This is a genomic window from Mycobacterium ahvazicum, from assembly GCF_900176255.2.
In the GTDB taxonomy this organism is placed as follows: Bacteria; Actinomycetota; Actinomycetes; order Mycobacteriales; family Mycobacteriaceae; genus Mycobacterium; species Mycobacterium ahvazicum.
Map to the genome: position 1 here is coordinate 226,359 of NZ_FXEG02000001.1, position 111,340 is coordinate 337,698.

The 111,340-nt window shown below is 66.5% G+C and carries 115 protein-coding genes and 1 pseudogene (2 of these 116 only partly in view); 74 read left to right on the forward strand and 42 right to left on the reverse strand.

What is annotated here, in order from left to right; translation table 11 throughout:
- Positions 1-489: the 3' portion of a LysR family transcriptional regulator gene (locus MAAFP003_RS01005; RefSeq protein WP_096283655.1), read on the forward strand. Its footprint begins 444 nt before the window's first position; only the last 489 of its 933 coding nucleotides appear in the window; its start codon lies off the left edge, out of view; it ends in the stop codon at positions 487-489.
- On the opposite strand, the gene oxc is transcribed toward MAAFP003_RS01005, so the two are convergent.
- Positions 473-2,221 (reverse strand): oxalyl-CoA decarboxylase, encoded by a 1,749-nt coding sequence (gene oxc, locus MAAFP003_RS01010; RefSeq protein WP_096283657.1) that lies wholly within the window; start codon positions 2,219-2,221, stop codon positions 473-475. The genes MAAFP003_RS01005 and oxc overlap by 17 nt on opposite strands.
- Before the next feature lie 230 nt (positions 2,222-2,451).
- Between oxc and MAAFP003_RS01015 the strand changes: the two genes are divergently transcribed.
- Positions 2,452-4,038: a FadD7 family fatty acid--CoA ligase gene (locus tag MAAFP003_RS01015; RefSeq protein ID WP_096283659.1), complete on the forward strand. Its 1,587-nt coding sequence runs from the start codon at positions 2,452-2,454 to the stop codon at positions 4,036-4,038.
- Between the two features lie 19 nt (positions 4,039-4,057).
- On the opposite strand, the gene MAAFP003_RS01020 is transcribed toward MAAFP003_RS01015, so the two are convergent.
- From MAAFP003_RS01020 to MAAFP003_RS01030, 3 genes are all read right to left on the reverse strand, one after another.
- The gene (locus MAAFP003_RS01020) at positions 4,058-4,528 is read right to left on the reverse strand and encodes a DUF2231 domain-containing protein (protein ID WP_096283661.1); all 471 of its coding nucleotides are present in this window, start codon (positions 4,526-4,528) and stop codon (positions 4,058-4,060) included.
- Between the two features lie 43 nt (positions 4,529-4,571).
- Entirely contained in the window at positions 4,572-6,749 is a 2,178-nt protein-coding gene (locus tag MAAFP003_RS01025; RefSeq protein WP_096283663.1) for an elongation factor G-like protein EF-G2, read from the reverse strand.
- A gap of 133 nt (positions 6,750-6,882) precedes the next feature.
- Positions 6,883-7,299, reverse strand: a complete 417-nt coding sequence (locus MAAFP003_RS01030; protein ID WP_096283665.1) for a TIGR03668 family PPOX class F420-dependent oxidoreductase — start codon at positions 7,297-7,299, stop codon at positions 6,883-6,885.
- Between the two features lie 157 nt (positions 7,300-7,456).
- On the opposite strand from MAAFP003_RS01030, the gene MAAFP003_RS01035 reads away from it, so the two are divergent.
- From MAAFP003_RS01035 to MAAFP003_RS01050, 4 genes are all read left to right on the forward strand, one after another.
- Positions 7,457-8,515 carry a S1C family serine protease gene (locus MAAFP003_RS01035; RefSeq protein WP_096283667.1) on the forward strand — a complete coding sequence of 353 codons (1,059 nt, stop codon included), beginning with the start codon at positions 7,457-7,459 and terminating at the stop codon, positions 8,513-8,515.
- A 110-nt stretch (positions 8,516-8,625) separates the two neighbouring features.
- Positions 8,626-10,410, forward strand: coding sequence for a maltose alpha-D-glucosyltransferase (treS, locus tag MAAFP003_RS01040; RefSeq protein WP_096290791.1), 1,785 nt, complete (start codon positions 8,626-8,628; stop codon positions 10,408-10,410).
- Entirely contained in the window at positions 10,407-11,759 is a 1,353-nt protein-coding gene (locus tag MAAFP003_RS01045) for a maltokinase N-terminal cap-like domain-containing protein (RefSeq protein WP_096283669.1), read from the forward strand. The genes treS and MAAFP003_RS01045 overlap by 4 nt, the downstream gene beginning before the upstream one ends.
- A 102-nt stretch (positions 11,760-11,861) precedes the next feature.
- On the forward strand, positions 11,862-12,560 hold the full coding sequence (locus MAAFP003_RS01050; protein WP_096290792.1) for a YoaK family protein: 699 nt from the start codon (positions 11,862-11,864) through the stop codon (positions 12,558-12,560).
- A 58-nt stretch (positions 12,561-12,618) separates the two neighbouring features.
- Here MAAFP003_RS01050 and ag85C read toward each other — a convergent pair whose 3' ends face one another.
- The 5 genes from ag85C to MAAFP003_RS01075 all read right to left on the reverse strand — a co-directional run bounded on the left by ag85C (position 12,619) and on the right by MAAFP003_RS01075 (position 16,517).
- On the reverse strand, positions 12,619-13,638 hold the full coding sequence (gene ag85C, locus MAAFP003_RS01055; RefSeq protein WP_096283671.1) for a diacylglycerol acyltransferase/mycolyltransferase Ag85C: 1,020 nt from the start codon (positions 13,636-13,638) through the stop codon (positions 12,619-12,621).
- 220 nt (positions 13,639-13,858) lie between these two features.
- Positions 13,859-14,686, reverse strand: coding sequence for an ABC transporter permease (locus MAAFP003_RS01060; protein WP_165796270.1), 828 nt, complete (start codon positions 14,684-14,686; stop codon positions 13,859-13,861).
- Complete coding sequence (locus tag MAAFP003_RS01065) at positions 14,676-15,509, reverse strand: ATP-binding cassette domain-containing protein (RefSeq protein WP_096283673.1); 834 nt, start codon at positions 15,507-15,509, stop codon at positions 14,676-14,678. The genes MAAFP003_RS01060 and MAAFP003_RS01065 overlap by 11 nt, the downstream gene beginning before the upstream one ends.
- A complete protein-coding gene (locus MAAFP003_RS01070) occupies positions 15,506-15,961 on the reverse strand; it encodes a MarR family winged helix-turn-helix transcriptional regulator (RefSeq protein WP_096283675.1) in 456 nt (151 codons plus the stop codon). Before MAAFP003_RS01070 ends, MAAFP003_RS01065 begins: the two co-directional genes overlap by 4 nt.
- A 58-nt stretch (positions 15,962-16,019) precedes the next feature.
- Entirely contained in the window at positions 16,020-16,517 is a 498-nt protein-coding gene (locus MAAFP003_RS01075; protein WP_096283677.1) for a metallophosphoesterase family protein, read from the reverse strand.
- 35 nt (positions 16,518-16,552) lie between these two features.
- Here MAAFP003_RS01075 and MAAFP003_RS01080 point away from each other — a divergent pair, with 35 nt between their 5' ends.
- A complete protein-coding gene (locus MAAFP003_RS01080) occupies positions 16,553-17,008 on the forward strand; it encodes a MaoC family dehydratase (protein ID WP_096283679.1) in 456 nt (151 codons plus the stop codon).
- Between the two features lie 25 nt (positions 17,009-17,033).
- Here MAAFP003_RS01080 and MAAFP003_RS01085 read toward each other — a convergent pair whose 3' ends face one another.
- The 3 genes from MAAFP003_RS01085 to MAAFP003_RS01095 all read right to left on the reverse strand — a co-directional run bounded on the left by MAAFP003_RS01085 (position 17,034) and on the right by MAAFP003_RS01095 (position 20,360).
- Positions 17,034-18,326, reverse strand: coding sequence for an acyl-CoA dehydrogenase family protein (locus MAAFP003_RS01085; RefSeq protein ID WP_207768438.1), 1,293 nt, complete (start codon positions 18,324-18,326; stop codon positions 17,034-17,036).
- A gap of 128 nt (positions 18,327-18,454) precedes the next feature.
- Complete coding sequence (locus tag MAAFP003_RS01090) at positions 18,455-19,156, reverse strand: GAF and ANTAR domain-containing protein (RefSeq protein ID WP_096283682.1); 702 nt, start codon at positions 19,154-19,156, stop codon at positions 18,455-18,457.
- Between the two features lie 115 nt (positions 19,157-19,271).
- Positions 19,272-20,360: a F420-dependent hydroxymycolic acid dehydrogenase gene (locus MAAFP003_RS01095; RefSeq protein ID WP_096283684.1), complete on the reverse strand. Its 1,089-nt coding sequence runs from the start codon at positions 20,358-20,360 to the stop codon at positions 19,272-19,274.
- Positions 20,361-20,549: 189 nt separating this feature from the next.
- On the opposite strand from MAAFP003_RS01095, the gene MAAFP003_RS01100 reads away from it, so the two are divergent.
- Positions 20,550-21,155, forward strand: a complete 606-nt coding sequence (locus MAAFP003_RS01100; RefSeq protein ID WP_096283686.1) for a GNAT family N-acetyltransferase — start codon at positions 20,550-20,552, stop codon at positions 21,153-21,155.
- A gap of 3 nt (positions 21,156-21,158) precedes the next feature.
- Here the strand turns inward: MAAFP003_RS01100 and MAAFP003_RS01105 are convergent, their stop codons facing one another.
- Positions 21,159-21,833, reverse strand: a complete 675-nt coding sequence (locus MAAFP003_RS01105; RefSeq protein WP_096283688.1) for a TetR family transcriptional regulator — start codon at positions 21,831-21,833, stop codon at positions 21,159-21,161.
- 69 nt (positions 21,834-21,902) lie between these two features.
- Between MAAFP003_RS01105 and MAAFP003_RS01110 the strand changes: the two genes are divergently transcribed.
- From MAAFP003_RS01110 to MAAFP003_RS01125, 4 genes are all read left to right on the forward strand, one after another.
- Complete coding sequence (locus MAAFP003_RS01110) at positions 21,903-23,021, forward strand: ferredoxin reductase (protein ID WP_096283690.1); 1,119 nt, start codon at positions 21,903-21,905, stop codon at positions 23,019-23,021.
- A gap of 81 nt (positions 23,022-23,102) precedes the next feature.
- Complete coding sequence (locus tag MAAFP003_RS01115) at positions 23,103-24,224, forward strand: fatty acid desaturase family protein (RefSeq protein ID WP_096283692.1); 1,122 nt, start codon at positions 23,103-23,105, stop codon at positions 24,222-24,224.
- A 22-nt stretch (positions 24,225-24,246) separates the two neighbouring features.
- Positions 24,247-24,771, forward strand: coding sequence for an SRPBCC family protein (locus MAAFP003_RS01120; protein WP_207768432.1), 525 nt, complete (start codon positions 24,247-24,249; stop codon positions 24,769-24,771).
- The gene (locus MAAFP003_RS01125) at positions 24,771-25,820 is read left to right on the forward strand and encodes an LLM class flavin-dependent oxidoreductase (RefSeq protein ID WP_096283693.1); all 1,050 of its coding nucleotides are present in this window, start codon (positions 24,771-24,773) and stop codon (positions 25,818-25,820) included. The genes MAAFP003_RS01120 and MAAFP003_RS01125 overlap by 1 nt, the downstream gene beginning before the upstream one ends.
- 71 nt (positions 25,821-25,891) lie before the next feature.
- Here the strand turns inward: MAAFP003_RS01125 and MAAFP003_RS01130 are convergent, their stop codons facing one another.
- Positions 25,892-26,995 (reverse strand): DUF1214 domain-containing protein, encoded by a 1,104-nt coding sequence (locus MAAFP003_RS01130; protein ID WP_096283695.1) that lies wholly within the window; start codon positions 26,993-26,995, stop codon positions 25,892-25,894.
- Entirely contained in the window at positions 26,992-27,591 is a 600-nt protein-coding gene (locus MAAFP003_RS01135) for a TetR/AcrR family transcriptional regulator (protein WP_096283697.1), read from the reverse strand. The genes MAAFP003_RS01130 and MAAFP003_RS01135 overlap by 4 nt, the downstream gene beginning before the upstream one ends.
- Before the next feature lie 28 nt (positions 27,592-27,619).
- On the opposite strand from MAAFP003_RS01135, the gene MAAFP003_RS01140 reads away from it, so the two are divergent.
- Both MAAFP003_RS01140 and MAAFP003_RS01145 read left to right on the forward strand, forming a co-directional pair.
- On the forward strand, positions 27,620-28,855 hold the full coding sequence (locus MAAFP003_RS01140) for a sulfotransferase family protein (RefSeq protein ID WP_096283699.1): 1,236 nt from the start codon (positions 27,620-27,622) through the stop codon (positions 28,853-28,855).
- Between the two features lie 24 nt (positions 28,856-28,879).
- Positions 28,880-29,764: an alpha/beta fold hydrolase gene (locus MAAFP003_RS01145; protein WP_096283701.1), complete on the forward strand. Its 885-nt coding sequence runs from the start codon at positions 28,880-28,882 to the stop codon at positions 29,762-29,764.
- Between the two features lies 1 nt (position 29,765).
- Here the strand turns inward: MAAFP003_RS01145 and MAAFP003_RS01150 are convergent, their stop codons facing one another.
- Complete coding sequence (locus MAAFP003_RS01150) at positions 29,766-29,978, reverse strand: TOBE domain-containing protein (RefSeq protein WP_096283703.1); 213 nt, start codon at positions 29,976-29,978, stop codon at positions 29,766-29,768.
- A 16-nt stretch (positions 29,979-29,994) separates the two neighbouring features.
- On the reverse strand, positions 29,995-30,612 hold the full coding sequence (locus MAAFP003_RS01155) for a TetR/AcrR family transcriptional regulator (RefSeq protein ID WP_096283705.1): 618 nt from the start codon (positions 30,610-30,612) through the stop codon (positions 29,995-29,997).
- Positions 30,613-30,741: 129 nt separating this feature from the next.
- Here MAAFP003_RS01155 and MAAFP003_RS01160 point away from each other — a divergent pair, with 129 nt between their 5' ends.
- Complete coding sequence (locus MAAFP003_RS01160) at positions 30,742-32,067, forward strand: cytochrome P450 (RefSeq protein WP_096283707.1); 1,326 nt, start codon at positions 30,742-30,744, stop codon at positions 32,065-32,067.
- Here MAAFP003_RS01160 and msrA read toward each other — a convergent pair.
- A complete protein-coding gene (gene msrA, locus MAAFP003_RS01165) occupies positions 32,064-32,576 on the reverse strand; it encodes a peptide-methionine (S)-S-oxide reductase MsrA (protein ID WP_096283709.1) in 513 nt (170 codons plus the stop codon). The two genes, MAAFP003_RS01160 and msrA, sit on opposite strands and share 4 nt — an antisense overlap.
- A 128-nt stretch (positions 32,577-32,704) precedes the next feature.
- On the opposite strand from msrA, the gene MAAFP003_RS01170 reads away from it, so the two are divergent.
- Genes MAAFP003_RS01170 through MAAFP003_RS01185 form a run of 4 tightly spaced genes read left to right on the forward strand, consistent with a single transcriptional unit; the run spans position 32,705 to position 35,506 of the window.
- A complete protein-coding gene (locus tag MAAFP003_RS01170) occupies positions 32,705-33,211 on the forward strand; it encodes a nuclear transport factor 2 family protein (protein ID WP_096283711.1) in 507 nt (168 codons plus the stop codon).
- A complete protein-coding gene (locus tag MAAFP003_RS01175) occupies positions 33,208-34,233 on the forward strand; it encodes an NAD-dependent epimerase/dehydratase family protein (RefSeq protein ID WP_096283713.1) in 1,026 nt (341 codons plus the stop codon). The genes MAAFP003_RS01170 and MAAFP003_RS01175 overlap by 4 nt, the downstream gene beginning before the upstream one ends.
- 10 nt (positions 34,234-34,243) lie before the next feature.
- The gene (locus MAAFP003_RS01180) at positions 34,244-35,083 is read left to right on the forward strand and encodes a class I SAM-dependent methyltransferase (protein WP_096283715.1); all 840 of its coding nucleotides are present in this window, start codon (positions 34,244-34,246) and stop codon (positions 35,081-35,083) included.
- 42 nt (positions 35,084-35,125) lie between these two features.
- Positions 35,126-35,506 (forward strand): DUF427 domain-containing protein, encoded by a 381-nt coding sequence (locus MAAFP003_RS01185; protein ID WP_096283717.1) that lies wholly within the window; start codon positions 35,126-35,128, stop codon positions 35,504-35,506.
- A gap of 1 nt (position 35,507) precedes the next feature.
- On the opposite strand, the gene MAAFP003_RS01190 is transcribed toward MAAFP003_RS01185, so the two are convergent.
- Complete coding sequence (locus tag MAAFP003_RS01190) at positions 35,508-35,897, reverse strand: nuclear transport factor 2 family protein (RefSeq protein ID WP_096283719.1); 390 nt, start codon at positions 35,895-35,897, stop codon at positions 35,508-35,510.
- 61 nt (positions 35,898-35,958) lie between these two features.
- On the opposite strand from MAAFP003_RS01190, the gene MAAFP003_RS01195 reads away from it, so the two are divergent.
- Both MAAFP003_RS01195 and MAAFP003_RS01200 read left to right on the forward strand, forming a co-directional pair.
- Complete coding sequence (locus MAAFP003_RS01195) at positions 35,959-36,870, forward strand: DNA-3-methyladenine glycosylase family protein (RefSeq protein WP_096283721.1); 912 nt, start codon at positions 35,959-35,961, stop codon at positions 36,868-36,870.
- Between the two features lie 74 nt (positions 36,871-36,944).
- On the forward strand, positions 36,945-37,496 hold the full coding sequence (locus MAAFP003_RS01200; protein ID WP_096283723.1) for a Dps family protein: 552 nt from the start codon (positions 36,945-36,947) through the stop codon (positions 37,494-37,496).
- Positions 37,497-37,498: 2 nt separating this feature from the next.
- On the opposite strand, the gene MAAFP003_RS01205 is transcribed toward MAAFP003_RS01200, so the two are convergent.
- A complete protein-coding gene (locus MAAFP003_RS01205; RefSeq protein ID WP_096283725.1) occupies positions 37,499-38,935 on the reverse strand; it encodes a chloride channel protein in 1,437 nt (478 codons plus the stop codon).
- 78 nt (positions 38,936-39,013) lie between these two features.
- Between MAAFP003_RS01205 and MAAFP003_RS01210 the strand changes: the two genes are divergently transcribed.
- The 9 genes from MAAFP003_RS01210 (at position 39,014) to MAAFP003_RS01250 (ending at position 48,074) form a co-directional block, all read left to right on the forward strand.
- Positions 39,014-39,997 carry a pirin family protein gene (locus MAAFP003_RS01210; protein ID WP_096283727.1) on the forward strand — a complete coding sequence of 328 codons (984 nt, stop codon included), beginning with the start codon at positions 39,014-39,016 and terminating at the stop codon, positions 39,995-39,997.
- A 2-nt stretch (positions 39,998-39,999) separates the two neighbouring features.
- Positions 40,000-40,635, forward strand: coding sequence for a TetR/AcrR family transcriptional regulator (locus tag MAAFP003_RS01215; RefSeq protein ID WP_096283729.1), 636 nt, complete (start codon positions 40,000-40,002; stop codon positions 40,633-40,635).
- A gap of 76 nt (positions 40,636-40,711) precedes the next feature.
- Complete coding sequence (locus tag MAAFP003_RS01220; RefSeq protein ID WP_096283731.1) at positions 40,712-41,665, forward strand: class I SAM-dependent methyltransferase; 954 nt, start codon at positions 40,712-40,714, stop codon at positions 41,663-41,665.
- Between the two features lie 30 nt (positions 41,666-41,695).
- Positions 41,696-42,637, forward strand: coding sequence for a class I SAM-dependent methyltransferase (locus tag MAAFP003_RS01225; RefSeq protein WP_096283733.1), 942 nt, complete (start codon positions 41,696-41,698; stop codon positions 42,635-42,637).
- A gap of 24 nt (positions 42,638-42,661) precedes the next feature.
- Complete coding sequence (locus tag MAAFP003_RS01230; protein ID WP_096283735.1) at positions 42,662-43,597, forward strand: class I SAM-dependent methyltransferase; 936 nt, start codon at positions 42,662-42,664, stop codon at positions 43,595-43,597.
- Positions 43,597-44,514 carry an SAM-dependent methyltransferase gene (locus MAAFP003_RS01235; RefSeq protein WP_096283737.1) on the forward strand — a complete coding sequence of 306 codons (918 nt, stop codon included), beginning with the start codon at positions 43,597-43,599 and terminating at the stop codon, positions 44,512-44,514. Before MAAFP003_RS01230 ends, MAAFP003_RS01235 begins: the two co-directional genes overlap by 1 nt.
- 183 nt (positions 44,515-44,697) lie before the next feature.
- Positions 44,698-46,137: an aldehyde dehydrogenase family protein gene (locus tag MAAFP003_RS01240; protein WP_096290795.1), complete on the forward strand. Its 1,440-nt coding sequence runs from the start codon at positions 44,698-44,700 to the stop codon at positions 46,135-46,137.
- Positions 46,138-46,191: 54 nt separating this feature from the next.
- Entirely contained in the window at positions 46,192-47,055 is an 864-nt protein-coding gene (locus MAAFP003_RS01245) for an SDR family oxidoreductase (protein ID WP_096283738.1), read from the forward strand.
- Between the two features lie 152 nt (positions 47,056-47,207).
- The gene (locus MAAFP003_RS01250; protein WP_096283740.1) at positions 47,208-48,074 is read left to right on the forward strand and encodes a cyclopropane mycolic acid synthase family methyltransferase; all 867 of its coding nucleotides are present in this window, start codon (positions 47,208-47,210) and stop codon (positions 48,072-48,074) included.
- On the opposite strand, the gene MAAFP003_RS01255 is transcribed toward MAAFP003_RS01250, so the two are convergent.
- Positions 48,075-48,908, reverse strand: a complete 834-nt coding sequence (locus tag MAAFP003_RS01255) for a tyrosine-protein phosphatase (protein WP_096283742.1) — start codon at positions 48,906-48,908, stop codon at positions 48,075-48,077.
- Positions 48,901-50,121, reverse strand: coding sequence for an acyl-CoA dehydrogenase family protein (locus tag MAAFP003_RS01260; RefSeq protein ID WP_096290796.1), 1,221 nt, complete (start codon positions 50,119-50,121; stop codon positions 48,901-48,903). Before MAAFP003_RS01260 ends, MAAFP003_RS01255 begins: the two co-directional genes overlap by 8 nt.
- Before the next feature lie 193 nt (positions 50,122-50,314).
- Here MAAFP003_RS01260 and MAAFP003_RS01265 point away from each other — a divergent pair, with 193 nt between their 5' ends.
- The 4 genes from MAAFP003_RS01265 to MAAFP003_RS01280 all read left to right on the forward strand — a co-directional run bounded on the left by MAAFP003_RS01265 (position 50,315) and on the right by MAAFP003_RS01280 (position 53,725).
- Positions 50,315-50,785: a nuclear transport factor 2 family protein gene (locus MAAFP003_RS01265; RefSeq protein WP_096283744.1), complete on the forward strand. Its 471-nt coding sequence runs from the start codon at positions 50,315-50,317 to the stop codon at positions 50,783-50,785.
- A 73-nt stretch (positions 50,786-50,858) separates the two neighbouring features.
- Entirely contained in the window at positions 50,859-51,968 is a 1,110-nt protein-coding gene (locus MAAFP003_RS01270) for a Re/Si-specific NAD(P)(+) transhydrogenase subunit alpha (protein WP_096283746.1), read from the forward strand.
- Positions 51,969-52,304, forward strand: coding sequence for an NAD(P) transhydrogenase subunit alpha part 2 (locus tag MAAFP003_RS01275; RefSeq protein WP_096283748.1), 336 nt, complete (start codon positions 51,969-51,971; stop codon positions 52,302-52,304). It abuts the gene before it with no gap.
- Complete coding sequence (locus tag MAAFP003_RS01280; RefSeq protein WP_096283749.1) at positions 52,301-53,725, forward strand: NAD(P)(+) transhydrogenase (Re/Si-specific) subunit beta; 1,425 nt, start codon at positions 52,301-52,303, stop codon at positions 53,723-53,725. The genes MAAFP003_RS01275 and MAAFP003_RS01280 overlap by 4 nt, the downstream gene beginning before the upstream one ends.
- Here MAAFP003_RS01280 and MAAFP003_RS01285 read toward each other — a convergent pair.
- On the reverse strand, positions 53,712-54,332 hold the full coding sequence (locus tag MAAFP003_RS01285) for a TetR/AcrR family transcriptional regulator (RefSeq protein WP_096290797.1): 621 nt from the start codon (positions 54,330-54,332) through the stop codon (positions 53,712-53,714). The two genes, MAAFP003_RS01280 and MAAFP003_RS01285, sit on opposite strands and share 14 nt — an antisense overlap.
- A 70-nt stretch (positions 54,333-54,402) precedes the next feature.
- On the opposite strand from MAAFP003_RS01285, the gene MAAFP003_RS01290 reads away from it, so the two are divergent.
- The gene (locus MAAFP003_RS01290) at positions 54,403-55,632 is read left to right on the forward strand and encodes a cytochrome P450 (RefSeq protein ID WP_096290798.1); all 1,230 of its coding nucleotides are present in this window, start codon (positions 54,403-54,405) and stop codon (positions 55,630-55,632) included.
- A gap of 291 nt (positions 55,633-55,923) precedes the next feature.
- Here MAAFP003_RS01290 and MAAFP003_RS01300 read toward each other — a convergent pair whose 3' ends face one another.
- Positions 55,924-56,049, reverse strand: a complete 126-nt coding sequence (locus MAAFP003_RS01300; protein WP_090598460.1) for a hypothetical protein — start codon at positions 56,047-56,049, stop codon at positions 55,924-55,926.
- A gap of 172 nt (positions 56,050-56,221) precedes the next feature.
- Between MAAFP003_RS01300 and MAAFP003_RS01305 the strand changes: the two genes are divergently transcribed.
- From MAAFP003_RS01305 to MAAFP003_RS01315, 3 genes are all read left to right on the forward strand, one after another.
- Positions 56,222-56,857, forward strand: a complete 636-nt coding sequence (locus tag MAAFP003_RS01305) for a TetR/AcrR family transcriptional regulator (protein WP_096283751.1) — start codon at positions 56,222-56,224, stop codon at positions 56,855-56,857.
- 89 nt (positions 56,858-56,946) lie between these two features.
- Positions 56,947-58,239 (forward strand): acyltransferase family protein, encoded by a 1,293-nt coding sequence (locus tag MAAFP003_RS01310; RefSeq protein ID WP_096283753.1) that lies wholly within the window; start codon positions 56,947-56,949, stop codon positions 58,237-58,239.
- Entirely contained in the window at positions 58,236-58,709 is a 474-nt protein-coding gene (locus MAAFP003_RS01315) for a hypothetical protein (RefSeq protein ID WP_096283755.1), read from the forward strand. Before MAAFP003_RS01310 ends, MAAFP003_RS01315 begins: the two co-directional genes overlap by 4 nt.
- Here MAAFP003_RS01315 and MAAFP003_RS01320 read toward each other — a convergent pair.
- From MAAFP003_RS01320 to MAAFP003_RS01335, 4 genes are read right to left on the reverse strand one after another with little or no spacing between them, the layout of a single operon-like run.
- Positions 58,706-59,368: a response regulator gene (locus MAAFP003_RS01320; RefSeq protein ID WP_096283757.1), complete on the reverse strand. Its 663-nt coding sequence runs from the start codon at positions 59,366-59,368 to the stop codon at positions 58,706-58,708. The two genes, MAAFP003_RS01315 and MAAFP003_RS01320, sit on opposite strands and share 4 nt — an antisense overlap.
- Positions 59,365-60,507 carry a MacS family sensor histidine kinase gene (gene macS, locus MAAFP003_RS01325; RefSeq protein WP_165796271.1) on the reverse strand — a complete coding sequence of 381 codons (1,143 nt, stop codon included), beginning with the start codon at positions 60,505-60,507 and terminating at the stop codon, positions 59,365-59,367. Before macS ends, MAAFP003_RS01320 begins: the two co-directional genes overlap by 4 nt.
- A 48-nt stretch (positions 60,508-60,555) precedes the next feature.
- On the reverse strand, positions 60,556-60,846 hold the full coding sequence (locus MAAFP003_RS01330; protein ID WP_096283761.1) for a YiaA/YiaB family inner membrane protein: 291 nt from the start codon (positions 60,844-60,846) through the stop codon (positions 60,556-60,558).
- A gap of 48 nt (positions 60,847-60,894) precedes the next feature.
- Positions 60,895-61,797, reverse strand: a complete 903-nt coding sequence (locus MAAFP003_RS01335) for an alpha/beta hydrolase (RefSeq protein ID WP_096290799.1) — start codon at positions 61,795-61,797, stop codon at positions 60,895-60,897.
- Between the two features lie 183 nt (positions 61,798-61,980).
- On the opposite strand from MAAFP003_RS01335, the gene MAAFP003_RS01340 reads away from it, so the two are divergent.
- The 3 genes from MAAFP003_RS01340 to MAAFP003_RS01350 are packed head-to-tail and all read left to right on the forward strand — an operon-like array spanning position 61,981 to position 65,216.
- Complete coding sequence (locus tag MAAFP003_RS01340) at positions 61,981-63,081, forward strand: NAD(P)H-dependent amine dehydrogenase family protein (protein WP_096283763.1); 1,101 nt, start codon at positions 61,981-61,983, stop codon at positions 63,079-63,081.
- Positions 63,082-63,097: 16 nt separating this feature from the next.
- Positions 63,098-63,841, forward strand: coding sequence for a glucose 1-dehydrogenase (locus MAAFP003_RS01345; RefSeq protein ID WP_096283765.1), 744 nt, complete (start codon positions 63,098-63,100; stop codon positions 63,839-63,841).
- 25 nt (positions 63,842-63,866) lie between these two features.
- Positions 63,867-65,216: an FAD-binding oxidoreductase gene (locus MAAFP003_RS01350; protein WP_096283767.1), complete on the forward strand. Its 1,350-nt coding sequence runs from the start codon at positions 63,867-63,869 to the stop codon at positions 65,214-65,216.
- Positions 65,217-65,222: 6 nt separating this feature from the next.
- Here the strand turns inward: MAAFP003_RS01350 and MAAFP003_RS01355 are convergent, their stop codons facing one another.
- Genes MAAFP003_RS01355 through MAAFP003_RS01370 form a run of 4 tightly spaced genes read right to left on the reverse strand, consistent with a single transcriptional unit; the run spans position 65,223 to position 68,014 of the window.
- The gene (locus tag MAAFP003_RS01355; protein WP_096283769.1) at positions 65,223-65,774 is read right to left on the reverse strand and encodes a TetR/AcrR family transcriptional regulator; all 552 of its coding nucleotides are present in this window, start codon (positions 65,772-65,774) and stop codon (positions 65,223-65,225) included.
- A gap of 47 nt (positions 65,775-65,821) precedes the next feature.
- Entirely contained in the window at positions 65,822-66,643 is an 822-nt protein-coding gene (locus tag MAAFP003_RS01360; RefSeq protein ID WP_096283771.1) for a thioesterase family protein, read from the reverse strand.
- Positions 66,644-66,663: 20 nt separating this feature from the next.
- On the reverse strand, positions 66,664-67,482 hold the full coding sequence (locus MAAFP003_RS01365) for an SMP-30/gluconolactonase/LRE family protein (RefSeq protein WP_096283773.1): 819 nt from the start codon (positions 67,480-67,482) through the stop codon (positions 66,664-66,666).
- 55 nt (positions 67,483-67,537) lie between these two features.
- Positions 67,538-68,014 carry an SRPBCC family protein gene (locus tag MAAFP003_RS01370; protein WP_096283775.1) on the reverse strand — a complete coding sequence of 159 codons (477 nt, stop codon included), beginning with the start codon at positions 68,012-68,014 and terminating at the stop codon, positions 67,538-67,540.
- Between the two features lie 143 nt (positions 68,015-68,157).
- Here MAAFP003_RS01370 and MAAFP003_RS01375 point away from each other — a divergent pair, with 143 nt between their 5' ends.
- From MAAFP003_RS01375 to MAAFP003_RS01390, 4 genes are all read left to right on the forward strand, one after another.
- A complete protein-coding gene (locus tag MAAFP003_RS01375; protein ID WP_096283777.1) occupies positions 68,158-69,042 on the forward strand; it encodes an acyl-CoA thioesterase in 885 nt (294 codons plus the stop codon).
- 15 nt (positions 69,043-69,057) lie between these two features.
- Positions 69,058-69,972, forward strand: coding sequence for an LLM class F420-dependent oxidoreductase (locus MAAFP003_RS01380; RefSeq protein ID WP_096283779.1), 915 nt, complete (start codon positions 69,058-69,060; stop codon positions 69,970-69,972).
- Positions 69,972-71,153: an acyl-CoA dehydrogenase family protein gene (locus tag MAAFP003_RS01385; RefSeq protein WP_096283781.1), complete on the forward strand. Its 1,182-nt coding sequence runs from the start codon at positions 69,972-69,974 to the stop codon at positions 71,151-71,153. Before MAAFP003_RS01380 ends, MAAFP003_RS01385 begins: the two co-directional genes overlap by 1 nt.
- Positions 71,154-71,236: 83 nt before the next feature.
- Positions 71,237-71,968, forward strand: coding sequence for a ZIP family metal transporter (locus MAAFP003_RS01390; RefSeq protein WP_096290800.1), 732 nt, complete (start codon positions 71,237-71,239; stop codon positions 71,966-71,968).
- On the opposite strand, the gene MAAFP003_RS01395 is transcribed toward MAAFP003_RS01390, so the two are convergent.
- Entirely contained in the window at positions 71,937-72,626 is a 690-nt protein-coding gene (locus MAAFP003_RS01395) for a DUF427 domain-containing protein (RefSeq protein WP_096283783.1), read from the reverse strand. The genes MAAFP003_RS01390 and MAAFP003_RS01395 overlap by 32 nt on opposite strands.
- 113 nt (positions 72,627-72,739) lie before the next feature.
- Here MAAFP003_RS01395 and MAAFP003_RS01400 point away from each other — a divergent pair, with 113 nt between their 5' ends.
- The 13 genes from MAAFP003_RS01400 (at position 72,740) to MAAFP003_RS01460 (ending at position 84,148) form a co-directional block, all read left to right on the forward strand.
- On the forward strand, positions 72,740-73,909 hold the full coding sequence (locus MAAFP003_RS01400; protein ID WP_096283785.1) for a CaiB/BaiF CoA transferase family protein: 1,170 nt from the start codon (positions 72,740-72,742) through the stop codon (positions 73,907-73,909).
- A 164-nt stretch (positions 73,910-74,073) separates the two neighbouring features.
- The gene (locus tag MAAFP003_RS01405; RefSeq protein ID WP_096283787.1) at positions 74,074-74,649 is read left to right on the forward strand and encodes a hypothetical protein; all 576 of its coding nucleotides are present in this window, start codon (positions 74,074-74,076) and stop codon (positions 74,647-74,649) included.
- Positions 74,649-75,353, forward strand: coding sequence for an NIPSNAP family protein (locus MAAFP003_RS01410; RefSeq protein ID WP_096283789.1), 705 nt, complete (start codon positions 74,649-74,651; stop codon positions 75,351-75,353). The genes MAAFP003_RS01405 and MAAFP003_RS01410 overlap by 1 nt, the downstream gene beginning before the upstream one ends.
- Before the next feature lie 47 nt (positions 75,354-75,400).
- A complete protein-coding gene (locus tag MAAFP003_RS01415) occupies positions 75,401-76,576 on the forward strand; it encodes a cytochrome P450 (RefSeq protein WP_096290801.1) in 1,176 nt (391 codons plus the stop codon).
- A gap of 1 nt (position 76,577) precedes the next feature.
- The gene (locus tag MAAFP003_RS01420) at positions 76,578-77,546 is read left to right on the forward strand and encodes a zinc-binding dehydrogenase (RefSeq protein ID WP_096283791.1); all 969 of its coding nucleotides are present in this window, start codon (positions 76,578-76,580) and stop codon (positions 77,544-77,546) included.
- A complete protein-coding gene (locus MAAFP003_RS01425) occupies positions 77,543-78,289 on the forward strand; it encodes an HpcH/HpaI aldolase family protein (protein ID WP_096283792.1) in 747 nt (248 codons plus the stop codon). The genes MAAFP003_RS01420 and MAAFP003_RS01425 overlap by 4 nt, the downstream gene beginning before the upstream one ends.
- The gene (locus MAAFP003_RS01430) at positions 78,286-78,690 is read left to right on the forward strand and encodes a nuclear transport factor 2 family protein (RefSeq protein WP_096283793.1); all 405 of its coding nucleotides are present in this window, start codon (positions 78,286-78,288) and stop codon (positions 78,688-78,690) included. Before MAAFP003_RS01425 ends, MAAFP003_RS01430 begins: the two co-directional genes overlap by 4 nt.
- A complete protein-coding gene (locus MAAFP003_RS01435) occupies positions 78,687-79,409 on the forward strand; it encodes an SDR family NAD(P)-dependent oxidoreductase (protein ID WP_096283795.1) in 723 nt (240 codons plus the stop codon). The genes MAAFP003_RS01430 and MAAFP003_RS01435 overlap by 4 nt, the downstream gene beginning before the upstream one ends.
- Positions 79,391-80,920, forward strand: coding sequence for a flavin-containing monooxygenase (locus tag MAAFP003_RS01440; RefSeq protein ID WP_096283797.1), 1,530 nt, complete (start codon positions 79,391-79,393; stop codon positions 80,918-80,920). The genes MAAFP003_RS01435 and MAAFP003_RS01440 overlap by 19 nt, the downstream gene beginning before the upstream one ends.
- Positions 80,917-81,840, forward strand: coding sequence for an alpha/beta hydrolase (locus MAAFP003_RS01445; RefSeq protein WP_096283799.1), 924 nt, complete (start codon positions 80,917-80,919; stop codon positions 81,838-81,840). The genes MAAFP003_RS01440 and MAAFP003_RS01445 overlap by 4 nt, the downstream gene beginning before the upstream one ends.
- Positions 81,841-81,918: 78 nt before the next feature.
- A complete protein-coding gene (locus MAAFP003_RS01450) occupies positions 81,919-83,112 on the forward strand; it encodes an enolase C-terminal domain-like protein (RefSeq protein WP_096283801.1) in 1,194 nt (397 codons plus the stop codon).
- A gap of 78 nt (positions 83,113-83,190) precedes the next feature.
- Entirely contained in the window at positions 83,191-83,655 is a 465-nt protein-coding gene (locus MAAFP003_RS01455) for an acyl-CoA thioesterase (protein ID WP_096283803.1), read from the forward strand.
- Positions 83,656-83,707: 52 nt separating this feature from the next.
- Positions 83,708-84,148 carry an SRPBCC family protein gene (locus MAAFP003_RS01460; RefSeq protein WP_096283805.1) on the forward strand — a complete coding sequence of 147 codons (441 nt, stop codon included), beginning with the start codon at positions 83,708-83,710 and terminating at the stop codon, positions 84,146-84,148.
- Positions 84,149-84,232: 84 nt separating this feature from the next.
- Here MAAFP003_RS01460 and MAAFP003_RS01465 read toward each other — a convergent pair whose 3' ends face one another.
- A complete protein-coding gene (locus tag MAAFP003_RS01465) occupies positions 84,233-84,928 on the reverse strand; it encodes a GntR family transcriptional regulator (protein ID WP_207768433.1) in 696 nt (231 codons plus the stop codon).
- Positions 84,929-85,087: 159 nt separating this feature from the next.
- Between MAAFP003_RS01465 and fadD5 the strand changes: the two genes are divergently transcribed.
- The 14 genes from fadD5 (at position 85,088) to MAAFP003_RS01535 (ending at position 100,702) form a co-directional block, all read left to right on the forward strand.
- Entirely contained in the window at positions 85,088-86,734 is a 1,647-nt protein-coding gene (fadD5, locus tag MAAFP003_RS01470) for a fatty-acid--CoA ligase FadD5 (protein ID WP_096283807.1), read from the forward strand.
- A gap of 257 nt (positions 86,735-86,991) precedes the next feature.
- Entirely contained in the window at positions 86,992-87,708 is a 717-nt protein-coding gene (locus MAAFP003_RS01475) for an MlaE family ABC transporter permease (protein ID WP_423790841.1), read from the forward strand.
- Between the two features lie 13 nt (positions 87,709-87,721).
- A complete protein-coding gene (locus MAAFP003_RS01480) occupies positions 87,722-88,591 on the forward strand; it encodes an MlaE family ABC transporter permease (RefSeq protein WP_096283811.1) in 870 nt (289 codons plus the stop codon).
- A 5-nt stretch (positions 88,592-88,596) separates the two neighbouring features.
- Entirely contained in the window at positions 88,597-89,898 is a 1,302-nt protein-coding gene (locus tag MAAFP003_RS01485) for an MCE family protein (RefSeq protein ID WP_096283813.1), read from the forward strand.
- On the forward strand, positions 89,895-90,935 hold the full coding sequence (locus MAAFP003_RS01490) for a virulence factor Mce family protein (RefSeq protein WP_096283815.1): 1,041 nt from the start codon (positions 89,895-89,897) through the stop codon (positions 90,933-90,935). The genes MAAFP003_RS01485 and MAAFP003_RS01490 overlap by 4 nt, the downstream gene beginning before the upstream one ends.
- Complete coding sequence (locus tag MAAFP003_RS01495; RefSeq protein ID WP_096283817.1) at positions 90,932-92,521, forward strand: virulence factor Mce family protein; 1,590 nt, start codon at positions 90,932-90,934, stop codon at positions 92,519-92,521. The genes MAAFP003_RS01490 and MAAFP003_RS01495 overlap by 4 nt, the downstream gene beginning before the upstream one ends.
- Positions 92,518-94,131 carry a virulence factor Mce family protein gene (locus MAAFP003_RS01500; protein WP_096283819.1) on the forward strand — a complete coding sequence of 538 codons (1,614 nt, stop codon included), beginning with the start codon at positions 92,518-92,520 and terminating at the stop codon, positions 94,129-94,131. The genes MAAFP003_RS01495 and MAAFP003_RS01500 overlap by 4 nt, the downstream gene beginning before the upstream one ends.
- Positions 94,132-94,172: 41 nt before the next feature.
- A complete protein-coding gene (locus MAAFP003_RS01505) occupies positions 94,173-95,291 on the forward strand; it encodes a virulence factor Mce family protein (protein ID WP_096283821.1) in 1,119 nt (372 codons plus the stop codon).
- Positions 95,285-96,835: a virulence factor Mce family protein gene (locus tag MAAFP003_RS01510; RefSeq protein ID WP_096283823.1), complete on the forward strand. Its 1,551-nt coding sequence runs from the start codon at positions 95,285-95,287 to the stop codon at positions 96,833-96,835. Before MAAFP003_RS01505 ends, MAAFP003_RS01510 begins: the two co-directional genes overlap by 7 nt.
- A gap of 251 nt (positions 96,836-97,086) precedes the next feature.
- Positions 97,087-97,752: an Mce protein gene (locus MAAFP003_RS01515; RefSeq protein ID WP_243393736.1), complete on the forward strand. Its 666-nt coding sequence runs from the start codon at positions 97,087-97,089 to the stop codon at positions 97,750-97,752.
- Positions 97,749-98,717: an RDD family protein gene (locus MAAFP003_RS01520; protein WP_096283827.1), complete on the forward strand. Its 969-nt coding sequence runs from the start codon at positions 97,749-97,751 to the stop codon at positions 98,715-98,717. The genes MAAFP003_RS01515 and MAAFP003_RS01520 overlap by 4 nt, the downstream gene beginning before the upstream one ends.
- Entirely contained in the window at positions 98,714-99,271 is a 558-nt protein-coding gene (locus MAAFP003_RS01525; protein ID WP_165796274.1) for a mammalian cell entry protein, read from the forward strand. The genes MAAFP003_RS01520 and MAAFP003_RS01525 overlap by 4 nt, the downstream gene beginning before the upstream one ends.
- Positions 99,238-99,963: a mammalian cell entry protein gene (locus tag MAAFP003_RS01530; RefSeq protein ID WP_096283829.1), complete on the forward strand. Its 726-nt coding sequence runs from the start codon at positions 99,238-99,240 to the stop codon at positions 99,961-99,963. Before MAAFP003_RS01525 ends, MAAFP003_RS01530 begins: the two co-directional genes overlap by 34 nt.
- Before the next feature lie 37 nt (positions 99,964-100,000).
- A complete protein-coding gene (locus MAAFP003_RS01535) occupies positions 100,001-100,702 on the forward strand; it encodes a YoaK family protein (protein ID WP_096283831.1) in 702 nt (233 codons plus the stop codon).
- Here the strand turns inward: MAAFP003_RS01535 and MAAFP003_RS01540 are convergent.
- The 4 genes from MAAFP003_RS01540 to MAAFP003_RS01555 form a co-directional block, all read right to left on the reverse strand.
- Positions 100,699-101,805: a phosphodiester glycosidase family protein gene (locus MAAFP003_RS01540; RefSeq protein ID WP_096283833.1), complete on the reverse strand. Its 1,107-nt coding sequence runs from the start codon at positions 101,803-101,805 to the stop codon at positions 100,699-100,701. The genes MAAFP003_RS01535 and MAAFP003_RS01540 overlap by 4 nt on opposite strands.
- Positions 101,806-101,884: 79 nt before the next feature.
- On the reverse strand, positions 101,885-103,309 hold the full coding sequence (locus MAAFP003_RS01545; protein WP_096283835.1) for a YhgE/Pip domain-containing protein: 1,425 nt from the start codon (positions 103,307-103,309) through the stop codon (positions 101,885-101,887).
- Between the two features lie 34 nt (positions 103,310-103,343).
- Entirely contained in the window at positions 103,344-104,063 is a 720-nt protein-coding gene (locus tag MAAFP003_RS01550) for a pirin family protein (RefSeq protein ID WP_096283837.1), read from the reverse strand.
- Between the two features lie 13 nt (positions 104,064-104,076).
- A complete protein-coding gene (locus tag MAAFP003_RS01555; RefSeq protein ID WP_096283839.1) occupies positions 104,077-104,940 on the reverse strand; it encodes a MarR family transcriptional regulator in 864 nt (287 codons plus the stop codon).
- A gap of 63 nt (positions 104,941-105,003) precedes the next feature.
- Here MAAFP003_RS01555 and MAAFP003_RS01560 point away from each other — a divergent pair, with 63 nt between their 5' ends.
- Positions 105,004-106,143: an NAD(P)H-dependent amine dehydrogenase family protein gene (locus MAAFP003_RS01560; RefSeq protein WP_112741646.1), complete on the forward strand. Its 1,140-nt coding sequence runs from the start codon at positions 105,004-105,006 to the stop codon at positions 106,141-106,143.
- Positions 106,144-106,228: 85 nt separating this feature from the next.
- On the opposite strand, the gene MAAFP003_RS01565 is transcribed toward MAAFP003_RS01560, so the two are convergent.
- Positions 106,229-107,437, reverse strand: a complete 1,209-nt coding sequence (locus MAAFP003_RS01565; protein ID WP_096283843.1) for an HNH endonuclease signature motif containing protein — start codon at positions 107,435-107,437, stop codon at positions 106,229-106,231.
- A 116-nt stretch (positions 107,438-107,553) separates the two neighbouring features.
- Entirely contained in the window at positions 107,554-108,486 is a 933-nt protein-coding gene (locus tag MAAFP003_RS01570) for a DMT family transporter (RefSeq protein WP_096290803.1), read from the reverse strand.
- A 171-nt stretch (positions 108,487-108,657) separates the two neighbouring features.
- Here MAAFP003_RS01570 and MAAFP003_RS01575 point away from each other — a divergent pair, with 171 nt between their 5' ends.
- Positions 108,658-109,509, forward strand: coding sequence for a LysR family transcriptional regulator (locus MAAFP003_RS01575; protein ID WP_096283845.1), 852 nt, complete (start codon positions 108,658-108,660; stop codon positions 109,507-109,509).
- 9 nt (positions 109,510-109,518) lie between these two features.
- Here the strand turns inward: MAAFP003_RS01575 and MAAFP003_RS01580 are convergent, their stop codons facing one another.
- A complete protein-coding gene (locus MAAFP003_RS01580) occupies positions 109,519-110,937 on the reverse strand; it encodes an alpha/beta hydrolase domain-containing protein (RefSeq protein ID WP_096283847.1) in 1,419 nt (472 codons plus the stop codon).
- Positions 110,938-110,970: 33 nt separating this feature from the next.
- Positions 110,971-111,340: pseudogene (locus MAAFP003_RS01585) on the reverse strand (sigma-70 family RNA polymerase sigma factor) (it continues 762 nt past the right edge of the window).

Here is a 111,340-nt window from a genome sequence, read left to right on the forward strand (position 1 = left end):
TCACACGATGATGCCCACGAGGTGGACCTGGTGCCGCTATATACCGAGCGCTACGTGCTGCTGTCGCCGGCGGATATGTTGCCGTCCGGCGCATCGACGTTGCGGTGGCCGGATGCCGCGCAGTTGCCGCTGGCCTTGCTCACCGCGGACATGCGGGACCGGCAAATCATCGACGAGGCGTTCGCCGGGCACGGCATCACCGTCACTCCGCAAGTCGAAACCGACTCGGTGGCTTCGCTACTCGCACAGGTCGCCTCCGGCAACTGGGCATGCATCGTTCCGCACACCTGGCTGTGGACATCGCCGCTGGGCGGCGAGATTCGTGCGGTCGAAATGGTCGATCCGGCAGTCAAGGCCGAGATCACGTTGGCCACCAATGCCTCCGGGCCCGGGTCGCCGGTCGCCAGGGCGCTCGTCGCCTGCGCGCATGAGCTTTCGCTGGACGAGTTCTTCAACGCCCAACTGATCGGGGTCACCCGTCGGCGCTGACCTTCCGGTTGGCCGCGCTGGTCGGGTTGAGACTTGCCAGGTGTCCGCTCTCCACCCCGGCCGCCGGGTCGAGTTCGCAGTCGATCAGCGACGGCCCGTTCGACGCGAGCGCCTCCGTGAGCGCCGACTGCAGCTCGGCCGGAGTTGTGACGTGATATCCCTTGCCGCCGAAAGCTTCTGCCAGTAGCTCATGACGTGCACCGGCGTTGAGCACAGTGGGGGCGGGGCTGTCGCCGGTAGGCTCTTCATCGCCGCGGTACACGCCGCCGTTGTTGAGGATGACGACTGTTACCGGCAGCCGGTAGCGGCAGATCGTCTCGATCTCCATGCCGCTGAACCCGAATGCGCTGTCGCCCTCGATCGCGACAACGGGCCGGCCCGTCTCGACGGCGGCGGCGATCGCGTAGCCCATGCCGATGCCCATCACACCCCAGGTCCCGGTGTCCAGGCGGTGCCGCGGCAGCTCCATCTCGATCACGTTGCGGGCCAGGTCCAGCGCATTGGCCCCCTCATTGACCACATAGACGTCCGGATTCGCTTGCAGCACTGAACGAATCGCACCGAGTGCGTTGTAAAACCGCATCGGGTGCGGATTCTCGGCGAGCCGCTCGCTCATCTTGGCATCGTTACGGGCTCGGCGATCGGCCAGCTCGTCGGTCCATTCCGTCGGCACCGTGATGGGCCGGGTGGCCAGACCGTCACGCAATGCAAACATCACCGAACCGATGTCGCCGGCCAGCGGTGCCACGATCGGCTGGTTGCTGTCGAACTCCGACGCCGCGATGTCGATCTGCACGAACTTGGCGTCGGCGGCCCACTGTGGCGATTCGCCATGGCCGAGCAGCCAATTCAGCCGCGCGCCGACCAGCAACACCGCGTCGGCGCGGGCGATGGCCAGCGAGCGTGCGGCCGCCGCGGACTGGCGATGCGAATCCGGCAATAGGCCCTTGGCCATCGACATGGGCAGGAACGGAATTCCGGTGGATTCGACGAAGTCCCGGATCACGGCGTCGGCCTGCGCGTACGCGGCGCCCTTACCGAGCACTATCAGCGGCCGGCGCGCCCGCGCCAGCACGTCCAGCGCACGATCGACCGCCTCCGGGGCGGGCAGCTGGCGCGGCGCGGGATCAATGACCCGCCAGACGCTTTCGGCCCCCTCGGCGGCGTCCATGGCCTGCCCCAGCACCGCGCCCGGGATGTCGAGATAGACACCGCCCGGCCGGCCCGAGACCGCGGTGCGGATCGCGCGTGCGATCGCGAGCCCGATGTCCGCGACCCGCTCGACGCGGTAGGCCGCCTTCACGAAAGGCCGCGCGGCGTTGAGCTGATCCAGGTCCTGATAGTCGCCGCGCTGCAAGTCGACCAGCGCTCGATTGCTCGAACCCGAGATCTGGATCATCGGGAAGCAGTTCGTGGTCGCGTTGGCCAAAGCGGGCAGACCGTTGAGAAACCCGGGCCCGGAGGTCGTCAGGCACACGCCCGGGCGGCCGGTGAGAAACCCGGCGGCGGCGGCGGCGTTGCCGGCGGAAGTCTCCTGCCGGAAACCGATGTACCGCATGCCACAGGCCTGCGCGACCCGGGCAAGGTCGGTGATCGGGATGCCGACGATTCCATAGATCGTGTTGATGTCATTGGCCTTAAGGGCATCGACGACGAGGTGGAAGCCGTCGGTCAGGGCGGCGTCCGCCGCCTCGTCCGGCGCAGCGGCCGATGATGCCGAAAGTGTGGTCATTGCCCGACTCCTCGCGTGTCCATGCCTGTCATCCATCACTGTGGTCCGGGTCCCCGCCGCTGTCCAAGACCAAGCCGCTATGCAGCGATTCACGGTGATTATCGACCGCTGCTCAGCCAATCGATAGCCGCGGATTATCGATCGTGAGCTGAACAGTATTGGACGAACAGGGAGGTTTCTCTGCATCGTGCAATCAGGTGCTGATACACATGCGAGAAAGCGGAAGGACTATGGCGATGTCTGACTTGATCACCCCGGCGGCGGGGTTGACCGACGAATCCCCGAGCATCGCCGATCTGGTGGCGGCGGCCGCAATCCGGGAGCCGGAGGCGACGGCGCTCGTCGTCACTCCCGATCGCAGGCCGGTCAGCTACGGCGAGCTGGTGCGACTGGTCGACGACTTGGCCGGACAGCTCAAGGACGGCGGCCTGCGGCCGGGGGACCGGATCGCGCTGCGCTCAGGCAGCAACGCCGAATTCGTCGTGGGTTTGTTGGCGGCGTCCCGCGCTGGGCTGATCGCGGTGCCGCTGGACCCGGCGTTGCCCGTCGGTGACCAGCGTGCCCGCAGTGAGGTCGCCGGCGCGGGTGTGGTGCTTGTCGACGGCGAGGGTCCCGGTGACAAGGAGGAGCCGGGATTGGTGTGGTGGACGTTCGCGGTGACCGTCGGCGCTGACGGCGCCGCGTCGTCGGTCGACCTGGACGCGCCCGCGGCACCGAACCCGGACGCGGCGGTGCCCGAGGGCCTCCGCGACGACGACGCGATGATCATGTTCACCGGCGGCACCACCGGGATGCCGAAGATGGTCCCGTGGACACACACGAACATCGCCAGCTCGGTGCGGGCCATCATCGCCGCCTATCAGCTGGGCCCGGCGGATGCGACGGTCGCGGTGATGCCGCTCTACCACGGCCACGGTCTGATCGCCGCGCTGCTGTCGACGCTGGCATCCGGTGGGACCGTGCTGTTGCCCGCGCGAGGGAAGTTCTCGGCGCACACCTTCTGGGACGACATCAACGCCGTCGGGGCCACCTGGTACACCGCGGTTCCGACCATTCACCAGATCCTGTTGGAGCGCGCCAAGACGCAGCGACCGGAACGCGGAGGGGTCGCGCTGCACTTCATCCGCAGCTGCAGCGCTCCGCTCACCACGGAAACGGCTCAGGCCCTGCAAGACACCTTCGGCGCCAGCGTGGTATGCGCGTTCGGGATGACCGAAGGCACCCATCAGGTCGCCACCACTGACATCGAGCAAGACCAAAACCCCGCCGAGACAACAGGTCTCGTCGGAAAGTCAACCAGCCCGGAGATCCGGATCGCCGGGCCCGGCGGTGAATCGCTGCCGCCCGAGGCCGTCGGCGAGGTCTGGCTTCGTGGCCCGACCGTGGTGCGCGGCTACCTCGGCGACCCGGCGATCACCGCCGCCAACTTCACCGACGGCTGGCTGCGCACCGGCGACCTCGGGTCGCTGTCCCCCGCGGGTGACCTGAGCATTCGCGGGCGGATCAAGGAACTGATCAACCGGGGCGGCGAGAAGATTTCGCCGGAACGCGTCGAGGGCGTGCTGGCCAGCCACCCCGGCATCCTGGAGGTGGCCGTGCTCGGGCTGCCGGACACGATGTACGGCGAGACGGTGGCCGCGGTGATCGTCGCGCGGGGCACGACTGCGCCCAGCCCCGAGGAGCTGACGGAATTCTGCCGTGACCGGCTGGCGCCCTACGAGGTGCCGGCCACCTTCCTGCACACCGGCGAACTGCCGCATACCGCCAAGGGTTCGCTGGATCGGCGGGCCGTGGCCCGGCAGTTTGGCGGAGTCTGAGAAAGGCTGTGCGCCAACCTCACTGGCCCGACGTCACGTTCCCCCACGCGGCGCGCGCACCCGAATCACCGACCCGGTAGGTCTGCACCAGGGTGGCCACCGCCGCGATGACCACCAGCGCCCCGACCGCGGCGTGCAGGGTGAGTTTCATGTCCACACCGTGCGCCTCACGCACGTGCAGCACGGCCAGCGCCGTGACCGTCGCCGCCAGTGCCGCGACGATGTAGATCAGGGTGGAGCCGAGTTGCTCGTGGTTGGTGAGCACCGGCGTCTGAGCACCGACGCGAGCCGACAGCCAGACGCCCGCGGTGGTCGTCAACGGGGTCAGGACGAGCGTGCCCACCGCCAGCAACAGAACCAGCCAGATCAGCCGGCGCCGCGCGGCGGGCCACACCACGCACAGGATCGCCAGAACCGCCGCCAGCGGAGCCAGGACAACGACGAAATGATTGAGCAGGATATGGGCAGGAAGCCCATTGAACGTTGACATACGCGAATCCGGGGCTCCCAATCTGGCTGTTTATCAAGTGCTTTCAAACAGTAGCCTTCGCTCGGGTCGCAGCGGACTCCGGCATCGGTTCGTAGCGGGCAAACGTGCGGGTGAACGACGCTGCGCCGTGCGCCAGCGAACGCAGATCGATCGCGTATCGGGTCAGTTCGACCGCGGGGACCTCGGCGCGCACCAGCGTGCGGTCCTGGCCCGCGGTGTCGGTTCCCAGCACGCGACCGCGCCGGCCGGACAAGTCTCCCATCACCGCGCCGACGAAATCGTCGGGCACCAGCACCGCGATCTCGTCGATCGGCTCGAGCAGTGCGATTTTCGTCGCGGCGGCGGCCTCCCGCAGCGCCAGGGAACCCGCCATCTGGAACGCGAAGTCCGACGAGTCCACGCTGTGGGCCTTGCCGTCGAGCAGGGTGACTCGGATGTCGACCACCGGATATCCCGCGTGCACGCCCTTTTCCATCTGCGCGCGGACTCCCTTCTCCACGCTCGGGATGAATTGTCGCGGGACCGCCCCGCCGACCACCTTGTCGACGAACTCGAATCCGGAGCCTTCCGGCAGCGGCTCCACCTCGATGTCACACACCGCGTATTGGCCGTGACCGCCGGACTGCTTGACGTGGCGACCGTGGCCTTTTGCCTTGCCGCCGAACGTCTCCCGCAGCGGGACGCGCAGTTCCACCGCGTCCACGGTGACGCCGTAGCGGCTGGCCAGTGCCTCGAGCACGACGCCGGCGTGGGCCTCACCCATGCACCACAGCACGATCTGGTGTGTTTCCTGATTCTGCTCGATCCGCAGGGTCGGGTCCTCGGCGGCCAACCGGCCCAGCCCGACCGACAGCTTGTCCTCGTCGGTCTTGGCATGGGCCGCAATGGCGATCGGCAGCAGCGGTTCGGGCATCGCCCACGGTTTGAGCACCAGGGGCGCGGCCTTGTCGGACAGGGTGTCGCCGGTCTCGGCACGGCTGAGCTTGCCGATCGCGCAGATGTCGCCGGCCACCACCTCGGGTGCGGGTCGCTGCTGCTTGCCCAGCGGGAAGGACAGCACCCCGATGCGTTCGTCTTCGTCGTGGTCGGGGTGGGTGCGGCCGCGGGAGCCGTTGCCGTTGGTCTGCCCGAAGAAGGCCGAAAAATGGCCCGACACATGCACCGTCGTGTCGGGCCGGATGGTCCCGGAAAACACCCGGACCAGACTCACCCTGCCGACGTAGGGGTCAGACGTCGTCTTCACCACCTCTGCCAACAACGGCGCTGCCGCGTCGCACGCCAGCTCGGCGTGCGGAGCGCCATGCGGCGTAAACACCTCCGGCATCCGATGTTCCATCGGGGACGGGAACCCACGGGTAGCGACCTCGAGCAGTTCCAGGGTGCCGACGCCGGTGCCGCTGCAGACCGGGATCACCGGGAAGAACGACCCGCGGGCGACCGCGCGCTCCAGGTCGTCGATCAGCACGGCCTCGTCGATCGCCGCACCGCCGAGGTAGCGCTCCATCAGGGACTCGTCCTCGGATTCCTCGATGATGCCCTCGATCAGCGTGCCGCGCGCGTCCTCGATCCGGTCGGCGTCGCCGGGATCGGGCGCCTCGATGGTCCGGGTGCGACCGGAGTATCGGTAGCGCTGCTGCGACAGCAGGCCGATCAAGCCTTCGCAGGCCGGCGAGCCGATCGGCAGGTAGAGCGGTAAAACCTTGTCGCCGAACGCGTTTTGGGCGGCCTGCAGCGCTTCCAGGTAGTTGGCGCGGGCATGGTCGAGCTTGGTGATCACCACGGCGCGGGGCATGCCGACCTGGCTGCACTCCTGCCACAGCGACTTGGTCGGTTCGTCAATGCCGTCGCAGCCCTCGTTGGCCGCGATCACGAACAATGCGCAATCCGCGGCACGCAATCCGGCGCGCAGCTCGCCGACGAAGTCGGCGTAGCCGGGCGTGTCGACCAGGTTGATCTTGATGCCGCCGTGCGCCAGCGAGGCCACCGCGACGCCCACCGACCGCTGTTGGCGGATCTCGGCGTCGTCGTAGTCGCAGACGGTGCTGCCGTCGGTCACCGATCCCGCCCTGGTCAGCACGCCGCCCGCGACGAGCAGGGCCTCGACCAGCGTCGTCTTGCCGCCGCCCGAGGGGCCCACCAGAACGACGTTGCGGACATCGCCGGGACAGTTGGCGGTGGGAGCTGCTCCCGTGCCCACCGAAGCGTTCGCCTTGTCCGCCATGACCTTCCTCCAGTCCGCTCGGTCCGGCACGGTGTGTCCTAGCTCACACAACGTATTCAGGCAACCTTTCTCCCAACTGCCGCCCAATACAAGGCCACGGGCCGGCCACAATTGCCCGCTGCGACGCGCTGGGTCAGGCGTGCCAGCTCGACCAGCGGTGCACCGTGATCTCGATGACCGGGCCGTTGAGCGAAACCGATTGGTACTGAGGGTATTTGGCGCGCAACAGCCGGTAGCCGGTGTGCAGTGCCGCGCCGTCGGTATGGATGCGAGCCTCGCCGTCGGCCCGGACCCACCACAACTGCGTCCACTCGTCGGCGTAATGGTCAACGAGCAGGCTGACCTGCGCGTTGCTCGCGATGTTGGCCAGCCGGCGCAGCCGCTGCGTGCTCTTGGGTTTCGCGTCGATCGCGGTGTAGACCATGTCGCTGACGCCTTCATGGACCGCGAAGACAACCGGCACCAGGTGCGGTTTTCCGTCGGCCGAACTGGTCGCCAGCCGCGCCACCGGGGACCGCGTGAACCGAGCTTTGGGGTCGGATTCGCCCACTGAACCAGCTTAGAGCCAGCTAACGGGCGTAAAAGCCGATCAGCGTTCCGTGCGCCCTGAACTAGCTACCTGCATTACGGTGAGGTACACAAAATGTGCGGTCCAGACGTGGAGGCTGGGCCGCTTCTGGTTCGCACCCCAATCAGGGAGGTACGGGATGAGCAAAGGGCACCCCCGCTCGGTCTGGTGGTCATGGCTGGTCAGTGTGCTGGCTGTGGTGGGACTGGGTCTGGGCCTGAACACGGTGCCGGCAGCTGCATCGCCGTCAACCCTGGCGTCCGACCGCGTCCCCGACGCACCGATGTTCCCGCTGGACATCGCCGGCCAGGTCGGACCCGCGGTCGTCAACATCAGCACCCGGTTCGGCTACAACAACGCGATCGGGGCCGGAACCGGAATCGTCATCGATCCCGGTGGTGTAGTGCTCACCAACAACCACGTGATCTCGGCTGCCACTGACATCTCCGCGTTCGATGTCGGCAATGGCCAGACCTACGGTGTCGACGTGATCGGCTACTCCCGCACCGCCGATATCGCGGTGCTGCAGCTGCGGGGGGCCGGCGGCCTGCCTGCCGCCGCAATCGGTGGCGGCGTCGGGGTCGGCGAGCCGGTGACGGCGCTCGGCAACACCCACGGACAGGGCGGAGCGCCGAGCGTGGTGCCCGGACGCGTCGTCGCGCTCAACCAGACCGTCTCGGCCACCGACACCCTGACCGGCGCCGACGAGACGCTGGGTGGACTGATCCAGGCCGACACCGCGATCAAGCCCGGCGACTCGGGTGGGCCGCTGGTCAACAACGCCGGGCAGGTGGTCGGCGTGGACACCGCCGCCACCGACAGCTACAAGATGTCCGGCGGACAAGGCTTCGCGATCCCGATCGGTCACGCGATGGGCGTCGCCAACCAGATCCGCTCCGGCGCCGGGTCCAACACCGTGCACATCGGGCCCACGGCCTTCATCGGCATGGGCGTTGCGGAAAACGGCGGCAACGGTGCCCGGGTCCAACGCCTGGTCGACGGCGGTCCCGCCGCGGGGAGTGGCATTGCGCCCGGTGACATCATCACCGCGGTGGACAATGTGCCGATCAACGGTCCCACCGCGATGACCGACGTCCTGGTCCCGCATCACCCCGGGGACGTGATCACGCTGCACTGGAACTCCGGCGGCGCTCCCCGCAGCGGGCCTGTGACGCTGGGCGACGGGCCTCCGGCCTGATCGGGAAGCGTCCAAATGCCTGACCGGAGGCCAATTCGGTTGCTGGGACGGCAGATTAGCGAGGTGGTTCCGATCTGCTCGCCTCGGGTACACGTGGCATCGTGGAATTGATGAACGACGCAAACGACGCCTCGAAGAAGGATTCGGAGCACGATCCCGCGGGAGGCAGCCACGTCGAGGGGGGTGTCGTCGAACACCCCAACGCGGAGGACTTCGAGATCGCGGCCTCGCTGCCAGCCGATCCGACCTGGTTCAAGCACGCGGTCTTCTACGAGGTGCTGGTTCGGGCGTTCCTGGACGGCAACGCCGACGGGTCCGGCGATCTGCGCGGGCTGCTGCAGCGCCTGGACTATTTGCAGTGGCTGGGGATCGACTGCATCTGGCTGCCGCCGTTCTACGACTCGCCGCTGCGCGACGGTGGTTATGACATTCGTGACTTCTACAAGGTGCTGCCCGAGTTCGGCGACGTCGATGACTTCGTGGCGTTGCTCAACGCGGCGCACGAGCGGGGGATCCGGGTCATCACCGATTTGGTGATGAACCACACTTCGGATTCGCACCCGTGGTTTCAGGAGTCCCGCCACGACCCGGACGGCCCGTATGGCGACTTCTACGTGTGGAGCGATACCAGCGAGAAATACACCGACGCGCGCATCATCTTCATCGATACCGAGGAGTCGAACTGGACGTTCGACCCGGTCCGCAAGCAGTTCTACTGGCACCGGTTCTTCTCGCATCAGCCGGACCTGAACTACGACAACCCGGCCGTGCAAGAGGCGATGATCGACGTGCTGCGGTTCTGGCTGGATCTGGGTATCGACGGGTTCCGGCTGGATGCGGTGCCGTACCTCTTCGAGCGTGAGGGCACCAACTGCGAGAATCTGCCGGAGACCCACGCCTTCCTGCGGCGAGTCCGCAAGGTCATCGACGACGAGTTCCCGGGCCGGGTGTTGCTGGCCGAGGCCAATCAGTGGCCCGCCGACGTCGTGGAGTACTTCGGTGACCCCAGCACCGGGGGCGACGAATGCCACATGGCGTTCCACTTCCCGCTGATGCCGCGCATCTTCATGGCGGTGCGGCGCGAGTCGCGGTTCCCGATCTCGGAGATCCTGGCCCAGACGCCCGAGATCCCGGACATGGCGCAGTGGGGGATCTTCCTGCGTAACCACGACGAGCTGACGCTGGAGATGGTCAGCGACGAAGAGCGCGACTACATGTACTCCGAGTACGCCAAGGACCCGCGGATGAAGGCCAACGTGGGAATCCGCCGCCGGCTGGCGCCGCTGCTGGACAACGACCGCAACCAGATCGAGCTGTTCACCGGGCTGCTGCTGTCGCTGCCCGGCTCACCGGTGCTGTACTACGGCGACGAGATCGGCATGGGCGACGTCATCTGGCTCGGTGACCGCGACGGCGTGCGCACCCCGATGCAGTGGACCCCGGACCGCAACGCCGGCTTCTCCAAGGCCAATCCCGGCCGGCTTTATTTGCCGCCGAGTCAGGACTCGGTCTACGGCTATCAGGCCGTCAACGTCGAGGCGCAGCGCGACACCTCGACGTCACTGCTCAACTTCACCCGCATGATGCTGTCGGTGCGGCGCCGCCACGACGCGTTCGCGATCGGATCGTTCGAGGAACTCGGCGGCTCAAATCCGTCGGTGCTGGCGTTTCTGCGTCAAGCACCCGACGACGGAGACATCGTGCTATGCGTCAACAACCTCTCGCGGTTTCCGCAGCCGATCGAGTTGAACCTGCAACATTGGAGCGGCCACACGCCGATCGAACTCACCGGCCAAGTGGAGTTTCCGCGGATCGGACATCTGCCCTATTTGCTGACACTGCCGGGACATGGGTTCTACTGGTTCCAGCTGTGCGCATCGGAGGAGAACTCATGAGTCAGTCAGCCAAGCTGCCCTGGACCGAATGGCTGCCGCAGCAACGTTGGTACGCCGGGCGCAATCGTCAGCTGATCCGCGCCGAGGCCGGGCTGGTCGTTGCGTTGCGCGACAATCTCGAGCTGGTGCTGGTCGACGCCACCTACGCCAGCGGCCCCGCGGAGCGCTATCAGGTGCTGGTCGGGTGGGACGCCGAGCCGGTCACCGAGTACAACACGGTGGCCACCATCGGCTCGGCCGGCGACCGGACCGGTTACGACGCGCTGTATGGAACCGACGGTCCGCGGTTCCTGCTGTCGCTGATCGACCAGTCCGCGGCGCGCGATGCGGATGGCACCGAAGTGGTGTTTCGCAAAGAGCCCGATGCCACGCTTCCGCTGGAGGCGTGGCCGCGGGTCGCCGACGCCGAGCAGTCGAACACCAGCGTGATCTTCGATCGGGACGCGATCTTCAAGGTCTTTCGTCGGGTCAGCAGCGGCATCAACCCCGACATCGAGCTGAACCGGGTGCTGGGCCGCGCCGGCAACCCGAACGTGGCCCGGCTGTTAGGCACCTACGAGATTGCCGGGGACGACGGCGCCGAGGACACGGCATGGCCGCTGGGCATGGTCACCGAGTTCGAGGCCAACGCCGCCGAGGGCTGGGCCATGGCCACGGCCAGCGTCCGCGACCTGTTCGCCGAGGGTGACCTGTATGCCCACGAGGTCGGCGGCGACTTCGCCGGTGAGTCCTACCGGCTCGGGGAGGCCGTCGCGTCCGTGCACGCCACCCTCGCCGAAACCCTGGGCACCGCGCAGACCACCTTCCCGGTGGACAACGTGCTGGCCCGGTTGGCGTCGACGGCGGCGCTGGTGCCCGAGCTGGAAGAGTACGCGGCGACGGTCGAGGAGCGCTTCGGCAAGCTGGCCGGCGAGACGATCACCGTCCAGCGCGTGCACGGTGACCTGCACCTGGGGCAGGTGCTGCGCACCCCGGAGAGCTGGGTGCTGATCGACTTCGAGGGTGAGCCCGGCCAGCCACTGGACGAGCGACGGGCCCCGGATTCGCCGCTGCGCGACGTGGCCGGTGTACTGCGGTCGTACGAGTACGCCGCCTACGGGCCGCTGGTGGACCACGAGGGCGACAAGCAGCTGGCGGCGCGCGCCCGCGAATGGGTCGAGCGCAACCGCGCCGCCTTCTGCGACGGCTATGCGGCCGCGTCGGGAACCGACCCGCGTGATTCGGCGCGGCTGCTGGCCGCATATGAACTCGACAAGGCCGTGTACGAGGCCGGCTATGAGGCGCGGCACCGGCCGGGATGGCTGCCCATCCCGCTGCGGTCCATCGCCCGGCTGACAGCGGCCGATTGATTTTCGGCGTCGCATGTGTCGGGCAGGCCCGATACATGCGTTTCCTATGCGTTTCCAATGCGATCCGTGCGCGCGTCGACGAGCTCTGCTTGCATGGTTTCCGTGGCGAATGAAATCTTCAACAGCGAGACACGGCTGTCCTGGGTCTTAGGGGCGCTGGCGGGTGTGCTGGGTGCGACCTCCTTTCTTCATTCCGCCGGATACTTGGTGACCTTCATGACGGGCAACGCCCAACGTGCTCCGCTCGGGTTCTTCCGCGGCGAGGTGTGGCCTTCGGTGGCCGCGATGCTGCTGATCCTGTGCTTCGTTGCCGGGGTGGTGATCGCATCGGCCTGCCGCCGGCATTTCTGGGTGGCGCACCCACACGGACCGACCGTGCTGACCACCTTCAGTCTGATCGCCGCCACCTTGGTCGACGTAATCGATGAGGGCTGGAGTGAAAGCGATGTGGACTTCCCGCCAATCGCGCTGATGGCGTTCGGCATCGGCGCTTTGAACACTTCTTTTGTCAAGAACGGCGAGGTGTCGGTGCCCTTGAGCTACGTGACCGGCACGCTGGTCAAGATGGGCCAGGGCATCGAGCGACACATCGCCGGTGGTCGGGCTGCCGACTGGCTGGGTTACTTTCTGCTGTTCGCCAGCATCGTCCTAGGCGCCACGCTGGGCGGCTTCATCGGTTCGGTCGTCAACGGCACCGCGATGCTGGTGGCCGCCACCGCCGTGTGCGCTTTGACCACCGTCTACACCTATTTCCATCAGGACCGCCAGGAAGAGCTGAGAAAAAAGGACGCCAAGGAATAAGTGGCCTCGGCAGCAGCACTGATTGGTGCGGCTGCTGCCGAGGCCGACTTTGCCATGCTCAGCCGGCGGGAGCGGCGGCCGGGGCAGGTGGTGCAGCAGCGGGCGAGTTGAGCACCTGCAGCATGTCGGGCTTCATCGCCATCAGCTGCTGGTTCCAGTAGGGCCACGAGTGAGTTCCGTTGGCAGGGAAGTTGAACACACCGTTGCGTCCACCCGCTGCCACGTAGTTGTTCTGGAACTGCTCGTTGGTGCGCAGCGTCAGGCCCTCGAGGAACTTCGCCGGCATGTTGTCGCCGCCGAGGTCGCTCGGTGTGCCGTTACCGCAGTACACCCAGACCCGGGTGTTGTTGGCGACCAGCCGCGGGATCTGCAGCATCGGGTCGTTGCGCTTCCACGCCGGGTCGGTCGACGGACCCCACATGCTGTTGGCGCTGTAGCCGCCCGAGTCGCTCATCGCCAAGCCGATCAGCGTCGGCCACCAGCCGTCGGAGGGGTTGAGGAAGCCGGAAAGCGAAGCGGCGTAGGGGAACTGCTGCGGGTAGTAGGCGGCCAGGATCATCGCGGAGCCACCCGACATCGACAATCCCACCGCGGCGTTGCCGAACGGCGACACCTGCTTGTTGGCCTGCAACCACAGCGGCATCTCCTGGGTCAGGAAGGTCTCCCACTTGTAGGTGTAGTTCTGGCCGTTGCTTGCCGACGGCTGGTACCAGTTGCTGTAGAAGCTGGACTGGCCGCCGACAGGCATGATCACCGAAATGCCGGACTGGTAGAACTCCTCGAACGCCGGGGTGTTGATGTCCCAGCCGTTGAAGTCATCCTGCGCCCGCAGCCCGTCGAGCAGGTAGACCGCGTGCGGTCCGCCGCCCTGGAACTGGACCTTGATGTTGCGCCCCATCGACGGTGATGGAATCTGCAGGGTCTCCACTGGAAGACCCGGCTTCGAGAACGCCCCCGCAGTCGCCGAGCCGCCGACCACAGCGACCAGACCGGACAACAGGGCAGCGCTTACAACCGCGATCGCCAGTCGGCGCGGCAGAAATGTCGCAGCGCCACGCAACTTCCCAACGAATGTCATAGCGATAACCCATCCCAACTCTCATCTGCCGCGTCGCGCGGTGGAATCTGTTCTCGGGGAGTGAAACACAGACGTGGGATTCGAATCGCCTGTCACGGCCGGGCCCGCAGATCGCGGTTGGCTAACGATTCAGAGTCGCCGAGTTATCATCTCGTTAGGGTCACGATCGATCCTCGAACCGTGCCACCCTCTTGCGACGCGACCGCGTATGCGCTACCGCCTAGGCGACCAAGCGGCGCAAAAGTGTTGAGGCCGTGGCAATTCCAAGCAGCGCCGCCACGACCAGCACGACGAAGTCCAACAAGTTCAGCGGGGTGCCGATCAACAGCCCGCGCAACGCGTCGACCTCGTAACTCAGCGGGTTGACGGTGCTCAGCACACGCAGCCACGACGGCATCACATCGACCGGGTACAGCGCGTTGGACGCGAAGAACAACGGCATCGTGATGGCCTGTCCGATACCCATCAGGCGATCGCGATTGCGGACCAGTCCGGCCAGCGTCATCGACAGGCAGGCGAAGAACGCCGCGCCGAGCATCACGGTGACCATGGCCGCCAGGATGCGCAGCGGGTTGACGGTCAGACCGACGCGCATCAGGTAAGCCAACGCCAGCACCCCGACGACTTGGGCGACCGAGCGCACACCGGCCGCGAACGCTTTGCCGGTGATCAACGACGCCGCCGGCGCCGGCGTCACCATCAGTTTGGACAGCACGCCGGCGTCGCGGTCCCAAATGATCTGGATGCCATAGAAGATCGAGATGAACAGCGCCGACTGCGCGATGATGCCCGGGGCCAGGAAGGCCTGGTAGGACACCGATCCGGTGTTGATGACGCGCAACTTGCTGAAGGTGGTCCCGAAGATCAGCAACCACAGCGCCGGTTGCACCATCCGGGTGACGAGCTCGGTGCGGTCGTGCCGCAGCTTCTGCAGTTCGACGATCGCGAACGCGCCGACGCGCCCGAAGGTCGCGCTGACCCGCTGCCATCCGCGCGGTGCGCGCACCAGCGTGGTGGCCGGGAGTTCGCAGGTGTGATCAACTGGCACGGCTGGCAACCTTTCTGCTGGAACGGATTTCGCGGAAGTCCGACTTGGATACTGCCGAGGACGCGGAGTCGCCGCGCAGGTCCGTGGACGCAAAGTGGCGGAAGACGTCCTCGAGCGTCGCGCCGGGCGACACCTTCGACTTCAGCTCAGTGGGTGTGCCCACGGCGCGCAGGACGCCGCGATGCATCAGCGCGACGCGATCGCACAAGGCGTCGGCTTCCTCCATGTAGTGCGTGGTCAGCAGCACGGTCATGCCGAACTGGGCCTGCATGCTCTGCACCTGGTTCCACACGCCGTCGCGCGCGATCGGGTCCAACCCCACGGTCGGCTCGTCGAGCACCAGCAGCGACGGGCGATTGACCAAGGCCTGTGCCACTTCCAGGCGGCGCACCATGCCGCCGGAATAGGTGCCGGCCAGCCGGTCGGCCACATCGAGTAGTTCCATCGCGTCCAGCGCCTGACCGACCCGGTCGGCCCGCTCGCCGCGCGGTACCCCGTAGAGCCGGGCGAACCATTCCACGTTCTGTCGGCCGGTCAATGCGGGTTCGATCGAAAGTTGTTGCGGGACATAACCGATATTGCTGCGGATGTCGACGGTATCGCGCCGGGAGTCCATCCCGAAGATGCGCAACTCGCCGTGCTGCACGGGGGTTAGCGTGGTGAGCATCCGCACCAGCGTCGTCTTACCCGCGCCGTTGGGTCCCAGCAGGCCCATCGTCTCGCCGGGCCGCACCTTGAGTGTCAGGTCGTCGACGGCGGTGAAGTGGCCGTAGTGGAAGGTCAGGTGCCGGCAGTCGATCGCCATCGGTAATTTCGTCATCATTTCTCCTGTAATCTGCGGGCCACCATGTCGAGAACCTCCAACCCCTTTGTCAGAGAATCGATTTGGTCTTCATTGAGCCCACCCAGCACTTCGGACAGCAGCGCGCGCCGGACGGCACGCGATGCGTCGACTATCTGCTGGGTGGGCTCGGCGAGTCGTAGTTGACAGACGCGGCGGTCGGTCTCGTCGACGGTCCGGATCAGCGAACCGTTGGACACCAGCTTGGAAACCATCGTCGAGGCGGTGTTGGGGACCAACCCGAGTTCGGTCGCCGCCGCGCGGACCGAGATACCCGGGCGGCGTCCGACCAGCCAGAGCAGCTCCGACTGAGCCTCGGTGAACCGGGCGGAGTCCAGCCCCCGCCCGGCGGATCTGCGCAGCTGGCGGCGGAATCGGCCGACAACGCCGAATACTTCGCCGACCAGGTCGGGGTGCGATCTCAGTGCTTGCATATATACCTCTGTTTACGAGCTATATATGTGTGCGGGCTGTGCAGGGCCTTTATCTGGGCTACTTCTCGAGGTGGTGCAGCATGACCTCGGTCACTGCTCCGTGGTCGATGCTGGTCGTCATGTAGCTGCAGAACGGCTGGCGGCGTCGATCCGTCGGCGAGCCCGGGTTGAGCAGGCGCAGGCCGGACGGGGCCGTCGTATCCCAGGGAATGTGGCTGTGCCCGAATACCAGTACGTCGGTGTCCGGATAGAGCCGCGACATCCGGGCCTCGCGGCCGGACGCCGCACCGGTTTCGTGCACGACCGTGAATCGCACGCCTGCCAGCGTCACGTCCGCTCGCTCGGGCAGCCGCGCCCGCAACCGCGGCCCGTCGTTGTTGCCCCAGCAGCCGACCAGGCGCGCGGCCCTGGATTCCAGCTCGTCGAGCAATTCGAGCGCGATCCAGTCACCGGCGTGGATGACGACATCGGCCTGCTCGACCTCCTGCCACACCCGGGCCGGCAGATCGCGGGCGCGTTTCGGCACATGGGTATCGGCAATCAGCAGCAGCCTCACGAGTTCTATGCTTACCCGCGAGCAGAGGAGAAAGCATGCGTACCTTCGAGTCAGTCGCCGACCTCGCCGCCGCCGCGGGAGAGACCATCGGGCAAAGCGAATGGGTCACCATCACTCAGGAAGACGTCAACCTCTTCGCCGACGCGACCGGTGATCACCAGTGGATCCACGTCGACCCGGAACGCGCGGCCGCCGGTCCCTTCGGCAAGACCATCGCCCACGGCTACCTGACGCTGTCGCTGCTACCGCGGATGCAACACGACATGTACACCGTCAAGGGCATCAAGCTCGCAATCAACTACGGCCTGAACAAGGTTCGCTTTCCCGCCCCGGTGCCGGTGGGGTCGAAGGTACGGGCGACCAGTTCGCTGGTCTCGGTCGAGGACGTCGGCGGCGGCGCCGTGCAGGCGATCGTGTCCACCACCGTCGAGATCGACGGGTCGCCGAAGCCGGCCTGTGTGGCCGAAAGCATCGTTCGCTACATTTCCTGACGTCTGCTCGGCCGGAAAGTATGCGTCAGAACTCGGCGATCGCGTGCTCCAGTCGTTCGGCTAGCCGGGCCTCGGCTTCGGCGCGCCGGGTCGGTATGTGAGCCGACGGGAAAGGCGTTGTCACAGGCTGGTATTCACGCAGCGTGCGGCGGGCCACGGTCATCTTGTGCAGCTCGGTAGCGCCGTCGGCGATGCCCAGCGACTCGGCGGCCACCAGCATCTTGACGAACGGCATCTCGTCGGAGACCCCGAGAGCGCCATGCAGGTGCAGCGCGCGCTGCGCGACGTCGTGCAGCACCTGGGGCATCGCCACCTTCACCGCGGCGATGTCGCGGCGCACCTTCTGGTAGTCGTGATGCTTGTCGATCAGCCAGGCGGTGCGCAGCACCAGCAGCCTGAACTGCTCGATCTGGATCCAGCTGTCGGCGATCTTCTCCTGGGTCATCTGAAAGTCGCTGAGATGGCCATGCCGGGTCTTGCGTGACACGGCGCGCTCGCACATCATGTCGAAAGCCTTGCGCGCCAACGCGATTGTGCGCATCGCATGGTGGACCCGGCCGCCACCGAGGCGGGTCTGCGCGATCATGAACGCCGATCCTTCACCGCCGAGCACGTGATCGGCCGGCACCCGGACATCGTTGTAGCGGACGTAGCCGTGCGAACCGTGTTTCGATTCGCCGCCCACCCCGACGTTGCGGATGATCTCGATCCCCGGCGTCTCGCCCGGAACGATGAACAGTGACATCTTGTCGTAGGTCCGGGCGTCGGGCTTGGTGACGGCCATGACGATGAAGAACGACGCATGCTTGGCGTTGGAGGAGAACCACTTCTCGCCGTTGATCACCCAGTCGTCACCGTCGCGGGTGGCGCTCGTGACGAACATCCCGGGATCGGAGCCGCCCTGCGGTTCGGTCATCGAATAACACGAGGAGATCTCGCCGTCGAGCAGTGGCTGCAGATAACGCGCCTTCTGCTCGTCGGTGCCGAACAGCGCCAGGATTTCGGCGTTGCCGGAATCCGGCGCCTGGCAGCCGAACACGGATGGCGCCCAGCGGGAGCGTCCGAGGATTTCGTTGAGCAGCGCGAGCTTGACCTGGCCGAAGCCCTGGCCGCCGAGTTCGGGGCCCAGATGCGCCGCCCACAGGCCTTGATCCTTCACCTGTTGCTGCAACGGCCGCAGGATGGCCATCATCTCGGCGTTCTTCTTGTCGTACGGATCAAGGGCGACCAGATCGAGCGGTTCCAGCTCGTCGACCATGAATTTCTCGACCCAGTCCAGCTTCGCCTGGTATTCCGGGTCCGTTTCGAAGTCCCACACCGTGGCCACCCATCCCCCGGCGCACCGTCGCACCGGCATCTCAGCTAAAACCCGCAACGAGCTACCTCATCGTAGATGCGGTCCGTCGTACGGGCGTCAAGGGAGGCCGGTGGTCGCGCCGGCCGAACTCAGTCGCCGACGCCGCGGGTTTCTATGACCCGATCCGCGATGTCGACGAGTTTTGTTTGTTGCTCCTGAGATAGCAGCCGCAGCATGTCGAAGGCGCGTACGTCATCCACGTCGTAGCGTTCCATGATGATGCCCTTCGCCTGGCCAATGCGATCTCTGGACGACAGTGCTGATTGCATGTGTTCGCCGTGCCGCTCGGCCAAGATCGCCGCCGCGGCATGCGCGGCCAGCACCGATCCAATGGTTTCCGCTTCGGTGTCCCATACCCCCGCCTCGAAACCGAACAAGTTCAGCGCGCCGGCCGTGCGGTCCGCCGTGTACAGCTTGAATGACAGGCCGCTGAGGACACCGAGCTGCACGGCGGCCGGTGCGTATCGAGGCCACCGTGTCTCGCTACGGAGATCGTCGGCGCGAACAATCGTTTCTTGAAGAGCCGCCTCGGCGCAGGGTCCTTCGCCGAAATCTTGCTGGAGTTTGTCGAGCTGTCCAGCCAGGCCATCGGTGTCGGCAAGGGACTCGAACTCCCCGGCCTTCTTCACCAGCAACACTCCGGCGACGTCGGCTCCCGGAATCAACTCCACCGCTGCCTCGGTGACATCCCGGAGCACCTGGTCGAGTGCGCGCGGTGTGGCAATTGCGCGGGCCAGCTCGGCCATGCGGACGGCCAGCTCATGCCTTTCGTTCTGCTGCGAAGGATCCATGAGATCGCATTCTGCACGATCTGGCGCGCGGCCTGTACCCAGCGTTGGCCGCACGAACCGGCGGAAAGCGCAATGCGTTGCGCCACAGCGTAACGAAGCGATGCGATGAAAGCAGCTAGTGCAGCTTGGGCAGGACGTAGTCGCGATAGAAGTTGATCGCGGCGATGGGGTCGCCCTGTGGGAAGTGCAGAAACGGGATGGCCCCACCGTCGAGAACCCACTGCACGGCGGTGACGTGCGTGGCGGGGTCGGTGCCGACCGTCCAGTTGGCCAGCACTTTCTCGATCGGGTTCGCCTCGGCGGCACGCTGAATCTCGACCGGATTGGGTTGGTCGGCGGCCCCGGCGGTAAATCGCCACAAGGCAGCCGTGCGGGCGGCTTCTTCGGCATCGCCGACGACGGCGAATAACTCGGCTCGCTTGCCCAACGTCGCGGGATCGCGCCCGGCGGCGTGGGCACCGTCGTTCAGCGCGGCCAGCAGCTTCGGATTGATCAGATCGCGGGATTGAGTGATCCAGCCGTCGCCATATTGCCCTGCCAACCGTGCGCTTTTGGGTCCGCTGGCGGCGACGAAGATAGGCGGCGGGTTCGGTGGTATGTCGTAGAGCTTCAGCGAGTTGGTGTGAAAGTAGCGGCCCGCGAACGAGATTCGCTCGCCAGACCAAAGCTGGCGGATCAGTTGGATCGCCTCGACCAGCCGGTCGTGACGCTCGGGGTATTTGCCCCACATGTTGGTGGCGGCCTGCTCGTTGAGCCGCTCGCCGGTCCCGACGCCCAAGAACACCCGGCCCGGACTCAGGATCGCCAGCGACGCGAACGCCTGCGCCACCGTTGCCGGGTGGTAGCGGTAGGTCGGACACGTGACGCCGGTGCCGAAGGAGATATGGCTGGTGCTGTTGCCCACCAGCGCCAGCGTCAGCCACGGGAACATCGAGTGGCCCTCGTTGTCTTGCCACGGCTGGATATGGTCGCTGGCCCAGACGTATTGGAAGCCCGCCTTTTCGGCGGCCTGGGCCTGCAGCACCAGCTGGTCGGTGCGAAATTGCTCGTGCGACAGCGTGATTCCCACGCCCTTGGTCACCGGCGGCGGATTACTGGGAGAACCACGATGTTCGCTCGAGCATCCACCGGCCAATGCGCCGGCGCCGAGCACCCCCACGCCGGTGGCGATCTGCCCGAATGTCCGACGTGAGAGTCCGGTCATCGCACTAAAGTACCCCTCGTCTGCACCGTCACACCCGTGCTGTTGGGGCGGTGCTGCTGTGCCGGCTCGCGTCCGCGATCGGCGTGCTGTGGCTTTCGATCCTCGTGGTGCCGTCGCGGCGGTCACGGGCTTCACCATGATGTTCCAGGGGCCGTCGTCCTGGGCAGGTTTTGCCATTAGCCTGGCGTGATGGCCCCCCAGGCACGTCCGGCGCGCAAAGCCGATCTCCGCGAGTTGTCCGCCACGTTGAGCCGTGCCTTCTTCGACGATCCGGTGATGGCCTGGATATTTCCCAACAGCATGACCCGGACCACGCATCTGATGCGGATGTTCACCGCCATGACCCGCCACCATCATCTGCCCCAGGGTGGCGTCGAGGTGGCCGACGACGGATCCGGCATCGGCGCGGCTGCCCTGTGGGATCCGCCGGGTCACTGGCAGGAATCCCGCCGGGCCCAGTTCGCGATGACGCCGGCCTTCTTGAGAGTGTTCGGGTTGCGGACCGGGATGGCACGCGACATCCAGGAAATGATGAAGCGCGAGCATCCCGAAGAGCCGCACTGGTATCTGGCCGCGATCGGCAGCGATCCGACGGTCCGCGGCCAGGGCTACGGCCAGGCGTTGATGCGGTCGCGGCTGGACCGCTGTGATGCCGAGCACTGCCCGGCCTATCTCGAGTCGAGTAAGCCCGAAAACGTGCCGTACTACCTGCGTTTCGGCTTTGAGGTCACCCAGGAAATGCCCTTGCCGGGCGGCGGCCCACCGCTGTGGGCGATGTGGCGTGAACCCCGCTAGAGGTCAAGGGTTGCTTCGCCAGCCGGCGATGCCGATGGCGATCATGCGCAACTGTTTGACCGCGATCCGCCGGATGTCTTCGAGCGCCTCGGCGGTCTGGGCGTCTTCGATCGCCTCGGCGATCACGATCATCGAGTTGACGAACAGGGTCGCCAGCACGTTGAGGTCTTCTGTGCTCCACGCGTTGAGGCCCGGGAAGCGGGCCAGGTCGGTGGCCAACTCCGAGGTGATCAGCCGGATCTCGGTGCGGATCGCGTAGCGCAGCACGCTGAGCCCGCTGTTGCGCTCGCGGCCGATCAGACGCCAGTGCTCGCGGCGGTCGGCGACGCTGGCGATCAGGATCTCGACGGACGACTCGATCACCCGGTTCGGGTCGAGCTTGCCGGCGCGCGCGTCGCGCAGGGTGTCGCGCAAACTCCGGAACGACTCGTCGATCAGCACCAGCCCGAGCGCTTCCATCGACTCGAAGTGCCGATAGAAGGCCGCGGGCACGATACCGACCTCGCGGGTGACCTCACGCAGGCTCAGGGCCGAAAAGCTGCGGTCTTGCAGCAGCTTGAGTGCTGCGGCGATGATGGCGCGCCGAGTGGCCTCCTTGCGCTCTTCGCGTGAGGGGCTTTCTCGGGAACGCTCGCGGCCCGAACGGTGCGGCCGTGAGCTAGGAGTACGACCGTTCACTGTGTGAAGCCTACCACAGAGCTGCGGAAACCCTTGACTAGCTGCACCCATACGTCGCACGGTGTACATATGTTCACTCAAAGAAGTCAGACCTCGCGTCGGAACTTCGCCAAGACTTTCCGGAACCGCATCCTCGGTTCCGACCTGGTTGAACTGCTTACCGGCCCGCACGGTGTCGACCGCTACACCGAGCTGGTAGACCCAACCTGGACCCAGGGCGAAGCCCGCGCCAAGATCATCGACGTGCGGCGTACCACGCCGCGCAGCGTCACGCTCACCCTCGCCCCGAACGAGAGCTTCACCGCCAACCACACCGTCAAGGCCGGTCAGTACGTCAACGTCGCCGTCGAAATCGACGGCCGCCGGCACACCCGCTGCTATTCCCCGGCCAATGTCGAAGGCAGCGAAACCCTCGAGTTGACCGTCGGCCGTCATGACGGCGGGTTGGTCTCGAACTTCCTGTACGAACAGGCCCGCCGCGGCATGGTGGTCGGGCTCAGTGGTGTCGGCGGGGACTTCGTCCTGCCGGCGCTGGGCTCCTCCGAAAGGCCGCGGCGGATCCTCCTGATCTCCGGCGGCAGTGGCATCACGCCCGTCATGGCGATGCTGCGCACCCTGGTGGCCGAGGGGCACTTGCAAAACCAGGGGGCGGAAATCGCGTTCGTCCACTACGCGCGCACGCCTGCGGAGGCCTGCTACCGCGAGGAGTTGGCCGCGATGCCCGGGGTCCGGGTGTTGCACGGGTTCACCCGTTCGGGTTCGGGCGAGCTCGACGGACGCTTCGGGCCGCAGCATCTGGCCGCCGCGATGCCCGACCCGGATGCGGTATTCGTCTGCGGCCCAACGGCTTTGGTCGAAGCTGTCTGCGAGCATTGCGACACCGTGTACACCGAGAGCTTCGTGCCGCCGGCGATCACGGCTCCGTCGAACCCGTCGGGCGGACGAATCACGTTCGCGGACAGCGGAGTTGACGTCGTCGACGACGGTCGCTCGCTGCTCGAGCAGGCCGAATCGGCCGGCCTGACGCCGGAGAACGGATGCCGGATGGGCATCTGCCACACCTGCACCCGCCGGAAGGTCTCCGGCACCGTGCGCAGCCTGACCACCGGCGCGGTCTCGACCGCTCCGGACGAAAACATCCAGATCTGCGTGTCCGTCCCCGTCGGGGACGTCGACCTCGCGCTTTAAGGCGATCGCAAGCCCGGCGAAGCCGAGCGCAGCGGGTCGCCGCCAATTACACACAGAACGTAAACGATTGGAGGAGGAGCTATGTCACACGACAAGATCACCCTTACCCCTGAGCAGGCCAACGAACTCGGCCGTGAACTCGACGCCATCCGGGATCGCGTGATGGCGGACCTCGGCGCGGCGGACGCCGACTACATCCGTCGCGTCATCAAGACTCAGCGGGCGCTGGAAGTCGGCGGGCGCGCTCTGCTGTTCCTGCCGCCGGCCTGGCTGCTGGGCACCGCGATGCTGGGCGTTGCGAAAATCCTGGACAACATGGAGATCGGCCACAACATCATGCACGGCCAGTACGACTGGATGCGCGACCCGAATATCTCCGGGCGCTCGTTCGAGTGGGACACCGCGTGCCCGGCCGATCAGTGGCGGCATTCGCACAATTACATGCACCACACCCACACCAACATCGTCGGGATGGACCGCGACATCGGTTACGGCATCATCCGGATGAGCGAAGACCAGAAATGGACGCCCTACTTCATCGGTAACCCGCTGTATGCGTTCCTGCTGATGGTGCTGTTCCAGTACGGCGTCGCGCTGCACGAGCTGGAGACCGAAAAGATCCGCTCCGGCGAGATCCGGGTCTGGGACAAAAAGGACACCCTCAAGGAGATCTGGAAGAAGACCAAGCGCCAGACCCTCAAGGACTACGTCGCGTTCCCGCTGCTGGCCGGCCCGTTCGCGCCGTTCGTCTTCACCGGCAACATGACGGCCAACCTGATGCGCAACGTGTGGTCGTACATGATCATCTTCTGCGGCCACTTCCCAGACGGTACTCAGGAATTCACCGTCGAAGAGACCACGGACGAGTCGCGCGGCCAGTGGTACTTCCGCCAGGTGCTGGGTTCGGCAAACCTGACCGGTGGCAAGATCTTTCACCTGCTGTCCGGCAACCTGTCGCACCAGATCGAGCACCACTTGTTTCCCGACATGCCGGCGCGCCGGTATGCCGACATCGCGCCCGAGGTGCAAGAGATCTGTGAGCGCTACGGGATCCCCTACAACAAGGGGCCGTTGCTGCAGCAGTTCGGCACCGTGGTGCGCAAGATCGTCCGGCTGACCTTCCCGGACCCGGGCAAGCTGACGTCGTTGCTGCCGAAGATCAAGGCCGACAAGCCGGCCGACCGCGAGCCCGTCGCGGCCTGAGTCCCGCCCCGGGTGGGGGACAATGGGCGGCGTGGAGTGGACCGGAGCACGTTACGCCGACAAGCCGACCGTGGAAGTTTCGACGTGGATTGACGCCGATCCGGCCCGGGTCTGGAATCTGGTCTCGGATATCAAGCTGATGCCGACCCTGAGCAACGAGCTGCAGTCCGTGGAGTGGGCCGGCGGCGCCGACCGGCCGAAGGTGGGTGCCCGCTTCGTCGGCCACAACCAGCACGACGCGTTCGGCGAATGGAGCACCACCTCGCACATCGTCGTCTGCGAACAGCACCGGGAATTCGCGTGGGCCGTCGGCGATGCCGGGCATCCGTCAGCGATCTGGCGGTTCCGGCTGGAGCCCCGGGACGGCGGCACCAGCCTGAACTACTGGATGCAGATGGGACCAGGACGCTCGGGGCTTTCGGTGGCGATCGACTCCATGCCGGACAAAGAGGAAAAGATCGTGTTCGTCCGGATGCGCGAATTCGAGACCGCGATCGGCAAGACCCTGGCAGCAATCAAGAGGCTGGCCGAACACGGGGTGCGCTGATGCGCACCGCGACCACGGTCGAGTTGTCCGGCGGCAGCGACCAAGCCGGCCAGGTGGTGACGCTGGCCGTCGAAGCCGAAAAGCTGGGGCTCGACGTGTGCTGGGTGGCCGAGGCGTGGGGTGCCGATGCTGCGTCGGCGCTGGGCTACCTCGCGGCGCGCACCGACACGATGCTGCTCGGCTCCGGCATCATGCAGGTCGGCACCCGGTCGCCGGTGCTGGTCGCGCAGACCGCGATCACGCTGTCCAACCTGTCCAACGGGCGTTTCCTGCTGGGGCTGGGCGCTTCCGGGCCCCAGGTGATCGAGGGCCTGCACGGCGTCTCGTTCCGCCGGCCGCTGGCCCGCCTCGCCGAGACCGTCGACATCGTCCGGCAGGTGTTCGCCGGGGGCAAAATCTCTTACTCCGGCAACGAGTTTCAGATCCCTCGCCCCGGTGAGGCGGTCCCGATGCGGGTGTCGAACGCGCCACAGCACGCCATCCCGATCTACCTGGCCACGCTGTCGCCGGCGATGCTGCGGCTGACCGGACAGATCGCCGACGGCTGGCTGGGCACCAGTTTCGTGCCCGAGGGCGCCGCCGAGGCGTACTTCGCCCACCTCGACGAGGGCCTCACGGGTGCCGGTCGCACCCGCGCGGACATCGACGTCTGTCAGGGTGCCGAGGTCGCGTTCGCGGCCGACGAGGGCGAGCTGAGCGGCATGGTCGCCAGCCGCAAGAAGGAACTCGCGTTCAGCCTCGGCGGCATGGGGTCGTCCAGCACGAACTTCTACAACCAGGCCTACAGCCGGCAGGGCTGGGCCGGGGTCGCCGCTGCCGTGCGTGAGCGCTGGCAGGCCGGCGACCGCGACGGCGCCGCGGCGCTGGTGAGCGACGACATGGTGCTGGGCACCACGCTGATCGGCACCGAGCAGATGGTCCGCGCGCGCCTGGCGGTATGGCGCGATGCCGGCGTCGACACCGTGCGACTCTATCCGGCCGGCGACACGCTGGATGCCAAGCTGACGACGCTGGGCCGCGCGATCGAACTGGTCCGCGAGGTGGGTTGATTCAGTCCGAGCGTGGGGCCTATGGACGAATTCCGGCGGTTTGGGGTACTCAGGGCCCACACTCGGCGGGGTTAGGTGGTGGCGGTCGGTGCGTCGATGGCCTTGACGAGTTGCACCTCGGGCCGCTGCGGCACCCCGTCGGACAGGAACCACCGGAACGCCAGGTTGCCGAGTGGATAGCCCAGCGTCGTCAGTGAATTCGGGTGAGCCAGGATCTCTTTGGACAATACGATCGTCACGGAGCCGTCGCTGTTGAGCGCGGCGCTGTGGTTGTTGAGCGACGAGCGGGCGCCCTCGTCGCCGTAGGTGGCCATGAACTGGTTCCACACCACCAGGTTCCAGAACCGGCATGACGGCGGTCGATGCGTGATGACCAACGCCTCGTCGTCGTCGAGCACGAAACTGCCGTACGCATAGCAGGCGTCGCGGGCCGACCAGCCGAAGTTGGCATCGGGAACCTGATAGGGATCGGCGAATTGGTTTGCGGCGTGCGCGGTTTCGTGGCCCAGCCCGTGTTGGTCGTCCACCCGTGTCCCGACGGCCAACGGCACGATGGCGAACATGGTGCGCATCCAGGCCGCGGCCGCGCGCAGACTGGCTGCCGTCTCGGCGTCGCCATGCCGGATCGGCTCCGGCTCGTCGAGTGCCTCGATCTGCCATGTCACCGGGCGGCCGGTGGACGGGTCGGCCTGGTAATCGCGGGTCATCAGCACCACCGCGTCGGGTGTCGCCGGGAAATCGAAGGCGAAGTTGCCGTCGGCGTCGATGTCGAGATCGGTGTCGCGGACGATCGCGACGATGCGGTCCGACCACGCGCCCGGTGCGGGTTCGTTGTAGGCGGTCACCGAAAAGTACACGCTGTCACCCTTATTACCGCTGATGCGATACCGCCGCTTCTCATCGACCGGGCAGATGAAGTAATACGCGTCGGTGTTGTCGCCGCCCCAACGGCGATCGCGACGGAACGGGGTGTTGACGGCGACGAACTGCGGACGACCGGGCTCGGGGAACAGGTAGGTGTCGAAGGCGACGCCCAACGTGGTGGCCAGCATGCGATAACCGTCGGCAATGTGACGGTCGTCGGTCACCGCGCGGTCGCCCTCCAGAAAGGAGCGGTCGAGGTCACCGATGGTGGCCAGCAGCTCTTTCCACGCGGCTGTCGATTCGTGCGTCATGCGCTGATTCCTTTCAGGAGCAACGTGGTGGTGCGGTCCACCCAGGCGTCCGCACGTTCGGGGTCGAATTCGTCAGGGCGGGTGAGCAGGCCCATCAGGGTGATGCCGGCGATGGCATCTGTTATCTGGGAGGCGAGTTCGGAAGCCGTTGCGTCGCTGCGCACTTCGCCGCGAGCCGCGGCGCGTTCGAGCAACTCGCCGAGACCGCCGCCGGTGATGCCGGCGAAGCGTTTCAGCAGCGCCGAATGCAGGGTCGGATCGGCAGCCATCTCGCCGACCAGGCCGGGCAAGGCAGCCCGGGCGGCCGGTGTGGTCAGGAAAACCATTGCGCGACGGACCATTTCGCGCAAATCATCGGGCAGCGAACCGGTTTCGGGGATCTCGGTGGCGGCGCCGATCGGGAACACCGCCTCGTGCACCAGATGCGCCTTGCTGGGCCAGCGGCGATAGATCGCGGGCTTGCTGGTGCCGGCGCGTTCCGCGATGGCCGAGACCAAGAGTCCCGGATAACCGGTCTCGGCCAGCAGCTCGACGGTGGCGCGCAGCACCGCACCGTCGATGCGCGCGTCACGCGGCCGGCCAAAATCCACTACCATTACGAAACTCAGAGTAACATAAGTCGCCGTGACCGACGCCGTTCGCCTAGACGACCTGACCTTGCCCCGTTTCAGTGCCGAGGGTCAGCAGATCCTCGACATGATGGCCACGATGGCCCCGCAGTGCCCGCTGGAGTCCGACGCGTTGCACGCGCAGGCCAGCGCCGACACCGGCCTGCACGACTTCGGGTCCGACGACTACCGGGAACGCCTCGAGGTCTACCTCGCCGCGGTGCGTGAGATCGACGGGCTGCACGGCGCCGGCATCGTCAACTTCTACGGCCAACTGCTGCAGCTGCTCAAGAACCGTCTGCTGCTGACCGACCTGTTGAAGCGGCATCCCGAGATCAACGACATCGAACTGCGCTCGCCGGTGGTGATCGCCGGGCTGCCCCGCACCGGCACCACGCACCTGCACAACCTGCTGGCCGCGCCGCCCACCTTCCGCACCATGCCGTACTGGGAAAGCAATGAGCCGTTCCCGTTGCCGAATGAGGTTGGCGCCGAGCCGGATCCACGCCGCGCGAGGATGGACGTCGCGGTCGGGGTGGTCAACATGGTGATGCCGCATTTCGCGCTGATGCATGAGATGACCACCGATCACGTGCACGAAGAAATCCAGTTGCTGGCCAACGACATCTCCACGATGCTGTTCGAGACGCTCGGCGAGGTGCCGCGCTGGCGCGATTACTACCGCACCCATGACCAGACACCCCATTACGAATACCTCGCCACTCAACTCAAGGCGATGCAGTTCCTGCGCGGGGGCCGACGCTGGCTGCTCAAGTCGCCGCAGCATCTCGAGCAGGTGCGGGTGCTGGATCGGGTGTTTCCCGACAGCATCGTCGTGTTCACCCATCGGGATCCGGTGCCGGTGGCGCTCTCGATGATCGCGATGATCACCTACTCCGCACGCATGCACCGCTCACCGGTGCCGGTGGCACAGATCGCCAACTCGTGGATCGACCGCCTCGATGCGATGCTCACCGCACTCGTGCGCGATCGCGACGCCATCGGTCCGGATCGCTCAATCGACATTCGGTTCAACGATTTCATGGCCGACGAACTCGGTGTCGCCGAGCGGGTCTACGCCCTGGCCGGCGAACCGTTCACCGACGAGGCACGCAAGCCCATCGCCGACTACCTCGCGAACCACCAGCGCGGCCGCTTGGGCAACGTGCAGACGTCGTTCGACATGTTTGGTCTGCAGGAGAGCGCGCTGCGCGAACGGTTCGCTCCGTATGTCCAGCGGTTCCTGGATTAGGCTCAGTGCGATAGCTTTTCAGGCATGGTCACCATGCCCGCGTTGGACGGAGTCGAACACCGGTACGTAGAACTCGGCGACGGAGTGACAATCCACGTCGCAGACGCTGGGCCGCCCGGCGGGCCGGCCGTGATGTTGGTGCACGGCTTCCCGGAGAACTGGTGGGAGTGGCATGAGCTGATCGGTCCGTTGGCCGCCGATGGGTATCGGGTGTTGTGTCCGGATCTGCGCGGCGCGGGCTGGAGTTCGGCGCCCCGCTCGCGCTACACCAAGGTCGAGAAGGCCGAGGATCTCGCCGGCGTGCTGGACCATTTGGGTATCGACAAGGTGAAGCTCGTCGCCCACGACTGGGGCGGACCGACCGCGTTCATCATGATGCTGCGCCATCCGGAGAAGGTGACCGGATTCTTCGGCATCAATACCGTTGCGCCCTTTGTGAAGTTGAGTCCGTCGGGGGTGCTCAACCTGTGGCGGCTGTGGTACCAGATTCCGATATCGCTGCCCGTCATCGGCCCCCGGTTGCTCAGGGATCCCAACTCGCGGTTCATGCGAATGTTGGGGCCCTGGGTCGGTGGCGGGTACTCGATTCCCGAGGAGAGCGCCAGCTTGTACCTCGAGTGCATGCGCGAGCCGGGCCACGCGGAGGCGGGCTCGCGGTGGTACCGCAGTTATCAGACCGGAGAAATGATGCGCTGGGTGCGCGGCCAGTACGCGGACGCTCGCGTCGACGTGCCGGTCCGCTGGCTGACCGGTACGCAGGATCCGGTGATCACGCCCGACCTGACCGACGGATATGAGGACCGCATAGGCGATTTCGAGGTGGAGCTGGTCGACGATGCCGGCCACTGGATCATCGCGCAACGACCCGACTTGGTGCTGGACCGGGTGCGCGCGTTCTTGAAACTGTGAGTTACTCGACGCCGATCGTGACTTCGGTCGACTTGATGAAAACCGTCGCGGGCTGACCGGCCTTGAGACCGAGGTCGAGCGCGGCGTCCTTGGTGACCGAGGAGGTGACGATCTGATCGCCACCGTCGAGTTTGACCTTCACGACCGCCATCACTGTCCCGAGTTCAACCTCGGTGATGGTCCCTTTGAGCTGGTTTCGAGTGGATAGCCGCATGCGACGAGGCTAGCTGCTACTGGCGAGGGCCCAGCAGCGCGATGCACGCGTCGACGGCCGGTTCGACGATCTCGCGGACGGCCTGGCCGTCTTCGACGGCGAGCGCGGTCAATTCGCGCAGCCCGCCGAGCAAGATCACGGCCAGCGGCGCGGTCAGTGCCGGCAGTTCGGCGCGCTGGAACCCGGGGCTGGCGCTGAGGTCGATCAACAAGTCGGACAACAGCTGTAGGCCGCGGCGCTGAACCGGTCGACCGACGGGTCCCAGCGACGGGAGCTCACGAATCCAGCTCAACGTAATCGCCGGCCGCGCTTCGATATAGGCGACGTAGGCCTCGACGGCTTGGCGGATCTGGTCATGCCAGTCGGTCTCCGGATCGACAGAGGCGGCGATGCGCTCACCGAGGTTTTCGATGTCGGCGGCCAGCAGCTCGAGGAAACATTCTTCTTTGCTGGCGAATTGGTCGTAAAACGTGCGTTTGGACGTGCGCGCGTGGCGCACCACGTCGGCGACGGTGCTGGCACGATAGCCGCGTTCGCCGATCGAGGTGGCAAGACCGTCGAGCAGCCGGAGCCGGAAAGGATCGTCTACAACCGCGACCTCAACCGCGTCTGTCACCGTCGTGGCGGATGGCATGTCTGGTGGCCCTTTCGGCGTTCACTCCCTTGTCAGGTTCGGTACCACAGAGTACCGTACACGGATAGATCTGTGGTACACCGCGGTACCAACCCCGGACCGGGGCAGATATTGGGGAGACGTAGCGCCATGAGTGAAGTAGTCACCGCCGCACCGCCGGGCTCCGCAGTCAGACTGCCACCCGCAGTGCGGGCGCCGAAGCTGTTGCAGGGCTTGGGCTTTGCGATTTCGCGACGACTGATGATGCAGCGATTGTCACGCCGCTACGGCAGCGTGGTCGCGCTGAAGCTGCCGATGTGGGGGCGCGTGATCGCGGTCAGCGACCCGCAGCTGGCCAAACAGATCTTCACCACCAGCCCAGACGAACTCGGCAACATCCAGCCCAATCTGAGCAGATTCTTCGGCTCCGGCTCGGTATTCGGACTCGAGGGCGACGACCACCGCCGCCGTCGGCGGTTGCTCGCGCCGCCGTTCCACGGCAAGAGCATGAAGAACTACGAGAACATCATCGAAGAAGAGACACTGCGCGAGTCCGCCGAGTGGCCGGAGGGCCAGCCGTTCGCGACGCTGTCGCCGATGATGCGAATCACGCTCAACGCCATCCTGCGTGCGGTTTTCGGTGCCGATGGCGCCGAGCTCGACGAGCTACGACGGCTCATCCCGCCGTGGGTCACGCTGGGCTCGCGCCTGGCCGCGTTGCCGAAGCCCAAGCGCGACTATGGCCGGTTCAGCCCATGGCACCGGCTGGATGAATGGCGGCGGCAGTACGACAACGTCATCGAGAAGCTGATCGCGGCGGAGCGGGCTGACCCGGACTTCGCCGATCGGGCCGATGTGCTCGCGCTGCTGCTGCGCAGCAGCTACGAGGACGGTTCGACCATGTCGCACAAGGAGATTGGCGACGAGCTCCTGGCCCTGTTGGCGGCGGGGCACGAGACCACCGCGTCGACGCTGGCGTGGGCATTCGAGCGAATCAGCCGGCATCCGCAGCTGCTGACGCAGCTCGTCGACGAGGCTGACGGCGACGGCAACGAGCTGCGGCAGGCGACGATCCTGGAGGTTCAGCGGTCAAGGACCGTGATCGATTTCGCCGGCCGTCACGTCTACCCGCAGACGTATCAACTGGGCGAGTGGGCGATTCCCCGCGGCTATTCGATCATCGTCGGCATCGCGCAGATACACGACAATCCGGACGTATTCCCCGATCCCGGGCGCTTCGACCCGCAGCGGTTCATCGGAAACAAACCGTCGGCGCTGTCCTGGATTCCGTTCGGCGGCGGCACCCGCCGCTGTGTCGGGGCGGCCTTCGCCAACATGGAGATGGACGTCGTGCTTCGAACGGTGTTGCGCCACTTCACCATTGAGACCACCGACGCCCCGGACGAGCGCTGGCACTCCCGCGGAGTCGCGTTCATCCCGAAGCACGGCGGCCGGGTTGTGCTGCGGCGACGCTAGGCGGACGCGCGACGAGGCAGCTTCCAGCCCGGGCGGATGTAATGGCAAGTGTATCCGCTGGGGTAGCGCTCCAGGTAGTCCTGGTGTTCGGGCTCGGCCTCCCAGAAGTCGCCGGCGGGACTGACCTCCGTTACGACCTTGCCGGGCCACAACCCCGAGGCCTCGACGTCGGCGATGGTGTCCAGCGCGATCCGCTTCTGCTCGTCGTCGACATAGAAGATCGCCGAGCGGTAGCTGGTGCCGCGGTCGTTGCCCTGCCGGTTTTTCGTTGTCGGATCGTGGATTTGGAAGAAGAACTCCAGCAGCGTGCGGTAGTCGGTGGCGGTGGGGTCGTAGACGATCTCGATGGCCTCGGCATGCGAGCCGTGGTTGCGGTACGTGGCGTTGGGTACGTTCGGGTCGCCGGTGTAGCCGACGCGGGTCGAGACCACGCCGGGCTGTTTGCGGATCAGGTCCTGCATGCCCCAGAAGCAGCCGCCGGCGAGAATCGCCTTTTGCGTGTCGGTCATGTCATTGCCTCATTTCGTTCGGGCCGAATGGCCGCAATCTCCCTCCGATTATCCTGATGTTCTCGACCACGTACACCCGCGAGGCGATGCCCTCGACAAACCACGGTAGAACGTGTTCTAGTTTTCGCGTGAACAGCCCGCAATTCTCCCGGAGCGAACTCGTCGACGCCTTCGCCGCATTCGAAGCGACTGTGGATGCGGCCGCGCAATCGCATGATTGGGACGCCTGGGTCCAGCACTACACACCCGACGTCCTGTACATCGAACACGCGGCGGGCACGATGCGCGGGCGCGACGAGGTTCGGGAGTGGATCAGCCGGACCATGGGCAGCTTTCCGGGCAGTCACATGGTGGCGTTCCCCTCGCTGTGGCACGTCATCGACGAGCCCACGGGCCGCGTCATCATGGAGCTCGACAACCCGATGCGCGATCCCGGCGACGGCACCGTCATCGGGGAGACCAACATTTCGATCATCACCTACGCCGGCGACGGCCTGTGGCGGCAACAGGAAGACATCTACAACCCGCTGCGCTTCGTGCAGGCCACGCTGAAGTGGTGCCGCAAGGCGGCCGAACTCGGCACCCTCGACGACGCGGGTGCGCAATTCGTGGCGCAGTACGGAGGCGCGCAGTGAGCGCCAAACCGAAACTTGTCATCGGCGCCAACGGTTTTCTCGGCTCGCATGTGACCCGCCAGCTCGTCGGCGATGGTGCGTCCGAAAACTTCGACGTGCGGGTGATGGTGCGCGAAGGCGCGAACACCCGCTCCATCGACGACCTCGACGTCACCCGCTTTCACGGCGACGTCTTCGACACCGCCACGCTGCGCGAGGCGATGGACGGTGTCGACGATGTGTACTACTGCGTCGTCGACACTCGCGCGTGGCTGCGTGACCCGGCGCCGCTGTTCCGCACCAATGTCGAGGGGTTGCGCAACGTTCTCGATGTCGCGACGGACGCCAACCTGCGCCGGTTCATCTTCACCAGCACCTACGCGACCGTGGGCCGACGGCACGGGCATGTGGCCACCGAAGCGGACGTGATTGCCTCGCGCGGGCTGACTCCCTACGTGCAGTCCCGGGTCCAAGCCGAAAACCTGGTGATGCGCTACGTCGCCGACGCCGGGTTGCCCGCCGTCGCGATGTGCGTGTCCACCACCTACGGCGACGGCGACTGGGGTGGGACCCCGCATGGCGCCTTCATCGCGGGCGCGGTCTTCGGCAAACTGCCCTTCCTGATGAACGGCATTCAGCTCGAGGTCGTCGGCGTCGACGACGCCGCCCGCGCCATGATCCTGGCCGCCGCGCACGGCCGCATCGGGGAGCGCTACCTGGTTTCCGAGAAGATGATGGCGCTCAACGATTCGATCCGGATCGCGGCCGAGGAGGCCGGTGTCCCGCCGCCGCAGCGGGCGATCTCGGTCCCGATGCTCTACGCATTGGCGGCGGCCGGCACCGTGAAGGCCAAGCTGACCGGCACCGACGCCCAGCTCAGCCTCACCTCGGTGCGGATGATGCGCGCCGAAGCGCCGGTCGACAGCAGCAAGGCGCGCCGCGAGCTGGGCTGGCAGCCGCGCCCGGTCGAGGAATCGATTCGCGAGGCCGCCCGGTTCTGGGCCGCGATGCGCACCCCCCGAACGGCCGCCCAACCCGAATAGGCTCGGTCGAATGGACCGGATTCGCGTCGATCTCAGCGGGCCGCCGCAGACGATGCTGGCGACGCTGTACGCCAAAGCGCTGGACGCCGACGCGCCCAACTCGATCCTGAGCGATCACTACGCCAAGACCGCCGTGGACCGCATCGAATACGACTGGGCCGCAACGACTATCGACGCGCGCCGCGCCCCGTCGGTCGCGGTTCGCACCGCGCACTTCGACAACTGGGCCCGCCAGTTCCTGGCCGTGCACGACGAAGCAGTCGTGCTGCACGTGGGCTGCGGCCTGGACTCCCGGGTGTACCGGCTCGATCCGGGCCCGGGCGTGCGCTGGTACGACATCGACTACCCCGACGTGATCAGCCTGCGCGAACGTGTCTACCCGCAGCGGGCCAACTGCCGGATGTTGGCGGCCTCGGTCACCGAACCGGCGTGGCTGCAGGAGATAGTCCCCGACCGTCCGGTGCTGTTCCTCGGCGAAGGCCTGACCATGTATCTGACCGAAGATGACGGGCTGGCGTTGCTGCGCCGCGTCGTCGATCGGTTCGCATCGGGTGAGTTGCAGTTCGACGCGTTCAACACGTTCGCCATTCGCACCCAGCGGATCAACGCGGTGGTCCGGCGCTCCGGCTCGACGCTGCACTGGGGCATTGACGGGCCCAGCGACATCGTCGACGCCGTTCCCGGGGTGCGCGTGCTGGCTTGGGAATCGGTCTTCGACAGCGATACGTTCGAGCTGGTTTCACCGTATGTGCGCTGGATCGCCAGGGCGATGGCGGCGGTTCCGGCGTTGCGTTACATGTCGCAATACCATCGCTACGCATTCGGGCCGGTTGATGCGGGGAAGTCTTGACCGCCTGACGGTGTTGCACCGATACGTCTGAGGAGGAAGAGCATGGCCCACAAAGAAATCTTGGAACCCAACGCGGGGCACCCGATCACCATCAGCCCGACCAAGGGACGTGTCCAGGTTCGCGTCAACGGCGAGCTCGTCGCCGACACCACCGCGGCCCTCGAGTTGCGGGAAGCGACAATCCCTGGGGTGCAATACATTCCGCTGGCCGACGTGGCCCAGGACCGGTTGACCCGCACCGAAACGGTCAGCTACTGCCCGTTCAAGGGCGACGCCAGCTACTACGCCGTCACGACGTCGGCGGGTGACACCGTCGAGGATGTGATCTGGACCTACGAGCAGCCGTACCCCGCGGTCGCCGAGATCGCCGGGCACGTCGCGTTTTACCCCAACAAGGCCGACATCAGCGTCACCGCCGAATAGGTCACCCGCCCAGCAGCTTGGCGTAGGCCCGGGTGTCGCTGTACTCGCGCATCGAGACGATCAGCCCGTCACTGGTCTCGAAGATGCACACAAACGGGGTGTCGTATTGCTCGCCGTTTGCATTGGTGCCGGTGGCATACGCCTCCACGACGACCGTTTCTCCTTCGTTGATGCAGCGAAGCAAATCGATGGTGAGCTCGACGGACTGCTTGCGCCGGTCGGTCACGCGGCGCAGGGCTTCCTTGTTGTAGGTCTCCCGGGTGAACAGGCTCCAATAGCTGAAGTCGTCGCTGAGCAACGCGAAACCCTCGTCGAGGTCGCCGCCTTCGCTCAGACTCTGGAGGAACATCCAGGCCAGCTCGGCGTTGGGAGCATCGAACGGCGTCATCACATCGCAATAGTGTCTTGGCAGGTAGTGGGCGGTCAATCAGAGTGGAAATCCGGAGTCTTCGGTGACGAGCACGCGAACGGTGACGTTTCCCGGGGCGGTCAGCTTCGGGCCCACCCTGGCGCCGCTTCGCCGCGGTCCCCGCGACCCCTGCTTTCGCCTCCCGGGTGATGCCACCATCTGGCGCACCAGCCTGCTACCCAGTGGGCCGGTCACCGCGCGCATCAGCCGCGCGGCCGCCGACGCGGCGCACTGCGAGGCCTGGGGCGACGGCGCCGAGCAGTTTCTCGAGCGGCTACCCGCACTGCTGGGTGCCGACGACGACGCCTCGGACTTCACCCCGGCACACCCAACGGTTGCCGCGGCGCAGAAACGCGTGCCGCACCTGCGCCTGGGCCGTACCGGGCAGGTGCTGGAAGCGCTGATCCCGGCGATCATCGAGCAGCGGGTGCCGGGCGCCGACGCGTTCTCCTCCTGGCGGAAGCTAGTGTCCAAGTACGGCACGGTGGCACCCGGGCCGGCGCCGGCCGGCATGCGCGTGCCGCCGTCGGCCGAGGTCTGGCGAAGCATCCCGTCATGGGAATTCCATCGCGCCAACGTCGATCCGCGCCGGGCCCGGACCGTCGTGACGTGTGCGCGCCGGGCGGCCTCACTGGAACGGCTGGCGTCACGGCCGGCGGCACAGGTGCGCGAAGCGCTGACGTCGCTGCCGGGCGTCGGGGAGTGGACGGCCGCCGAGACCGCGCAACGGGCGTTCGGCGATGCCGATGCCGTCTCGGTCGGGGATTACCACATCCCGAAGATGATCGGCTGGACGTTGCTGGGCCACCCGGTCGACGACGAGGGCATGCTCGAGCTGCTGGAGCCGATGCGGCCACACCGCCACCGGGTGGTCTGCGTGCTCTATGCCAGCGGACTGGCCTACGAGCCGAGACGCGGCGCGCGACTGCCGGTCCAGCAAATCCACGCGCTCTGACCAGCCGGTGTTTTCGAACCGGGTCATCGGGTACTCGTCGTGAAATTGCCGGTACGACACGCAGGGAGCGATCGATGACGCAGTTCACCATTCCGGGATTGACCGAAAAGCAGGGCGCCCGGTTGGCCGAGTTGTTGCAGAAGCAGCTGAGTACTTACAACGATCTGCACTTGACGCTGAAGCATGTTCACTGGAATGTCGTGGGCCCCAACTTCATTGGTGTGCACGAGATGATCGATCCCCAAGTCGATGCGGTGCGGGCTTTTGCCGATGATGTCGCCGAACGTATTGCGGCCCTTGGTGCTTCGCCCGAAGGAACTCCGGGCGCCATCATCCGGGACCGGTCATGGGACGACTATTCGGTTGGTCGCGACACCGTCCAGGCACACCTGGCGGCGCTGGATCTCGTCTACAACGGCGTGATCGAAGACATCCGCGAAGCCATCGACGAGACAGACGAACTCGACCAGGTCACCCAGGACATGTTGATCGGTCAGGCCGGACAATTGGAGAAATTCCAGTGGTTTGTCCGCGCGCATCTCGAAAGCGCGGGCGGCACGCTGACTCACGAGGGCAAGAAGACCGAAAAGGGTGCGGCCGACACGGCGCGACGTAAGAAGTCGTAGGGCTACTCGGGCGCGGCCTTGTGCGCGCGCTCGGCTTCGGCAGCCTCTCGGTTGAGGCGCTGTGCCTCGTAGATCGTGACGTTGGTGCGCGACATCAGCAACGACGCGATTCCCACCGCGATGATGGCTCCGGGCACCACCGAGAACGAGCCGGTCATCTCCGCGACCATGATCATGATGGCCAGCGGTGCCCGGGCGACGCTGCCGAAGCAGCTCATCATGCCGACCACGACGAAGATGCCCGGCCCGTTGGGTATTCCGGGCAGAGCGGCCAGATCGCCAAGACGCCAGACGGCGGCGCCGACGAAGGCGCCGATCACGATGCCGGGCCCGAACAGCCCGCCGGAGCCCCCGCTGCCGATCGACAGCGAGGTCGCGACGATCTTCGCCAGCGGCAGGACGAGGACGATCCAGAGCGGGATCTGCAGCAGGGCGGTGCGGTCGGCCGCCAGCTGCGCCCAGCCGTAGCCGCTGCCCAGGATCTCGGGGATCAACAGACCCAGCAGCCCGACCAGCAGGCCGCCCGCCGCGGGCTTGAGGACCGGCCCGCCCGGCAGTCGGCGGGTGAGCCGGACCGAGGCGTGAAAGATCCAGGCGTACAGGTAGCCGACCGCTGCCGCGACCAGACCGAGCACCACGAACCACAGCAGCGGCCATGACTTTTCGAAGCGGTACTCGGCGTCGATGTAGCCGAACAGCGGGTCGAAGCCCAGGAACGCACCGAGCACCGCGTACGCCGTCCCCGAGGTGATGAATCCGGGCAACAGGCAGCGATAGTCGAAGTCGTCGCGGTAGGTGATCGAGGCGGCCAGCACCGCGCCGCCCAGCGGCGCGGCAAAGATCGCGCCGATACCCGCGCCGATGCCCAGCGCGACCGCGATCCGGCCGTCCTCGTCGGACAGGCCGAGGCGCCGGGTCAGCAGCGAGCAGAAGCCGGCCGAGATCTGTGCCGTCGGGCCCTCGCGGCCACCCGAACCGCCCGAACCGATCGTCAGCGCGCTGGCGACCATCTTCACCAGCACCGCCCGGAAGCGGATCGCGCGGGGATCGGTGTGCACCGCCTCGATGGCTTCGTCGGTGCCGTGCCCGGTGGCCTCCGGTGCGAGCTTGGCCACCAGCAAGGCCGACAGCAGCGCCCCGGCCGTTGTCACCAGCGGAATAGCCCATGGCCGCGTGAAGCCGGCCGACCCACGGCTGCCGCCCTCGCCCACCGGCGTCGGGATGCGGTAGTCGGCCAGATAGCCCAGCAGGAAATCGCCGGCGTATTTCAGGACCAGATAGAACACCACCGCGCCCAGGCCCGAGATCACGCCGATCGTGATGCCCAGCGCGAACCACTTGGGCAGGTAGCTCGCCTGTCTGATCGATGCCCCGAATCGCCCGCCGGCGGCCGCGGCAGGAGCGACAGCGGGCTGGGGCTCGTCCTCCGTCGGCTCCACCGCGCCATCCTATGACAGAGCGGAATAACCGGACTCCGGTCCGGTTATATGGGTAGTTCTCAAATGAAGGAGGTTGATATGCCTGCCATCACCGCAGACACGTTGACATTGCCCAGGGTTGGCGCGGCCGCCCCGCAAGACACCGAACGCCCGGTCCGCTCGATCACCACGGGACCGCGCGGATACGAGGGCGAAGGGTTCCCCGTCGTCCGGGCATTCGCCGGAGTCAGCGCCGCCGCCCTGGACCCGTTCGTGCACATGGATCAGATGGGCGAGGTGGACTACGAGCCGGGCGAGCCGCGGGGTACCGACTGGCACCCGCACCGTGGCTTCGAAACCGTCACCTACCTGATCGACGGCAAGTTCGCGCATCAGGATTCCCACGGCGGTGGTGGGCTGATCACCGACGGCGCGACGCAGTGGATGACGGCAGGGTCCGGGATTCTGCACATCGAGACCCCGCCCGCCGAATTGGTCGAAAGCGGCGGCCTGTTCCACGGCATCCAGCTCTGGGTGAACTTGCCGAAGAAGGACAAGTTCGCGGCGCCCAGGTATCAGGCCATCGAAGCCGTCGACGCCAGGCTGCTCGCCTCCGACGACGGCGGGGCATTGGTCCGCATCATCGCCGGTGAGATCGGCGGTCAGGGCGGCCCGGGCGTCACATACACGCCAATCACACTGGCGCACGCCACAATTCAAAACGGAGCACGGCTCAACATTCCGTGGCGGCGCGATTTCAACGCGCTGGTTTACGTGTTGTCCGGCAGTGGGTCGGTCGGCCCGGTCGGTCATCCGATTCACCAGGGCCAATTGGCCGTGCTCGGACCCGGCGACCGGATCACGGTAGCGGCCGACTCGACTCAGGAATCGTCGTCGACCTCAGCAATTGATGTGTTACTGCTGGGCGGACAACCGATTCGCGAGCCGGTATTCCACTACGGGCCATTTGTGATGAACTCCCGCGCGGAATTGCTCCAGGCACTCGAGGACTACCAAGCGGGAAAGTTCGGCAACATTCCGCCAAATGCTTTAATGCCTACCCGAAGGGGTGGCACACTCTAACGGTGCCGTCCACGGCGAGGCGCCGGCCGGGCCGTCCACCCGCCGCGAAGGCAGACGAGACGCGCAAGAGAATCTTGCGCGCCGGTCGCTTGGTGTTCAGCGAACGTGGCTACGAGGGAGCCACATTTCAAGCCATCGCGGTGCGCGCCGATCTCACCCGGCCGGCCATTAACCACTACTTTTCCAACAAACGGGTGCTGTATCGAGAGGTGCTGAGCGAAACCAGCGAACTCCTCTTCGGGGCCGGCATCGCACAGGCGGACCGCGAGACGACCCTGATGGCCCGATTGACCGGGTTCATCTCAGCGGCGGTGGCGACGAATTCCGAGCATCCCGCGGCGTCGGCGTTTCTGATCGGTTCGATTCTGGAATCCCAGCGCCACCCCGAATTGAGCCAAGCAGAAAACGATGCGGTACGGATTTGTCGAGATTTCTTGACGCGTGTCATCAATGACGCAATCGAGCAGGGTGAGTTCGCTATCCCAATCGATGCCAATGCGTTGATCGAGACGCTTTTGGTGGTGCTGTGCGGCGCCGGGTTCTACGCCGGTTATGTCCAGAGCTACCAGGAGATGCAGGCCGTCACCGGCATGCTGGGCCAGTTACTGGAGGGCGCGCTGTTCAAGGGGCGGGACTGAGCCCGTTTTCGGGGGGAGTGAGATCGGGCACAAAGCGTATAGGCTAACTAACTTATTCGGGTAACATGGCCCGGAAATGACTGATCTCGACGACTCCTCCTCGTTGCAGCCGCCGCTTCCACCCTCGCTCCGGACCGCGGGCGATTCGTGGGCCATCACCGAGCTCGTCGGCGCCACCGCATTGGGTGTCGCGGCCGCACGCGCCGCGGAGACCGCCGGATCCGATCCGCTGATTCGGGACGATTTCGCCCGGAAACTGGTCTCGCCGGCCGGACCGGCATGGGACCGGTTGACCGACCCCGAGCTGGCCTGGCTGGACGGCGACGAGCAGGGCCAGCGGGGACATCGTCTCGGCATCGACTACCAGGCCGTGCGCACGCACTTCTTCGACGAGTACTTCGCCGACGCCACCCGCGACGGAATCCGGCAGGTGGTGATTCTGGCCGCCGGCCTGGACTCGCGGGCCTACCGGTTGCACTGGCCTGCCGAGACCGCGGTTTACGAGATCGACCAGCCGCAGGTGCTGGAGTACAAAGGCAAAATTCTGGAATCGCACGTGCCCACCGCCAGCCGGCGCACGGTCGCCGTGGATCTGCGCGACGACTGGCCGGCGGCGCTGACAGCGGCCGGATTCGACCGCACACAGCCCACGGCTTGGCTGGCCGAGGGCCTGTTGCCCTATCTGCCCAGCGATGCCCAGGACCGGCTTTTCGAGATGTTCACCGAGCTCAGCGTGCCCGGTAGCCAGGTCGCCATCGAGGTGTTCGGCATCAACGCGAGCAGCAACACCAACCGCTGGCAGCGGATGCGCGACCGGCTCGGCCTGGACGTCAACGTCCAGGCGCTGACCTTCCACGAGCCGGACCGATCCGACGCCGCCGAGTGGCTGACCCACCACGGCTGGCAGGTGAACGTCGTGAACAACCGCGACGAGATGGCCCGCCTGGGCCGCGCCGTCCCCGAAGACCTGGCCGACGATGCCGTCCGCAGCGCCCTGCTGCGTGCGCGCTTCGCCGGACCATCACACTGACCCGACCGCACAAGACCTGGAGCACCGCCGATGAGTTCACTTCGCACACATGACGACACCTGGGACATCAAAACCAGCGTCGGGAGCACCGCGGTCATGGTGGCCGCCGCCCGGGCCATCGAAACCGAGCAGCCCGACGCGCTGATCCACGACCCCTACGCCAGGCTGCTGGTGAACAACGCCGGGGCCGAGATCATCTGGGAGGCCATGCTCGACCCCGAGGTCGTCGCCAAGATCGAGGCGATCGACGAAGAATCCGCTGCTCGCATCCACCACATGCGTGGCTACCAGGCGGTGCGCACGCACTTCTTCGACGCGTACTTCGCCGACGCCATCGCCGCTGGGATCCGCCAGGTCGTGATCCTGGCGTCGGGACTGGACTCGCGGGCCTACCGGCTGGACTGGCCGGCCGGCACCACGGTCTACGAGATCGACCAGCCTCAGGTGCTGGACTACAAGTCGGCCACCCTTGCCGAGAGCGGCGCCACCCCGTCCGCCGACCGTCGTGAAGTGGCGATCGACCTGCGCGAGGACTGGCCGGCCGCGCTGCGTGCCGCCGGCTTCGACCCGGCTCAGCGCACCGCCTGGCTGGCCGAGGGATTGCTGATGTACCTGCCCGCCGAGGCGCAGGACAAGTTGTTCACCCAGATCGGTGAGCTGAGCCCGGCCGGCAGCCGCGTCTCGGCCGAAACCGCGCCTACGCACTCCGATGAGCGGCGTGAACAGATGCGGGAACGATTCAAGAAGGTCGCCGACGAGATCGGCATCGAGCAGAGCGTCGACGTCGGCGAGCTGATGTATCGCGACGAGAATCGGGCGGACGTCGCGGAGTGGCTCAACGGCCACGGCTGGCGCGCCACGTCGCAGAACTCGGTCGACGAGATGGAGCGCTTGGGCCGCAGGGTTGCCGGCGTCGAGCTGGACGACGACAAGGATTCGTTCTCCGATTTCGTGATCGGGGAGCGGTTGTAACCGGCGGCACGTTAAGTCCCAGTCATGCCTCGCAGCGCGGACGACACGTGGGACATCGCCACCAGCGTCGGCTCGACGGCGGTGACGATCGCCGCGGCGCGAGCCGTCGAAACCGAACAGCCTGATGCGCTGATCCGCGACCCGTACGCCAAACTGCTGGCCACCAACGCCGGTATCGGGGTTCTCTGGGGGGCCATGCTCGACCCGGCCGTCGCCGCCAAGGTGGAAGCGCTCGACCCGGAATTCGTGGCCGATCTCGCCCACATTCGCGGTTACGTGGCGGTCCGGACGCACTTCTTCGACCGCTATCTCGCCGATGCCGCGGCCGCCGGAATCCGGCAGGTGGTAATCCTGGCGTCCGGGCTGGACTCCCGTGCCTACCGCATGAATTGGCCCGACGGTACCGCGATCTATGAGGTCGACCAGCCCGAGGTGCTGGCCTACAAGGCCGCAACGCTGGCCGAAAACGGCGTGCGCTCGTCGACGGATCGCCGCGAGGTGGCCATCGACCTGCGGCAGGATTGGCCGTCGGCGCTGCGTGTCGCCGGCTTCGACCGATCGGCACGTACGGCGTGGTTGGCCGAGGGACTGTTGATGTACTTGCCCGCCGAGGCGCAGGACCGGTTGTTCACCCAGATCGGCGAGGTGAGCGCGGCCGGAAGCCGGGTCGCGGCCGAGACCGCCCCCGCTCGTGCCCAGCAGCGGCGGACGCATGTACACGAGCGCGTGAGCAAGTTGGCCGACGAGATCGGCCTGGTGCAAAACCCCGACGCCGGGGATTTGATGTATTTCGACGAGCACCGGGCGGATGTCGCGCAGTGGCTGAATGGGCACGGCTGGCGCGCGCAGCTGTGGCTGTCGGCAGAGGAGCGGCGCAGGCTGGGTCGTTGGAACGACAATCACCCGCGTGCCGACGAGCAGGACATTTTTTCCAACTTCGTGATCGGAGAGCGGTTGTAATGGCACGCACGGCAGACGACTCCTGGGACATCGCCACCAGCGTCGGGGCCACCGCGGTGATGGTCGCGTTGGCCCGTGCCGCCGAGACCGCCAGCGCGGATCCGCTGATCCGCGACCAATTCGCCGAGCCGCTGGTCTCCACGCCGGCGCTCGACGGCGTGCGCGAACAGGTGACGGCATGGTGGGCAGGTGCAGAGGACGACGATCCCGACGGCGCGGTTCGGGCCCAGGAGATGATCAACTACCAGGCGGTGCGCACGCATTTCTTCGATGCGTACTTCGCCGCCGCGGCCGCCGCCGGTATTCGCCAGGCGGTGATCGTGGCCGCCGGGTTGGATTCGCGCGCGTACCGGCTGGACTGGCCCGCCGGGACAACGGTTTACGAGATCGACCTGCCCAAGGTCCTCGAGTACAAGGCCGAGACGCTGGCGGGCTCGACGCCCATCGCCGTGCGGCGCCCCGTCCCCGTCGACCTGCGCCACGACTGGCCGAAGGCGTTGCGCGAGGCGGGCTATGACGCGAGCCAGCCGACGGCGTGGCTGGCCGAGGGGCTATTGCCCTTCCTTCCGGCGGCCGCGCAAGAAGCGCTGTTCGTCTCGATCGACGCGCTGAGCGCATCGGGTAGTCGGGTGGCCGTCGAGAATTTCGGAGTCGACGTGGACAAGCGCCGCGAAGCCGAAGAGCGGTGGGCCGAGCTGAAGGCCAAGCGCGAGGCGCGCGGCCAGGACACCTCGTTCAACCCGTTCGACCTCTGGTTCGAAGACGAGGGCCGGCCCGACTGCGGCGAGTGGTTCGCCACCCACGGCTGGACGGTGCAGACGGTCAACGCGCGCGAGGAGGCCACCCGGTTGGGCCGCGAGCCGCAAAACGACGACCGGCCCTTCGCGAACACCTTCATCACCGCAACCAGGGGCTGACCAGGCGGTTCGCCGGAGGGGCACCGGCCAAGGATCGGCTGCCGGCGCGATATTCGACCGCACCTGTTGGAGCTTCCCTTACCTCCCAACCGACCGGATGGTTAGGATCGCGGTTATCGCCCGTATGTGTCCGCGCGCACAGTTGTGGGCATTTCCGGGAAGGTGCGAGAGGGGAAGACAGCGATGACTACCGAATCGGTTGCACGCAAGACGTCCGAGTCCACCAACGGGGCTTCGTCGGGGCCGGGGGCCCGGCCCGCCGATATCCCCGCGACGGTGGCCCGGCTGCGCCAGACCTTCGCCACCGGGCGCACCCGAGACGTCGAGTGGCGCAAGCGCCAGCTGCTGGCGCTGGCGCGATTGATGGAGGAGAACGAGACCGCGATCAACGCCGCGCTCGCCGAAGACTTGGACCGCCACCCGTTCGAGGCGTTCATCGGTGACTTCGCCGGCACCGTCGGCGAGGCGAAGTACGCCGCCAAGAAGGTCCGCAAGTGGATGAGGCGCAAGTACGCGCTCCTCGAAGCGGCCCAACTGCCCGGCCGCGGCTGGATCCAGTACGAGCCTTACGGCACGGTGCTGGTCATCGGCGCCTGGAACTATCCGTTCTACCTGACCCTGGGTCCGGCGGTCGGCGCGATCGCAGCCGGAAACGCCGTGATACTCAAGCCCTCGGAAATCGCGGCCGCGTCGTCGCATCTGATGGCCGAGCTGGTCCCGCGCTACCTCGACAACGACGCCATCGCGGTGTTCGAAGGCGACGGCTCGGTGAGCCAGGAGCTGATCGCGCAGGGCTTGGACCGGGTGATGTTCACCGGCGGCACCGAGATCGGCCGCAAGGTCTACGAAGGCGCGGCGCCGCACCTGACCCCGTGCACGCTCGAGCTCGGCGGCAAGAGCCCGGTGATCGTGGCGGCCGACGCCGACCTGGACGTCGCGGCCAAGCGCATCGCCTGGATCAAACTGCTCAACGGTGGTCAGACCTGCGTGGCCCCCGACTACGTGCTGGCCGACGCGACGATCCGCGACGAGCTGGTGACCAAGATCGGTGCGGCCATCACGAAGTACCGCTCGCAAGGGCCGACCGGAATGCGGGTGGCCAATCAGCGTCAGTTCGACCGGCTCACCAGCTACCTCAACGGCTCGGGCGGCAAAACCACCGTCGGCGGCGGCTCCGACGCGTCGACCCTGCGCATCGAGCCGACGGTCGTCGTCGATCCCGACACGGACGGCCCGCTGATGGTCAACGAGATCTTCGGACCGCTGCTGCCGGTGATCACCGTCCAATCTCTGGACGACGCAATACGTTTCGTCAACTCGCGACCGAAGCCGTTGTCGGCGTACCTGTTCACCAGGTCGCGCGAGGTGCGCGAGAAGGTGATCCAGGAAGTCCCGGCCGGTGGCCTGGTGGTCAACCACCTCGCCTTCCAGGTCTCCACGGCCAAGTTGCCGTTCGGCGGGGTCGGCGCGTCGGGAATGGGTGCCTACCACGGCAAGTGGGGCTTCGAGGAGTTCAGTCACCGCAAGTCGGTGATGACCAAACCGACCCGCCCGGATCTGTCCAGCTTCACCTACCCGCCTTACACCGACCGGGCCCTGAAGATGGCGCGCAAGCTCTTTTGACACACTAGCTCGGGGGTCGTTCACGACCGTTGGTTAATTGCAGAGAGGAACCTGATGCCCGGAGTGCAGGATCGCGTCATCGTCGTCACCGGAGCCGGCGGAGGACTGGGGCGCGAATATGCGCTCACCCTCGCCAAGGAGGGCGCCAGCGTCATCGTCAATGACCTCGGTGGAGCTCGCGACGGCACCGGAGCCGGCCACAACATGGCCGACGAGGTCGTCAAGCAGATCAAAGACGCCGGCGGCCGGGCGGCGGCCAATTACGACAGCGTCGCCGAGCCCGAGGGCGCCGAGAACATCATCAAGACCGCGCTCGACGAGTTCGGCGCGATCCACGGCGTGGTGAGCAACGCGGGCATCCTGCGCGACGGCACCTTCCACAAGATGTCCTTCGAGAACTGGGACGCCGTACTCAAGGTCCACCTCTACGGCGGTTACAACGTCATTCGCGCCGCCTGGCCGCACTTCCGCGAGCAGAGCTACGGCCGCGTCGTCGTCGCCACCTCGACCAGTGGACTGTTCGGCAACTTCGGCCAGACCAACTACGGCGCGGCCAAGCTCGGGCTCGTCGGTCTGATCAACAGCCTGGCGCTCGAGGGCGCCAAGTACAACATCCACGCCAACGCCGTCGCCCCGATCGCGGCCACCCGCATGACGCAGGACATCCTGCCGCCCGAGGTACTCGAGAAGCTCACCCCGGAGTATGTCGCGCCGGTGGTGTCCTACCTGTGCACCGAGGAAAACCCCAACAGCGCTTCGGTTTTCGTGGTCGGTGGTGGCAAGGTACAGCGCGTCGCGCTGTTCCAGAACGACGGCGTCAACTTCGACAAGCCGCCGACGGTTGACGATGTCGCCGCGCAGTGGGACCAGATCACCGATCTGTCCGCGGCGAAGCAGGCCGACTTCAAACTCGGCTGAATGAGCCTGTCGTCGTGGGTGGGCGACCTCCCTTCGGCGAAGCGCTCCAACCGGATTCGCCTTACAGTGGACGAAGACCCAACCAACCCCAAGTCGCATAGCGACTGGACCTGACGGCTACTTGGCGGGGTCCAGGGAAAGGCAGCACAGTCATGTCTGAGGAGCTGACGCCGCATTTCGAGGACGTGCAAGCGCACTACGACCTCTCCGACGACTTCTTTCGTCTGTTCCTCGACCGCACCCAGATGTACACCTGCGCCTACTGGCTGGGTGGCGACGACATGACACTGGAACAGGCGCAGATCGCCAAGATCGACCTCTCGCTCGGCAAGCTGGACTTGCGCCCGGGCATGACACTGCTGGACCTCGGCTGCGGCTGGGGCGCCGCCATGGTGCGGGCCATCGAGAAATACGACGTCAACGTCGTCGGCTTGACGCTGTCGAAGAACCAAGCCAGCCACGCCCAAAAGGTGCTCGACGAAATGGACAGCCCGCGTTCCAAGCGGGTGCTACTGGAGGGCTGGGAGCGCTTTCACGAGCCGGTGGACCGAATCGTCGCGATCGGGCCGCTCGAGCATGTCGGCCTGGACCGCTACACGGCGTTCTTCGAGCGCGCGTACGAGCTGTTGCCGGCCGGCGGCACGTTCCTGCTGCACACGATCACCGTGCTGTCGGAGAAGGAAATCATCGCGTCCGGCTTGCCGCTGACTCCGGCGATCGTCGAGTTCAGCGACTTCATGAAGACCGAAATCTTCCCGGGCGGCTATCTGCCGACCATCGACATGGTCAAGGAGTTCTCGGCGAAGGCCGGCTTCAAGCTGAAGCGTCGCCAGTCGCTGCAGCGGCATTACGCCAAGACCCTGGACGTATGGGCCGCGGGCCTGCAGGCGCACAAAGCCGAGGCCATCGAGATCCAGTCCGAAGAGGTGTACGAGATGTACATGAAGTACCTGACCGGGTGCGCGAACCTGTTCCGCAAGGGCTACACGGACCTCAATCAGTTCACCCTGCGCAAGTAGTCAGGGTAGCAGTTCGCTGCGCAGGCGGTCTACATCGGTCCGCGTGACGCCCGCATCCCGCAGGTAGGCCTCCAGCGAGCCGAACTCGCTGTTGATGGTGAGGCGTGCGGCTTCCAGGTATTCGGGGCGCACGCCGAGGACACCGTCGGCCAGCCGGGCTTTGGTGAAAGTGACGACCTCCGGAGTCAATTCGACGTCGGAGCGCTGCTGGATCATCTCGTAGATGTGCTCGCGCAGTTGGGGTACCGCGGCGTTGCTGCGCAGGTAATCGGCGACGATGGTGTCCTCGTCGATGCCGATCGTCTCCAGTACCGTGGCGATCACGAAGCCGGTGCGGTCCTTGCCCGCGAAGCAGTGCGTGAGCACCGGGCGCCCCGCGGCCAGCAACGAAAAGACATGCTGCACAGCTCGTTGCGCGCCATTGCGGGTGGGGAATTGCCGGTATTCGTCGGTCATGTGGCGGATGGCGGCCTCGTTGACCTCTTCGTCGGTCTGGTGGGCCTCGCCCTCGAACAGTCGCCGAAACGCGGTCTCGTGCGGCGCTGCGTCTTCTGGGTCGTCGGTCGGCTCCTCGTCGCCGAGATCGGGAAACGGCAGCAGGTGAATGTCGATGCCATCGGGGACCAGCCCCGGACCGCGCCGGGCCACCTCACGCGCGGCGCGCAGATCGGCGACATCGGTAATCCCCAACTCGCGCAGCGTTTCCCGGCCCTCGTCGTCGAGACGGCTCAGCTCGCCGGACCGGAAGAGCCGTCCGGGCCGCAGCGCGGACACGCCGTCGGCGACATCGCGAAAGTTCCACGCGCCGGACAGTTCTCGCAACGCCTCAGTCATGCGGGGTCACCGCAGCTGCGAAGGCGGACTGCTCTCTGCCGATTTCGGTTCGGGCGATGGTTCGCATGTGCACCTCGTCGGGTCCGTCGAAAATCCGCATGGCGCGGTGCCAGCCGTAGAGCCGGGCAAGCACGGTGTCGTCGCTGACGCCGGCGGCTCCATGCACCTGAATCGCGCGATCGATGACGTCGCAGGCCACTTGCGGCGCAACGGCTTTGATCTGTGAGACCAGCAGGTGGGCGGCCTTGTTGCCGTGCTGGTCGATGGTCCACGCGGCCTTCTCGCACAGCAACCGAGCTTGGTCGATTTCGTTGCGGGACTGGGCAATTGCCTGCTGTACCAGACCCTGGTCGGCCAGCGGACGGCCGAACGCGATCCGGTTGTTCGCGCGGTGCACCATCAGGGCCAGGGCACGTTCTGCTCCGCCCAGCGCGCGCATGCAGTGGTGGATGCGGCCCGGTCCGAGCCGGGCCTGGGCGATCGCGAAACCGCCGCCCTCTTCGCCGAGCAGGTTGGTGGCCGGAACCCGGACGTTGTCGTAGATGATTTCGCAGTGCCCGTGCTGGTCCTGCCAGCCGAACACCGGGGTCGAGCGGACCACCGTCACGCCGGGGGTGTCCATCGGCACCAGCACCATCGACTGCTGCTGATGGCTGGCCGCGTCGGGATTGGTGCGGCCCATCACGATCAGGATCTTGCAGCGCGGGTCCGACGCACCCGAGGTCCACCACTTGCGGCCGTTGATGACGTAGTCGGCGCCGTCGCGCACGATGGCCGTTTGGATGTTGCGGGCATCGCTGCTGGCGACCGCGGGCTCGGTCATCGAGAAGGCGCTGCGAATCTCGCCGGCCAGCAAGGGCTCCAGCCATTGCTTGCGCTGCTCCTCGGTGGCGAACAGGTGCAGGGTCTCCATGTTCCCGGTGTCCGGTGCCGCGCAGTTGACCGCCTCGGGCGCGAGCTCCAGGCTCCAGCCGGTCAGCTCGGCCAGTGGGGCGTACTCGAGGTTGGTCAACCCGGACTCGGCCGGCAGGAACAGGTTCCATAGGCCGCGTTCTTTGGCCTTGACTTTGAGTTCCTCGATGACGGGCGGAACGGTGTGGTCATCTGCGCCGGCCTCGTGGCGGTAGCTGTCGTAGGCGGCCTCAGCCGGAAAGACAAACTCAGTCATGAAGTCGGACAACCGCTTGTGGTAGTCGGTGGCCTTAGCCGACATCGCGAAGTCCATGACCGTCACGATAGGACACGTGGGTAAGGGCGGCGCTCGCGGGACAATCGCTTCGATTCCCGGCCACCGCGGCGACACTGAAACCACGCAGATGACACGCCGCGGCTGGTGTGCAAGGTTTCAGTTTCGACGAACGCGACAACTCATATCGTTCGCGGTCGCGATCCAGCACGATGGACGTATGAGCGCCGCCGCCGAATCCCGTCCTCCGTTCCCGCCATTCACCCGCGAAACAGCGCTGCAGAAGGTTCAGGCCGCCGAGGACGCCTGGAACACGTGCGACCCCGAGAAGGTCAGCCTGGCGTACACGCCCGATTCGCAATGGCGCAACCGCGACGAACACGTCGTGGGCCGGGCCGACATCGTCGCGTTCCTCACCCGCAAGTGGCAGCGCGAACTGGACTACTCCCTGCGCAAGGTGCTGTGGGATTTCCACGACAACCGCATCGCCGTGCGGTTTCAGTACGAGTGCCACGACGCGAGCGGCCAGTGGTATCGCAGCTACGGCAACGAACTCTGGGAATTCTCGCCAGCCGGTTTGATGGCGCGCCGCGAGGCCAGCATCAACGACATCCGGATCGACGAATCGCAACGGCGCCACTTCGGGCCGCGGCCGGTGTCGGAACACGGCCAAGACATACCGCTTTGGTAACGGCCGCTAGGGTGTTCAACTCAACGAGGTTCGCATTAATGCAGCTGAGCTAAGGAAAGTAGATGTACGCGCCATGACAGATGCGCAGCTAGAGCCGGTCAAGGTCGGCGTTGTCGCCGAATCCGGGACGGATGAGCGCCGCGTTGCACTGGTACCCAAGGCGGTCGCATCCCTGGTGAGCAGTGGTGTGGCGGTGGTGGTCGAGTCCGGAGCGGGTGCGCGGGCGCTGCTTCCCGACGAGCTGTACACCGAGGCCGGCGCCACCATCGGGGACGCGTGGTCCGCCGACGTCGTCGTCAAGGTCGCGCCCCCGACTTCCGACGAGGTGGGCAAGCTGCGCAGCGGCCAGACGCTGATCGGCTTCCTGGCGCCGCGCAGTGCGGAGAACTCGATCGGCGCGCTCAAGGCGGCCGGGGTGCAGGCGTTCGCGCTGGAGGCGATTCCGCGCATCTCACGTGCTCAGGCCATGGATGCCTTGTCGTCCCAGGGGAACGTCTCCGGTTATAAGGCCGTGCTGCTGGCGGCTTCGGAGTCGACGCGGTTCTTCCCGATGCTGACCACGGCGGCGGGCACGGTGAAGCCGGCCACGGTGCTGGTGCTCGGGGTGGGCGTGGCCGGGCTGCAGGCGCTGGCGACGGCCAAGCGGTTGGGTGCGCGCACCACCGGCTACGACGTCCGCCCCGAGGTGGCCGACCAGGTGCGTTCGGTCGGCGCGCAGTGGTTGACGTTGGGCGAAAAAGACTTGGCCGCGGCCGGCGAGGGCGGCTACGCCCGCGAGCTGACCGACGAGGAACGCGCCCAGCAGCAACAGGCCCTGGAAAAGGCCATCAGTGGATTCGACGTGGTGATCACCACGGCGCTGGTTCCGGGCCGGCCCGCGCCGCGACTGGTGACCGCCGCGGCCGTGGAAGCGATGAAGCCCGGCAGCGTGGTGGTCGACCTGGCCGGGGAAACCGGCGGCAACTGCGAGCTCACCGAGCCCGGGCAGACGGTGGTCAAGCACGACGTCACCATCGCTTCGCCGCTGAACCTGCCGGCGACGATGCCCGAGCACGCCAGTGAGCTCTTCAGCAAGAACATCACGGCGCTGCTGGACCTGTTGATCACCGACGGGAAGCTGGCGCCGGACTTCGGCGACGAAGTCATCGCGGACTCGTGCGTCACTCGCAAGGAGGACTCCTAGATGTACGACGAGCTGTTAGAGAACCTCGCGATTCTGGTGCTGTCCGGGTTCGTCGGGTTTGCGGTGATCTCCAAGGTGCCCAACACCCTGCACACGCCGCTGATGTCGGGTACCAACGCGATCCACGGCATCGTGGTGCTGGGCGCGCTGGTGGTGTTCGGGGAGGTCGAGCATCCGTCGCTGGCGGTGCAGATCATCCTGTTCGTCGCGGTGGTGTTCGGAACCCTGAACGTCATCGGCGGCTTCATCGTCACCGACCGGATGCTGGGCATGTTCAAGGGCAAGAAAGCTCCGGCCGTGAAGGCCGAGAATGTGGAAGGGCCGGCCGCCAAATGAACTACCTGGTGACGGTTCTCTACATCATTTCGTTCGCGCTGTTCATCTACGGCTTGATGGGCCTGACCGGTCCCAAGACCGCGGTGCGCGGAAACCTGATCGCCGCGGTGGGCATGGCCCTGGCCGTGGCGGCGACCCTGGTCAAGATCCGGCACACCGAATCGTGGGTGCTGATCATCGCCGGCCTGGTCGTGGGGGTCGCGCTGGGTGTGCCGCCGGCGCGGATGACCAAGATGACCGCCATGCCGCAGCTGGTGGCGTTCTTCAACGGCGTCGGTGGGGGCACGGTCGCCCTGATCGCGCTCGCGGAGTTCATTGAGACGAGTGGCTTTTCGGCGTTCCAGCACGGCGAGTCGCCGACCGTGCACATCGTGGTGGCCTCGCTGTTCGCCGCGATCATCGGCTCGATCTCGTTCTGGGGATCGATCATCGCGTTCGGCAAGTTGCAGGAGATCATCTCTGGTTCGCCGATCGGCTTCGGCAAGGCCCAGCAGCCGATCAACCTGCTGCTGCTGGCCGCGGCGGTCGGATCGGCGGTCGTCGTCGGCCTGCACGCCCATCCGGGCACCGGTGGAGCGTCGCTGTGGTGGATGATCGGCCTGCTGGCCGCGGCCGGGGTGCTGGGTCTGATGGTGGTGCTGCCGATCGGTGGCGCCGACATGCCGGTGGTCATCTCGCTACTCAACGCGATGACCGGGCTCTCGGCCGCCGCGGCGGGTCTGGCGCTGAACAACACCGCGATGATCGTGGCGGGGATGATCGTCGGCGCCTCGGGTTCGATCCTGACCAACCTGATGGCCAAGGCGATGAACCGCTCCATCCCCGCGATCGTCGCGGGCGGCTTCGGCGGTGGCGGTGTGGCTGTGGGCGGTGGCGATACCGGCGACAAGACCGTGAAGGCGACCTCGGCCGCCGACGCCGCGATCCAGATGGCCTACGCCAACCAGGTGATCGTGGTGCCCGGTTACGGTCTAGCCGTCGCGCAGGCCCAGCACGCGGTCAAGGACATGGCGGCTCTGTTGGAGAACAAGGGTGTGACGGTCAAGTACGCGATCCACCCGGTGGCCGGCCGGATGCCCGGGCACATGAACGTCTTGCTGGCCGAGGCCGAGGTCGACTACGACGCCATGAAGGACATGGACGACATCAACGACGAGTTCTCCCGCACCGACGTCGCGATCGTCATCGGCGCCAACGACGTCACCAACCCGGCCGCCCGCAACGACGCCTCCAGCCCGATCTACGGCATGCCGATCCTCAACGTCGACAAGGCCAAGTCGGTGATCGTGCTCAAGCGGTCGATGAACTCCGGGTTCGCCGGCATCGACAACCCGCTGTTCTACGGCGAGGGCACCAGCATGCTGTTCGGCGACGCGAAGAAGTCGGTGACCGAGGTCGCCGAGGAACTCAAGGCTCTGTAGGGGCCCTCTGGGCGCGCGGTAGCGCGGCGACGACGGGACCGACCCACACGCCGAGCAGCCGGCGCAGTTCGGCCCCATCGCCGGTTGGCGGCGACAGGATGAACGACTGCAGCGTGCGCAGCACGATCTGCAGGATGTCTTCGATCGCGGCGGGAGCATAGCCCGACCATTCGACGTCGAGGCGGTCCAGAATCGAGCGGCCCAGCACGCGGGCGGTCTCGTTGGTGACCGTGACCTGTTCGGCGAACGCCCCGGTGCGCGACACCCGCAGCAGCAGGCCGATGTAGGGGTCTTTCGGCAGGCGCTCCAGCGTCAGGCAGATGCCCTCGATCAAAGCCGCCGCGGGGTCGGTCATCCCGTGTAGGGCCGTCGCCAGGTGGTCCATGAAGTCGTCGGTCGCGCCCAGCGCGGTCGCCTGGAGCAGTTCGTCGGTCGAGGCGAAGTAGTGGTAGATCGTCTGCCGCGTCACGTTAAGCGTGCGCGCGACATCGGCCAGCGTGGTCTGGTCGCCGCGCTCGTCGATGGTCCGGCGGGTGGCCGCCAGGATGCGGGCCACCGCCTCCTCGTCGGTGGCCGGCACGCTGCCACCCCATCCACGGGTCCGCACACCGCGACGATATCCGACGCGCGTCGCCCGGCAGGTCATACGTCATGCAATCATCTGTATGATCGGCGGGATGAGCACAACGACGTGTCCGTTCGGAGAGAACTTCGATTTCACCGATCCCGACGTATTGCTGGCCGGCCTTCCGGTCACCCAGTTCGCCGAGCTGCGCCGCACCGCCCCGGTCTGGTGGAACCCGCAGCCCGAGTCGATCTTCGACGACGGCGGCTATTGGGTGATCAGCCGCCACGAGGACGTCAAGGCCGTCTCCCGGGACGGCCACCTGTGGTCGACCAATCGCAAGGGCGCCGTCATGCGCCTTCCCGAAGGCGTCACCGCCGATCAGCTCGAGCTGACAAAGGCGTTGTTGATCAACCACGATGCGCCCGAACACACCCGCCTGCGCAAGCTGGTGTCGAGGCTGTTCACGCCGCGCGCGATCGCCCAACTCGAGGAGAAGCTGGCCGGGGCGGCGAAGGAGATCGTGCGTACCGCCGCGCTCAAGCAGGACGGCGATTTCGTCAACGACATCGCGATGAACCTGCCCCTGCTGGCGATCGCCGACCTGATCGGCGTGCCGGAGGCGGATCGTGCGAAGTTGTTCGACTGGACCAACGCGATCATGAACACCGACGATCCCGACTTCGACAGCGATCCCACCACCGCCAACGCCGAGCTGATGGCCTACGCCTACAACATGGCCGACGAGCGGCGCCGCTGCCCGGCCGACGACATCGTCACGCGCCTGATCCAGGCCGACATCGACGGGGACGCGCTGGGCGACGTCGAATTCGCGTTTTTCGTCATCCTGCTGGCCGTGGCCGGCAACGAAACCACCCGCAACGCCATGACGCACGGGATGAACGCGTTCTTCGACCACCCCGAGCAATGGGAACTGTTCAAGCGCGAGCGGCCGGCCACCGCGGTCGACGAGATCATCCGCTGGGCCAGTCCCGTGCACTGCTTCCAGCGCACCGCGCTCGCCGACGTCGAACTGGGTGGTGTCATCGTCCGCGAAGGCCAGCGGGTCGGGCTGTTCTACAGTTCGGCCAATTTCGACGAGGAAGTCTTCGACGATCCCTTCCAGTTCGACATTTCGCGCAACCCGAACCCGCATTTGAGTTTCGGTGGGAACGGCGCGCATTTCTGCATCGGCGCCAACCTGGCCCGGATGGAAATCAAGCTGATCTTCGACGAGCTCGCCGAGCAGATACCCGACATCACCAAGCTCGCCGAGCCGCAGCGACTGCGGTCGGGCTGGATCAACGGCGTCAAACGCCTCGACGTCGCCTACGGCGGCTGACCTGCGTGCGACTTCTCCGAGGGCGAGGGCGAGGGCGAGTCCGTGGGCGAGGGCGAGGGCGAGGGCGAGTGCGAGGGCGAGGGCGGGGTCAGCTTTTTGCCCGCCTCTGAGCGACAACCATGGCGCGCGACGCAGCCCGCTGGATTTTGTCGCTCGAAGGCGGGCATTTTAGGTGCCGCCCGTAGTAGTGATTGGTGTGACTGAGCCCGCCCGATTCGCTTGCAACACAAAACAAATACGGAATGCGACGCTGGCGGTGCCGCGATTTGTTCGGGACGCGAAAAAGTCTGGCTAGACGGGCGGGTAGGCGGGCGGCGGGTAGCCGTTTCCGTCCTGAACCCCGCGCAGGCCCCAGGTGAAATACTTCATGAAGAATTCGATTTCGTCGCTGCCGTCATAATCCGGACTCGGATCCATCGCCCCACCTCTGCACTCGCGACCAGTTCAAATATCCGAGTCTAGTCGCATCCGTGCCGGTGCGACAGGCGCCGATACCTCTAAACTGTCCAACCAGTTGATTGGTACTTTGCCTAGACCGGACCGAAGCCATGCCCATTCGGCCGCGTTGGCGCGACGATAGTGAGTAAAGATGTCATCGGACAGCATCACCCGCAACGGGTTGACGCGCCGCGAGGAGTTGCTGGCGGTCGCCACCAAGCTGTTCGCCGCCCGCGGTTACCACGGCACCCGGATGGACGACGTCGCCGACGTCATCGGCCTGAACAAGGCGACGGTCTACCACTACTACGCCAGCAAATCGCTGATCCTGTTCGACATCTACCGCCAGGCCGCCGAGAGCACCCTGGAAGCCGTCCACGACGACCCGTCCTGGACGGCCCGGGAGGCGCTTTACCAATACACCGTCCGGCTGCTGACGAACATCGCCGAGAACCCGGAAGGAGCGGCGGTGTACTTCCAGGAGGCGCCGTACATCACCGAGTGGTTCACCGAGGAACAGGTCGCCGAGGTCCGGGAGAAGGAAACCCAGGTCTACGAGCACGTGCACGGCCTGATCGACCGCGGCATCGCCAGCGGTGAGTTTTTCGAATGCGATACCCACGTTGTGGCGCTGGGCTACATCGGTATGACGCTGGGGGCCTACCGCTGGTTGCGCCCCGACGGCCGCCGGACTGCCAAGGAAATCGCCGCCGAGTTCAGCACCGCGCTGCTGCGGGGGCTGATCCGGGACGAGACGATCCGCACGGAGTCTCCGCTCGGGCCGTAACGGGCCTGATCGGTTTGAGTAGAACTACTCAGGCTTAACGCGTAGAACTGCGCGGGCCCTGGGGGTTGCTGCCCGGCAATGCTTTTCGAGTGCAAACACTTCCTAGCCCCGCCGAGCTGGCGGCCTCTACGCCGGCCGATCGCGACCGAGCCCTCGACGTCATCCGTATCGTGTCGCTGATCGGCGTCGTGGCCGGTCACACTGTGATGGCCATCAGTGTCATCCGCAACCACGTGCTGATCTGGGACAACCTGCTGACCACCTCGGTGGTGTTTCAGGCCCTCACCTGGATCTTCCAGATCATGCCGCTGTTCTTCTTCGCCGGTGCCGCCGCGAGCCTGTCGTCCTGGCGGCCCGGCGCCAACTGGGGCGGCTGGCTGATGAAACGCTGCACCAGGCTGTTCCGGCCGGTGTTCTACTACCTCGGATTCTGGGCGGTCGCGCTCACTGTGCTGTATCCCGTTCTGCCTCAACATATTTACGAACCCGTCGCCGGTGTCAGCATCCAGCTGCTGTGGTTCCTCGGCGCCTACGTGCTGGTGCTGGCCGCGATGCCGGCGATGGCCCGGATCACCACCCGCACCCGTTTCGTTGCGGGGGTGGCCGCGGTCTACGGGGCCATCGCCGCCATCGACGTCGTCCGGCTGCACTGGCCGGCCGCGTCGGCGCTGGGCTACCTCAACATGGCGGTCTGGCTCATCCCTGCCATGTTCGGTGTCGCGTACCGCCGCGGTCTGCTGACCGGGCGTGCCGCGCTGGTGACGGCCGCGGTCGCGTTCGCGGTCGACGTCGCTCTGGTGTGCTGGGGGCCGTACCAAATCAGCCTGGTCGGCACCGGGCATCACGGACTGTCCAACACCAGCCCGCCGTCGTTGCTGCAAGCCGGCCACGCCATTGTCCTGAGCGCGCTGGCAATCGCAGCCATGCCCGCGATCACCCGATGGGCGCAACGACCACGCGTGTGGTGGTGGACCGCGCTCGGCAACTCCGGGGCGATGACGCTGTACCTGTGGCACATGCCCGCGCTGCTCGGCATGCACCTGCTCTTCGATCTGACCGGCCACCCTCGCTACCCCGGCCGACCGGACTACCCGGCCATCAGTGTGATGCAACTGATCCTGATGGTTGCCGTGGTGGCGGTGCTGTTCCTGGTGCTGCGGCCGCTGGAGAACAACCCGCTCGCGGGCTGGGACGGCGCCGGGGCGATCACCTCGGTCGCCCGGGGTGTGGCGGCGGGCCTGCTGCTGTGCGTCGCCGGGGTCGCGACTCTGGCCTCGATCAAGTGGGGGCTGAAGGACAATGGACTGATGTGCGTCGCGACGATGGTGACCGCGCTGCTGGGCGCTCGGGCGCTGGCCGCGACCGCTCGGGATCGGGCGTGACATCCCCGCAGCAGTCGGTCGCCACTGTGGCGGCCGGACTGCTCGCCCTCACCGGCGCGGCCGTCCATGGACTGGGCTTTGTCGCCTGCGACCTTGCGTTGGCCAAGCTGGTTCGCGGCCTGGGGTTCCTGTCTCCGCTGCTGCTGGCGGCACCTACCGGGATGGGCCTGCTGATGGTGGCATTGCTGGAGGCCGTATCGGCGGCCGGGCTGTTCATCGGCGCGGTCATCCTGTGGTGCCGCCGCCGCGGGGGCATCTGGGTCACCCTGGTGGCATCGGTGCCGGGCCTGCTGGCGGGCCTGTTGCTGGTGACGCACGTCGTCCCGGCGCCGCTGGTGTTCGGCAAGCAGATGGCCGGACTGCCCACCGGGGCGGTGGCGTGGGCAATCTTCTTATACAGCCTTGTCGCCACGATAGTTGTTGTAGCACTGTCTATTTCGCTGCCGAAGCAGCAGCCGTACCGGGCCTAGGGTTCGCTGTCCAGCCCGTGCTCGATCGCGTAGCGGGTCAACTCCACCCGATTGGCGACTTGCAGCTTCCGGAAGGTCGCTTGGATGTGGTTTTCGACGGTGCGGTGGCTCAGCGACAACCGCTCGGCGATCTGCTTGGCCGACAGTCCCTTTGCCACATGGCGCAACACTTCGGTCTCGCGTTCGGTCAGTCTGGGGCCGGCCGGCCCCGGGTCCTTGCTCTGGGCGATGCGCCGGTACTCGCCGAGCACCAGTCCGGCCAGGCTGGGGGTGAACACCGCCCGCCCCGCCGCGGTGGCTTCGACGGCTTGCGCCAGTTCGGCTTTCGAGGCGCTCTTGACGAGATAGCCGGTAGCGCCGGCCTTGACGGCCTCCAGGACGTCGTCGCGTTCATCCGAGGCCGAAAGCACCAACACGCGCGACGACGGTGAAACCGCCAGCAGCTCGGCCGTTGCCTGCGCGCCGTCGCCGTCGGAAAGGCGCATGTCCATCACCACGACGTCCGGCCTGACCACCGCCGCCCGGCGCCGGGCGGCGGCCACACTGTCGGCAGTGGCGACCACGTTGAATCCGTCCTCGGCGAGGTCGCGGGCAACCGCGTCGCGCCAGATCGGATGGTCGTCCACCACCATCACCGTCGCCGCGGTGTCGTCGGTCATTTGATCCCCCCGTCGCGCGGCACGCACAGTTCCCACTCTGTGCCTTCACCCGGGCGGCTGTGCAGTTGGGCACTGCCTCCCAGCGCATTCAGCCGTCCCACAATCGATTTCGAAACCCCGAGGCGTCCCTGTCGGGCGGCCTCCTCCAGCCGGCCGTCGGCGATGCCTACGCCGTCGTCGCGCACGCTGACCGTCACCGACTCGCCCAGATCTTCCAGCAGCACGAACGCGCGGGCCGCAGCGCCCGCGTGCGCCGCAACGTTGTTCAGGGCGTTGCCCACCGCGGCATCGAGCTCGGCGGCCACCCCGCGCGGCAACGCCACCGCCGTGCCCGGCACACTCAGCGATACGCGGTCGGATTCTCGGTGGCGCAGCAGCGTGCGCAGATCGATCGTGGACTGGTCCCCGTACTCGTCGATGGCGGTGGCGGTGACCCACCGTCGCAGCGCGCGTTCCTGCTCGCTGGCCAAGTCGGCTAATTCCGCTGTGGGGCCGCCGATTTCGTGTCCGCGCTTGGCGACCAGCGCCAGCACCTGGATGGCGCCGTCATGCACCTCGCGGGACAGCCGCTCACGCTCTTGCACCGCGGCGGACAGCGCCGCCGCGCGTTGCAGATCCGCGTGGGCGCGTCGCGCGGTTTGGGCGGCCAAACCTATGGCCATGCCGATCGCCAGCTCGATGATGATCGTGGCGTTGTGGCTCATGTTGAGGTCGAAGTAATTCTTGACCGCGAAATTGGTGGCCATCACCACCAGTCCGGTCAGCATGCCGCGGACGGGACCGAGCTGGATCGCGGCCGAGATCGTGGGATTGCTGGCCCACAATGTCGTCGGCCAGGTCTGGTTCTCCGAGGCCCAGTGATCAAACGTGACCACCCGGTTGGACCACATGAGCAGTACGACCACCACGATCTCGGCGACCACCCACGCCGGCCTTCGGCCGAAGCCGCGTATGTAGGCGATCGCGCAGACCGCGCTCCATCCGATCAGCACCGCGAACAGCACCCAACCCAGCGCCGGGCGGCGCAGGTCCGGGTTGATGGCGATCTGAAAGCCCAGCGCGTAAAGGCAACTCAGCAGCCGGAACACCTGCGCCGCGCGCCACAGCGGCGCCGTCGGATCGGGATTGGGGCGCGTCATCGCGCTCAGCATAAGTCGGCGGCGCCCCGGCGCGGGCTCGCCCGACGATCAGGTCGCGGTGGTGAACGGATTGTGTTCGGCGAACAGCTTCTCCATCCGCGCCTCATCCAGACGCACCCGCACGGTTGCGGCCTCCTGCTGATCGCGGATCACCTTTGCCAGGGTGAACGCGCTGGAGACGAGGAACAACACGGTGATGCCGAGGAACAGTCGCTGCCATGCGTCGAGCGGGAGATAGAAGATCCCGCCGAGCGCGCTGGCGAAACTGACTCCGAACGCGATCGCGGCCTGGATGAAAAACGCGGGGGTGTTCTTCGACGTGCCATTGGGAATTTCCATGTATCCCAGGATGCGAAAGCGTGGCCGCGCCGGACAGGGTAGGACTACTCAGATTCGGGTGTCTCGGCGCAGATGCTTGTCGAGGAACGCGATCTGATCGGCGACCACCCGTTCGAAAGCGTCGTCGACGTAGATCGCGAAATGACCCTCGGGGTAGGTGTGCACCTCGCCGCGCGGCGCCTTGGCCGCGTGGCGCAGGGTGGCGTCCGCCGGCGCCAGCGAGTCGTATTCGCACACGCAGAACAGGATGGGGCAGCCGATCTTCGGGGTGAGCAACCCGGGGCGGTAGGTGAAGATCTTCAGCGTGATGCGTGCCGCGATCTCGTTGCGCAGCTGGACACCCTCGGGGACCAGCCGCAGGTAGCCCGCGTAGGAGTCGGGCGTATTCATCAGGGCGACGTCGCCGGGCTGGCCCGCCGTGGCGATCATCACCGGAGGCCGGCCCAGCCGGGCGCCGACGATGTCGCGGATCGCGCGTGCGGCGATGCGCGCGGCGGCCAGCGGATGAGAGATCGTGCGCGCCGACGCCAGGCCGTCGGTGAACGGACATTGGGCGATGACCGCCGCGATGCCGGGCAGCCGGGCGGCCGTGGCGATCACATGACCACCCGCAAAAGAGGTGCCCCACAACGCGATCCGATGGTGGTCGATGCCGTCGAGGGTGCGGGCGTAGGCCACTGCGGCGGCCCAGTCGGCGAGCTGCATGTCGATGTCGAGGACCTGGCGCGGCTGGCCCTCGCTGTCGCCGAAGTTGCGGTAGTCGAAGACGAGGCAGGCGTAGCCGGCGGCGCTGAATCGCTCGGCGTAGGCATCCAGGCGCATGGTGCGCACCCCGCCCAGGCCGTGCGCAATCACCAGCAGCGGCGCATCGCCCGCGCCGGCGGGCCGATACAGCCACGCGCTGATCCGGTCGCCACCGGCGCTGAATTGCACATCTTCGCGCTGCGTCATCGGCACTCCATTCTGCTCTGCTCGCGAGCGTAAGCACACGGCGAGATTGCGCTCGATTTTTCGCGCTGCGCTTACGCTCGCGAGCGATCGCGCTCCCAGCCCGCACGACCCCGGTAGGCGGCTCAAAAATAGTGGACTAGTGTCTGGAAAAGTTTTCCAGGCTGCAAGGGACGGAGACTGAAGATGGTGATCCGCGTCGCGCACGTCGGTACCGGAAATGTCGGAGGCCTGGCCCTGGCCGAACTGATCACCAACCCGCAGTTCGAACTGACCGGCGTCAACGTGTCCACCCCGGAGAAGGTGGGCAAAGACGCCGGGGAACTGTGCGGCGTCGGCTTGGATGCCCCCACGGTCACCGGCATCAAGGCCGTCAACGACCTGGACGCCATCATCGCCGCCAAACCCGACTGCGTCGTCTACTGCGCGATGGGCGACACCCGGCTGCCCGACGCGATGGCCGACGTGATGCGCATATTGGCCGCCGGCATCAACGTCGTCGGGTCCTCGCCCGGGCTGCTGCAGTTCCCCTGGGGCGTGATGCCCGATAAATACATCGGCCGCGTGGAAGATGCTGCCCAGCAAGGCAATTCGAGCATCTTCATCAGCGGTGTCGATCCGGGCTTCGCCAACGACCTGATCCCGTTCGCTCTCGCGGGGACCTGCCAGCGCATCGAGCAGGTGCGCTGCATGGAGATCCACGACTACGCCTCGTACAACGGGACCGAGGTCATGGACTACATGGGGTTCGCCAAGCCGATGGACGAAATTCCGATGCTGCTGCAACCGGGCATCCTCGGCATCGCGTGGGGCACCGCGATCCGTCAGCTGGCCGCCGGCCTCGGCATCGAGGTCGACGAGATCAAAGAGTCCTACCAGCGCGAACCGGCGCCGGAGGATTTCGACATCGCGGTCGGCCGGGTGGCCAAGGGCACCGTGGCGGTGCTGCAGTTCGAGATTTCCGGCATGGTCAAGGGCCACCCCGTGATCGTGATCGAGCACGTCACCCGGCTGCGGCCCGACCTGCGCCCCGACCTGCCCCAGCCCGCCTCCGGCGACGGCTCTTACCGCGTCGAGATCACCGGCGAACCGTCCTACGCCGTCGACATCATTCCGAGCAGCCGCAAGGGCGACCACAACCACGCCGCGATCGCCGGCGCCGCGGGCCGCGTCGTCAACGCGATCCCGGCCGTGATCGCGGCACCGCCGGGCATCCGGACCACCCTCGATCTGCCGCTCATCACCGGCAAAGGCCTTTACGCACCAAGCACTTTGGTGACCACCTAACGAAAGGGGACCCTCCGTGGGTCGGGTAGACGGAAAAGTTGCACTCATCAGTGGCGCCGCGGGCGGTATGGGCGCCGAAGACGCTCGGCTGCTCGTCGAGGAGGGCGCCAAGGTGGTGATCGGCGACATCCTCGACGACCAGGGCAAGGCGCTGGCCGACGAGATCGGCGACTCCGCCCGCTATGTCCACCTCGACGTGACCCAGCCCGACCAGTGGGACGCCGCTGTCGCCACCGCGATCAGCGAATTCGGGAAGCTCAACGTGCTGGTCAACAATGCCGGCACCGTCGCGCTCGGCCCGCTCAAGAGCTTCGACCTGGCCAAGTGGCAGAAGGTCATCGACGTCAACCTGACCGGGACCTTCCTGGGCATGCGGGTGGCCGTCGAGCCGATGATCGCGGCCGGCGGCGGCTCGATCATCAACGTGTCGTCGATCGAGGGCCTGCGCGGCGCACCCATGGTGCACCCGTACGTCGCGTCCAAGTGGGGAGTTCGCGGCCTGGCCAAGTCGGCCGCCCTGGAGCTGGCGCCCCACAACATCCGGGTCAACTCGGTGCACCCCGGCTTCATCAAGACCCCGATGACCAAGCATCTGCCCGAGGACATGGTGACCATTCCGCTGGGCCGGCCCGGGCAGGTTCGAGAGGTCGCGACGTTCATCCTGTTCCTGGCCAGCGACGAGTCGTCGTACTCGACCGGCAGTGAGTTCATCATGGACGGCGGGCTGATCACCGACGTGAACCACAAGGACCTGTTCTGACGCCCGGGGTGCTATAACCGCGAACATGCCAGGCAGTCTCGGGGACCTCAGCGGGATCGTCGGGTCCAATCACGTCGTCACCGACCCCGACGTGCTGTCCGGGCGCAGCGTCGACCACACCGGCCGCTACCGCGGCAAGGCCAGCGTGCTGGTGCGTCCGGGTTCGGCCGAGGAGGTGGCCGAGGTGTTGCGGTTGTGCCGCGACGCCGGGGCCCACGTCACCGTGCAGGGCGGTCGGACCTCGCTCGTCGCAGGTACCGTGCCAGAGCACGACGACGTGCTGCTATCCACCGAAAGGCTTTGTGCGCTAGGCGATGTCGATACCGCCGAGCGCCGAATCGCGGTCGGTGCCGGAGCCACGCTGGCCGCCGTGCAGCGCGCCGCGACCGCGGCGGGCCTGGTGTTCGGCGTCGACCTCGCCGCCCGCGACACCGCGACGGTCGGCGGCATGGCCTCGACGAATGCCGGCGGGCTGCGCACGGTCCGGTACGGCAACATGGGCGAGCAGGTCGTCGGCCTGGACGTGGTGCTGCCCGACGGGTCGTTGATGCGCCGGCACAGCCCGGTGCGCAGCGACAACACCGGATACGACCTGCCCGCGCTGTTCGTCGGTGCGGAGGGCACCCTCGGGGTGATCACCGCGCTGGATCTACGGCTACATCCGACGCCGTCGCATCGGGTGACCGCGGTGTGCGGCTTCGACGACCTCGACGCGCTGGTCGCCACCGGCCGCGCGTTCCGGGACGTGGACGGGATCGCCGCACTCGAGTTGATCGACGGCCGGGCCGGCGCGCTGACCGCCGAGCATCTCGGCATCGCCGCACCGGTCGAGGCGAACTGGCTGCTGCTGATCGAGCTGGCCGCCGACCACGATCAGACCGAACGGCTGGCTGACCTGCTCGCCGATGCACCGCTTTCCGCCGAGCCCGCGGTGGGCGTGGATATTGCTGCCCAGCAACGACTCTGGCGAGTTCGCGAATCGCTGGCCGAGGTGCTGGGCGTGTACGGGCCGCCGCTGAAGTTCGACGTGTCGCTGCCGCTGGCTGCTATCGCCGGATTCGCGGACGAGGCCGTCGCGTTGATCCGCGAGCAGGTCAGCGACGCCGTACCCGTGTTGTTCGGACATATCGGTGAGGGCAACCTGCACCTCAACGTGCTGCGGGTGCCGCTGGAGCGGGAGAAGGCGCTCTACGGGCCGATGATGGACCTGATCGCGCGGTGCGGGGGCAACGTCAGCTCCGAACACGGCGTCGGCAGCCGCAAACGCGCCTATCTCGAAATGTCAAGGCAGGCAACCGATATCGCGGCGATGCGGTCGGTCAAGGCAGCGCTGGACCCGACCGGCTACCTCAACGCGGCGGTGCTGTTCGACTAGCCAGGGCTAGTCGGCCGCGGGTTTGATGCCGACGGCGTGGCGCAGCTGGGCCAGGAACTGCTCGGCGTCGTCGCTGCGAACGATGTAGTGCGAGATGGCGATCCGGATCACCGTCGCGGCCTTGACCGCGGCGTTGGGCCCGGGCAGATGTCGTTGCAGGCCGTCGCGCATCTGCGGGATGACGTGGGCGAACTCGGCGATCGTGTGCTCGGGTTCGACGTCGACCATGCGCACGCCGGAGTACGAATGCTGGTACTCGACGATGAATCGCAGCACGGCGTCCAGTTTGTCGTACCCCTTGAGCCCCGCGGTGGCCCGCACCAGTCCGCTTTCGAACAGCTGGCGCTCATACTGCGAGAACGCGGTCAGCAGCTCCTCTTTGGACGCGAACCAGCGATACAGCGTGGGGCGCGAGACTCCGGCCTGGGCGGCGACCTCGGACAGGCTGAGTTTGGTCTTGCCGTTGCGGCCCAGCACCTCGGCCGTCGCCAACAGGATCCGCTGACGCGTCGAGGTGTCGGTCTCGGTCTCGGTTGTCGCCCCGGCCGGCTGGCTCATATCTGAGACTTTACGAAGTATTGCCGAACTAGCCACGCCGAATCCCCTCAGGTCTTAGGCGGACGCCGGCGCACCAGCACGGACTGCTGGATGGCGCCGACCGCGCCCTGCTCGTCGTACAACGTGCCGATCGTCGTCCCGATGCCGTCCGGTCCGTAGCTGGTTTCCGCCCGAATGCCGACCCAGTCCCCGTCGGGCACCCGAAACACGTGCACCGCCAGATCGGTGTTCAAGAACGTCCACTTGGTGATGTCGAGCTTGCTGCCGATGCCGTTGGCACAGTCGGCCACCGCGAACAACCGCTCCAGCTGCGTCATCGTCTCGCCCTGGACCAGGTCGACCTCCGGCTTGATCCACGATTCGCCCGGGCCCGGCGTCAGCGGCTCGGTCAGCCAGAGCCACTCCAGGCTGTGCACGTAGTTGCGGTCCCATTCGCGGGCCTTGAGATTACGGTTGCGCGCGTCGGTGCGCGGCGCGGGCAGTTCGGCCGCCGCGTGCGCGACGGCCTGAGTGTCCTGCTGCTGCAGCCGCCACCCGCTGGCCCGAGCGACGGGACGGGGCCGGCCGTCGGGGCCGGGAGCCAGCATCTCGGCGCTGACCAACTCGATCTGCTTGCCGCCGCGCTGCAGTTCGGCACGCACCCAGATGTCACCTTCCGAGGGCACGCCGCCCAGCAGGTCGATCACGACCCGGGACAGCCGGGTGTCGTCGCGCTGCTCGCAGCGTTCCAGCGCCCGCACCAGCAGCGCCGACACCGGACCGCCGTGCTGGATGGTCGCCGACCAGGTGCCGCGGGCCAGGTCGGTCGCCCGGAACTTCTCGCCCAACGCGTCGGCGGGGTCGATCAGCTCGTAGTACGAGTCGGTCACGTGTCTCCCTCTCGGGTGTCTCAGGGCAGCCCGGCGCCGGGCGTGGCGACCTGCACGGCGTCGAGCCGCGAGAGTTTGGTGCCCACCAGCCGCTGAGGATAGGCGTCGGTGCTCGACAGCAGAAACAGGATGCGCCGCTCGGGCCCGCCGAGCGCGCAGGCGATAGCGACCCGTTCGCCCATGTCGATGCGGTCGGTCACCGCGCCGCCCGCGACGATCCGCTCGAATTGGTGCGCCAGCGTCATCGACGTCCACACCCCGCCCTCGGCGTCCAGCGCGATGCCGTCGGGCGGCCCGTCCAGGCCGTCCGCGAAGACCTGCCGATCGTGCAGCGCGCCGGCGTCGTCGATGGTGAACGCGGTGAGCCGCCGGCCTGTCGATTCGGCGACGATCAGCGTCTTGCGGTCCGGCGTGATCACCATGCCGTTGGGGAAGTCGAGGTCTGTGGCGACGACGGTCGCGCTTTCGTCGGGATCGAGGCGCACGATCACGCCACCGCATCGGGCCTGGGATCCGATGTAGGCGCGGCCGCTGTCGTCGATGACCATGTCACCGAGGTTGGCCGGCACCAGGTCGGTGAGATCGGCGATCTCCACCACGGCTTCCCCGTCGTAGCACAGCACCCGCCGGTCCTCGGACGACGCGATCAATAGCGACCCGTCGGGACGAAAACCCAGGCCCGACGGCGAGTGCCCCGGCAGCGGCAGCGTGGTGAGCGCGCCGCCCAGGGTCGAGGTGTGTACCGCTTCGCCGAGCATGTCGGAGAACCACAACAGGCCCTCGAACCAGCGGGGGCCTTCGCCGAAGCAGAACCCGTTGGCCAGCACCTCGGGGATCATCGGCTCCAGCCTTTACAAAACACCGCAGAAGTGTCATGCACCCGCGGCGCCGGTGTCAATCCGCGGCCCGGGCGAGCTCCCGCGCGACGGCCGCGTGATACTCGTCGATCCGCGCCGGATTGGCCTGCTCGAACAGCTTGTCGGGCAGCGGGGCGTGCTTGGGCGCCTCAATGGTCATGGTTCGGGAAAACAGCGTGATGTCCTGGCCGGGCCGGGAGAACCGGTAGGACACCGTGATGCGACCCTCCAGCCCGCCCTTACCGTCGCGGTCGTGACCAAGCCGGCCGATCGAGGTGAACACGAACTGGATAGGCCGCACGGCGACGGCCAGCTGCCAGCTGAAGACGCGGTCACCGTCGGGACCGGCTTCCTCCCAGGTGTCGCCGACCTTGAGCGGCAGCGGCGGCAGTTTGCCGATGTGGGCACTGCCGGGATAGGTCTTCGTCCAGTTTTCCGGGTTGGTGACGAAGTCGTACACGGTCTCGGCGGACTGGGTGAACGCGGTCTCTGATGTGCTCGTCACGATGCCCAATTACGTTGCCTCTCTGCGCTTTCCAGCGGCATGCAGGGGTGCTGCCCGCGGTGCTCGCCGGAGTCTTGTTAGCCAACCTTTACAAATCCTACTCAAAGTGTCACGCTGTGCCGGAAGCTGCCAACGTGAGAGGTGGATCGGATTTGACCACGGAATCTGAGCAGACTGAATGGACGGTTGCGGGCCTGCTGGATCTGTTTGATGTGCGGTCCGACGGGGACGACGACCGGTTCACCGGTGAGACCGGCATCGCCGTCGGCGACGAACGCCAGGTGGTGGAGGGCACTCAGGTGCTGGCCCAGGCGATTGTCGCGGTGGCCAAACGCTTCCCGGACAAGTCGGTGCGCTCGGCGCACGCGGTGTTCTCGCGTGCCGTGACGGTCGGCCCGCCGATCGAGCTCGTCATCGACGTGGTGTCCGAGGGCCGATCGACCGCGACCGCCGTGGTCGCCGTGCATCAGAACGGGCGGCGTTGCCTGAGCATCACCGTGCTCGCCGACGTCCCCACCGACGACGTGATTCGCCACCACCTGACCAAGCCCGACGTGGCCGCCCCGGCCGACGCCCACCACTCGCCGATGCCGATGGTCGGCCGGGAGCTGCGGCTGGTCGACGTCGTCGACGTCAACAGCCCCGACGAGGTCGGCCCGCCGGAGCTGTATGCCTGGCTGCACTACGACCCGATTCCCACCCGAGACGATCTGGCCAAGGCGCTGCTGGCGTACTTCACCGGCCATCTCGGGATCTCCACCACGATGCGCGCGCATGAGGGCATCGGCACCGCCCAGGCACACCTGACCGTGTCCACCGCACCGATGAGCATCTCGGTGGCGTTTCACGAACCGGTGGACTGGACCGGCTGGCTGCTCTACACACATGAGAGCACCCAGGTCGGCGCGGGGATGTCGTACGTGCGCGGCACCGTGCATTCCGAAGAAGGCGAGCTGCTGGCCTCCTTCGCGCAGGAGGCGCTGATCCGGCCGCTGCGCACCAGCGACACCGCGATCGACTCGCGCGCCCGCTTCTGACGGCTGGGGATCCCGATGCGCTTCACGATCACTCACCCGATGCACAGCCACCCCTACAACCCGGAGCTGGCCGGCGGGGATGGCATCGGGAAGGTGGCCGCGGCCACCGAGGCGGCCGGCATCCACGGATTCGGTTTCACCGATCATCCGGCGCCGTCGCAGCGCTGGCTGGAGGCCGGTGGTCACGATGCGCTAGATCCTTTCGTCGCACTGGGTTTCGCGGCGGCCACCACGTCGACGCTGCGGCTGATCCCTAACATCGTGGTGCTGCCCTATCGAAACCCGTTCGTGGTGGCCAAATCCGGCGCCACCCTTGATCTGCTCTCCGGGGGCCGCTTCACGCTCGCGGTCGGCGTCGGCTACCTCAAGCGTGAGTTCGCGGCGCTCGGAGTCGGCTACGACGAGCGCGCCGAGCTGTTCGAAGAATCCCTGCAAGTGATCCGGGCTATCTGGAGCGGCGACGACATCACCTTTGAGGGAAAGCATTTCAGCGCCCGTGGCATCACCGCGCACCCGCGGCCACCGAGCAGCCCGCCGATCTGGATCGGCGGCAACACCACGGCGTCTCGTCAGCGGGTAGCGCAGTACGGCGACGGCTGGTGCCCGTTCCCCGCCCCGCCGCAGCTGGCGCAGACCGCCGGCACCGCGGTGATCGACTCGCTGGACAAGCTCACCGCCGGCATCGACGATCTGCGTCGCCGCTGCGATGCCGAGGGCAGGGACTGGTCGGCGATCGACATCACCTTCACCAACTTCGACGGCGGCAGCATCACCGACGACGACTTCAACGCCGACGCCTACCTCGAAGGCTTGGACAAGCTGGCGAAGCTGGGGGTCACCTGGGTCAGCGTCCACCTGCCCGGCGACGGCATTGGGCACGCGCTCGAGACCCTCGATCGTTTTCGCACCCTCGTGATCGACGCGGCGTAATGGACTTCTCCTACGTCGACCTCTCACCCGAGGACCGGGAATTCTTCGAGCACACCCGGACGTTCATCGCCGAACACGTCACCGACGAGGTGCTGCGCCGGGATCGTGAGACCGGTGAAAACTTCAGTGAGCCAGTGCATTTGGCGTTGGGTGCCGAGGGTTATCTGGCGTCGGATTTCAAGCAGGAGTCCGAGGGGGGATTCGATCCGGTGCGCCGGCGAATCTTCCATCTCGAGATCGGCCGTGCCCACACGCCGTGGTTCCACTGGGGCACCACCGCGGTCGTCGCGCGTTTGGTCAAGCAGTTCGGGAAGCCCGAACTCGTCGACGCGGTACTGCCGGGTGTGCTGTCCGGTGAGATTCGGCTATGCCTGGGCTATACCGAACCGGAGGGGGGTTCGGACGTCGCGACCTGCAGGACCCGAGCCGTACGGGAAGCGGATGGATCGAGCTGGGTTATCAATGGGTCCAAGATGTTCACCTCGAACGCGCAGAACGCCAAGTACGTCTTCCTGCTTACCAACACCGACCCGCAAGCGCAGAAACACAAGAGCCTGACCATGTTTCTGGTGCCGCTGGATTCCGACGGCGTCGAGATCCAGGGCATCCGCACGCTGGACGGCGACCGCACCAACATCGTTTATTACAGCGACGTACGGGTCGACGATCTCTACCGCATCGGCGAGGTCAATGCCGGCTGGAAGGTGATGCGGTTTGCCCTAGACGCCGAACACGGCATTACCGAAACCGAAGACCATGGCCTGCAGAATGTTTCGATGATGTCGGAGCACGGCCATCTGATGGCCGAGGCGGCCGACGGAGTCGCGGCGATTCTTTCCAAGCCGGATTCCAACGGGCGGCGCCCGATTGACGACGAGTCGACGAAATACCGGCTCGGGCGCGCCATGGCCCGCATCGAGGCGGCGCTGTCGACGCCCGGGATCTACGGACGCGTCGCGCTCATTCAGACCATGCGCGACGTCTCGCCGGAATTGATGGACATGCTGGGGACGGCATCGGCATTGCCCACCGACACAACGGGTTCCGCGGACAACGGGGCCGTCGAGTTCATCTTCCGCCACGGTGTGCCCGCCGGGATCTACGGCGGCACGATGGAGGTCTTCCGCAACATGATCGCCCAGCACGAGCTGAAGCTCGGGCGCCCCAGCTACGGCGGCTAGCAACTCTCTTTCAGCCGGGTCGCGTCATACGCTTGAGGCCGTGCTGCTCCGAGTGGACGGACGGCGGAAAGGTGGGCCGCGCGGTGGTCGTTCTGGTGGCCTTCTGTTCGTTCCTCACGACGTTGTCCGGCGGATACGCGGCGTTACGTATCGGTTCCTACCGATATCTCGTGCTCGGCCTGGCGGCCGGGCTGATGCTCGGTGCGGTGAGCTTCGACCTGCTGCCCGAAGCGCTGAGCCACGGCGACGTGTGGTCCCTGTACGGCATTCCTGCTCCGCTCGTGGCGTTCGTTCTCGGCTTTCTCGTGCTGCACATCGTCGAACACACCGTCGGCATTCATCGCGGTCAAACGATGAACGACGCGGTGATCGCCGACGCACCCAGCATCGGGTTGTTGGCCGCGGCGGGGCTGGTGGGCCACAGCGTGATGGACGGATTCGCCATCGGTGCAGCTTTCCAGGCGGGAGCCGGAGCGGGCACAGTGGTTGCGGTGGCGGTGATCGGCCACGACTTCGCGGACGGCTTCAACACGTACACGGTGACGTCGATCTATGGCAATGACCGCCGAAGGGCGCTGACCCTGCTGGTCGCTGATGCCGTCGCGCCGGTCCTCGGTGCGGCCCTCACGCTGCTGGTGACGATTCCCCATCGGGTGCTCGCGGTTTACCTCGGCTTCTTCGCGGGATTCCTGATGTACCTGGCGAGCGCCGACATCCTGCCGAAAGCACACACCGGGCATCGCACCGCGGCCACCTTGGCATGCACCGTCGGCGGGGTGCTGTTCATGTTTGCGATCGTGGCGCTGGCCAGCTGAGCGGCAATTCGGCGAACACGTCGGCACACGCGCCGTCGAAACTCAGAAAACCCTTGATGGGCAGGCTTTCCGGCGGTGGATCCGGATAGCTCCACGCGATGTCCTCGACATCGCCGATCGACCAGTACGTCGCGAATCCCTTGTAGTTGCAGTAACTCGTCGTGTCCGAAGGTCGCAGCAGACCAGTCTGCACATGCGCGGGATCGACGTAAAGCCTTGGTTCGAGCGCGGTCTCGAAAACGATCATGGTTTCGTCGGTATCGACCAGCACGGTGTCCGCGACGCTGACGCGCAGGCGACGCGTGGTGGGCCGGCAGTCGACCCGGTGATACGGGTTCGGCGGGTAGTGAACGAGTTCGCGGCCTTCCTCCAGCCAGGTGTCGACGGCATCCCACGGCACGTGCACGAAACCCGGTGCCGCCGATTCGGGTTCGGCGGGCAGGTCGCCGATTTCGTCGGCGCGGAACAGATAGCTCAGCGGGTGGCCCTGCCGGTGCACCATCAGCACCCGCTCGGTGTCGATCACCGGACGTCCGTCCTTGAACGCCTGCACGCGGCGCGGGTGTGGCTCGATGTAGATCACGCCAGCGGGCAGCGGGGGAGCGAACCGCCCGGCCGGATCGCGGCTGAGCGGACCATGCCCGGCGACCAGACTCATGGTGCCCAGGTTAACGCCGGCGACCGCTTCTTCGGGGCGATGGTGTCAGCTCAGGGTGAGCTGACCGGGGGCAAGTGCGCGGTCCGGTTGAGCCACGGAGTAGGAACGTAGCCATGGCGGGACCGGTGGAAGGCCTCAAAGTCGTCGAGCTCGGAGTGTGGGTGGCCGGACCGGCCGCCAGTGCCATCCTGGCGGACTGGGGTGCCGACGTCATCAAGATCGAACCGCCGGCCGGCGATCCGGGCCGCATGTTCGGCCGGATGCTGGGCTGCGACCTCGGGGTCAACCCGCCGTTCGAGCTGGACAACCGTTCCAAGCGCAGCATCGTCTTAGACCTGACCACCGACGACGGCCGCGACATCGCCTTCGAATTGCTGGCCGAGGCCGACGTTTTCGTGACCAACGTCCGTCCGGGCGCGTTGCAACGCCTCGGCTTCGACTTCGAGTCGCTGTCCGCCCGCTACCCGAGGCTGGTCTACGGCCTGATCACCGGCTACGGCCAGACCGGGCCCGACGCCGACCGGGCCGCCTACGACGTGGCCGCGTTCTGGTCGCGCGCCGGCGTGGCGCACCTGCTGACCCGGCCCGGCCAGACACCGCCGTTCCAGCGGGGCGGCATGGGTGACCACTCGGCGGGCATGACCCTGGCCGCGGCGATCTGCGCGGCGCTGCTGGCCCGCGAGCGCACCGGTAGCGGTCAGCTGGTGAGCACCTCGCTGTACCGGCAGGGCGCCTACACCGTGAGCTTCGACCTCAACACCTACTTGCTGACCGGTCAGCCGATCGCGATCGGCCAACGCGAGACGATGGGCAACCCCTGCATGAACAATTACGCCGCCGGTGACGGGCGGCGCTTCTGGATCGTCGGCCTCGAAGGAGACCGGCACTGGCCGCCGCTGTGCCGCGTCGTCGGCCACCCCGAATGGGTCGACGACTCGCGCTACAGCGACGCGGCCGCCCGCTTCGTCAACGGTCCGGAGCTGATCGCCGAGCTGGACGAAATCTTCGCCACTCGCTCGCTCGACGAATGGGCGCAGGCCTTCGCGGAAGAACCGGACTTCTTCTGGTCGCCGATCAACTCCCTCGAAGACGTTGTGGCCGACGAGCAGTTCCACGCCGCGGGCGGCATCGTCGACGTCCCCGACGGCGACGCCAGCGTCGCGATGGTGGCCACCCCGGCGGACTTCCACGGGACGCCGTGGGCACCGCGCTCACCGGCGCCGCAACTGGGGCAGCACACCGACGAAATCATCGCCGAACTCAAAGCCCGACGCCGCGGCTGACCACCTCGGGGGAGCTTTACAAATTTAGACAGAAGTGTCACGCTGGGGCATGAGTCGCGTCACCCCGGTGTGAGGCGGCGTCAGCCCTTGGGAAGCCCATGACAAGCGCTGCAGCTGCCTTGGAGCGAACGCACTCCGCGGTGTGGCGGTGAGGAACGGATTTGATGGTCACTCCGACGTTCGACATCGGCCAGAGCACACGCGTCAGTGCTGGACGAGCAACCCGCGGCAACGGTGAGTGTCTGCGGTATCGACTGGATGTGGTGGCTGCGAGCGCGGTCGACGTCGTGCACTCGGCCGGCGGTTGGCTCTATGACCGGGTGATGGCCGGCTGGGAGGTGACCGTCCTGCTGCCGGGCGGCTGCGACACCCGACCGCTGCGCATTCTGGGCGTCACGGTGGTGGACACGGACAACGTCGCGACCGCGATGGGATCGACCAGTCACACCCTGGCCGTCAGCGCCGAGGCGTTCACCGCTGACGCCCGCGTGCGCGATAAGGTGCTCAAGTCCCTCGACGACCGGCTGACCGAAGTCGCGCTGTGGGGCGAGGGGTGGCCGTTGGGCGTGAACCGCGGCATGACCCGAGCCCAGCACGTGCTGTCGGCCGCGGCGCGCAAATTCAAGGGCTATGCCCTTGCGGCAGCGGGGATCCCGTCTGCCCTGGTCGAACCGACCGAGACGCTGCTGTGTGAGGCGAATTATTCGCGCGTCGACTCAGAGCCGGTGCGGCTCGACTGATGAAGAAGTATTACGGCCACACCCTGCTCTACCTGCACGAGACGATCTCGCTGGGATCGGGGTTAAGCGGCCGCTTCACCGAGGTTTTCACCGACACCTACCAGCCGATGATGGAAGCGCTGGGCGCCCGGCTGTTCGCGATGTGGGAAACCACGCCCTACAACGGGCACTGGCCGCAGGTCACCGTCATCTGGGAGATCGACGGATTTTCCGACTATGCGAGGATAGGCGCCGCCCAGGCCCGGGGAGGAGACCACGAGGCCGCGGCCGGCAAGTGGGCGGCGTTCCTGTCCGACATCGGGGCCTGCGGCGAGGGCCGGATCATGTACCCCGGGCCGAGTAACAAAACGCTGGCCCAGCTACGCGAAGCCAATTTCGCTGCGCCACTGGTGATTCAGGAGATCATGCAAACCAAGCCAGGGCGCCAGGACGACTACATCCGGGAGTTGGAACGGCTTTACGTCCCGTGGTCGGAGCGCACCGGCAAACGCTGGCTGGGATCGTTTACCACCACGTTCCGTTTCAACGAGGTCATCCACTACTGGGCGCTGGACGGCGGCTGGGAATGCTTCGCCAATCACTACCCCTCCTGGAAGGACAGCCCGCCCGCCGAGATCGTCACCTGGATGAGCGTGGCACCGGCATTGCGCGACGGCTGGGAAGACTCGATTCTGCAGGCTCTACCGCCCTCTCCGCTGCAGTGACCGCCCCCACCTCCGACTTCGCGTACGACCCCTTCGACGCGGACGTCATGGCAAACCCGTTGCCGTACTACCGAACCCTGCGCGATCACCATCCGGTCTATTACATGCCGCAATGGGATACCTACGCGCTGTCCCGCTTCGAGGACATCTGGCAGGTTCTCGAAGTCAACGACGGAACCTTCGTCGCGTCGGAAGGAACCCTGCCCCCGGCGACCGTGTTGGCCAAGCACAACAGCGGGCCGGTCGAGGATCCGCCATTGCACCCCTTGCCATTTCACGCCGTGTTCGACACCGACCTGTACGGCGAGATCCGTCGTTCCCACTCGGCGCCACTGCGGCCGCGGTCGGTCGCCGGCCTGGAGGCCAGGATCCGCGAACTCGCCAACGAGCGCCTCGACCTGCTGCTGCCACGGGGGTCCTTCGACCTGACCCAGGACTACGGTGGCATCGTGGCCGCCTCGATGGTGTGCGACTTGCTGGGAATATCAACCGAACTCGCGCCGCAGGTGTTGGCCGCGGTCAACGCCGGAAGCCTCGCGGCACCCGGTGAGGGTGTCGACACCGCGCAGGCTCGGCCCAACTACCTCGAATACCTGATCCCCGTGGTGCAACGGCGCCGGGCCGACCAATCCGGCGCGCCGCTTCCGGTGGTCGACGGGCTGCTGGGTTACCGGCTGCCCGACGGCAGCGCCCTGTCCGACGTCGAAACCGCCACGCAGATGCTGTGCATCTTCATCGGCGGCACCGAAACCGTGCCCAAGATCGCTGCGCACGGCCTATGGGAGCTGAGCCAGCGGCCCGACCAGCTCGCCGCCGTGCGTGCCGATCCGGTCAACACCGTGCCGGTGGCCCGTGAGGAGATGCTGCGGTACTGCGCGCCCGCGCAATGGTTTGCCCGAACGGCGCGGCGGCCCTTCACGATTCACGACCAGACCATCGAGCCGGGCCAGCGGGTGATCACGCTGCTCGCCTCGGCCAATCGCGACGAACGGGAGTATGAAAACCCCGACGAGTTCGTCTGGGATCGGCCCATCGCCCGCTCGCTGGTCTTCGGCCGCGGCCAGCACTTCTGCATCGGATATCACCTGGCCCGGCTGGAAGTCGCGGTGCTCGTTCAGGAATGGCTGCGCCGGGTGCCGGACTTCGCGATCAAGGGCCACGACGCGACCCGCCTGCCGTCCAGCTTCCAGTGGGGATGGAACCAGATCCCGGTGGAGGTCTGACGTGTGGTCCTACCGGATCATCGCCCCGTATGAGTTCGAGCGCACGTCGATCGTCGAGAAGAAGCCGGACGACCTGGCCGACGGGCAGGTGCTACTGCGGTTCCTGGCGGCCGGGGTGTGCGGCAGCGACCTGCCGGGTTTTCGCGGCGCCCAGGGCAGGCTTGCCGGTGACGACGGCCGCAGCGCGGCCGAAAAGGACGGCTTCCCGATCCACGAAGTCGCCGGTGAGGTGATTGCCAGCCGGCATCCCGAACACCGGGTCGGCGATCGCGTGGTGGGCTGGGCTTCCGGGTTCGACGGGTTGATGGAGCGGGTCATCAGTGACGGCAACGGCCTGGCGCCCTACGACCCCGCGCTCACCGCGGCGCAGGCGGTCGGGCTGCAGCCGCTGGCGTGTGTCCTGTATGCCTGCGAGCAACTGCCGGACCTGGCGGGCAAGCACGTCGCGATCATCGGCCAGGGCTCGATCGGGTTGCTGTTCTCCTACGTCGCCAAGGCGGCCGGGGCCCGACGCGTCACCGGTGTGGACCCGGTCGACCGGCAAAGCCTCGCAAGGACATTCGGTGTCGATGAGGCGGTGCGTGCGACCAGCGACCGCTGGGTCAGTCGACTGGCGCCGACCGATCGCGCGGAGGTCGTCATCGAGGCCGTCGGTCATCAGGTCGCCACGCTGGGCCATGCCATCGAGGCCACCGCCCCCGGCGGCACGGTCTTCTACTTCGGCGTCGCCGACGACGAGGCCTACCCGATTAGCATGCGTCTCATGCTGCGCAACAACTTGACCCTGAAATCCGGTGTGACACTTGACCGGCGGCGGGTACTCGAGCTCGCCGGCAAGTTCGCCGCCGAACATCCCGAGCTACTCGGCTGCTATCTCACGCACACCTTCGGGATCGACGACGTGCAGGGCGCATTCGACCTGGCGTGCCGGCCGGTTCCCGAGCGCGTCAAGATCGCGATCGCACAGTGAGCGCCTTCCGCGACGCGCTGGCCAAGGCCGCCCCGATCTGGGGCGGCTGGGTCACTGGCCCGACGCTGATCGGGCCGGAGGAATTCGCCCGGGCCGGATATGACTACGTCGGATTCGACGCCCAGCACGGCTATCTCGACGACGCCGACATCGCCGGCATCCTCCGGCGCCTCGAGCAGGTACCCATCGCGACCGCGGTGCGGTTGCCCAATGCCGACCCCGCACCGATCGGGCGGGTGGCCGACGCCGGTGCCGACGCCGTCGTCGTCGCGATGGTCGAGTCGGCCGGCCAGGCCGCCGCGGCCGTGGCCGCGACCCGTTACCCACCGGCGGGCGTCCGCAGCTTCGGGCCGCTGCGCGCCGGCCTGGGGCTCGACCCCGCCGCCCACGAGGCGCGGGTGAGCGTGTTCGCAATGATCGAAACCGCGGCGGCGCTGGCGAACCTTGCTGACATCTGTGCGGTCGATGGGCTGGCCGGAATCTATGTCGGGCCAGCCGATTTGGCGATCTCGATGGGGCACCGGCCCGTCGGATCGACCCGGCAGCCCGAAGTGCTGGACGCGATCGTGCGGATCCACCGCGTCGCGACCGAAGCCGGACTGGTCACCGGGATTCACGCCAGTGAGGGCAAGACCGGTCACGCGATGGCGCAGCTCGGCTTTCGGATGATCACCCTGGCCGCCGAATCGGCGGCCCTGCGACGCGGGGCGATCGAGCATTTACGCGAAGCGACCGGACAGTGACCGACGAGCGCACCGCGATCCGCGAACTGATCGCCGCCTACGCACTCGCTCTCGACGGCGTCGACGTCGACGCGTGCGTGCAGCTGTTCACCGATGACGCGGAATTCCTGGTCTATGGACGGGCTTTCGCCGGACCCGAAGGGATCGCCACGATGTTCACCGATGCTCCCCGCGGGCTGCACCTGACCGGGGTGTCGCGCATCGACGTCGGCCCCGAAGAAGACACCGCGACCGCCCGCACGCAGGTCCTGTTCGTCAGGGCCGGTGATCTGCACCTGCGCCCCGCGCTCTACGACGACCAGTTGGTCCGCCGCGACGGTCAATGGCGTTTCCGGCAGCGCAGATGCCAGTTCGTCACCAGCCGCGGCCTGTCCGAAAGCCCGGAGGTCGCGTCATCATGAGCGTCGCACTCGTCACCGGAGCGGCCGGCGGCCAGGGCTGGGCGATCGCGAAAAGGCTTCGCGGCAACGGGTATTCGGTGGCGGCCTGCGACCGGCGCGCCGAGGACGTCGCGGCCGCTGTCGCGGAATTGGGTGACGACGAGGTGATCGCGATCGAACTGGACGTGACCAGCGAGCAGCAATGGGAGGCCGCCGTCGCATCGACGGTGGACCGCTTCGGGGGGTTGACCACGCTGGTCAACAACGCCGGGGTGCTGCATCGTGCCGCGCTGGGCGACGAGACAGTCGCGGATTTCGAAAATGCTTGGCGGGTCAACTGTCTGGGCGCCTTCCTGGGCATGCGAGCCGCACTCGCTCAGCTGCGGGAAGCCGAACACGCGGCGATCGTGAATATCTGCAGCACCGGAGCCATCCGCCCGTTCCCGGCGCACTGCGCCTACGGTTCGTCGAAGTGGGCGCTTCGGGGGCTGACCCAAACGGCGGCGGCCGAACTCGCGCCGTGGGGCATTCGGGTCAATGCGGTGTTCCCCGGGCCGATCGCGACCTCGATGCTCGACGATGCCACGCAGGCGCGGCTGACGGCGACGGCGCAGTTCGGGCGGCTGGGGCAGCCTACCGAAATCGCCGATGCGGTAGCCTTTCTGGTGTCGGAGGCCGCGTCGTTCATCACCGGTTCGGAACTGGTCGTCGATGGTGGGCAATGCCTACAAATCCGATGAGGACGACATTGTCGGTCGGCATCATCGGTGCCGGGCCGGGCGGACTGGCATTGGGAATCCTGTTGGATCGAGCCGGATTTCACGACTTCACCATCTTCGACCGCGAAGACGACGTCGGCGGCACGTGGCGGATCAACACCTACCCGGGACTGGCCTGCGACGTCAAGTCGCATCTGTATTCGTTCTCCTTCGACCTGAACCCGCATTGGTCGCGGTTATGGTCCGGCCAGCCCGAGATCCTCGCCTACTTCGAGCGCTGCGCCGACAAATACGGGTTGCGGCCGCATCTGCGGCTGCGCACCGAAATTCGTTCGGCGACTTGGGAAGAAGACGCACAGCAATGGTGTCTTACTACCAGTAACGGCGAAGAACACCGCTTCGACGTCGTGGTCTCCGCCGTGGGCCTGTTCACCCGGCCTCTTCTCCCGGAGCTCGTCGAGCAGGAGCCGTTCACCGGGACCGTGATGCACTCGTCGCAATGGGACCATTCGATAGATCTCGAGGGCGCGCGGGTGGCTGTGTTGGGTACCGGCTCGACGGCGTCACAGCTGCTGCCCGAACTCGCAAAGGTCGCTGCCCGGGTCTATTCGGTACAGCGCTCGCCGACCTGGATTCTGCCCAAGCCGGATCGGCACTACACCCGACGGGAGCGCTGGGCCTTCACTCATCTGCCGTTCGCCAAAAGGCTGTACCGGACCCGGCTGTGGCTGCGCAGCGAATCCAACATCTCGGTGATCGAGCACGGCAGCGAAAAGACGCAGGATTTCACCGCGATCGCCCTTGACTTGCTTGAAAAGACGGTCGCCGACCAGGAATTGCGGCAACGGTTGACTCCGGATCACCCGATGGGCTGCAAGCGGCTGGTGTTCTCCTCGGACTACCTGCCGACGCTGACCCGGCCCAATGTCGAGGTGGTGTCCAGTCCGGCCCGCTACCTCAAGGCCCGATCCTTCGTCACCGAAGACGGCACCGAGCGTGACGTCGACGTCGTGGTGTGTGCCACCGGCTACGCCGCCGCCGACTATCTCGGGCAGCTGGATGTCCTCGGCGAGGGTGGCACCACGCTGCGCGAGGTGTGGAGCGAGGGGGCGCATGCGTATCTCGGCATGGCCGTCCCCGGGTTCCCGAACTTCTTCATGCTGTACGGGCCCAACACGAATGTCGGCTCCAACAGCGTGATCTTCATGTTGGAAGCTCAGGCGCGTTACATCGTGCGGGTGTTGAAGTACCTGCGGCGCCGGGGCAAGACGTACGTGGCGGTGCGGCCGTCGGCGCTGGCGCGGTTCATCGTCAAGATCGACCGATGGATGGTCGGCACTGTGTGGACGACCCAGTGCAGCAACTACTTTCGGGCCGCTAACGGGCGCGTGGTCACCCAGTGGCCGCGCAGCGCGCGTAGCTTCTGGGAGATGACGCGCAGGTTCACGCCCGGCGACTTCGTGTTCTCCAGTCATCCGCGCCGGCCCGTGTCCGCCGGTCATGGGGCCGTCAGCGCACCGGAGGCACGATGACGGACCTGGACGGAGCGCAACGCCTGCATCCGGTGCTGCGCGCGGTCGCGACGACTCGAACAGTCTTCTCCCCGGAGGCAATTCAGTCGATGCGCGGACCGTTCGACCAGCGCCGCCGTGACGCCGCGGCCATCACCGAGTTGCCGGGCGTGCAGATCACCAGCGACACCGCCGGCAACGTGCCGGTGCGCATCTATCGCGGCGGGCCGTCACCGGCACCGGTCGTCGTCTATTGCCACGCGGGCGGATTCGCGCTGGGCAACCTCGACACCGACCACCGGCAGTGCGGCGAACTCGCCCGCCGCGGCCGCTGCACGGTGGTGTCGGTCGACTACCGGCTGGCCCCGGAACACCCCTACCCGGCGGCACTCGACGACGCGATCGCGGTGCTCGAGTGGGTCACCGGCAAGGCGGCGGAACTGGATGTGGACATCACGCGGCTGGCGGTCGCGGGCAGCAGTGCCGGGGCCACTTTGGCCGCATCCCTGGTGCAGCGTTGCGCCGACGGGTCGCTGCCGCCCGTCGTGTTCCAGCTGTTGCACCAGCCGGTGCTCGACGATCGCCCTACCGCGTCGAAAGCGGAGTTTCGCACCAGCCCGGCATTCGACAGTGAGGCGGCCGAACTGATGTGGCGCTACTACCTGGGTGACCGGCCCGCATCGCCGGACACCGTGCCGGCGCGGCGTCCCGAATTAAAGCATTTACCAACAACTTTGATCACCTGCGCGGAGATCGACCCGTTTCGCGACGAAGCGATCGACTACGCGCTGCGGCTGCTGCGCGCCGGCGTGTCCACCGAATTGCACGTATTCGCGCGCACCTGCCACGGTTTCGATTCGCTGCTGCCCGACTGGTCGGAGTCCGAGCGGCTGTTCACGCTGCAGGGTCAGGCGCTGCACCGCGTCTGGTACGCGATCTGAGCCGACCCGGCTCGAGATACCGGCGTAGGACCTTTGCCCCTACCCGTCAACGTGGCGGGTCGCGAACAATGACCCGTTATGAGGATCACCGGCTTACAGGTCGTGCCATTCGAGACCTTTGTCGACCGAATCTCGTTCGGCCAGTTGACTACCGATTACCGTGTGGTGCAGACCGTGACGAAGGTACTCACCGACGAGGGCGTCGAGGGTTACTACTTCGGGGGTCATTTCCATGGCGACCAGGACGGGCTGTTGCCCGGTGACCGGGCGCTGATAACTCAATTCTTGAGTCCCCTGCTCACCGGCCAGGATCCCTTCGACCGGGCGGAGATCTGGCGTCAACTCTGGGCCGCGAAACTACCGGAGAATGTCTGCAGCGTCATCGATCTGGCCCTTTGGGATTTGGCGGGCCGAGCCACCGGGCTACCCACGCGCAAGTTGCTGGGCGGCGCTCGTGACCGCGTCAAGGCCTACGCGAGCAGCTTCAACAATCTGGGCAGTCCTGACGAGTACGCGGCTCATGCCGCCGACTGCCGGCGTCAGGGTTATCGGGCCTACAAGATCCATCCGTACCACTATTGGAACCCCGCGACCCGCCAACCCGCTCTGCCGCGACCATCGTATGTGGACTGGGATCTACAGGTGTGCCGCGAGGTTCGGGCGGCGGTCGGAGACGACATGGTGCTCATGTTCGACCCGTGGGGCACCTACCAGACGTTCGAAGACGCCCTGCTGGTCGGCCGCGAGCTGGAACGGCTGGGTTTCTATTGGTATGAGCACCCGATGCCCGAGTACCGGGTCGAGTCATATGTGAAACTGGTTGACGCACTTGATATCCCGATCTGCTCACCGGAGATCGCCGAGGGCGGTGTCTATACTCGAGCGGACTGGATCTTGCGTCGTGCCTCCGATATCACCCGCATCGACGTCTTACGCGGAGGCATTACCGGAGTGATGAAGCTGGCCGGAATGGCCGAGGCCGTCGGCATGCGCTGTGAGCTACACATGAGCGGCTTCGGCAACTTGCAGGTCCTGGGTGCTACGAGCGACGACGTGTGCGAATACTACGAGCGCGGCCTGCTCGGGCCCGGGGTCCGCTACGACACCGTGCCGGCCTATCTTGACGCGTCGTGCGACCCGCTGGGCGCGGACGGATTCGTCGACCTACCGCAGGCACCCGGGCTCGGTTACCAGATCCGTTGGGATTACATCGAAAATCACCGCCTTGCCGACATAGCGGCCGAACCCGTCGCACCCCTGCACCCGAGGTAGCCGCCGTGAATCGTGGGCCGGCCGAACCAATCCGGTGCGGCACCGCCCACCGGGGGTCACACATGTTGGAATACCAGCATGGCTCTCATTCCGCCGGCCCCAGAGCGGCTCACCAGCAGCGACTTCCCGGTGCTGTGGCCGGTGGGCACCCGGTGGGCCGACAACGACATGTTCGGTCACCTCAACAACGCGGTCTATTACCAGTTGTTCGACACCGCGATCAATGCCTGGATCACGATCGGCACCGGGCTTGACCCGACCACGATGCCGGCCTTGGGCGTCGTCGCCGAGTCGGGCTGCCGCTACTTCTCCGAACTGCAATTCCCGCAGCGTCTCGAGGTGGGTCTCGCCGTGACACGGCTGGGCCGCAGCAGCGTCACCTACCGGCTCGGCGTGTTCGATTCACGAGAGGGTCAACAGCCGCGGCCGGTCACCGCGCTCGGGCATTGGGTGCACGTTTACGTGGACCGTACTGGCCGCAAGCCCACCCCGATTCCCGACCCCATCCGGACCCTGCTGTCGACGGCCTGCGTGGCGGTTTAACCGAGAAAGCGCCAGGCGCTGGGGCTTTCGCGCGCCCGGCTATGCTTCGGCAATGCCCGTATTGAGCAAAACCGTCGAGGTCGAGACCAACGCCGCGGCCATCATGGCCATCGTCGCGGATTTCGAGCGGTATCCGGAGTGGAGCGACGGGGCCAAGGGCTGCTGGGTGCTGGCGCGCTACGACGACGGCCGGCCCAGCCAGATTCGGTTGGACGCCGCCTACCAGGGTTTCGAGGGTGTGTTCATTCAGGCCATCTACTACCCGGGACCGAACCAGATTCAGACCGTGCTGCAGCAGGGCGAGCTGTTCAAGAAGCAGGAGCAGCTGTTCAGCGTGGTGGAAACCGGCGCCTCGAGCCTGTTGACCGTTGACATCGACGTCGAACCGTCGATGCCGGTGCCCGCGCCGATGGTGAAGATGATGCTGAACAACGTGCTCGACCACCTGGCGGAGAACCTGAAGAAGCGCGCCGAACAGCTGGCCTCCGGCTGACGCCGCGAGGCTCGCCGACCGTGGGGCATATGTACGAATGGTAGTGAAAAAGTGTGCATATCCCCCACGCTCGACGCCCGCCGGCTAACCGAAAATCCCGGCCCCGTCCAGCATTTGGGTCAGTCGGTGCGCCGCATCGGTGAATTGCCAGACCGTGTGCTCGATCACCGCGGACGTATCCCGACGGCGCAGCGCGGCGATCAGCTGCCGGTGATTGTCGACCGCGGCGACACCCCACTGCGGATCGCCGGCGTACACCAGCACCGGCATATACCGCGCGGCGTTGAGCAGGAACCAGGCCAGCTTGATCCGACCGCTGGCCTGGTTGAAGACGCGGTGAAACGAGAACTCGATGCCCGCGATGGTCTCGGGGTCGCTGGAGCCCACGGCCGCGGCGAGCGAATTGTTGATCCGCTCCAGCTCGTCGATCTCGGCCTCGGTGATGTGTGAGGTGGCCGCCGCGGCCAATTCCCTGGCGATGGTGGCCTGCAGCCAGAAGATGTCGTCGATGTCCTGACGGGTCAGTGGCAGCACGACGTGGCCGCGGTGCGGCTCCAGCTGCACCATGCCCTCACCGCGCAGCTTCAGCAGAGCTTCGCGCACCGGCGTCACGCTGACCCCGAGTTCGGCCGCCGTCTCGTCGAGGCGTATGAAGGTGCCCGGGCGCAATGTCCCCGACATGATCGCTGCCCGCAGGTGACCCGCGACCTCGTCCGACAGCTGCGCTCGGCGCAGTTGCCGCCGCCTGCCGTGGGTTCGCGTAGATAGAGGTACGTTCACGTCGGTGGCCAGGCTTTCGAGGAGCGTTTTCAGGGAGTTTTCAGGGCGTATCGGGGCTTGTCATCAGGGCGGTAAGGCCATAGTGTGACCCACACAACACTATGTTTTATCAAATATCAACCTGTCGCAAGCGGTGCGCGAGTGAAGGGAAGGTATTAGTTGACCGCGCAACTTGCTAGCCACGAGGCACAAGCGTCGCAGCCGTCACACCCGACCGCGCAGCCGTATCAGGCCCGCCGGCAGAACTGGGTCAACCAGCTGGAGCGCCACGCCCTCATGCAGCCGCAGGCCGTCGCGCTGCGCTTCAGCGGGCGCACGCTAACCTGGGCTGACCTGCAGCGACGCGTCACCGCGCTGGCCGCAGCGCTGCGCCGCCGCGGGGTCGGCGCCGGGGACCGGGTGATGATCCTGATGCTCAACCGCCCGGAGTTCGTCGAGGCGATGCTGGCCACCAGCATGCTCGGCGGCATCGCGGTTCCGCTGAACTTCCGGCTCACCCCCTCCGAGATCGCGTTCCTGGTCGAGGACTGCGAGGCGCGGGTGATGGTCACCGAAGCGGTGCTGGCTCCGGTGGCCACCGGCGTGCGCGACATTGCGCCGCTGCTCGCCCCCGTGATCGCGGCCGGTGGCTCGACGGACGACAATGTGCTCGGCTACGAAGACCTGATCGACGAGCCCGGCGGCGCGCCCGAGCCGGTGGACGTCCCGAACGACTCGCCGGCCCTGATCATGTACACCTCGGGCACCACCGGCCGCCCCAAGGGCGCCGTGCTCACCCACACCAACCTGACCGGGCAAACGATGACCGGGCTCTACACCAACGGCGCCGACATCAACAACGATGTCGGTTTCATCGGGGTCCCGCTGTTCCACATCGCCGGCGTCGGCAACCTGCTCGGCGGGCTGCTACTCGGTCTGCCCACGGTCATCTATCCCCTCGGGGCGTTCGACCCGGGCCAGCTGCTCGACGTGCTCGCCGCCGAGAAGGTCACCGGCATCTTCCTTGTTCCCGCGCAATGGCAGGCCGTCTGCGCCGAGCAGCAGGCCCGCCCCCGCGACCTGAAGCTGCGGATCATGTCGTGGGGAGCCGCCCCCGCACCGGACGCGCTGCTGCGGGAGATGTCGGCCACGTTCCCCGGCACCCAGATCCTCGCCGCGTTCGGCCAGACGGAGATGTCTCCGGTCACCTGCATGCTGCTCGGCGAGGACGCGATCCGTAAGCGCGGGTCGGTCGGCAAGGTGATCCCGACGGTCGCCGCTCGCGTCGTCGACGAGAACATGAACGATGTGCCGGTCGGTGCGGTCGGCGAAATCGTCTACCGCGCACCGACATTGATGAGCGGCTACTGGAACAACCCGGAGGCCACCGCGGAGGCGTTCGCGGGCGGTTGGTTCCACTCCGGCGACCTCGTCCGGATGGACGAGGAGGGCTACGTTTGGGTGGTCGATCGCAAGAAGGACATGATCATCTCCGGCGGCGAGAACGTCTACTGCGCTGAAGTGGAGAACGTGCTGGCCGGCCACCCCGGCATCGTCGAGGTCGCGGTCATCGGCCGGGCCCACGAGAAATGGGGCGAGGTACCGATCGCGGTCGCGGCGATCACCGTCGAGCGCCTCACCCTCGGGGATCTGGACGAATTTCTCACCGAGCGCCTCGCCCGTTACAAGCACCCCAAGGCACTCGAGATCGTCGACGCGTTGCCCCGCAATCCGGCCGGCAAGGTCCTCAAGACTGAGCTACGGGTTCGCTACGGCACCGTCGGCACAACTCAAAATGAGGCTACTTCAAGGGATTTCACGTCATGAGAGGAAAGCTGACAGAAACTGTAACGTTTGCCCGTTGTTGACGAAGGGTTAATTGTGCGGATGCGGTTCACACCTGCTTGGCCATCGGGTACATTCCTGTGGTCTCCGTTACTACTTGCCAGTAGGGAGTCGGTGATCACACATGTGGGTCCGGGGCAAGGTGGGGGCGGTCTGCGGGCGGGCGGGGCCCCTACCTCGTCGGCTATCTGCGCGATCAGCTGGAGACGCCGCTGACACTGATCGGCGGGTTCTTCCGGATGTGCGTGCTGACCGGCCGGGCGTTGTTCCGCCGGCCCTTCCAGTGGCGCGAGTTCGTCCTGCAGTGCTGGTTCATCATGCGGGTCGCGTTCCTGCCGACCGTCTTCGTCTCCATCCCGCTGACCGTGCTGCTGATCTTCACGCTCAACGTGCTGCTGGCCCAGTTCGGTGCCGCCGACCTGTCCGGCGCCGGCGCGGCGATCGGCGCGGTGACCCAGCTTGGTCCGCTGACCACGGTGCTGGTGGTTGCGGGGGCCGGATCGACCGCGATCTGCGCGGATCTGGGCGCGCGCACCATCCGCGAGGAAATCGACGCGATGGAGGTGCTCGGCATCGACCCGATCCACCGGCTGGTGGTGCCCCGGGTGATCGCCGCGACCCTGGTCGCCACGCTGCTCAACGGCCTGGTCATCACCGTCGGCCTGGTGGGCGGCTACCTGTTCGGGGTGTATCTGCAGAACGTCTCCGGTGGTGCCTACCTGGCCACCCTGACCACGATCACCGGGCTGCCCGAGGTCGTCATCGCGACCCTCAAGGCGGCGATCTTCGGCCTGATCGCCGGCCTGGTCGGCTGCTATCGCGGCCTGACTGTGCGCGGCGGTTCGAAGGGCCTGGGGACTGCCGTCAACGAAACCGTGGTGCTCTGCGTTGTCGCGCTATACGCGGTGAACGTGGTGCTGACCACGATCGGCGTGCGATTCGGAACGGGACATTGAGAGGGGGCCAGATATGACGAACGTCGCCGTACTGCGTGCCCGGTTCCCGCGGGCAGCTGAAAACCTGAACCGCTACGGCGGTGCCGCCGGCCGCGGGCTCGACGACGTCGGCCGGATGGCCTGGTTCGGGATGATCTGCATCGCGCACGTGCCGCATGCGCTGCGCAACTACCGCAAGGAAACGCTGCGGCTGATCGCTCAGATCGGCATGGGTACCGGGGCCATGGCCGTCGTCGGTGGCACGGTCGCCATCGTCGGCTTCGTCACGCTGTCCGGTAGTTCGCTGGTCGCCATCCAGGGTTTCGCGTCGCTGGGCAACATCGGCGTCGAGGCGTTCACCGGCTTCTTCGCCGCACTGATCAACGTGCGCATCGCCGCCCCGGTCGTCACCGGCATCGCGATGGCCGCGACCGTCGGCGCGGGCGCCACCGCCGAACTCGGCGCCATGCGGATCAGCGAGGAGATCGACGCCCTGGAAGTCATGGGCATCAAGTCGATCTCGTTCCTGGCCACCACCCGGTTCATGGCCGGGCTGGTGGTGATCATCCCGATCTACGCGCTGGCGATGATCATGTGCTTCCTGTCGCCGCAGATCACCACGACGGTGCTGTATGGGCAGTCCAACGGAACCTACGACCACTACTTCCGGACGTTCCTGCGCCCCGACGACGTGTTCTGGTCGTTCCTGGAGGCCATCATCATCACCGCGGTCGTGATGATCACGCACTGCTTCTACGGCTACAACGCCGGCGGCGGGCCCGTCGGCGTCGGTGAGGCGGTTGGCCGCTCGATGCGGTTCTCTCTGGTCTCGGTGCAGGTTGTGGTGTTGTCCGCCGCGTTGGCGCTGTACGGCGTCAACCCGAACTTCGCCTTAACGGTGTAGCCGCCATGACCCGACCCGGAAAGACGAACGCTTCGCGGACTCCGCCCTACAAATTGGCGGGGATCGGCCTGTTGGTCATCGGCGCGCTGATCTTCGTGTTGATCTACGGGCAGTTCCGCGGCGACTTCACCCCCAAGACCAAGCTGACGATGCTGGCATCGCGGGCGGGTCTGGTGATGGATCCGGGTTCGAAGGTGACCTACAACGGCGTCGAGATCGGTCGGGTGGCCACCATCTCCGAGATCGTCCGCGACGGCAAGCCGGCGGCCAAGTTCACCCTGGACGTCTATCCGCGGTACCTGAAGCTGATCCCGGCCAACGTGAACGCCGACATCAAGGCCACCACGGTGTTCGGCGGCAAGTACGTGTCGCTGACGACGCCGCAGAACCCGTCGCCGCAACGACTCGGCCCGTCGTCGACGATCGACGCGCGGTCGGTGACGACGGAGATCAACACGTTGTTCCAGACCGTCACCTCGATCGCGGAGAAGGTGGATCCGGTCAAGCTGAACCTGACGCTGAGCGCGGCCGCGCAGTCGCTGGCCGGCCTCGGCGACAAGTTCGGACAGTCGGTCGTCAACGGCAACGCGGTCCTCGACGACGTCAACCCGCAGATGCCGCAGATCCGCCACGACATCCAGCAGCTGGCCGGTCTGGGCGACACCTACGCCAACGCCTCGCCGGACCTGTTCGACTTCCTCAACAACGCGGTCGTCACGTCGCGCACGATCAATGCGCAGCAGAAGGATCTGGACCGGGCGTTGTTGTCGGCCGCCGGGTTCGGCAACACCGGCGCCGAGATCTTCGAGAAGGGCGGCCCATACCTGGCGCGCGGCGCCGCCGACCTGGTGCCCACCGCCCAGCTGCTGGACACCTACAGTCCGGCGATCTTCTGCACCCTGCGCAACTACCACGACATCGAGCCCAAGGCCGCCTCGTTCCTGGCCGGCAACGGGTACTCGCTGAACGCCCACACCGAGGCGCTGTCCGGGCTCGGTCTGCTCGCCAACCCCGTCTCCGCGGTGGCCACGATCGCCAGCCTGGTCGGCGGCCTGGCCGGGGTGGTCGGTGGGGCGCCGAACCCCTACATCTATCCCGAGAACCTGCCGCGGGTGAACGCCCGCGGTGGCCCGGGCGGTGCGCCGGGTTGCTGGCAGCACATCACGCATGACCTGTGGCCCGCTCCCGAGTTGGTGATGGACTCCGGCAACAGCATCGCGCCCTACAACCATCTCGACACCGGTTCGCCCTACGCCATCGAATACGTGTGGGGCCGTCAGGTAGGGGATAACACGATCAACCCATGAAAATCACCGGTACGCTCGTCCGACTCAGCATCTTCTCGCTGGTGCTGCTGCTCTTCACTGTGATGATCGTTGTGGTGTTCGGCCAGATGCGGTTCGACCGCACCAATGCCTACACCGCGGAGTTCAGCAACATCAGCGGGCTGCGGCAAGGCCAGTTCGTCCGCGCCTCCGGGGTGGAGATCGGCAAGGTCGACTCGGTGCAGCTGATCGACAGCGGCAAGCGCGTGCGGGTGAAGTTCAACGTGGACCGTTCGGTTCCGCTGTATCAGTCGACGACGGCGCAGATCCGCTACCTGGACCTGATCGGTAACCGGTACCTGGAGCTCAAGCGCGGCGACGGTGAAGGCGCGGACAAGGTGCTGCCGCCGGGTGGCTTCATCCCGCTGTCGCGCACCGCGCCGGCCCTGGACCTCGACGCGCTGATCGGTGGCTTCAAGCCGCTGTTCCGGGCGCTGGATCCGGAGAAGGTCAACACGATCGCGAGCGCGCTCGTCACGGTGTTCCAGGGTCAGGGCGGCACGATCAACGACATCCTGGACAACACCGCTCAGCTGACGAACGCGATCGGCGAGCGTGACCAGGCCATCGGCGAGGTGATCAAGAACCTGAACGTGGTGCTGGACACGACGGTCCGGCACCGCCAGCAATTCGACCAGACCATCAACAACCTCGAGGTGCTGATCACCGGGCTCAAGGACCACGGCGATCAGCTGGCCGGCGGGACCGCGCACATCAGTAACGCGGCCGGCACCGTGGCCGATCTGCTGGGCGAGGATCGCGCGTTGCTGCACAAGTCGATCAACTACCTGGACGGGCTTCAGCAGCCGCTGATCGACCAGCAAGACCAACTGCAGGACTACCTCAAGAAGGTGCCGAGCGCGCTGAACATGATCGGGCGCGCCATCGGGTCCTACGGAGACTTCGTGAACTTCTACGCCTGCGACATCACGCTGAAGATCAACGGTCTGCAGGGCGGTGGTCCGGTCCGCACGGTCCGGCTCTTCCAGCAGCCGACGGGTAGGTGCACGCCGCAATGAGAACGCTGGAACCGCCGAACCGGCTTCGGATCGGTCTGATGGGCATCGTGGTCACGCTGCTCGTGATCGGCGTCGGGCAAAGCTTCACCAGCGTGCCGATCCTGATGGCCAGGCCCGCGTACTACGGGCAGTTCACCGATTCCGGCGGGATCAACGTCGGTGACAAGGTGCGCATCGCCGGCATGGACGTCGGCAAGGTCGAGGCCCTCAAGATCGACGGCGACCACATCGTGATGAAGTTCTCGATCGGCACCAACACCATCGGCACCGAGAGCCGGCTGGCGATCCGCACCGACACCATCCTCGGTAAGAAGGTCATGGAGATCGAGGCGCGCGGCAACCAGCAGCTGAAGCCCGGCGCCTCGCTGCCGCTGGGCCAGAGCACCACGCCGTATCAGATTTACGACGCGTTCTTCGACGTCACCAAGGCCGCCTCCGGCTGGAACATCGACACGGTCAAAGAATCGCTGCACGTGCTGTCGCAGACCATCGACCAGACTTATCCGCACCTGAGCGCCGCGCTCGAGGGCGTCTCGAAGTTCTCCGACACGGTCGGCAAGCGCGACGCCGAGGTCAAGCACCTGCTCGCCCAGGCCAACCAGGTGGCCAGCGTGCTGGGCGACCGCAGTGAGCAGGTCGACCGCCTGCTGGTCAACGCCAAGACGCTGCTGGCCGCGTTCAACGAGCGCGGTCAGGCCATCAACGCCCTGCTGGGCAACATCGCCGCATTCTCCGAACAGGTCAAGGGCCTGATCAATGACAACCCGAACCTCAACCACGTGCTCGAGCAGTTGCGCACGATCAGCAAGATCCTGGTCGAGCGCAAAGACGACGTGGCTGCGGGTCTGACCGAGGTCGGCCACTTCCTGCCGTCCCTGAACGAGGCCATCGCGTCGGGCCCCTTCTTCAAGGTGGTCCTGCACAACCTGGCGCTCTACCAGATCATCCAGCCGTGGGTGGACGCCGCCTTCAAGAAGCGCGGCATCGACCCGGAGAACTTCTGGCGCAGTGCCGGTCTGCCGGAATACCGCTGGCCCGATCCCAACGGCACCCGATTCCCCAACGGCGCGCCGCCGCCGGCACCGCCGGTGCTGGAGGGCACACCCGAGCACCCCGGACCGGCTATCCCGCCCGGATCGCCGTGCTCCTACACGCCGGCCAACCCCGGCGGCAACATCACCGTCGGCGACGAGGGTCTGCCGCGGCCGTGGAATCCGCTGCCGTGTGCGGGTGCGGCCACCGGTCCCTTCGGCGGGCCGGGCTTCCCCGCGCCGGTCGACGTTGCGACGTCGCCGCCGAACCCGGACGGTCTGCCGCCGACCCCCGGCATCAATATCGCCGGGCGCCCGGGTGATCCGCCCCCGAACGTTCCGGGCACGCCGGTGCCATTGCCGACCCAGGCTCCGCCGGGCGCGCGCACTGAGAATCTGGGACCGGCCGGCCCGACGCCGCCGCCGTCGACCTTCGCTCCGGGTCTGCCGCCGGGTCCCCCGGCCCCGCCCGGACCGGGGAACCAGTTGCCGGCGCCATTCATCAACCCCGGCGGTTCGGGCGGTAGTGGTGTCACGGGAGGTAGCCAGAATTGAGCACCATCTTTGACGTCCGTAACGTCCGGCTACCGAAGTTCTCCCGGACGACGGCGATCATCGGAGCGCTGGTCATCGTCGTCGCCCTGGTCGTCGGCTATGTCGGCTACCGGCTGTTCGAGAAGCTGACGAACAACACCGTCGTCGCCTACTTCCCGGCGGCGAACGCCCTCTACAAGGGGGACAAGGTCCAGATCATGGGCCTGCGGGTCGGCTCGATCGACAGCATCGAACCGGTCGGCGACAAGATGAAGGTGACGTTCCACTACGAGAACAAGTACAAGGTCCCGGCCAACGCCTCGGCGGTGATCCTTAACCCCACCCTGGTGGCGTCGCGTGCGATCCAGCTGGAGCCGCCGTACAAGGGCGGACCGGTGCTGGGCGACAACGCCGTGATTCCCGAAGAGCGCACCCAGGTGCCGGTGGAGTGGGACGAACTGCGCAACAGCATCACCAACATCATCTCGAAGCTGGGTCCGACGAAGGAGCAGCCCACGGGTCCGTTCGGTGAGGTCATTTCGTCGTTCGCCGACGGCTTGGAAGGCAAGAGCAAGCAGATCAACACCGCGCTCAACAGCTTGTCGTCGGCGCTGAACGCGTTGAACGAGGGCCGCGGCGACTTCTTCGCGGTGGTGCGCAGCCTGGCGCTGTTCGTCAACGCGCTGCACGCCGACGACGCGCAGTTCGTCGCGCTGAACCAGAACCTGGCCGACGTCACCGGCCGGCTGGCCAGCGATGACGGCGCCTTGAACAATGCGCTGCAGCAGTTCGACAGCCTGCTGAGCACCGTGCGCCCGTGGCTGGACAAGAACCGCGAGGTGCTGACCACCGACGTCAACAACCTGGAAACCGCGACGAACACGCTGCTGCAGCCCGAGCCGCTGAACGGGCTGGAGACCGCGCTGCATGTGCTGCCGACGGCTGCGGCCAACATCAACCAGATCTATCACCCGTCGCACGGGTCGGTGGTCGCCATTCCGGCGATCACGAACTTCGCGAACCCGATGCAGTTCATCTGCAGCTCGATTCAGGCCGGCAGCCGGCTCGGTTACCAGGAATCCGCCGAACTGTGCGCGCAGTATCTGGCGCCGATCCTCGACGCGATCAAGTTCAACTACCTGCCGTTCGGGTTGAACCTGTTCAGCACCGCCGAGACGTTGCCCAAGCAGGTCGCCTATTCCGAAGATCGGCTGCATCCGCCGAACGGTTATAAGGACACCACCGTCCCGGGTATCTGGGTGCCGGATACGCCGACCTCGCACCGCAACACCCAGCAAGGCTGGATCGTGGCGCCGGGCATGCAAGGCCAGCAGGTCGGGCCGATCACCGCGGGCCTGATGACGCCGGAATCGCTTGAGGAGCTGATGGGCGGTCCCAATATCGAGCCCGTTCAATCCCAGTATCAGACGCCGCCGGGCCCGCCGAACGCCTACGACGAGAACCCGATCCTGCCGCCCATCGGGCTGCGGGCGCCGACGCCGATCCAGCCGCCGGCGCCGGGACCGGGCGTGATTCCGGGTCCCGTCGCCCCGACGCCCGCGCCGGTGGTCGCGGTGGCACCCAACGCCGGTGGGCCGCCGTCCGGCCCTGACTTCGGGGGTGGCCAGTGAGGATAGGGTCGAGCCTGATCCGGCGCCGGGCCTGGCAGGGCATGGTGCTGCTGGTGATCGCCATGGTGCTGAGCTCGTGTGGCTGGCGAGGCATCTCAAACGTGGCGATTCCCGGCGGTCCCGGCGACGGCCCCGGCTCCTACACCATCTATGTGCAGGTGCCGGACACCTTGGCGATCAACGGCAACAGCAAGGTGATGGTCGCCGACGTCTTCGTCGGGTCGATCAAGAAGATCGAGTTGAAGAACTGGGTGGCGACGCTGACGCTGGGCGTGAAGAGCAGCGTCAAGCTACCGAAGAACGCGATCGCGCGGATCGGCCAGACCTCGCTGCTGGGTTCTCAGCACGTCGAGCTGGCCGCGCCGCCGAACCCGTCGTCGGAGCTGCTGCGCAACGGCGACACCATTCCGCTGAAGAATTCGTCGTCGTATCCGACCACCGAGCAGACGCTGGCCAGCCTGTCGTTGATCTTGCGCGGTGGCGGCATCCCGAACCTCGAAGTGCTGCAGAACGAGGTCTACGACATCTTCCACGGGCGCGGCGAGCAGATCCGCTCCTTCATCGGCAAGCTGGACACCTTCACCGCCCAGCTCAATCAGCAGCGTGATGACATCACCCACGCGATCGACTCCACCAACCGGCTGCTGGTCTATGTCGGCGGCCGCTCGGACGTTCTCGACCGAGTGCTGACCGACATCCCGCCGCTGATCAAGCATTTCGCCGACACCAGGAATCTGCTGATCAACGCCGTCGACTCGGTGGGCCGGCTCAGCGGGGCCGCGGATCAGTACCTGTCGGCGGCGCGCGGCCCGCTGCACACCGATCTGCAGGCGCTGCAATGCCCGCTGAAGGAACTCGGCCGCTCCTCGCCCTACCTGATCGGTGCGCTGAAGCTGATCCTGACCCAGCCGTTCGACATCGACACCGTCCCGAAGATGTTCCGCGGTGACTACGTGAACATCTCGCTGACGCTGGACGTGACCTACAGCTCGGTCGACAACGCGTTCCTCACCGGAACCGGGTTGTCGGGCGCGCTGCGGGCACTCGAGCAGTCGTTCGGCCGCGACCCGGAGACGATGATCCCCGACGTCCGCTACACGCCGAACCCGAATGACGCGCCCGGCGGTCCGCTGGTGGAAAGGGGGGACCGGAATTGCTGACCCCGTTCATTCGACGCCAGCTGTGGGCGTTCCTGGTCCTGACGGTCGTCTCGTTGCTGGTGCTCGGCATCTACTACCTGCAGGTGCCCAGTTTGATGGGGATCGGCCGGTACTCGCTGAAGGCGGAGCTGCCGGCGTCGGGCGGGTTGTACCCCACGGCCAACGTGACCTATCGCGGCATCACGATCGGCAAGGTCACCGACGTCGAGCCGACCGACCATGGCGCCGAAGCGACGATGAGCATCGACAGCCGGTACAAGATCCCGGTCGACGCGGTCGCGAACGTGCACTCGGTGTCGGCGGTCGGTGAGCAGTATCTGGACATCGTCTCGTCGGGCAGCCCCGGCAAGTACCTTGCCGAAGGGCAAACCATCTCCAAGGGCACCGTGCCGGCCGAGATCGGTCCGGCACTCGACACCGCCAACCGCGGGCTCGAGGCGTTGCCCAAGGACAAGATCGGCAAGCTGCTCGACGAGACGGCGGAGTCGGTCGGCGGCCTGGGCCCGGCGTTGCAGCGCCTGGTGGACTCGACGCAGGCGATCGTCGGCGACTTCAAGACCAACATCACCAACGTGAACGACATCATCGTGAACTCGGGACCGGTGCTGGACAGCCAGGTGAAGTCCAATGACGCGATCGAGCGCTGGGCGCGCAACCTGAATACGCTGGCCGCGCAGTCCGCGCAGCGCGACGCGAACGTGAAAAGCATTCTGTCGCAAGCGGCGCCGACCGCCGATCAGGTCAACGACGTGTTCAGCGACGTCCGGGAGTCGCTGCCGCAGACGCTGGCGAATCTCGAGGTCGTCTTCGACCTGCTCAAGCGCTACCACACCGGGGTGGAGCAGGTGCTGGTGTTCCTGCCGCAGGGTGCCTCGATCGCGCAGACGGTGGCCGCGCCGTTCCCGAACCAGGCCGCACTCGACCTGGCACTGTCGATCAACCAGCCGCCGCCGTGTCTGACCGGCTTCATTCCCGCGCCGGAGTGGCGGGCGCCGGCCGACACCAGCATGCAGCCGCTGCCGTCGGGCACCTACTGCAAGATTCCGATGGATACCCCGGCCAACAGCGTGCGTGGCTCGCGCAACATCCCGTGTACCGATATCCCCGGCAAGCGGGCGGCCACGCCCCGTGAGTGCCGCGACCCCAAGCCCTACGTTCCCGCCGGGACGAACCCCTGGTTCGGTGACCCGAACCAGATTCTGACCTGCCCGGCGCCGGGAGCGCGCTGCGATCAGTCGGTGCGACCGGGCATGGTGATCCCCGCGCCGTCGATCAACAACGGCATGAACCCGGCACCTTCGGACCGGGTCGCGGGGACGCCACCGCCGACCAGTGACCCGTTGACCCGACCCGGGCAAGGTACCGTGCAGTGCAACGGACAGCAGCCCAACCCGTGTGTCTACACACCCTTTGGACCTCCCTCGGCGGTATACAGTCCCCAGAGCGGTGAACTGGTAGGGCCCGACGGCGTCAAATACTCCGTCGAAAACTCGACCAAAACAGGAGACGACGGATGGAAGGAGATGCTGGCACCCGCCGGCTGAACCCACCACCGATGTCGATGCTTAGTCGTCTACGTCGGAGACGGCCGAAGGAATCGGACGACGTCACCGACGGGACAAACCCCGAGGAGACGGCCGAGGATTCGCCAGAATCCGAGGTCGGAGCCGAGCAGACAAACACCGAGGAGACGGCCGAGGATTCGCCAGAATCCGAGGTCGGAGCCGAGCAGACAAACACCGAGGAGACGGCCGAGGATTCGCCAGAATCCGAGGTCGGAGCCGAGCAGCCTGAGGTGACGGCGCCGGATTCGGCTGCAGTCGAGCCCGAAGCCGCGCCGGAAGCCCCGGAAGCGATCGCCTCGGAGCAGCCCGAGTCCTCCAGCGACGCCGCGCCCGATGATGGCGAACAGCCGGAAACCGACGGCGAGGACGCGACCGAGGCGGAGGCGCACCGGCGCCCCCCGTCGGCCCTGGGGCGCGGATGGCTGGCCGGCATCGCCGCGGCCCTGGTGCTGCTGGCCGGTGCCGTCGGCACCGGCGGTTACCTGGCGTTGCGGTACCACCACGAGAGCCAGGCCATCGCGCGCAACAACGCCGCGGCGCTCAAGGCGGCGATCGAGTGCGTGTCGGCCACGCAGGCGCCCGACACCAGCGCGATGATCGCCAGCGAGCAGAAGATCATCGAATGCGGGACCGACGCCTTCCGTGAACAGGCCATGGTCTACACCGGCATGCTCGTGCAGGCTTATCAGTCCGCGAACGTCCACGTCCAGGTCTCGGATGTGCGCGGAGCGGTCGAGCGCAACAACAAAGACGGTTCGATCGACGTGCTCGTGGCGATGCGCGTCCAGGTGGTCGCCGATCAGTCACAGAACGAGACCGGCTATCGGCTTCGGGTGAGAATGGCGCTGGACGAAGGCCAGTACCGGATCGCCAGGCTCGACCAGGTGACGAAGTGACGCTGGTGGTCGAGGAAACTCAGACCACGGCTCCCCAAGTGTCATCAGAGAATGCCTTGGCGCCGTGGCATATTCGCGTGTGCGCGTTTGCCGTCGACGTCCTGCCCGCCGCCGCGGTCGCGACCACCATGGCGTTGGTGTCGTTCACCGTGCCGCCGCAGGGCGTGTGGTGGTGGCTGAGCGTCTGTGTCCTCGGCATCGCCATCCTGGCGATGTTGGTCAACCGGCTGCTGCTGCCGACCGTCTACGGCTGGAGCCTGGGACGCGCTCTGTGTGGAATCGCGGTGCGGCACCGTGACGGTTCCGTCGTCGGCGCCTGGGGCCTGCTGCTGCGCGATCTCGCGCACCTGCTCGACACCGTGTCGGTGGTGGGATGGCTTTGGCCGCTGTGGGATTCGCAGCGCCGTACGTTCGCCGACATGCTGCTGCGCACGGATGTGCGAGGCTCGCAGCCGCCGCGGCCCGACATCATCCGGCGGTGGACGATCATCGCGGTGCTCACCGCGACCGGACTGTGCGTGGCGGGCGGGGCCGTGAGCTACGAGGTGGTCTACTCTCGCGATCAGCAGACCGACCAGACGCGGGCCGAGATCTCGATACAGGGGCCGAAGATCGTCGCGCAGATGCTGACCTACGACCCGAAGACACTATCCGACGATTTCAAGCGGGCCCAGTCGCTGGCGACCGATAACTACCGCGGCCCGCTCAAGGCGCAGCAGGACATCGTCCAAAAGGGAAACCCCGTCATCAACGAGTACTGGGTGACCGATGGCTCGATCGAATCGGCGTCGCCGGATCGGGCGACGATGTTGTTGTTCATGCAGGGCCGGCGTGGCGCGGCGCCCCAGGAGCGCTACATCACCGCGACCGTCCGGGTGAATTTCGTCAAGGACGCCGGCGGCCATTGGCTGGTCGACAACCTCGCCGTGCTGACCAAGCCGAAACCGCCGGGGAACGGAAAATGAGCCCCCGCCGCAGATTTGAGCCCGGCGAGGGCGCGCTGCTGGTCGCGGCGGATCCGCAGACGCAGCGCCGGCGATGGGAGCTACCCGTGGCGAGCACGGTCGCCGCGGTGTTGACGACCGTGGCGATCACGCTGTGCACCCTGATGCTGATCTCCCACGAATCCCGCGAGCACGATGCCTCCAAGACCCGCGAGGTGCTCAACTACGTGACGGGGTTCATGACGCAGTTCACCTCGCTTGACCCCTATCACGCCAACGACTACGTCATGCGGATAATGGCCCAGGCGACAGGCGATTTCGCCAAGCAGTATCACGACAAGGCCAACGAGATCCTGTTGCAGGTTGCCCGTGCGGAGCCCGCGACCGGCACCATCCTCGGCGCCGCCGTGGAACGGTGGAACGACGACGGCAGCGCCACCGTCATGGTGGCGACCGAGGTCACGTCCAAGTCGCCGGATCAAAAACAGGTATTCGAGAACACCAATCGTTGGACGGCAACTGCTACGCGGGAAGGGAATCAGTGGAAGATAAGCAGCCTGCTGCAGGTGATCTGACCGCCGAGGCGATCTCCGACGACGCCGCTGAACACGACGAAAACACCGCCACCGCAACGGAACCCGCCGAAAAGACCGACACGGTGGAGTCCGAAGAGTCCGATGCCGACGCCGACGCGGAGACCGACGATTCCGCCGCGGCGACCGAAGAGGGCGCCCGCAAGCGTCGCAAACTGCTGGCCGGCAAATGGATGGGCATCGTCGTTGTGGTGGCCGCACTCGTGTTCGTCGGTTCCGCGGCCTTCGCGGGCGCGGCAGTGCAGCCCTATCTGACTGACCGCGCTACGGCGGCAACCAAGCTCAACGTGGCCCGCACCGCGGCCAACGCGATCACGACGCTGTGGACCTACACCCCGGAGAACATGGACAGCCTCGCCGATCGTGCGTCGGCTTACCTCAGCGGTGACTTCGAGGCCCAGTACCGCAAATTCGTCGACGCTATCGTGGCTCCGAACAAGCAGGCCAAGATCACCAACCGGACTCAGGTCACCGGTGCGGCGGTCGAATCGCTCGATGGCCCCAACGCGGTCGTCATCGTCTACACCAACACCACCTCGACGAGCCCGCTGACCAAAGACATCCCGGCGTTGAAGTACCTGTCCTATCGGCTGTTCATGAAACGCGCGAACGGGCGCTGGCTGGTGACCAGGATGACGACCGTGACCTCCCTGGACCTCACGCCGCATCCGTAGTCCGGCCGAACCGATACCGCCGAAATATACTGCACCCGTGGCCACCACGTCGCCGGTAACCGAGCGATTCACCGTTGCGGCGTTGTTGCTGCTGACCTTCGCGACCGGGCTGGCCGACTCGATCAGTATCTTGGTCCTCGGCCATGTGTTCGTCGCCAACATGACCGGAAACGTGGTCTTCCTCGGCTTTTGGCTTGCCCCGCGTACCAGCATCGACCTGACGGCGGTGTCGGTGGCGCTGCCCACCTTCGTCACCACCACGATCCTCAGCGGGCGCTTGCAACGGTATTTCGGTGAGCGGGCCAGGAAGTGGATCACGACCGTGTTGGCCACGGAAATCCTGCTGCTGCTTACCTTGTCGATCCTGGCCGGTACGGGCGTGCTGCACTATCACGACAACACCAAGCTGATCATGATCGCGTTCCTCACGGTGACGTTCGGTCTGCAGCATTCGAGTGCCCGCCAGTTCGGCATCCAGGAACTGTCGACGACCGTCTTGACGTCGACGATCGTCAGCCTCGGCCTGGACAGCCGACTCTCCGGTGGCACCGGCGAGCGTCAAAAGCTGCGCTTCAGCGTGATTTTCACGATGTGCGCCGGTGCATTTCTCGGCGCCACGCTGTCGCGGTTCGTCATCGCGCCGGTGTTCGCGTTGACGGCAGCCGTGGTGGCGGCGAGCCTGCTGATTTTCCGGTACGGCGCCGCTGAGGCGAAAACCATTGCGGCTGAAGATCTTTAGTTGAAGGCCAGCCAGCTGGGCAGGGCGCGCTCGTGGGAATCGCACAGCACCTGACGGGTATCGCACGACCCGCGCGGCGAACCCGCGCCGGCCCACATACCGCCGGTGTCGCGCCGCAGCACGATCGCCGAGGACCCGCCGCCGTCCAGCAGGATCGCGGTATCACTGCCCAGTCCGCGGAACAGGTCCTGCATATTGTCCGGCGTGTAGCTGCCGCCCTCGAAGATGTACATTTCGTCGCGCTGCTTGACGTAGGCCAGGGCGGTGCGCGCCGCGCTGGGGCCGCCGTCGTGCAGCTGTTGGGTCTGGCCCGGGGCCAGCAGCCCGATCCCGGACACCGCGACAAACTTCTCGTTCTTGTTCAGCAGGTCGGCGACCACCGGGGTGGCGGCGTCGTAGTCGTTCTTGCTGCGCGGCCACACCACGTACGGCGCCCCACCGGTCGGCAGGATCATCGTGGTCAGCGAGGACCAGCTCTCGCCGCCGCCGGACAGCCCCTGCTTGCCGGGGTAGGCCGCGGTACCGGTCACAGCCTGGTTGGCGCGGCCTTGCCCGTTCGTGTTGTCCACGAACGCACCCAGCGGTGAGCTGCAGCCGGTCTGACGCCACGAACCCGCCTTCTGCCCGCGCACGTCGAAAAAGTTGGCGTTGATCGCGATGGTCGGCTGCCCCATCCGCTGCCACGCCTGCAGTGGCGCGTAGAGCTCGGAGGCCTGCCATAGGCCTTCGCCGGTGCGGGCCCCGGGGTTGTTCTCGCAGCGCGCCTGGTCACCCCGGTGGGTGTCGACCAGCAGGTGCGGCGCCAGGCGTTCCGCCGCGTTCTTGATGATCATCAGGTGGCCGCCGTTGTTCATCTCGTACCAGCGGCCGCTGGCGTCCATCAGCGGCGTGGGGTGGCCGGGACCGAAGTTGTACACCAGATACGAGCCCTTGGTGGCGCCGATCGCGCTGGCGAGCAACTCACGGGCATCCGCGGCGTGCGCGACGGGCGGTGTGACGGCGGCGGTCAACAGCGTGCAGGCGAACGTCGTGAGGCTTGCCGCCAGTCGGCGCAACCTGGTGCGTCGTGTCAGCACGGCAGCCCTTTCGGCCCTTATGTGGATGCAACACTCACAGCATCAGTCACATTGGCCACACTGTCAACATAAATAACAAACGTGTGACACTTAGGCGGCGCCCGAATTACGTTTGCTCGCTTACGCTTTCGGCGTTGGGCTCGCTGGGGTCCGGGTGGCGGGCTTCGGCGTCGGCGGCCTGGCCCGAACTCTCGTGCTTACCGGCCTTGCTCGCCTGGTGCTGGGATTGGTGCACCTCGGCGATTGCCGCGCCGATCGCGCCGGGAATCCGGTGGAAGCCGCTGCGGTCGTACATGCGGGTGATGATGCCGCCGACTAGCAGGCCGATCACCAGCCCGATCGACGTCATCAACAACGCCTGCGTGAGGCCGGCCTCCCCGTCGCCGTTCAGATACAACAGGGACCGCACGCCCAGGAACACCTGGTGCATCGGCTCAAACTCGGCCAGCCAGCGGAAGAACGGCGGCACCGCCTCCAGCGGGACGGTGGCGCCCGCCGACGGCAAACCGAGGATCACGAAAACCAGCATGCTGAACAGCAGGCCCATCGAACCGAGCACCGCGATCAGCGAACTGGACGTCACGCCGACCGCGACGATCGCGAATACGCCGTAGGCCCACAACTGCCAGCCGAGCGTGATGGGCATGCCGAGTCCGTGGGCGATGGCCAGGTAGACACCCGACGTCAGCAACGCCAGCACCAGCATGATGCCCCACTTCACTAACAAGGTGCGGAAGCGAGAGATGTTGGCCTGCTCTGCAAATCGATACACCGGCCCCCATTCGGCGGGCACGTACCCGAGCAATGAGTCGACCAAGGTGGACACCACGATGCTGCCGGTGAACCCGGCCAGCAACAACAGCAATGCGTAGTAGAACGCCGACAGGCCGTTACCCGTGCCGTTGGGTAGCGGGTTGTACACGGTCGACTTGATGTCGATCGGGCTGGCCAGTCCCGCTTGCGACGCTCCGGTCAACGGCGCACCGCCGGTCTGCTCTGCGACTTGCGACGAAAGGTATTGTCCTACTTTGGTATTGGCAACGGCCATGGCCTGGTTCAGGGTCTGGCCGGCGATGCCGGCGCCCAGCGTGCCGGCGCGCGGGTTGGTGAAGATCGTGACCGAAGGCCGCTCGGCCTTGCCCGGCATCACCGCGCTCTCGCCGTACTCGCGCAAACTCGACGAGAACGTCGGCGGAATGACCAATTCGCCATACGCCTGTGCCCGGTCCAGCAGTCGTTTGGCCTCGTCGTGGGAGACCACGCGGATGTCGAATTTGTTCTTGTCCAGCGCGGACACCAGTCCGTCGACGATCTTCGGGCCGGCGGTTCCGGCGTCCTCGTTCACCACCGCGATCGGGAAGTGGCGCAGGTTGGTGGTGGGATTCAAGATGCCGCCCAGATACAGCGCGCACAGCGCCGACATGAGGGCCAGTGTGGCGCCGATCGGCAACGCCCAGAACTGCACGGTTCTCAGCGCTTTTGCGTTCCGCTTCGGATTCGGCACCGCGTGCCGCGGTTGGCCTTTCGACATCCCAGCTCCCGTCTGTCACGCCCACTCTATTGGTCTAGCCGCCCAGCTTTGCGTGCATCTCCCAGATCAGCAGCTCGGTCGGCTCGATCGCCGTCAGCCGCGAGCCGCCGCCGTCTGTGATGCGGGCGGCGTCGCCTTCGGCGAGTTGATCGGACCCGTCCAGGGTCAGCCGGCCGCGTGGCACGAAGATGTGCAGGTTGGGGGCGGCGGGGGTGGTGACGGTGTCGCCGGGTTGCAGCCGGGCGACGTGCAGGGCCGCAGCGCGGTTGTGCAGCGAGATCGCCGCGTCGCGCCCGGGGATGCCCGAGGCGATGGTCACGAGTTCGGCGCCGATGTGGCCGATCTCATGCTGCTGATAGCTCGGCGGTACTCCCGATTCGTCGGCGATGACCCACATCTGGATGAAATGCACTGGCTGCGTTGGCGAATCATTCTTCTCCGAATGCAGGATCCCGCTGCCGGCAGACATGCGCTGCGCCAGGCCAGGATAGATCACGCCGTGGTTGCCGGCCGAATCCTGGTGTGTCAATTCGCCTTCCAGCACCCATGTCACGATCTCCATGTCGCGATGCGGGTGGGTGTCGAATCCGCTGCGCGGAGCCACGACGTCGTCGTTGTTCACCACCAGCAGTCCGTGGTGGGTGTTATCCGGCTCGTAGTGGTCGCCGAACGAAAACGAATGTCTGGATTTCAGCCACGGCGTCGTGGTGACCGCCCGGTCAGCCGCGCGCCGAATCTCGGAGTTGGCAGGCACGACTTCAGCGTAATCACACCTGCGCGCCGAGCAGTCGCTGTGCGTGCTGCAGCGCGGTGTCGAGTGCGGGCAGCGTCAAATCGGCCGGGCCACCCAGGTGGATCTCGATCTGGTACTCCGGCTGCCCGTTCTGGCCGAAGATCGGCAGCACGACGAATTCTGTTGACGCCAAATTTGTTTCAAGCGTGTCGGTGACAGACTGCAGCGTCACCATGGTCATCAGCGTGGTGAGTTGCCGGGTGAGGTGTGCGGTCGGCTCCAGCGACGCGAGCAGCCCAGCCAGCCGATGGTGCAGCGATTGGTGCGTGTCGTCGAACCGCCAGGCGCCGTAGCCGCGGGATCGGATGTCGGCGAGTACTCGTTGATGCTGCGCGACTTCGTCGCGGGTCAGCCGCGGTGTCACCCGGTGCAGCCAGGCAGCCACGAAATCGTCGTCGCGCCAGGCCATCGCGACCAGGCCGAACGGGGGATCGATCGGGAAGTGCTGCCCGACGGCATGCGCGCCGTCGGTGCCATGGCCCACCGCGTCGACCGTGGTCAGGTGCCGGCCGCCGATCTTCGACATCGAGCAGCCCGCGCCGAGGGTGTGGTGCAGGAAGGTCAGTGCGTCACGGCCACGGTCCAACAGCGGAAACTGTATGCGCAGACCGTGCACCAGGCCGAACAACCCGCTGCCCAGGCAGAAGCGCCGGTCCCCGCGCCGGGTGACCCAGGACCGGCGTTCCAGCTCGGATAGCACCAGCGCGCAGGTCGAGGTGCTGATCCCGCAAGTCTTCGCCAGCTCGGCCGAGGTTCGCCCGTCCGGCGAATCCGCGAGCGTGGCAAGCACGTCCATTACCCGCGCGGTGGGCGGCGACTTGGCGGTTGACGTACCCATGCCCAGCTCCCTACCATCCGTCCAAAATGTAAGAACAGCATTCCTAATATTAGGAGAATAGATGTGCTGAAGGTGGGAGTCTGGGGGCCGGGCTCGATGGGCGTCATCGCTCTGCGGGGCGTGATCGACCACCCCGAGCTGGAATTGACCGATCTCGTGGTGCACAGCGACGCCAAGGTGGGCCGCGACGCGGGGGAGCTGTGCGGAATCGCGCCCGTCGGCGTGGTGGCCACCCAGGATCCGGCACCACTGCTCGCGGGCGACGCCGACGCAGTGGTCTATGCCGCCGGCGCGAACCTGCGTCCGCTGGAGGCTGTCGAGGACATGGTGTCGATCCTGGGGTCCGGTAAGAACGTGGTGTCGTGTTCGGTGGTGCCGCTGGTCTTTCCCGACGCCGTCGACGGGGTCTTCACCGATCCGCTGCGCCGGGCCGCGCTAGCGGGTGGGGTGTCGTTCTTCACCACTGGCATCGACTCCGGATTTGCCAATGATGTTCTGCCGCTGCTGCTTACCGGAGTGTCGCGGGTGATCGAATCGGTGCGAGTTACGGAGATGTTCAACTACGCCACCTACCCGGACCGGGCGGCGGTGTACGAGATCCTCGGTTTCGGTAAGCCGCCGGAGTATCAGGCGTTCGCCGCGCAGCCGGGGGTATTCACCTTCGGCTGGGGCCCGGTGCTGCACCAGCTCGCCGCCGCGCTGGGCGTCAAAATCGACAACATCGAGGAGAGCAACGAACGCGTCCTCGCCGCCGAGTCGTTCGACACCCCGACCGGGCACATCGAGGCCGGAACGATCGCCGCGATGCGTTCGACGCTGACCGGATACGTCGGGGAAAAGCCGACTTTCGTCGTCGACCACGTGACGCGCATGCGCGACGACATCGCCGGAGACTGGCCGCAACCGCACATCAGTCTTGCGCCGAAAGACCTCGGCTTCGGACTGGCATCTGGCCGCGGTGTCTATCGCGTCGAGATCGAGGGCTCGCCGACCATGCGTTGCGAATTCGAAATGGCCGAGGACCACGACCACGATCTGGGTGCGCGCATCGCGGGCTCCTCGCGCATGGTCAACGCCATTCCCGCGGTGTGTGCGGCCGCACCCGGACTGCTGTCCGCACTCGACCTGCCGCTGATCACCGGGGCCGGTTTGGTCCGTTCGGTCGAAGGTCCGTCACCGGATAGTCGCCTGCTGGCCGGCTAGCGGCTCGCGTATCAGCGAATTCATCCATGCCGCACCCTGTTTGGGCTGCGGTACCGTGCCGACGGAGCCCGGCTTCGGTGACCACCTAGTTGTTGGTTGGTGGTGGTTGGGGTTGGAAGGGTTGGTACCACCACCAGTGGGCGCGTTCGCGTTGGGTGGGCGGGCGTGCCAGGGATCCTGCGCTCAGTGGTCGGCCGTCCTCGTCGGTGGCGGTGAGCGCGTCGGCGGGTCCGGTGAGGGTGATCAGGCCGCGGTGATGGGAGCGGTGGTGATACGGGCAGAGCAGCACCAGGTTGGCTAGTTCGGTGGGGCCGCCGTCTTCCCAGTGCCGGAGGTGGTGGGCGTGCAGGCCGCGGGTGGCCCCGCACCCGGGCACCGCGCAGCTGCGGTCTCGATGCTCCAGGGCGCGGCGCAGCCGCCGGTTGATCACCCGCGTCGCACGCCCGGCACCGATAACCTCGCCGTCACGTTCGAACCAGACCTCACAGGTGGCATCACAGGTCAGGTAGCGCCGTTCGGCGTCGGTCAGCAGCGGACCCAGATGCAGCGCGGCGGCACGCTGCTGCACGTCGAGGTGCACCACCACGGTGGTGTGCTGCCCGTGCGGGCGGCGGGCCGCCTCACTATCCCAGCCGGCCTCCACCAGCCGCATCAACGCGTCGATGGTGTTCGGCAGCGGGGGCCTGTGCTCGGGGTCGCTTTCGGCGTGGTCGCGTTTCCATTCGGCGAAAAGCGCGTCACGGTGTGAGGCCAGCGCGGCGTCGAACTTCGCGGCGTCTAGGTGGGGGAGTTTGATCCGCCAACACGTGAACTCCTCGTCCGAGGTCTGGGTGATCGAGGGCGCCGGTTCGGGCCGCGGGTCGGGCTGGGGTCGTGGTTCGAGTTTGACCGCGGTACGCAGCTGGCTGACCGTGGCGACCTCGGCCAACCCCGCATAGTGCTCATCAGATCCCTGACCCGCGCCGGCGGCGATGACGCCGACCTGATCCAGCGACAGCCGACCCTCAGCCATGCCCGCCGCACACCGCGGGAACTCCTCGAGCCGGCCCGCGATCGTGGTGATCGTGTGGGCATTCGCCGAGGACAGGGCCAGCTTCCAGCCCAGCAACGCCGCCACTGAGCGCGCACCGGTGGCCCCGCACAGCTCGTCGCGCTCGATCTCGGCGGCGATCTCCACAATGCGCCCATCAATGGCATTGCGCTGACCGGCCAACTCCGCCAACTCCTCGAACAACACCCCCAGACGGTCGGGCGGGCGCGATTCAACGACGCTCGACAAAGCGGTCAACGACATAACGACATCATCGCAGCGGGGTACGACAAGTTTCGCCGTCGAACCGGGCGCGTGAGGTGCCGTCATTGTCTGTTGAGCGGCACAGCCTGATCCGCCGCCAACGGCGATCGCCGTCACTACTCGGCCGCTGTGCAACTCACCATGTTGCGTGCCGCGGGCGCGAATTCCGGCTCGGGGCTCGGTGTCTGGGCGCGGTGCCGGCCGGCGGCCCGGCTGTTCAGCCAGCACGCCAAGCCACCGGCGAGCAGCCCGATCGCGACTCCGACGTCCGGGCGCTGACCCAGCATCAGCCAGCTCAGCACCGCGGCAGCCGCGGGGATGATCGCGAACAGCATCGCCACCGCCGCCGCGCCGTGAATGCTGATGGCGCGCAGGTAAATGCTGACCGCGAGCGTCGCATTGAACAGCACCATGGCCGCGATCGCGGCCGCGGCTTTGCCCGCATCGTGCACGGCGAACGGTGTCAGCATCGCCAGCGCCGCCGCGGGAATGAACGCCACGCAGTTTTGCACCGCACTCATCGTGCGGAAGTCGACGCCCTTGCAGAACCGCTGCTGATACACCCCACCGGCCGAAAGGCCAAGCAGCCCAACCAAAAGCAGCAACATGACCGGGTCGACGCCGTGCATGCCCATCAGTCGCCGCGCACAGGCGGCCAGTACGGCGGCGACGCCGAGAACCAGGGCGACGATCCGCAGCCGGCCAAGCGGCTCGCACAGGAACAGCGTCGCCAGGATGGCCGTCATTACCGGATTCATCGCGATCACCACCGCGCAGAGCACCGCGGACGCCCCGAGCAGCAAGGCCTCGTACAGGCAGCAGAACTGCACGGCCTGGATCAGCAGGCCCGCGACGATGACGTGACCGAACTGCGCGCCGCGTGGCCACGACGCGCGGGCCAGCAGGGCCCACGCCGCGAGGATGACGGCGGCGAAGCCGAAGCGCAGCACCAGCACGGCCATCGGGGTCATTTCGGCCACTGCGAGCGCACCGATGGGATACCCGATCGCATAGGTCAGCGTCACCGCCGAAGCGGTACTCAAAGGCATGCGTGGCAGGTGCATTCCCCCATGCTCGCGAACGGCCACCTATTAAGTCCAACGATTATTGGCGATCAGGACCGATTTCGATTACTTATCGGTCATCCGCACGTGAACGGGTATTTACCGTTCCAACCCTGGATTATTGATCATTTATGCTGATCGAACTAGGGTGACGGCATGGCACAGGTACTCGATATCGCGCCGCTGCGCAGCCTCGTGGCGGTGGCCGACTGTGGCGGATTTCACCGCGCGGCCGCCGCGTTGCGCCTGAGTCAGTCCGCGGTCAGTCAGCACTTGCGAAAAGTCGAGAGTGTGGTCGGCGAGCCGGTGGTGGAGCGCTCCGGGCGAGGCGTCTTGTTCACCGAGATGGGGCAGCGGGTGCTGCGGCATGCACGCACGATTCTGGCGGCGCACGACGCAGCGCTCGACGATCTCGGCGCGACCGAACAGAAGGTGCTCACGGTCGGCGCCACCGAGCACGGTGCGGACGTGATGCTGCCCGCCCTGACCCGCGTGCTGCGCGAACGCCTGCCCGACCGGCGGCCGCGATTCCGGCTGGACCGCAACGTTTCCCTGGCGGACGCGATCGACCGCGGGCTGGTGGACTTGGCGATCATGCTCGACGGATCCGGGCTGGATCGTGCCAATGCTTCGGGAATCGTTCAACTGCAATGGGTTTCAGCACGGACATTCAACTTCCAGCAGCCAGGGCCACTGCCGCTGGTGATCTATGCCGAACCGTGCACCCTGCGCGAGCCGGCCTTCGCGCTGCTCGAGAAGCATCGTGTCGACTACGAGGTCGTCGCCGAATGTGGTGATCTGGCCGGTCTTTACGCAGCGGTGCGCTCGGGTCTCGGGTTGGCTCTGTTGCCAAAGATCGACAAGCTTCCCGACGGCGTGTGCCCTGCCGAGGGCCTGCCGGCACCCAATGTCGCCTCGATCCTGGTGCGTGGCCGCTCGGGTATCGACCCCGAGGTGCTGAGCACCGTCGACGCCGCGGTGCGCGACGTGCTGGCCGTCGAAAGATGAACGCGGACTTCAGGAATCGTTGCCGGGGTAGATGGCGCTGGCCAGCTCGAGGATCTCGGCACGGTCTGCGGGGAGGATGAAGCCGGACTGGATAGCCGAATCCAGCGCCGCCATGAAACTGCCCAGGTACTGCGCGGCCCCGCCCGGGTAGAGCCGTCGCACGGTGGCCTCGTCGAAGGGCTCGCCGGAACCGAAGATCGCCGACATCACGTTCTCCGGCGCGTTGTCCGAGGCGCCGTCTCCCGACGTCCGGGCCAGCGGCACGTCTACCCACGGCGTCCGCAGGCCGCCCCTTGCGAGGCCGTTGCCATCCAGAATCGGTTGGGGCAGTTCGGCTTCGGTCATCTCGATGGGAGGGGCAGCGGGCGCTGTCTGACCGGTCTGGACCCAAGTGGTCAGCGCCGCGATCGCGGCCTGCACGACATAGTGATGCTGCGGCGCGAAATTGATGTAATGGTCGAGTTGCTGGCCCATCAGCATGTTGGTGGGTGCATAGGCGGCCACGATGTCCTGCAGTGGCGCCGAGCCGGTGTCGATCGGTGCCACCTGGATCGTGTAGTTGTCGGCGTGTGCGGCACCGGCGATCTCCCAGACCCGCAGCCGCTCGTTGTCGGGTTGCCGGGCGAAGTAGTAGCCATGCCGCACGGCACCGAACAGGTCGGTTTCGGTGATGATCGTCAGCAGTGGCACGCGCAGGTCGGCGCGGAAGTTGACGGCTTCGGGCACGTTCACCTGAAATTCGTCGAGCACCGAGCCGCCGTCCAGCGGTGCGGCGGAAGCGAATCGTGAATGCACCAAGAAGCCGTCGTACGCTCCGGCCAGCGGATCGACCGCGTTGACGTAGCTGGTCAGGAACATCGCCGATTGCGATTCACCCAGGGCGACAAGGTGTTCGGGCCGCAGGCCGCGCAGGATGTCAGCACTGCGTGCCAGCTCACCGGTCTGCGAGAAGATGTCGAAGCTGAACGCATCGCCCGGGTGACTCAGTGCCGCATACCGCGTCGGGTCCTGGCTCTTGAGCGACATGTCGAAACCGAGCAAGCTGGCACCGCCGTCCACCCCGACCTTCTGCGCCGAGACCGCGACGTAGGCGTAACCCGACCGGATGATTTCGCGGTGCGCCATCATCCACACCGCCGGCGCGTCGATGCCGCCACTGACGTTGAGCCACTCGACCAGCACGGTCCCGTTGAACCGCGCCGGATCAGACGGCGTGAGCGCGACGACCCGCGTCGTGTAATCGGCGGTGCCGGAAGGTGTTACGGTCCACCGGCCGTCGGGTTGCAACTCCGAGGCCGGCGCGTACGACGTGGCCGTGCCCGAGACGAAGAACTCTTCGGCGACATAGCCGAGGTCGCCGATATCGAAGCCGCCCAACAACAAGAGCGGCTTGCCGGACACCGGCGTGATGCTGGGGGATTCCGTCATGGGCGCAACCCTTCTCGATCGGGGTCCGCCCCGTCACAGGGAGCGGGGCAGCCCGAACTTCGTGAACAAAGTGTCGTCCAGAAATGCAACCACATGCGACACCCCGTCGGTGCGGACATCGAGCACGTGCAGCTGGAACGGCACGTGCTGCGTGCCGGCCCGCATGTACATCGCCGCGGCGGGCTGCCCGTTGGCGATCAGCGGGATCATCCGCATGTCGCCGGGGAGTTCGGCGGGGCACTGTTGATGAATCAGGGTGATGATGGCCCGCGGACCTTGGTACCAACCGGTGTACGGCGGCATCTCCCAGACCGCTTCGGCGGTGAACAGCGCGACCAGCCGGTCGATGTCGTAGGACTCGAACGCCGCGATGTAGCGGGCCAGCAGGTCCTGCGCTTCGGAC

Excerpts from the sequence above, each read along its gene's own strand:
- MAAFP003_RS01125 (WP_096283693.1), top strand. The coding sequence starts at position 24,771 with ATGCGCACCGCGACCACGGTCGAGTTGTCCGGCGGCAGCGACCAAGCC.
- MAAFP003_RS01065 (WP_096283673.1), bottom strand. The coding sequence starts at position 15,509 with ATGATGACGAAATTACCGATGGCGATCGACTGCCGGCACCTGACCTTC.
- MAAFP003_RS01485 (WP_096283813.1), top strand. The coding sequence starts at position 88,597 with ATGACCCGACCCGGAAAGACGAACGCTTCGCGGACTCCGCCCTACAAA.
- MAAFP003_RS01160 (WP_096283707.1), top strand. The coding sequence starts at position 30,742 with ATGAGTGAAGTAGTCACCGCCGCACCGCCGGGCTCCGCAGTCAGACTG.
- MAAFP003_RS01120 (WP_207768432.1), top strand. The coding sequence starts at position 24,247 with ATGGGCGGCGTGGAGTGGACCGGAGCACGTTACGCCGACAAGCCGACC.
- MAAFP003_RS01545 (WP_096283835.1), bottom strand. The coding sequence starts at position 103,309 with ATGTCGAAAGGCCAACCGCGGCACGCGGTGCCGAATCCGAAGCGGAAC.
- MAAFP003_RS01235 (WP_096283737.1), top strand. The coding sequence starts at position 43,597 with ATGGCACGCACGGCAGACGACTCCTGGGACATCGCCACCAGCGTCGGG.
- MAAFP003_RS01365 (WP_096283773.1), bottom strand. The coding sequence starts at position 67,482 with ATGATCCCCGAGGTGCTGGCCAACGGGTTCTGCTTCGGCGAAGGCCCC.
- MAAFP003_RS01155 (WP_096283705.1), bottom strand. The coding sequence starts at position 30,612 with ATGCCATCCGCCACGACGGTGACAGACGCGGTTGAGGTCGCGGTTGTA.
- MAAFP003_RS01185 (WP_096283717.1), top strand. The coding sequence starts at position 35,126 with ATGGCCCACAAAGAAATCTTGGAACCCAACGCGGGGCACCCGATCACC.
- MAAFP003_RS01300 (WP_090598460.1), bottom strand. The coding sequence starts at position 56,049 with ATGGATCCGAGTCCGGATTATGACGGCAGCGACGAAATCGAATTCTTC.
- MAAFP003_RS01480 (WP_096283811.1), top strand. The coding sequence starts at position 87,722 with ATGACGAACGTCGCCGTACTGCGTGCCCGGTTCCCGCGGGCAGCTGAA.
- MAAFP003_RS01230 (WP_096283735.1), top strand. The coding sequence starts at position 42,662 with ATGCCTCGCAGCGCGGACGACACGTGGGACATCGCCACCAGCGTCGGC.
- MAAFP003_RS01260 (WP_096290796.1), bottom strand. The coding sequence starts at position 50,121 with ATGTCGGCTAAGGCCACCGACTACCACAAGCGGTTGTCCGACTTCATG.
- MAAFP003_RS01580 (WP_096283847.1), bottom strand. The coding sequence starts at position 110,937 with ATGACGGAATCCCCCAGCATCACGCCGGTGTCCGGCAAGCCGCTCTTG.
- MAAFP003_RS01090 (WP_096283682.1), bottom strand. The coding sequence starts at position 19,156 with ATGGATCCTTCGCAGCAGAACGAAAGGCATGAGCTGGCCGTCCGCATG.
- MAAFP003_RS01145 (WP_096283701.1), top strand. The coding sequence starts at position 28,880 with ATGGTCACCATGCCCGCGTTGGACGGAGTCGAACACCGGTACGTAGAA.
- MAAFP003_RS01395 (WP_096283783.1), bottom strand. The coding sequence starts at position 72,626 with ATGAGTCTGGTCGCCGGGCATGGTCCGCTCAGCCGCGATCCGGCCGGG.
- MAAFP003_RS01115 (WP_096283692.1), top strand. The coding sequence starts at position 23,103 with ATGTCACACGACAAGATCACCCTTACCCCTGAGCAGGCCAACGAACTC.
- MAAFP003_RS01245 (WP_096283738.1), top strand. The coding sequence starts at position 46,192 with ATGCCCGGAGTGCAGGATCGCGTCATCGTCGTCACCGGAGCCGGCGGA.
- MAAFP003_RS01335 (WP_096290799.1), bottom strand. The coding sequence starts at position 61,797 with ATGACGCAGCGCGAAGATGTGCAATTCAGCGCCGGTGGCGACCGGATC.
- MAAFP003_RS01110 (WP_096283690.1), top strand. The coding sequence starts at position 21,903 with ATGTTCACTCAAAGAAGTCAGACCTCGCGTCGGAACTTCGCCAAGACT.
- MAAFP003_RS01380 (WP_096283779.1), top strand. The coding sequence starts at position 69,058 with ATGCGCTTCACGATCACTCACCCGATGCACAGCCACCCCTACAACCCG.
- msrA (WP_096283709.1), bottom strand. The coding sequence starts at position 32,576 with ATGACCGACACGCAAAAGGCGATTCTCGCCGGCGGCTGCTTCTGGGGC.
- MAAFP003_RS01280 (WP_096283749.1), top strand. The coding sequence starts at position 52,301 with ATGAACTACCTGGTGACGGTTCTCTACATCATTTCGTTCGCGCTGTTC.
- MAAFP003_RS01445 (WP_096283799.1), top strand. The coding sequence starts at position 80,917 with ATGACGGACCTGGACGGAGCGCAACGCCTGCATCCGGTGCTGCGCGCG.
- MAAFP003_RS01100 (WP_096283686.1), top strand. The coding sequence starts at position 20,550 with ATGGCCCCCCAGGCACGTCCGGCGCGCAAAGCCGATCTCCGCGAGTTG.
- MAAFP003_RS01015 (WP_096283659.1), top strand. The coding sequence starts at position 2,452 with ATGGCGATGTCTGACTTGATCACCCCGGCGGCGGGGTTGACCGACGAA.
- MAAFP003_RS01505 (WP_096283821.1), top strand. The coding sequence starts at position 94,173 with ATGGTGCTGCTGGTGATCGCCATGGTGCTGAGCTCGTGTGGCTGGCGA.
- MAAFP003_RS01150 (WP_096283703.1), bottom strand. The coding sequence starts at position 29,978 with ATGCGGCTATCCACTCGAAACCAGCTCAAAGGGACCATCACCGAGGTT.
- MAAFP003_RS01340 (WP_096283763.1), top strand. The coding sequence starts at position 61,981 with ATGGTGATCCGCGTCGCGCACGTCGGTACCGGAAATGTCGGAGGCCTG.
- MAAFP003_RS01225 (WP_096283733.1), top strand. The coding sequence starts at position 41,696 with ATGAGTTCACTTCGCACACATGACGACACCTGGGACATCAAAACCAGC.
- MAAFP003_RS01130 (WP_096283695.1), bottom strand. The coding sequence starts at position 26,995 with ATGACGCACGAATCGACAGCCGCGTGGAAAGAGCTGCTGGCCACCATC.
- MAAFP003_RS01490 (WP_096283815.1), top strand. The coding sequence starts at position 89,895 with ATGAAAATCACCGGTACGCTCGTCCGACTCAGCATCTTCTCGCTGGTG.
- MAAFP003_RS01575 (WP_096283845.1), top strand. The coding sequence starts at position 108,658 with ATGGCACAGGTACTCGATATCGCGCCGCTGCGCAGCCTCGTGGCGGTG.
- MAAFP003_RS01255 (WP_096283742.1), bottom strand. The coding sequence starts at position 48,908 with ATGACTGAGGCGTTGCGAGAACTGTCCGGCGCGTGGAACTTTCGCGAT.
- MAAFP003_RS01435 (WP_096283795.1), top strand. The coding sequence starts at position 78,687 with ATGAGCGTCGCACTCGTCACCGGAGCGGCCGGCGGCCAGGGCTGGGCG.
- MAAFP003_RS01200 (WP_096283723.1), top strand. The coding sequence starts at position 36,945 with ATGACGCAGTTCACCATTCCGGGATTGACCGAAAAGCAGGGCGCCCGG.
- MAAFP003_RS01460 (WP_096283805.1), top strand. The coding sequence starts at position 83,708 with ATGCCCGTATTGAGCAAAACCGTCGAGGTCGAGACCAACGCCGCGGCC.
- MAAFP003_RS01290 (WP_096290798.1), top strand. The coding sequence starts at position 54,403 with ATGAGCACAACGACGTGTCCGTTCGGAGAGAACTTCGATTTCACCGAT.
- MAAFP003_RS01210 (WP_096283727.1), top strand. The coding sequence starts at position 39,014 with ATGCCTGCCATCACCGCAGACACGTTGACATTGCCCAGGGTTGGCGCG.
- MAAFP003_RS01400 (WP_096283785.1), top strand. The coding sequence starts at position 72,740 with ATGGCGGGACCGGTGGAAGGCCTCAAAGTCGTCGAGCTCGGAGTGTGG.
- macS (WP_165796271.1), bottom strand. The coding sequence starts at position 60,507 with ATGACGCGCCCCAATCCCGATCCGACGGCGCCGCTGTGGCGCGCGGCG.
- MAAFP003_RS01450 (WP_096283801.1), top strand. The coding sequence starts at position 81,919 with ATGAGGATCACCGGCTTACAGGTCGTGCCATTCGAGACCTTTGTCGAC.
- MAAFP003_RS01035 (WP_096283667.1), top strand. The coding sequence starts at position 7,457 with ATGAGCAAAGGGCACCCCCGCTCGGTCTGGTGGTCATGGCTGGTCAGT.
- MAAFP003_RS01305 (WP_096283751.1), top strand. The coding sequence starts at position 56,222 with ATGTCATCGGACAGCATCACCCGCAACGGGTTGACGCGCCGCGAGGAG.
- MAAFP003_RS01405 (WP_096283787.1), top strand. The coding sequence starts at position 74,074 with ATGGTCACTCCGACGTTCGACATCGGCCAGAGCACACGCGTCAGTGCT.
- MAAFP003_RS01135 (WP_096283697.1), bottom strand. The coding sequence starts at position 27,591 with ATGGTAGTGGATTTTGGCCGGCCGCGTGACGCGCGCATCGACGGTGCG.
- MAAFP003_RS01320 (WP_096283757.1), bottom strand. The coding sequence starts at position 59,368 with ATGACCGACGACACCGCGGCGACGGTGATGGTGGTGGACGACCATCCG.
- MAAFP003_RS01080 (WP_096283679.1), top strand. The coding sequence starts at position 16,553 with ATGCGTACCTTCGAGTCAGTCGCCGACCTCGCCGCCGCCGCGGGAGAG.
- MAAFP003_RS01455 (WP_096283803.1), top strand. The coding sequence starts at position 83,191 with ATGGCTCTCATTCCGCCGGCCCCAGAGCGGCTCACCAGCAGCGACTTC.
- MAAFP003_RS01555 (WP_096283839.1), bottom strand. The coding sequence starts at position 104,940 with ATGGGTACGTCAACCGCCAAGTCGCCGCCCACCGCGCGGGTAATGGAC.
- ag85C (WP_096283671.1), bottom strand. The coding sequence starts at position 13,638 with ATGACATTCGTTGGGAAGTTGCGTGGCGCTGCGACATTTCTGCCGCGC.
- MAAFP003_RS01270 (WP_096283746.1), top strand. The coding sequence starts at position 50,859 with ATGACAGATGCGCAGCTAGAGCCGGTCAAGGTCGGCGTTGTCGCCGAA.
- MAAFP003_RS01095 (WP_096283684.1), bottom strand. The coding sequence starts at position 20,360 with ATGACCGGACTCTCACGTCGGACATTCGGGCAGATCGCCACCGGCGTG.
- MAAFP003_RS01565 (WP_096283843.1), bottom strand. The coding sequence starts at position 107,437 with ATGTCGTTGACCGCTTTGTCGAGCGTCGTTGAATCGCGCCCGCCCGAC.
- MAAFP003_RS01415 (WP_096290801.1), top strand. The coding sequence starts at position 75,401 with ATGGCAAACCCGTTGCCGTACTACCGAACCCTGCGCGATCACCATCCG.
- MAAFP003_RS01180 (WP_096283715.1), top strand. The coding sequence starts at position 34,244 with ATGGACCGGATTCGCGTCGATCTCAGCGGGCCGCCGCAGACGATGCTG.
- MAAFP003_RS01355 (WP_096283769.1), bottom strand. The coding sequence starts at position 65,774 with ATGAGCCAGCCGGCCGGGGCGACAACCGAGACCGAGACCGACACCTCG.
- MAAFP003_RS01350 (WP_096283767.1), top strand. The coding sequence starts at position 63,867 with ATGCCAGGCAGTCTCGGGGACCTCAGCGGGATCGTCGGGTCCAATCAC.
- MAAFP003_RS01275 (WP_096283748.1), top strand. The coding sequence starts at position 51,969 with ATGTACGACGAGCTGTTAGAGAACCTCGCGATTCTGGTGCTGTCCGGG.
- MAAFP003_RS01250 (WP_096283740.1), top strand. The coding sequence starts at position 47,208 with ATGTCTGAGGAGCTGACGCCGCATTTCGAGGACGTGCAAGCGCACTAC.
- MAAFP003_RS01385 (WP_096283781.1), top strand. The coding sequence starts at position 69,972 with ATGGACTTCTCCTACGTCGACCTCTCACCCGAGGACCGGGAATTCTTC.
- MAAFP003_RS01265 (WP_096283744.1), top strand. The coding sequence starts at position 50,315 with ATGAGCGCCGCCGCCGAATCCCGTCCTCCGTTCCCGCCATTCACCCGC.
- MAAFP003_RS01025 (WP_096283663.1), bottom strand. The coding sequence starts at position 6,749 with ATGGCGGACAAGGCGAACGCTTCGGTGGGCACGGGAGCAGCTCCCACC.
- MAAFP003_RS01570 (WP_096290803.1), bottom strand. The coding sequence starts at position 108,486 with ATGCCTTTGAGTACCGCTTCGGCGGTGACGCTGACCTATGCGATCGGG.
- MAAFP003_RS01070 (WP_096283675.1), bottom strand. The coding sequence starts at position 15,961 with ATGCAAGCACTGAGATCGCACCCCGACCTGGTCGGCGAAGTATTCGGC.
- MAAFP003_RS01475 (WP_423790841.1), top strand. The coding sequence starts at position 86,992 with ATGTGCGTGCTGACCGGCCGGGCGTTGTTCCGCCGGCCCTTCCAGTGG.
- MAAFP003_RS01020 (WP_096283661.1), bottom strand. The coding sequence starts at position 4,528 with ATGTCAACGTTCAATGGGCTTCCTGCCCATATCCTGCTCAATCATTTC.
- MAAFP003_RS01045 (WP_096283669.1), top strand. The coding sequence starts at position 10,407 with ATGAGTCAGTCAGCCAAGCTGCCCTGGACCGAATGGCTGCCGCAGCAA.
- MAAFP003_RS01240 (WP_096290795.1), top strand. The coding sequence starts at position 44,698 with ATGACTACCGAATCGGTTGCACGCAAGACGTCCGAGTCCACCAACGGG.
- MAAFP003_RS01495 (WP_096283817.1), top strand. The coding sequence starts at position 90,932 with ATGAGAACGCTGGAACCGCCGAACCGGCTTCGGATCGGTCTGATGGGC.
- MAAFP003_RS01220 (WP_096283731.1), top strand. The coding sequence starts at position 40,712 with ATGACTGATCTCGACGACTCCTCCTCGTTGCAGCCGCCGCTTCCACCC.
- treS (WP_096290791.1), top strand. The coding sequence starts at position 8,626 with ATGAACGACGCAAACGACGCCTCGAAGAAGGATTCGGAGCACGATCCC.
- MAAFP003_RS01410 (WP_096283789.1), top strand. The coding sequence starts at position 74,649 with ATGAAGAAGTATTACGGCCACACCCTGCTCTACCTGCACGAGACGATC.
- oxc (WP_096283657.1), bottom strand. The coding sequence starts at position 2,221 with ATGACCACACTTTCGGCATCATCGGCCGCTGCGCCGGACGAGGCGGCG.
- MAAFP003_RS01330 (WP_096283761.1), bottom strand. The coding sequence starts at position 60,846 with ATGGAAATTCCCAATGGCACGTCGAAGAACACCCCCGCGTTTTTCATC.
- MAAFP003_RS01440 (WP_096283797.1), top strand. The coding sequence starts at position 79,391 with ATGCCTACAAATCCGATGAGGACGACATTGTCGGTCGGCATCATCGGT.
- MAAFP003_RS01525 (WP_165796274.1), top strand. The coding sequence starts at position 98,714 with ATGAGCCCCCGCCGCAGATTTGAGCCCGGCGAGGGCGCGCTGCTGGTC.